The sequence below is a fragment of the Bacillus sp. FSL K6-1106 genome, from assembly GCF_038005245.1.
GTDB classification, from domain to species: domain Bacteria; phylum Bacillota; class Bacilli; order Bacillales; family Bacillaceae; genus Bacillus; species Bacillus altitudinis.
The window spans coordinates 460,011-575,353 of sequence record NZ_JBBOSV010000002.1; the positions used below are offsets into that span (position 1 = coordinate 460,011).

The window sequence follows — 115,343 nt, forward strand, 5'->3', positions numbered from 1 at the left end:
TTTCAATTTCAGCATCAGCACACACAGCTCGATCATCAAATGGTGCAGCGCCTATCCCAATTGCTCACATCCATTTTTGAACGCAGACAAATTCCTTTTTTATTAAAGGCAAGGCTTGATTCCATTTTCGTTCTGACACCCGCAGGAAAAAACACATATCAAGAAACAAATTGGTATCGCGCATCAGAAGAATGCCGCAGTACTTGGTCTTATTTTTTCCCCGTCCATCCCATTGTGATTGGCATTGGAAGAGCCTACGACCAGATCAGTCTCTTTGCTAAAAGTGCAAAAGAAGCCCAGTATGCAGCAAGGCTTCTTCCTCTTTTGAAAACAGATGACAGCATCATTCATTATCAGAAGCTCGGTCTATATGGGATGCTGCTTGAAATGAACGAAGCCGGAATGAATTTGCATGACTTTTACGTGGAGCTGTTAAGCCCGCTGCTTTATACAAAAAAACAAGGAGCTGACCTCATTCATACACTCGAAGTGTATTTGGCACACAATGAAAATATTCAAAAGTCAGCGGGGGAATTGTTTATTCACCGGCATACGTTAAGCTACCGGTTGAAACAAATTGAAACGAGAACAGGCTGCAGCCTCAAATCCACTGATGATCGGATGAAGCTGCAGCTGAGTATCATGGCGTACCGCCTATCTGGTCTGCTTGATCAGATGAGAACCATCTCATGATTCATTTGGCGTTTTGACCCATAGATTCATATCTTCAATTTTGTCAAAAATATAGCAGTTGTTTTGAAAGCGTCCGGTGTATGTATACCCGAGCTGATAAAATACTTGATTCATTCCATAGGACAGTGCACGGGCAAGAGAATAAAAGACATAAATGTGCATGGATTGAAGCTCTTGTTCGAGGGCTAGAATCAAATGATGCATGAATCCTAGTTTTCTGTATGTGGGAAGGGTTGCACAATCTGTTAATTCTGCATGACCATACGGCACATTGATTTCAGCGGATGCGGCACTTACAAGTTGACCGTCATGTTCAACGGCATAAAAAACCGTACCTTCCTCCATTACCTTTTGGATGTAATCTGGCTCGTTCATTGGCGTGGGATACGTTTCAAAGACCGTATCATAGAGCGCTGCCAGCTTGTGCACATCCTCTGGACCGGCTTTCCTCATCACATACTCATCTTGCCACACGCCTTGGTCTTTTTTCATCGGCTTTTCTTGAATAGAAGCAACGATTTCATCTTCCTTCAGCCAAAATGGGCTGTTCATTCGATCTTCGGTCAGAAAAAGCGACATGCCGTACGCATCACTTCCGAGGAAATAATGAGAAAACACGCCTTCAAGCCGAAAGCCTTTTGCTAAAAAAAGAGGCATATGCTCACGCCTTACTTTTACAATGACCTTAGACGCCTTGCAGTCCGACGCTTCCTGAAGCACGGACTGAATCACATCCTGCACCCTGCCACTATAGTCATCCAAACGAATTCGCTCATTGAATGGATCCATACAGATCAAAGCAGAAAAACGCTCGTTTGCAAGTTTCTTCAATTGCACCATACACTCATTCCCCTCTTAGCTAATGAAAAATTTCCAAATTAAAAATGAAGAAATAGCAATGCCAGAAAAAATGGATAGGATCATATAACTAATGGCAAAGCCTTTTTTCAATTTATTCTGCTTAATGGCAGTCACCATGATGTTATTTATAGTTATGAGATATAAAACAAGCATGACGTTTGCAAAGATGATAAATGCTTTGATTTCCATGTTGCCTCCCTAAATCTATTCGTGATCTCATACTACTTCTTCATCATCTGCCCGCATCCCTCCTATGAACAGAAGAAGAAAAAAACACCTTTCCATCTCGTCAGATAGAAAGGTGTTTTGATTAAACGTTTTTCCCCGCAGCCTTCAGCGCACGGGCGCCAATGTCACGGCGATAAAATAAACCTGGCTGAATGATTTCTTCAACCGCTTCATACACTCTTGATCTTGCCGCTTCAAATGTGTCGTCAAATGCGGTCACATTTGCTACACGGCCGCCATTTGTGACGAATTGATCGTTTTCCTTTTTTGTTCCTGCGTGGAAGGTGACGACATCAGAGACCGTTGTTTGCAAAACACCGATTGGCGTGCCTTTTGCGTAGTCTTCCGGGTATCCTTCTGATGCAAGAACGACACTGACAGCGGCTGTGTCTTTCCACTGCAAGTCCACATCTTTTCCATCTAGAATGTCTAGGAAGACTTGGACTAGATCTGATTCAAGGCGAGGGAGCACTACTTGCGTTTCAGGGTCGCCAAAGCGTGCATTGAACTCAATGACTTTTGAGCCTTCTGGTGTCAGCATTAAGCCTGCATATAAAATGCCTGTAAACGAACGCTCTTCCTGCACCATCGCGCGAGCTGCTGGTTTGACGACGTCTTCCACCGCTTTTTGTACGACTTCATCAGAAATTTGTGGAACCGGTGAATAAGCGCCCATCCCGCCGGTGTTTGGTCCTTTGTCATCTTCAAATGCCCGTTTATGATCCTGTGCGATCACCATTGGATACACCTTTTCTCCATTGACAAAGGCCATCAGAGAAAACTCTTCACCCGTTAAAAATTCTTCAATGACAACCGATGCACTCGCATTGCCAAACTTTTCATCCTCTAAAAAGTCATGTAGGCAGTTGATTGCCTCTTCAATCGTCATTGCAACTGTCACGCCTTTTCCTGCGGCAAGCCCATCTGCTTTAATGACAATTGGGGCACCCTTTTCTTCCACATATGCCTTCGCTTCTTCAAACGATGTAAAAGTGGCGTAAGCGGCTGTCGGGATATCATAATTTTTCATTAAGTCTTTTGCAAATTCTTTTGAGCCTTCAATGACTGCGGCTTTTGCATTCGGTCCAAATACCTTTAGACCTGCTTCTTCAAATGCATCGACGACACCTGCAATTAAAGGAACCTCTGGACCGACAATTGTTAAACCGATGTTATTGTCTTTTGCAAAACGAATTAACGCCTCATGATCGCCCTCGTCGATTGGGACAAGCTTCGCAGCATCTGTCATTCCATCATTGCCGGGTGCGACAAATACTTGGCTGACAAGTTCACTTTGATTCACTTTCCATGCGATGGTATGCTCTCTTCCGCCTCTGCCGATAATTAATACGTTCACACTGTCATCCCCTTAATGTTTGAAATGTCTAACGCCAGTGAAGACCATGGCGATGCCGTATTCATCTGCTTTTTGGATTGATTCTTCATCACGAATGGAACCACCTGGCTGGATGATCGCTGTGACGCCTGCCTTTGCAGCAGCTTCCACTGTATCGCCCATTGGGAAGAACGCATCAGATCCTAGTGCGCTTCCTTTCGCTTTTTCACCTGCTTGCTCAATCGCAATGTTAGCCGAGCCAACACGGTTCATTTGACCAGCACCAATACCTGCTGTCATTTGATCCTTCGCTAGAACGATGGCATTTGATTTCACATGCTTGACGACTTTCCAAGCGAGCTTTAAGTCTTTCCATTCGTCTTCAGTCGGTTCTCTTTTAGTTGGAATAGAGATCGTTGCTTCCTCTAAGCCGTATGTGTCGATATCCTGAACGAGCAATCCACCATGAACACTTGTGAGCTGCTTTTCTTTTTTCCCAAGATCTGCTTCTACATCTAATGTTAGTAGACGAAGGTTCTTTTTCGCTGTTAACACGTCAAGTGCTTCTTGGCTAAACGATGGAGCGATGACGATTTCTAAGAAAATCGTATGGAGCACCTCAGCCGTTTGCTTGTCTACTTCACGATTAAGCGCCACAATGCCGCCGAATATAGATGTTTCATCTGCTTTAAATGCACGATCAAATGCTTCTGCAATCGTTTCTCCTGTCCCAACACCACATGGGTTCATATGCTTTACAGCCACAGCCGCTGGCTCCGTAAATTCACGTACAATTTGAAGAGCTGCATCTGCATCTTTGATGTTGTTGTAGGAAAGTTCTTTTCCATGTAATTGCGTTGCAGTAGCTAAAGAGCCTTTGCTTGGAAGCGCATTTTCATAAAACGTCGCCGCTTGGTGCGGGTTTTCTCCATAACGAAGAGATTGCTTTTTCTCAAATGTGACTGTGAACTGTTCTGGCTCTGTTTCGCCAACAAAGTTCGTTAAGTAATCCGCAATCAGGGCATCGTAAGCAGCTGTATGACGGAATACTTTTGCTGCAAGCTCACGTTTTTTCTCTAGTGAGACGCCGCCTTCTTTGATTTGTTGAACGACAGAATCATAATCACGCGGGTCCACAATCACCGTGACGTCCTGATGGTTTTTAGAAGCAGCACGAAGCATACCCGGTCCGCCAATATCAATGTTTTCAATCGCTTCTTCATACGTGACATCGTCTTTGGAAATGGTCTCTTTGAATGGATATAGATTCACAACGACAAGATCAATCGGCTGAATGCCGTGCTTTTCGATCTGTGCCATATGCTCATCGTTTTCTCTCACTGCTAACAGTCCACCGTGAATGTTCGGATGAAGCGTTTTGAGACGTCCGTCCATGATTTCTGGGAAGCCAGTCACTTCAGAAATACCAATGACATCAATGCCGTTCTCTTGAAGAAGTTTGTGTGTACCACCAGTTGAAATCACTTCAACGCCAAGTTCTGTTAGTTCTTTCACAAAAGGTACAAGATTTGTTTTATCGGAAACACTGATTAATGCGCGTTTGATCGTCATGCCTTTGTCACCTCATTAAGATAATTCTAAAAGTGATTTGATCACTTTTGGATATAGTGTATGTTCTAATTCATGCATTCTTTTTTCAATGGATTCAAGGTCTTCCCCTTGTTCAATATGAATGGCTGCTTGATCAATAATCGGGCCGGTATCCATGCCTTCGTCGACATAATGAACCGTGATGCCAGCCACTTTGACTCCTGCTTGATAGGCTTGTCCAATCGCATCGAGTCCAGGAAATGCTGGCAGTAAAGAAGGGTGGATATTCACGATTTTCCCTCTAAATGCATCAAGCAATGTCGGACCGATCAGTCGCATATACCCAGCGAGGAAAATCCATTCCACTTCATGCAGCTTCAGCTGTTCAATGATGGTTTGCTCAAAAGCGGCTTTACTCGGGAAAGCCTTCGGCGTAAAAGAAAAGGACGGAATGCCCTCTTTCTCTGCCCGCTCCAGCACCTTCGCACCCGGTTTATCACAGATCACAATGGCGGCTTTTGCCGGCCACTGTTCTTCTTTTAACGTATCAATAATGGCTTGAAAATTTGTCCCGCTTCCAGAGGCGAAGATCGCAAACTTTTTCATGAGAGGCTTCCACCACCGAAAGTGACGCCTTCTCCTTTTTGAACTCGTCCGATAAGAAAGGCTTTCTCTCCGTCTTGTTCAAGTCCGCTGATCACATCGACGAGATCATCCTCTTTGACGGCTAGGACAAAGCCGATGCCCATATTAAATACATTGAACATCTCTTCTGCTTTCAATTGCCCTTTTTCTTGAATAAAGGAGAAAATAGGCGGGACCGGCCATGAGCCGTTATCAATCTCAACACCAAGTCCTTCAGGCAGCATACGTGGTAAGTTCTCAATAAAGCCACCGCCTGTCACATGTGCCATACCGTCAACCTTGCCAGCTTTCACTTGTTTAAGAACAGGCTTGACATAAATCTTCGTCGGTTCCAGCAGCTCTTCTCCAAGCGGTCTTGTAAAAGGTTCATACGTTTGGTGAAGGTCTAGACCTGCGTCTTCCAGCAATACTTTTCGTACAAGAGAATAGCCATTGCTATGAATTCCGCTAGAGCTGAGTCCAATCAGCAAATGACCTTCCTTGATGTTCTCTCCTGTGACGATTTCATCCTTTTCAACGACACCTACAGAAAATCCAGCAATATCATATTCTTCTTCTGTGTAAAGACCCGGCATTTCTGCTGTCTCTCCGCCGACAAGCGCTGAACCAGACTGCTCGCATCCGTCAGCTACACCTTTGACGATGGATTCAATTTTCAAAGGATCTGCTTTTCCAACTGCTAAGTAATCTAAGAAAAAGAGCGGCTCTGCCCCTTGTGCAAGTACATCGTTCACACACATAGCAACAGCATCTACACCGATCGTATCGTGTTGATCCATTAAAAATGCCAGCTTTAATTTCGTACCAACACCATCTGTTCCTGAGACAAGAACGGGCTTTTTGTATGGCAGTTCAGATAAATCAAACATACCGCCAAATCCGCCTAGAGCCCCCATGACACCTGCTCTTTTTGTACGTTCTACGTGTGTTTTCATTCGTTTAACGGCTTCGTATCCTGCTTCGATGTCGACACCGGCGTTTTTATATGCTTCTGACATCCCATTCACTCCTTTTATCTGCTTGTCTTTCATGTATTTTCGGCAGAATGAAAGAGCAGCATATCAAATCACGTTGACTGCTGCTCCATTATTCGATTATTTCGTCAGGACTGTTTCCTTCACATGAGGAAGGACAGTATCTTCATAAATTTCGGTCGGGTATTTTCCAGTAAAGCATGCTAAACACTGACCGCGCTGCGGATCATCATACTTTCTGCCAATCCCGTCCATTAAACCGTCTACAGATAAAAATGCAATGGTGTCTGCACCGATTTCCTGTCTAATTTCTTCCACTGAATGAGATGATGCAATCAGCTCTTCGTGTGTAGACGTATCAATTCCATAAAAACACGGATGAGCGATTGGCGGTGAACTAATGCGTACATGCACTTCCGTCGCTCCCGCTTCTCTTAGCATCGTCACAATCCGGCGGCTTGTGGTTCCGCGTACGATGGAATCATCCACCATGACGACACGTTTGCCTTCGACCACCCCGCGCACAGCAGACAGCTTCATGCGCACGCCCTGCTCACGCAATGCTTGAGACGGCTGAATAAATGTCCGGCCAACATAACGGTTTTTAATTAAACCTAGCTCATATGGAATACCTGTTGCTTCGGCATAGCCAATCGCTGCAGAAATACTGGAGTCTGGCACACCTGTCACGACATCTGCTTCGACATGTGCTTCTTCTGCAAGCTTCTTACCAAGATTCTTTCTCGCACTATGCACGTTGATGCCATTGATATTGCTGTCCGGTCTTGAGAAATAAATGTATTCCATGCTGCACATGCTGCGGTTAATGTTCATCGAGAAGCGCTCAGATTTTAAGCCTTCATCATTAATGATCAGCATTTCGCCAGGCTCTACATCTCGTAAATAGGTAGCACCAACGACATCAAAGGCACATGTTTCAGAAGCGACAACATAAGCATCCCCAAGCATACCAAGTGAAAGTGGACGTAATCCGTTCGGATCAAGCGCTACGATCATTTCTGTTTCCGTCATGATTAGGAAAGCATAAGCTCCTTTTAACATAGACAGAGCATTTTTGATTTGATCCTTCAAATCCATATATCCGCTACGCTTAATTAAGTGAGCGAGCACTTCGGTATCAGAAGACGTTTGAAAAATACTTCCTTGGTTCTCTAGCTGCTGTTTTAATTGCGTTGCATTGACCAAGTTTCCATTATGAGCAAGGGCAAGACTGCCATTGTTTTGCGAGCGGAAGAAGAGGGGCTGCACATTCTCAAAGCCGCCTCCGCCTGCTGTCGCATACCGAACGTGTCCGATCGCACCTTTTCCCTTTAAATCCTTAAGCTCACCATTTTGGAACACTTCCGTAATCAGTCCAAGGCCTTTGTGTGACGTCAAGTTTTCACCGTCTGTTGCAATAATTCCCGCACCTTCTTGTCCTCGGTGCTGAAGGCTATGCAATCCGTAATATGTGATTTGCGGGGCTTCTTCGTGTCCCCAAACCCCAAAGACGCCACATTCTTCGTTTAAGCCTCTGATTTCAGCAAGCATGGGATCGCTCCTTTCCATGCGCGTTCAAGCTCGTTGACTGCCGCATGAATCCATTGTTGTCCTTCTTGATTTTTGACAGTGAATACACCATCATTTGTGACCGTTCCGACTTCTTTTGCATCTTGCACAGCCGCAGCAAACGCTTCGCGATTTTCTGGTTTCACTGTGACGACAAAACGTGACTGTGATTCACTGAATAGTGATGCTGCGCTGTTTAGATCGATCTGGATATCAGCGCCAAGACCATCTGTTCCAAATGTACTTTCAGCTAGTGCTACACCAAGACCGCCTTCAGACACATCATGTGCTGACTGAACAAGTCCGTTTTGAATTGCTGCTAATAGGGCTTCTTGACGCGCCAGTTCTACATCCAAATCAATTTCTGGTGCTTTTCCGTAGATACGGCCTTCTGTCATTTTTTGAAGCTCACTGCCTGCGAATTCTTCCTTCGTTTCACCAATGACGAAAATCACATCGCCTGCCTGTTGGAACGATTGAGTCGTAATATGAGCTGTATCTTCAATCAAACCAACCATGCCAATAACTGGCGTTGGGTAAATGGCTGTACCATTTGACTCGTTATATAAAGAGACGTTACCGCCGATGACCGGTGTGCTTAATGTACGGCAAGCTTCGCTAATGCCGTCAGCAGACTTTTCAATCTGCCAGAAGATTTCTGGTTTCTCCGGGTTACCGAAGTTCAAGTTATCTGTTACTGCAAGCGGACGAGCGCCTGAGCAGACAATGTTACGTGCAGCTTCTGCGACGGCGATCTTCCCGCCAACCTCTGGATCAAGGTAGAGATAACGTGCGTTACAATCTGTTGTCATCGCAAGAGCTTTTTTCGTCCCACGGATTCTGAGCACACCCGCATCAGAGCCAGGTGCAACGACAGTGTTTGTACGAACCATATAGTCGTATTGATCGTAAACCCATTCTTTACTCGCAATCGTTGGCTGTTTTAACAGCTGTTTCAACGTATCTGCTGCATCTGTGATCGCTGGAGCTTCGACTTTTGTTTCTAAAAACTCGCGATAGTATGCAGGCTCACTTGACGGCTTGTGATAAACCGGTGCTTCTTCTGCAAGTGCATCAACTGGAAGCTCACACACTACTTCTCCTTGATGGAGTAAACGAAGCATTTTATCGTCTGTCACATGACCGACTGAGACTGCTTCAAGATCGTATTTTTCAAAAATATCAATGATTTCTTGCTCACGGCCTTTTTCAATGACCAACAGCATTCTCTCTTGGGATTCAGACAGCATCATTTCATACGCTGACATGCCTGTTTCACGCTGAGGGATCAGGTCTAGGTTCATTTCGATACCTGAACCGGCTTTACTTGCCATTTCTGCACTTGAGCTAGTTAAGCCAGCCGCTCCCATATCTTGAATACCCACAAGCGCATCATTTTTGATGACTTCAAGGCATGCTTCAAGCAAAAGCTTTTCCATGAACGGATCGCCGACTTGAACCGCTGAACGTTTTTCTTCTGATTCATCAGAAAATTCTTCAGACGCAAATGTTGCACCGTGAATCCCGTCACGTCCCGTTTTAGCACCAACGTACATGACCGTATTGCCAACACCTTTTGCCTGCCCTTTCTTGATGTCTTCATGGTTGATTAACCCTACACACATCGCGTTAACGAGCGGGTTGCCTTCATAGCTTTGATCAAAATGAACTTCTCCGCCGACTGTTGGAATACCGATACAGTTTCCATAGCCTGCAATCCCTGCCACTACTTCTTCAAACAAGTACTTCACGCGCGGTGAAGTCAGTTCACCAAAACGAAGAGAGTTTAATACCGCAATTGGACGAGCACCCATGGAGAATACATCACGGATGATTCCGCCGACACCTGTTGCCGCTCCTTGATACGGTTCAATTGCAGATGGATGGTTATGTGATTCGATTTTAAATACAACCGCTTGGTTGTCTCCAATATCAACGATTCCAGCGCCTTCCCCAGGACCTTGAAGAACATGCTCTCCTTTTGTCGGGAATTTGCTTAAAACAGGCTTTGAGTTTTTATAACTGCAATGCTCTGACCACATGACAGAAAAGATACCCGTTTCTGTGTAGTTTGGCAGCCTGCCAATAATGGATTCGATTAAAGCGAATTCTTCATCACTCAATCCCATTTGCTGATACAATTTCTCTTCTTTAATTTGCTTGTGACTTGGTTCAAGCAGTAGTGACATGAGTGTCCCTCCAATTTTTCACGATAGATTGAAACAATTTAAGTCCGTCTGCGCTGCCTAGTAATGAGTCAACCGCGCGCTCAGGGTGCGGCATCATGCCGAGTACATTGCCCTGTTCATTCGTTACACCTGCAATTCGATTGACACTGCCGTTAATATCGTCACCGTAAGTGAAAGCGATTTGGCCTCGTTCAATCAGCTTCGCTAACGTGTCTTCGTCACAGTAGAAGTTACCTTCACCGTGTGCTACAGGAATCGTAATCGAATCACCTTTTTGATAGCCGCTTGTAAATTGCGTTTCGTTGTTCTCTACAATGAGTTCAACTGGACGACAGATAAATTTTAGATCTTTATTCCGTCTCATTGCACCTGGCAAAATGCCAAGCTCCTGAAGAATTTGGAACCCGTTACAAACACCAAGAACAGGTTTTCCTTCCGCAGCTGCTTTTTTCACAGCCGGCATGATGTTAGAAAAACGAGCAATCGCACCGCATCTTAAGTAATCCCCATAAGAGAAACCGCCTGGTACGAGTACACCGTCAAAACCATCAAGACTCGTTTCGTCGTGCCATACATATTCAACTTGTTCACCTAACTCATCTTGAATCGCATGGTACATATCGATATCACAGTTAGAGCCAGGCAAGACGATCACTGCAAACTTCACTGTGCGACAACCTCCTCCACCTCATAGCGGTAATCTTCAATCACCGTATTGGCAAGCAATTTTTCACACATTTCTTTGACCACTGTATCTAAGTCACGTTCTGATTTCTCAATGACTAGCTCCATATATTTCCCGATACGGACATCCTTTACTTCCTGATAAGACATGCTGTGCAAAGCGTGCTGCACGGCACTTCCTTGTGGATCAAGAACGCTCTCTTTTAAGCTGACAAAAATTTTCACTTTATACATGTTTATGGCCTCCAAGTCTTTTGAAAATTTCTTCGTATGCATTTGTTAAGCCGCCCAGGTTTCGTCTGAACACGTCTTTATCAAGCTTTTCATTTGTGTCTTTGTCCCAAAGCCTGCACGTATCAGGTGAAATCTCATCAGCTAGCAAAATACGATTCTCGTGATCTATTCCGAATTCAAGCTTGAAATCAATTAAATTCACATGGCAATCTGAGAAGATTTGCTTTAATTCTTCATTCACTTGTCTTGTGATTTGTTTCATTTCCTCGACCTGCTCAGGTGTCGCTGCATGTAAAATGCGAATATGATCTTCTGTAATGAGTGGATCGCCGAGTGCATCATCTTTGTAGTAAAACTCGATCAAAGGTGTGTCCAGTTTCGTTCCCTCTGGAATCCCAAGACGCTTTGACATACTGCCTGCCACCACGTTTCGCACAACGACTTCAAGCGGTACGATGTCTACCTTTTGAATGAGCTGTTCTGTTTCAGATAGGCGTTTCACAAAGTGATTGTTGATCCCTTTCTCATGTAGCATTTGAAAAATCAAGCTAGAAATTTCGTTATTCAGTCTGCCTTTGCCTTCAATTTCCGCTTTCTTTTCACCGTTAAATGCTGTAGCTGAATCTTTATATTCGACATATAAAATATGCTCGTCATCGGTCTGATAGATTCTTTTCGCTTTGCCTTCGTAGAGAAGTTCTTGTTTCACAGTCATTCAGATTGGCCTCCTAATTTGAATGTTGGCAATTTTCAGGATTAGGCGCCTGACTAGCAGGCGGCCCATTTCTTACGCAAGACCTAGACGTTCGAAAATCATATCGACATTTTTCAAGTGATAGTTGTAATCGAAGCAGTCAGCGATTTGTTCAGGTGTTAAGCGTGAAGTGATTTTCTCTTCTGCTTCTACTAATGAACGGAATGGTACTTGTTTCTCCCAAGCTTCCATCGCCTTTGGCTGAACCGTGTCATATGCTTCTTCACGTGCCATGCCTGTATCAATGAGTGCAAGAAGAACACGCTGAGAGTAGATCAAGCCAAGTGTGCGGTCCATGTTGCGTTTCATATTCTCAGGGAACACCGTCAAGTTTTTCACAATGTTGGAGAAACGGTTCAGCATATAGTTCAGTGCAATCGTTGCATCTGGTAAAATGATGCGTTCAGCAGATGAATGAGAAATATCACGCTCATGCCAAAGCGGTACATTTTCATAAGCAGTTAGCATATAACCACGGATGACACGGGCAATCCCCGTCATATTTTCAGAACCGATCGGGTTTCGTTTATGAGGCATCGCGGATGATCCTTTTTGTCCTTTTGCAAAGAACTCTTCTACTTCACGTGTTTCACTCTTTTGAAGACCACGGATTTCAACAGCAAATTTCTCAATGCTTGTTGCGACGAGTGCAAGAGTAGCCATGTAATCTGCATGACGGTCACGCTGCAAGGTTTGGGTTGAAATTGGTGCAGCTTTGATGCCAAGTTTCTCACATACATATTGCTCAACAAACGGGTCGATGTTCGCATATGTGCCAACAGCACCAGAGATTTTGCCGTATTCGATGCCAGCTTTTGCTTGTTTAAAACGTTCTAAGTTACGCTTCATTTCCTCGTACCAAAGAGCAAGCTTCAAGCCAAATGTTGTCGGTTCAGCGTGTACACCGTGCGTACGGCCCATCATGACTGTATATTTGTGCTCTTTTGCTTTTTCTTTTAGTATGTCAACAAATCTCTCAATGTCCTTGAGCAAAATATCGTTCGCCTGTTTTAATAGATATGAAAGCGCCGTATCCACTACGTCTGTAGATGTTAACCCGTAATGAACCCACTTTCTTTCTTCTCCTAGAGATTCAGATACAGCACGCGTAAAGGCAACCACGTCGTGGCGCGTGTCTTGTTCAATCTCCAAAATACGTCCAATATCAAAGCTTGCATTCTTGCGCATTGTCACAACGTCTTCTTTCGGAATGATGCCAAGTTCTGCCCAAGCTTCACAAGCGAGAATTTCTACTTCAAGCCATGCATTAAATTTGTTTTCCTCTGTCCAGATTGCTGACATTTCTGGTCGTGCGTAACGTTCGATCATTTCCCGTTTCCTCCATCTCTTTCAGTCCATATCTTTGTGATGTTTGCCATCCATTCATCATCGAGCTGTTTCATAAATGTCATATGCCCCATTTTGCGGCCGGCTTTTACTTCATGTTTGCCATATAGATAAAGTTTCGCTTCCTTTAAAAGCTCAGGATGTTCTTTTGGGATGTCCACTTCATCGCCCAGCAAGTTCACCATCATACCCTCTGATAAAAGAGCTGTTCCGCCAAGCGGCAAACCGCATATGGCGCGAATGTGCTGTTCAAACTGACTCGTCTCACATAAATCCAATGTGTAATGTCCAGAGTTATGCGGGCGCGGTGCCAGTTCATTGACGAGCAGCTTCCCTTCGTTTGTCAGGAACAGTTCAACAGCAAGCGTACCGACCAGCCCTAGCTTTTCAGCAAGCGTTGTTGCCAGCTCTTTTGCTTTCTCCTGAATGCTGCCATCTACCCGTGCAGGCACGATGCTTTGGAATAAAATATTGTGCTTATGAATGTTCTCAGCGACTGGGAATGTCGCAATTTCCCCATGAACAGACCGCGTCACAATTACGGACAGTTCCATTTGGAAAGGAACCCAGCTTTCTAAAATGCACGTTCCATGCGTGAGAAGTGCAGCCGCTTCATGAAGCTGATCCTTCTCTTTGATGACGTACTGTCCTTTACCGTCGTAACCGCCTCTGCATGTTTTCAGCACAGCTGGTAAACCAAGCGCACTTACTGCATCTTTCAGCTCCTTCTCATCATGAACGATGCGATAAGGGGCGACTTCACAGCCTGCATCTACAATCCCTTTTTTCTCCGTTTCACGGTTTTGGGTTAAAAGAAGGAGTTCGCTTCCTTGCGGTAAATACGCCTCTTCCTTCAGCTGATTGAGTGCATCATAATCAATATTTTCAAATTCATATGTGACCACATCGCTGATGTCCGCCAGCTGCCTGATCGCTTCAAGGTCACTGTATGCGGCTGTGATTTCTGTATCAGCAACCTGTCCACAAGGAGAAAGTGTGACAGGGTCAAGGACTGCTGCCCGGTAGCCCATTTGCTTTGCACTGACGGCCATGTATCTGCCAAGCTGTCCGCCGCCGATGATACCAATGGTTGCGTTTGGAAAAATGGTCTGCTTAGCCAAGCTGATCACTGCTTTCTAATACAGTTTGTTTTGTTTGCTCTCTTCTTTCTTCAAGGCGTGCTGCAACGGCTTCATCGAATGCTGAAATCATTTGTGCAGCTAGAAGCCCTGCATTTGTTGCACCGGCTTTGCCAATTGCCACTGTGGCAACAGGTACACCGCCTGGCATTTGAACGATGGATAATAAGGAATCCAGCCCGTTTAATGCTTTTGATTGTACGGGCACACCAATGACCGGCAGTGTCGTTTTTGCTGCGACCATCCCCGGTAAATGTGCTGCGCCTCCAGCACCGGCAATAATGACCTTGAGTCCTTTACCTCTTGCTTCAGTCGCATATTCAAACATCAAATCAGGTGTCCGATGTGCGGATACAACCTGTTTTACATACGGAATGTTTAATTCCTCTAAGATATCGCACGCATGTTTCATTGTTTCCCAATCAGATGTACTTCCCATGATGACACCTACAAGCGGCTTCATTTTGTCCCCACCTTTAAGCTATTATTCGATTTTGTATCGTTTGACACGCTTCCCAAACCTAAGTAGCTTGTCAAACGCCGAACAAAAAGGCCCGGTTTGTATTGCATTGTTAGGAAGCAACACAAACCGGGCCATGGTAAGCGCTGTTCGCTTTTAAAACGCCATGTCAGTTTTGTTCACTATCCTGCATAGTCCAGTCATTTACGGTAACTGGGTAGAAACTTATGGGCCATATTCCCAAGATTATATGAGGCTCGTGTTTTGATTTCATGTTTATCTTAACAACGGATGTTCATGATGTCAACGGATTTATCGAACAATCTATGAGGTCGTCGTTTTAATGTTCGGATTTAGAGTATTTTTCCCTCAAATACGATTTTTTTCCCAATCGGAATGATCTGAATCGACCCATTTTCCTTCTTTTCCTGAAAGATGGGCTCCTCCATTCGTCGGACAGGTGAGTAGCCTTCCTCCGCCATCTGGGACAACACTTGATCAATCGTCATGTTGTCTTCCACGTAGAATTTCTTTTTCTTTGGTTTTGCGGTCATTCTTTAATTCTCCTTTTCTTCACAGCCTTCACCCAGAAGCCGCCATGAATCGTTTTGGGCTCATACGAAATGATAAACGCCTTTGAATCAAGCGTTTTAATCGTTTCATATAATTGCAGTTCATATTTTCTCGGTGTTAAAATTTGCATCGCTGACCGGTCTCCTTCAAGACCTCCTACTACCCAGTTGGTGACGCCATATCCTTTTTCTCTCAATTGTTTTGGGAGATCTAGATCGATTTCTTTTGTAATCACGTTCACAGTAATGTAGCCAAGTGCCAGCTTCTCTTCAATTTTCATCCCGACAATGATTCCAATCCCATAACCTAGCGCATACGCAATGACATTTTGTACTTGATCTAAGTTATCTAATACGATACTCAAACCAATGACATAAATCAGCATCTCGACAGTACCAGCAAAAGCGGCTGCATACCTTCTGCCTTTCATTGTTAAAATTAAACGCATAGTGGAAAAAGAGACATAAACAATGTTAATCACTAAAATAATCAAAACCATGGTGAACGCATTGGATAAAAGTTGTTGAAGCACGATTCGAACCCCCTGCACTAAAAATCAAATAAAGCACCCCATATTCTACTAGAGAACAAACCTTGATACAATCAAATTTGCGCGAGAAAAACACATATATCTTTCGACAACAAGGGGTGGTCTTTGTTACCAAGAGTTTACCCGTTTTTTCCTCTTCTCAACATGAAAAACCTCCTTTTTCAAAAGGAGGCGTTAGATGGTTGATAAAGGGCTAAGATGAATATTATTTTAACCCTCTGTCTTCTTTTCAGCGTGATAGAAATTTTTGAATTCTAAGAAGGACGAGTACCGGTGCGAAGCGAATTTCACATTCGTGAGCACCGTCACGCAGGATTACAGTCGATTCCAAAGATTTGTCTACACGCTGAAACGTGTTTTTATCCAAACCGAACTGGAACAAATGATGGGATCAAATACTCTCCGACAATGCCCCATAAAAGGGCAATGATAACGAGCTCAATCAACAAAAAGACCCAGCCGGCATACATCAAGTCTCCCCGCACAGCTTCTTGCTCTGATTGAATGGAGCGGAAGAGCACAATGGCAATCAGCTGAAGACCAAAAAACATCATCACGGATAAAATCACCGTTACATATGGAATATTCAGCATGGCAAATACAAGCCAAAGGATAGATAAAACCAAAACCGGCACAAGCACGGCACCGAACTTCATGATCACTTCTTTCAGCGATATGTTCCCTTTCAGCATGTACTTACCGATCACCCAAACCGTCAGCATCATCAGTGTCAACAAAATGAGTGTAAAGACCGCTACCTTCAAAAAGGCGTCACCAAAAGAATAATGAATACCAAAACCTAATAAACGGGTCTTTGACGCCTTTAATTGAACGTAGTTGCCTAAAGCAAAAAGCACACTGAATAACACAATTGAAATCCAGGCGTACTTCATGCGTAAAGTGTCCGCTTGATGGATCGCACGGCTCGGTGATTTTAACATCGCGAGCCCATATGAGCCATAGCGCTTAAACGCACCTCCTACACTTCTTGCAATGCGCTGAATGGCTGAACGCTCTTCATCAGTTGGCTTAGCCGTTCTTCCACGTTTTGCAGCACTGCGGCTGAGGCGGGACTGCCTCGTTTCTTGATCTATTGATGGCTCTTCGTTTTCGTTTTTCGTTTCAGGTGTAACTTGCTCTTGATCTTTCTCTAACATCCCATATCAACTCCTATCTCAGACAATCCGCACAGGCTCATGTGACCTGTCCAGATGACTCCTATTAAAGTAGCGGAGTCTCTCTATTCAGTCAAGATTCCTTGACGTTCATACGAATAGACGGATAAAAGAATGAAGAGGTTTTAAATGGTGAGAAAATAAGCCAAAACAAAAAAGCTGATGAGTGGATCAGCTTTTCATCATCTTTCATTACTTTTCATGAACGATAGCGCCCCTGCTTTGCTTTCTGAATCCGAAGATTCTCTTGGTGTGCGGGGAAACGAGTCTTTTCTGTCGTATCGACTTGTGTAATTTGTCCATTATGAATGGTGATCACCACCGACCCGTATTCAATCCGTTTTAAGGCAGATAAAATAAAATTCAGCTTTTGTTCATCCATCGCTCATCCCCCATCCCACTAATTTTGCTTTCGCTCTTTTAAATAGAGAACCTCATTTTCCAGCTCATGAATCGTATAATGCATGAGCGCTTCATGTTTTTCTTCATGCCCCCATAAAAGGAGCTGCTCAATCAATACCTGCTTTTTCCGCTCAATCACCTGCCTAAGCCAGCGTGACAAGTCATCCCCTCCCGTTATGATGAATGCAAGAAAAAAGGCACTCTGAACCCTTCTATAGAAAAAAGGAAATCAAAGCGCCTTTGGTGATCCAATCAGCGAATTATGTCTTTTTATCATAAACGCATAATTCCTATAAGTCAACTATGTTTTTAAAATTTCCCTACAAAAAACAGCAGCCTCCATGAGCTGCTGTTTCAGACAAATCATTAATGATTTAAGAAAGCAAAATATAGAATAAAGATGACAAACAGGCCGTACATAATTGGATGCACTTCTTTTGCTTTTCCTTTAAAGATCATGGTGATCGGGTAGAAAATGAAACCAATTGCAATCCCTGTTGCAATACTATATGTGAGTGGCATCATAATCATCGTTAAGAAGGCCGGTACCGCAATTTCAAAACGATCCCATGCGATCTTCGCAAGAGGTGCAACCATCAGTGCACCGACAATGATTAAAGCAGGTGCCGTTACATTCGGTGTCACGACAGATAAAAGCGGCGAGAAGAACATCGCAAGTAAGAAGAAAATACCTGTCACGACAGCTGCAAAACCAGAGCGGGCACCCGCAGCAACACCTGAACTAGATTCAACATAAGACGTCGTCGTTGATGTACCAAGAACAGAACCGACGACGATAGAAGAAGAATCCGCCAGAAGCGCTTTTCCTGCACGCGGCAGCTCATTATTTTTCATTAAACCAGCCTGCGTTGCCACAGCTACAAGTGTACCAGCTGTATCAAAGAATCCAACGAATAGGAACGTTAAAATAACAACAAGCATTTGAATGGAGAAGATGTCTGGCAAGTGAATCAAGGCTTGACCAAAAGTTGGAGACAAGCTTGGAATGCTATCTACAATTTGAGATGGAACTGGCACAAGACCAAGGATCATCCCAGCAATAGCTGTCACAAGCATCCCAATGAAGACACCTGCATTCACACGAAGAACCATTAAAATGACAGTCACAATGATCCCAAATACCGTTAACAGGACAGGACCACTATGAATATTCCCAATCGAAACGAGCGTATTATCGTTATTGGCAATAATGCCAGAGCCTTGAAGACCTACAAATGTAATGAACAAACCAATCCCTGCACCAACCGCCAGCTTCAGCTCAGCCGGAATGGCATTAATGATTTTTTCACGAAAACCTGTTAAAGAAAGAGCAACGAAAATCAATCCTGAAACAAACACACCGGAAAGTGCTGCCTGCCATGAGATCCCCATACCAAGAACCACTGAGAAAGCGAAGAACGCATTCAGTCCCATACCTGGTGCAATCGCAATCGGGTACCTGGCGATCAATCCCATCAGGAAACAACCTGCCGCAGAAGCTAACGCCGTAGCTGTAAAGACAGCCCCCTGATCAATTCGTAATTTATCTGGAAAATCCGGTACTGCTACTAAAGCAAGTGTGATCGGATTGACAAACAAGATGTAAGCCATCGACAAAAATGTCGTTAAACCGCCGATGATCTCTCTGCGATAATTCGTACCTAACTCATCAAACTGAAAAAACTGTTTCAAAGCCAACTGACTCCCTTCATGTCCTTTTGCTTTAGTCTGTCCCATTCACAAGTCAAATAAAAAACGCCCCAACAGTTTTTGGGACGCTTGACTACAATGTGAATTCAGACCGTGACATCAAACAAGAACAATGCATGATTTATATCAAACGAGTGTGAATTGACGTAGTCAAGCCATTTACGGTAGCTTGGTAGAAACTTGCGGGCCATATCCCCGCGATTATACGACTTCTATCTATTTGATTTCTGTGTCTATTGTACCAACTTCATTTTTAAAACACAATACAAAAAGCGAACATTTTTCAAAGAAATGTCCGCTTCATTCGTCTTATTACACGAATTTGGAAAATCACATCTAGTTCTTTATACACCCATCACTGAATTCTGGCAAAAACCGTTTCTGCTACATCGAAAAATGCCTTCACAGCAGGAGAAGCTTGCGTGACCGATGGACAGGCAAGCGCCACCTCACGATGATGCGATACATTCAGATGACTGATCTGCACAAGTTGCTGCGTTTTTAGGAATAACTCAGGACCTATCGTCACACCAAGTCCTTCCCCAACCATGCGGGCAATGGTCGTACAATCATGCACTTCAAATAAAATAGACGGCTTGATTTGCGCCTCTGAAAAAATATCCTCTACATGGGATTGATACATGCCAGTTGGCATAATAAATGGTTCATCTGCTAATTCTTCCATATCTACAATTGGCTGCTGCTTAAAACGATGATTTTCGTGATAGGCGACCACCATTTTATCTTTCATAAGTGGCAATAGATGAAACGCTTCATCCGCTTTACCTTTTACAACAAACCCAACATCAATAATGCCAGAATCGAGCCACTCCAATATTTCTTCATATGTCCCCTCATAAAATTTAAATTCAATCTTTGGATGCTTTTTCTGATAGCTCACAAGCAGTTTTGGCAACAAACAAGCGGATGCACTGGCAAATGTTCCAATCCGAATCAAGCCAGATTCAATATTTTTGGTGAGCGCAATTTCCTGCTGAATTCTCTCTACTCGATTTAACACTTCTCTTATATGCGGAAGAAGGGTTTCACCGATGTCTGTCAGCGTAATGCCCTTTTTTCGGTCACGCACGAATAAAGACACGCCCCACTCCGTCTCTAAACTTGCCACCGCATGACTCACGGCAGACTGTGTCATATTTAATGCTTCAGCTGCAGCGGTAAAACTGCCCAGCTCGACCACCTTAGCCATCGTCTCGAATCGAACAAAGCTCATGAGTATTCACTCATCCCTTTCATGAAAAACATCAATTTTACTTATGTTAGCACGGAATTTAAAATGAATACAACGTTTCAACATAAAGGAAGGGTTCAAAATGAAAAGTACATCTTATCCATTGCTCATATTTCTTTTAGCCGTCGGTTCTTTCGTCACAGGCACTTCAGAATTCGTCGTATCAGGCATACTGGACATCATTTCTGACGATCTGCGCATCTCCATCCCGGTTGCGGGACAGCTCATCACCATCTATTCTCTTTTTTATGCCGTGGGTGCCCTCTTTTTAGTCATGGCCACATCGAAATTGAATCGAAAAAAGGTTCTTTTATCGGCGATTTCCATGTTTATAGCAGGGAATGTGCTCGCCTTTTTTAGCCATCACTTTATGCTGCTCATGCTCTCACGGGTCATCATGGCCATGAGTGGCGGCTTATATATTGTACTCGCAACAAATTATGCAGCGCAGCTCGCCCCGCCAGAAAAAAAGGGGAGTGCGATGGCCATGGTGATCACTGGATTTACAGTTTCACTAGTACTCGGTGTACCGATTGGAACATTTTTAGCAGGATATGTAGATTGGCATGCCATTTTTCTCATCATTGCAATAGGAACCGCTTGTCTCTTGTTTCTTCTGTATCGTTTATTACCGCCTATGGAGGGACATTCCCATGTGCCATTCAAACAGCAAATGCAAATTCTTCAAGACCGTAGGGTGTTAAGCGGTTTAGCCACGACTGCCTTTTGGATTTTAGGTTACACAATGGTATTTGCCTACATTTCGCCATTATTGCGACAGACATCCGGATTTACGCTCGAAATGACAAGCATTGCCTTGCTCGTCTTAGGGATTTCTGCTTTTATCGGATCACGCTTTGGCGGATACGCTGTCGATCAATGGGGACCAAACCGAACCATTTCAATCAGCATCACGGTTCAGATGCTCATGCTCTTTGCATTATCTTTTACACAATTTTCTGTAGTTGGCGTCTTCATCACGCTCGCCATTTGGGGCACCGCCACATGGACAACAACACCAGCGAAGCAATTTTATCTCATCTCCCTAAAACCCGAAACATCAGAAACTGTGCTGAGCTTTAATACAGCAATTATGAATATCGGCATGATGCTCGGCTCGTCAATGGGTGGTCTGATTATTCAATATACAAATGTAACGAATTTAAGTTGGATAGGCGGGCTAGCCAGTTTTGTTGCGTTGATGTTGATTCGGTACTCGTTCAATCGTCATCAACTGGTTCAAAAGCAGACAAAAAGCGAACATGTGTAATCATGTTCGCTTTCTTATTTATCGATTAGCTTTTGATGTTTCTTTTTTGACTGGAATGGTTACAGGTATATCTTTCTGTGGTACCAATCGGTTCAGATCTGACAAATCAAGGTAAAGCCCATAATCCTTAAAAGAAAATGTGTCTAACTTCTTCACATCAAATTCAAAGGTGGATTGCATAGAGGCTGTCTTGAAATTGGTCACCTTCGCATCGTTTCTCTCCAAGTAATATCCGTTTTCATCATTTGCTTCAGGATCTGACCACGATTTCAATTTTTTAACATCACCTAATCCTATCCATTCACCGATATTCTCCATAACATCCTCATCTAATTCTTTCTGATCTACTCCAGTAAATTGATAATAAACTGTCACAGAATGCCCCTTTTGCTCTATTTTATTGATTTTGATCCCTATTCCATGATGCTTTGTTTTGAACTGAACAGGCAGCTTTGTCTGAAGAGGAATGATTTTGCTTTCTTCTTGTTCGTCTGTCACACCCGTGTAAAATGTTAATTCAGTTGCCTCTGGATCAATCGACTGATTTAAAATGGTCAAATGATTTTTTCTAGTTTTGTCAGAAGTCAGTTGTTTTTCTCCTAAAACTGTTCCAATTTCGAGCTGATAATCATTCCCTAGATTATCCTTCATTCTTTCTATACTAACTATATCGTCTTTAGCAAAACCATTGTAATCAATGGTATATTGAATAACAGAGCTTTTCACTCCATTTTCTACCTTTATATTTCTTAAGTGATAACGTCCATTTAAAATAGACACGTCTTTTTGTCCAGCTAATACAGTGGTTTTTTGCTTGACCGCTGGTACCTTGAAGCGCCAATTCCCTACAATATCCCCAATTTTAGAAATGACAAGTGGCACTTGTTGACCTTGTTTGATCGTTTGACCATTTGTATAGACTGTCACCTGCCCAACATAATGGCCATCTTTTAATTTTTTCAATTCATGATTGTAGGAACTCGATTGGGAAGCTTGATTTACTGGATCTAAGTTGACTATGAAAGGGACAACATCTTCCTTTGTATTCAAATTCTCCACAGTAAACGTATAAACAAGCCGCCCGGCATCATAATACACACTGTTCACTTTCACAGTAACTCCTCTTGATTCAGCCCCCTCATTGACATGCTTCACCAACTCACTCTGAAAAAGAGACATTCCTACTTTATCGTGAAACATCATATATAACTGTCCAACAAACGGCACTCGAGCCATCGCTGTATTAAGAGAAGGAAAAAGGAAGCCGGATGAAAAATAAAGAACGATTAGTACGATGGCAGAATATATTGGCGTTCTCCAATTCCATGTGAACCAACGTCTTTTCTTTTCCGCTTTCACATCTCCCATTGCTTGGCGAATCACAGAGGTCACTTCAACCTTTGGTACATCAATCTCTTCATAAAGCTTTTTCATTTCCTTTTGTTCCATCGACACTCTCCTCCTTCTCCAATGTTTGCTTTAATAACTTTCTTGCTCGATACAAATGAGTTTTGACAGTTCCTTCGGGCACACCCATCTGTTCAGAAATCATTGAAATCGAATAATCTTGAAAATAAAATAGCTGAATCACGAGCTGATATTGCTCATCTAACACATCTAGTGCATTTTTTAAATCCAGCTTGTCTTCCAAAAAATCATGCCGCTCAACGCTCTCATGATGCTGTTCAAACGGAACAACATCTTGCTGCTTTTTCTTCATCGCAAAAATCGTATGAATCAAGATCCTAGTCAGCCATGTAGAAAAATAAGCCGGTTCTTTTAATCCAGATAAATGTTTAAATGCTTTAATGACCGTCTCCTGAACAGCATCTAACGAATCCTCTTTATTTCTTGTGTAGAGAAAAGCCGTTTTATATAAACGCTCCTGATACATCAGCATTAATGTCTCAAATGCCGGGACATTCCCTTTTTGTGCTTTTTTAATTAGACTCACTTGTTTCATCTCATTCACACCTCCTACACCTGTTAGAGCAAGCTTTCTCACAAACGGTTTCAACAAACGGAAATTTCTTTTACTCAACATATGTCGGACAAAAATAGAGAAAGTGAAGAATAGGCCGCAAAGATCGTATTGAACTTTTGATATAATGGAAGAAATATCTACAAAAAGGAGGATATTGATTGTTTCTATTTGAAGAACCTGCTTGTGCTAGCTGCCAAAAGAAAATAGAAGGTAACGAAGAAGTGTACGTTAAGCTGGTCTATCCAAAGAGACGAGGAATGACAGAAGTAAAGGCTTGGCTAAGAAATGAAGGGGTTTTTTATTGTAAGGCATGTACAGAACAAAAGACATCATATGGAGGATAAACACATGAACAAAATCACTTTTCCACAATCATTTCCAACGATACAGACCGAAAGACTAATCTTAAAACAAGCAACGATCAAAGACGCTGAGGATATGCACCTCTACTTATCAAATGAAACCGTCTGCCGCTATATGGGCATTGATGCACATGAAACCATCGAAGACACAAAAGGAGAAATCAAGTGGTATGACAATATCTTCAAAGAACAAACAGGCATCCGCTGGGGCATTTCTCTAAAAGAAAATCCAGCCATCATCGGCAGCTGCGGCTTTCTCAATCTAGAAAAACAGCACCGCCGTACGGAAATTGGCTATGAATTACACCAAGATCATTGGCGAAAAGGCATCATGAAGGAAGCAATTACTGCGGTGTTACGGTATGGATTTCAGGAGATGAACTTGAATCGGATTGAAGCGATCATTGATCCAGCAAATACGTCTTCTGTTCAATTATTGGAGAAGATACATTTTGTACAAGAGGGTTTATTAAGAGAGTATGAATTGGGTCAGAAGGGATTCGATGATGTGTATATGTATTCAATTTTGAAGAGAGATTACGAAAAATCCTATTAAACAGAGGAGAAACAAATGAAAACGGATATTCATTTCATCCAAAAGCCGCAACCAGAGTATGTTTCTTTTCACATTTATGAACTCAATCCGGCGGTTGAAAAACTTGTCCAGCAAGTGGAGCAGTCAGCCCCCTATTTCTTAGCACAAGAACCAACGAAAGAAAGAGTGAAAAAGGTCTATTATCACGACATTTTATATATAGAAAGCGTTGATAAAAGATCGTTCTTGTATACGTCAGATGGAGTGTTTCTCTTAAAGGAAAAGTTATTTGAACTTGAAAAACAGCTTGAAGCGCACGATTATGTCAGGATTTCAAAATCGATGATTCTGAATATAGATTCTATTGCCACTATTTCTCCTAAAACGAGTGGCCGTTTTGAAGCAAGCCTTACAAATAAAGAAAAAGTAATGATTTCACGTTTTTATATCCAAGCATTAAAAGAGAAGCTTGGATTACGGAGGAAGTGAACAGAATGAAACGTTATATCACAAATCTTTTGATCACATTTTGTATGATCTTTACTGCACTCGTATTGATTTACTGTTTCACGTTTGGAACGATGCCCATCTATATTTTACAAGCCATCATGTTCAGTTCCTTTTTTTCAAGCGCCCTGACCTTCTTGCTATACCCAAAACAAACGTACAGCCATCAACGGATTCTTTTTCAACAAATTCTATATATCGTTCTTGTGATGTGTATGATTATGACCACCATCATCATCGTCAGCGGTGAAATCAGCCCCCTTTCGTTTATCGTGAATTTCCTTGTGGTCATGGCTTTATTCTTTTTGATGAAGTATCTATTGTATAAAAAAGATCAAGCAACTGCTGAGGAAATCAACGAACTTTTACAGCAACGAAAGAAACGAACAACATCTTAATGTGCATCTTAGGGCTAAATATTGACATGTTAGGAAGATTTCATTGTGACTTCTGCATGATTCCTCTACTCTGACGTTAGAGGAGGAATCAACACATGAAACCAATCACAATCATTCGAAAATCAGTACTTCTACTGCTCTTTTCTTTAATCATTCCAACAAGTGCAGGTGTCTATTTATCCATCAAAGAAGTAACCGACCCGATGACCATCTATCTCATCAATGGCTGCGCCATGCTAACAGGGTGTCTTTTACTTCTATTCATTATTCAAAAAAGTCGTTTTCACTTGAAAGAAATAGGTTTTCGAAAAGGCTCTCTTGGTATGTGGATATTTCCGATCCTTATCATCGAGGCCATTCCGTTTATTGCTGGATTCAACAAGGATTTAACTGTTTCTTCCTTTCTAGCACTTTGTTTCTTCATGGTGTGTGTCGGCCTTTTTGAAGAAGGAATCTTTCGAGGCATTCTGTTTCAATATTTAAAACAAATTAACTTGAGCACTGCCATATGGGGCTCCGCCGTACTATTCGGCCTTGGTCATGCTGCGAATCTTTTAAGTGGAAAAAGCCTCACCTTAACCGTTGCTCAAATCCTATTCGCCTTCTTATTTGGATTCGTTGCAGCTGAAATCGTTGCACTCACGAACAGCTTGCAATGGGTGATCGTATGGCACGCGGTTCATAATATCGTGGATCAAACCACAAATGGGCAAGCGCCTATGAGAATGCAAATGCTTTTGCTTTCGATTCAATGTGTCATTTTGCTTGTTCTTGCGGTGGTGTTGTGGAGAAGATTAAGAATGAAAAAAGTGTTCAATAGATAATGAAAAGAGGAGGAAAGAAATGAAGGGGAACACATGGATAGAAGGCTGGTTTGAAAAGTGTGAAGAACTTGAAATCAAGCCTTGGGAATGGGATTTTAAACAAAGTTATATTAAAGAGCCTATACCGAAAGATAGATCATCAATTGAGTTAATATTAGATTATAAAAGTCGTAAACTCAAAGAAATTGGAATTTGTAATGTCACTAAAAGAAGAGGTCGTGATGCTGACTGCGATAAAGAACCCTTTTATATTTATCAATTACTTTGGCGTACTGATTATGAGCCAAAGTCTGAATCACAGCTTTATTTAGACCGTTACAACTTGCTTCGTGGAGAAACAATGAATTCGTTTATAACGACTTTCAATTATTCTAAAAAACTAACTTCTGATGTCCATATCAACGATAAGTTTAAAAAATTTGCTACTGCCACCCACTGCATTGGAAACTTCACCGTATTACCACATTGGATGAATACGGGACGTTATAAATTTTCTCAAGATTATTGGGACGTTACGATGTATTCACTTTTTCATTTTTTTAAACCATTAGGCTGTTGGAAACAGTTCGTCGAACGATATTTCCTTCAGCCTTATGTAAACAATGATGAAGAATGGACAGTGAGTGAATTTTGGGAAGGTCATTTTGAAGGAATCGGAAATCGCAATCGATTAAAACCTCAAAATGAACAAGAATTATGTGAGTACCTACATAAAGTCAATATTAGGATTGAAGAACGGGGCAAATGGATTATCAAAAAAGTCTGTGAAGAATTGAAGTTACAACACTTCAAATTTTACGATGAACTGAAAGATATGCAAATTCAATTTTCCTATGAGATGAAATAAATATAAATGAGCGAGCTCATTGCTTCGCTTTTTTATTTTAAAATAAAATTCCTAAAAATAGGGGAGTTAGATCATAATAAAAAGCTGATACCCTAAGCGCATGTAATCCTTTTTCAGAATGCTGATATTTCTAAATCAACAACTCCTTTACCACATAAAACACCTTCTCTAAGCAACCTTTCTTTGATAAAATCATTTTTCAAAAAACTTTTTTACATCATCATTTACCGGCATAGCCTTCGCTTGAATTCTATCAATATCAACTTTTCCAAACAGAATTTTACTAATGTAAAGAGGGCTTATGTTGCAATCCCCTTATCCCAACGACCTACCGCAAGAAATAACCAATCGTCACCTCAGTCACTTTTTGATTGAAGTCCTTAATTTCGATATTGCCAACTAACGTATGAGACTTGTTTTTTTGAAAGATATTTAAAAACGATAAGAAGCCTGGGGGCTTATTTTCAAGAAATTAGTTACGCCCAATACTGGACTATAAAACATAGTTTTAAAAAAGATAAGATATCCTAGGTTTTATTGCTAAGCGTTTTATCTATTGCTTTAATGCGCAGTTCCTCTCATTATTATGAACCTTAAAAAACCCCTTTTCAATAAAAAAGAGGTAGTATTTTTTATATTCGAATAATGGGTTGATACATATTAATTCCTACTTCATTTTCAATTTCTGAATATACATCTAACTCGTCATATGGATCCTCGACTGAAATAATCGCTGCAAAACTTTGAGCATAACCTTCTGGCACACCCCATTTTTTTGACATACGAAGCTCCAAACTCCACATTCCAGAATCAATATTTCTTGATAATGCCTTTTCCATTCTGGTTACTGGATAAAATCTCTCCTTAAAAGAAACTTCATTCATGTCATTCAAAGACAACTTAATTTCATCTTCTTTATTTAGTTTATAGATATTTGAATAAAGATGGATTTTAGAATAATCCAACCCCTTACCTCTATCTGTAAGTGGATCCCAGACTACGGTTACACGCAGGTTAACTTTTTTATTGCCCGAGCGTTGAATAGTTTCATCTGTTAAAATGGTCGGAATCCAAAAAGGAATTTTATAATAAGTTTGACCTTCTATCACTCCTTCGTGTACATATGTTGCTTTACTATTTAAAGATTCTAAACATTTTCCTAAATTAGGCTCACCAAATCCCAAATGGTCCTCTAAAGGTCTAGAAAATTCACTACTTGTAGGATGATTTGCAAAATGAATTAGTAGCCCTTTTATTAAGTTAGGGGTAGCATCCGGGATTTTTTCAAATAACTCTGCTGCATAAGACGAAACTATAGGTGCGGAAAAACTTGTCCCAAGAGATCGTTGAAATCCTCCAGAGTAAGAACAAAAGCCCAATGTACCAAAACTAGGATTATCAGAATTATTTAACCCTAAATTACCACCATCTACAACTAAATCGGGTTTCCTTGAGCCATTAAATCCTGGTCCCCTTCGAGAAAATGGAGCTGGGTGGTTCTCTCCTCCAAGCATACCATCTTCGAAATTTTTTATTAATGAGCCCACACTTAATGATAGATATGACTCCGCTGGAGAGTTTATTCGTTGAGAATCTTGAATAAAATGATCTGGATAGTTTTCGCTATTTAGCTTCTCATACACATTCTCAATGTTTCCTGCAGAAATTACAAATAAAACTTCATAGACTTTACTAATATGGTCTATTTCTGCGGCAAGACGTGTTACTTTGAATTCATCTAATGTTGAATACCCATTTTGACTTATTAAATTAATAGAAAGATTATACACTTTAACTTCGTCTTTATGTGCTTGAACTACTTTTCGAATTGCCCTAATTAGATCAATTTCAGATAAATTTAATTCTTCTCCGTTTCCATCTTTTCCGTATATATTAAAATCAAGAACTCTACAAAAGGGTGTTAGGGTTCCTCTTGAGATTTGTTCATCTAATTTATCTCTAAATATAACTCTTCCAGCAACAAATGTCCCATGAAACCTGTCGTAACTATATGCTGGTGTATAGTCTATCTGTTCTGTAATATAAGGAGATAAAAACGAATTAGAACTATCCACTCCGCTATCGATAACACAGACAACAGCATTTCCATCATAAGTCTCTACTGTAATCTCCTCAACAACTTGAGACAATTCTTTGAGAGTGGTAATTGATACTTTTGTTTGTACATCGACTGACTTTATTGAACTAAAAGATCTAACAAGATCTTCAATGTGCTCGCTACTCATTGTTCCTTCTACTAAAACACTGCCGGAAGAAAATAAGAATTGGTCAGTTATAAAACCTCCTCTATTTTCAATAAATTTTTCTATAGCTTCTTTAAACCCTTTTTCAGCAACATCTTTTGGCAACGAAGTAAATGATTCTATTGAAACTTTCAAATTTTCTTTTTCTCCAAAATCAATTTTAGACTTAACCGTTTGAGATATTTTATTTAATGGATTTATTTCGCCAATATCATCAATAAATGAATAATAGGACTTACCTTTGTTATTCGGAGTGTTAATATAATTCTCGACTTTTCTTTGTAAAGTATTCAAACTGCTGTTAGAGATTACACCGTAACCATAAGAATCATTGATAACATCCAAAACCTCTATATCTGACTTTTCCATCAAGTTTCCGAAACGATCATATAATTTTTCGCCGGGAGCAAGGTTAACTTCAAAGAATTTTCTATCCTTTACGGGGTCCATATCGTAGCTCTGTTGGGAAATTCTTAATAAATCTTCTAATAATTCCTGTCCATGTGCACGGTAGTCGCTACGTTGATATGTGCTTCCACCACCATTAAAGTTAGTTTTTGTTTTACTTACACTATTCTCTGAAATCCGCAAATGCGGTTTTTCCATCTAGGATTCCTCCTTCATCTTCATAAAAAGAGTTGATTTAGGTATATCTAGTAATTCGCTAAGATATGAAAAAGAATATTTCCGTTCATTTTCATTTCTCAATTTTTTTGCTATACCTATTTTTTGCTCTAATGTAATGTCTTTATCCTGATTACTTATGTTTCTAACAATATCTTCGACAATAATAGTGTAAAGTTTAACATTTTTTTCATTAATAATCCAATTTCTAGAAGAATTTTCAATTGATTGAACAAGTAAAGATGGAGTAAATCCTTTCGTCAATATTGTGATAAAATCAATTTGATTAGCGTGAAGGTTTAGACTTATATCAGTTAGTGTATTGGCTATTATTTGATTTCTTTGATTATAATCAGGTAGTTTGAATTCTATATTATTTTCAAATCTTCTCCATAAAGCCTTATCTAGTAAATGAGGATGATTAGTGCAAGCAACCAAAAATGAGTTGTCAGGAAAGTCATCCAAATTTTGAAGCAAAGAAATCACAATTCTTTTAAGTTCTCCTAACTCATTATTATCATCTCGACTTTTTCCTATAGCATCTATTTCATCTAATAATATTAAACATGAGTTATTCCTTGCATACTCAAAAACTTTACTTAAATTATCACTTGTTTTCCCCAAGTATGAAGACATCAATGAATCAAAGCTAACATAGGCAATTTTTAAACCAAGTGATTTCGCTAATGCTTTTGCTGTTAGGGTTTTCCCTGTACCTGGTACTCCATGAAACAAAATTTTATTCTGCGGTTTAAGATTAAATTTTAGTAAGTCATCTCTTTTTTTCCACTGGTGCACAACAGATATTAATTGTTGATCTACATCAGTACTTGAAGATAATTTCTTCAAATCAATTTCAGGTTCTAAAATTTTTATAAAATTCTCTTCATTGCTCTGATTTGAACTTAGATAATTACTTTTTTGATTGAACGGTGTAATATCAAAAGAACTTCTCTTTACAGAATGAGATGTTTCAGGAAGATTCACATCCAATAGCAACTTATTGAGTTTTTTTGCAAATTGATAATTTTTATTTTCTTCTTGATACTCAATGATTAATTTGCATTCTTCTAAAAAATCTTCTTTTCTTTCTTCAATAAAAAATTTAACAAGATTAATAACATGATTGTTTAAAGACATTTTAAAATTCACTTCCTTCTTTGAACAATAATTTTCCCTTTGAATTCAACACTTTAAACCACCTAACGTCTATAATAACCGATTCAAAGGTAAATATGAACGTTAATTTAAGAATATCATGTTGAAAATAAACTTATACTACTTTACATTGAAAAAGTGCTTGTCTTCCACTTTCTTCAAACTGTTATTTCTTAGAATTTCAGTTGAAATTTATAGGAACTTATTGATGATTTCAACTGATGTTAGGAGGCATTAAATGACCATGAAAAAGATTTGTCGATTTTATTGTTCGCTGTTAATTCACTCACCTATAATTTGGGCCTTGGATTTTTGTTTGGTGAGGATGACGAGAATAGCAAATTAAATCAAAAGTAGTTCATTAGAAATTAAAAACCCTACCAATATTTTTTCTGGTAAGTTTTTTTGGTAGGGAACTGTATGTTCAAATGGTTAAGCCCTTATCAATCAACGTTCCCAGCTCAAATGAAGTGCTCAAAGAAAATAAAATTAAAAATAAAGATCAGACACCCACAGGACAAAAAAAATCAATTAAAAAAGATATCCCTACCACTATCACTTTTTTGTAATCTTGGTATAATAGAAAAAATCAGAAAAATGAGAATGCGATGATAAGGAATAGTACTTGCCGAAATGTTTTCAGAAAGTTGCTGGTTGATGAGAAGCAATAACATAAAGGTAGGGAACTCACCTTAGAGTAGCCTTAGTGAAATGAAAAGGATTGATGTAGTTAAGGTCGGCACCCCACCGTTATACGGGAAGGATATAAGATCAAACAATCTGTATCCGAATAAGGGCATGATAATGTTTGTTTATCATGAAACAGGGGTGGTACCGCGTAAGAAGAAGTCTTTCGTCTCCAATGAAAATATTGGAGATGAAGGACTTTTTTTATTCTATTTACTAGGAGGAATCGATGATGTTTAACCACAAAAAATACGAAAAGAAATACTTTTTGCCACCGAACCTTACTTATGATTGGGTGAAAAAAGAAACATTAGAACGTGCTCCGATATGGTGCAGTGTGGACTTACGGGATGGAAATCAAGCATTACCTATTCCTATGAACTTAGAAGAGAAATTGGAAATGTTTCAGCTACTAGTAGAGATAGGTTTTAAAGAAATTGAAATCGCATTTCCAGCTGCTAATGATACGGAGTTTAAGCTATTACGGACACTGATTGATCGTCATATGATTCCAGACGATGTCACGATTATGGTGATCACACAAGCAAGAGAGCATATTATCCGCCGAACCTTCGAAGCCATTAAGGGGGTACCGAAAGCGATTGTTCATTTATATAATTCGACTTCAGAAGCGCAGCGCAGACAAGTATTTAAGAAAACAAAAGATGAAATTAAACAAATTGCCATTGATGGCGCTATTTTAGTAAAAGAACTGGCCGAAAAAACAGAAAGTGATATTTATTTTCAATATAGTCCTGAAAGCTTTCCAGGAACAGAAGTGGATTATGCGTTAGATATTTGTAATAGTGTTTTAGATATTTGGAAACCGACACCACATCACAAAGCGATCATCAATATTCCGACAACAGTTGAATATTCAATGCCTCATATCTTTGCAAGTCAGATTGAGTATATACACAAAAATCTGTCTTACCGAGACAGTGTGACATTATCGGTTCATCCACATAATGACCGTGGCTCTGGGGTGAGTGATGCAGAATTTGGTGTGCTAGCTGGCGCAGAAAGAGTCGAAGGTACATTATTTGGTATCGGTGAACGTACAGGGAACGTAGACTTGATTACCTTGGCGATGAATATGTATTCACAAGGTTATGATCCAAAATTGAATTTCAATAACCTAGAAGCGATTCGTAAAAAATATGAAAAACTAACAAAAATCACTGTTCATGAGCGGCAGCCCTATTCTGGGGAGATGGTTTTCACCGCATTCTCTGGGTCACATCAAGATGCGATATCTAAAGGTATGAAATATAGAAAGGAACATCATGTTGATAAATGGGACGTTCCGTATATCCCAGTTGATCCAGTTGACTTGGGGAGGAATTATCAAACGGATGTAATTCGAATCAATAGCCAGTCTGGAAAAGGCGGCATAGGCTATATCCTAGAAACAAATTATGGCATTCAACTTCCTTATCAAATGAATGAAGCCATGGGATATGCAGCGAAGAAAGTATCTGATCAGACAAATAGGGAATTGTCTGTCGAAGAAATATATCATGTTTTTGAAGAACAGTATGTTGATTTTCACCCTCATTTCCAGCTGCTTGATTATCAATTTCATAAAGGAGAGAAGCAAGAAGTCACCTTAACTTTGCTGAGAAATCATCAGCAAATAGACATACAAGGAACTGGCACTGGAAGTTTAGATGCAATCAGTAATGCGTTAAAAGCACATTTTCATCTCGAGTATGATTTGGAAGTCTATGAACAGAATTCTTTGGGCAACGATTCTCAAGCAAAAGCCTGTGCACAGATTGGTATTTCATATCAAGGAAAAATGCATTGGGGTGCTGGAATCGATAAAGATATTATAGAAGCAACAGTGAAGGCCCTGGTGGTTGCAGTAAATAAACTAGAGGTTTGGATGTAGATGGAAACAGATACACTTGAAAAACATGAAGCGATGCAATATTTAAGAGAGTACAACGAACAAGAAATCTTTTATCAACAATACCAACAGAAAAAGCATGACAATCAATCATTGCAATTATTTTTGAAGGATTATGATCAAAACAATTTCATGCAAAAGCAAATATATATAGAAGAATTTTTGCTAAAAGGGCAGAACGAATTTGAAAAAGAGGATACCATGTGGTTAGGTCAGGAGAAAGATATCGAAGTGAGAAAGTATAGCCGTTTTATGCCTCAATTGTCGGCTATCCATGATTTCTTTGAGATGATCTATGTTCTGGAAAATGAGATGTATGTAGAAGTGGAAGATAAAAAAATCGCTTTAAAATCAGGAGATATTGCCTTTATTCCACCTGACACAATACACAAGCCAATTGTAATGGAGAATACAATCGCAATCCAAATCATGATCCGTAAAAGTACTTTTCAAAAAGTGTTTTTTAAAATGTTAAAAGGCAATCATGTCATTTCAGAGTTCTTTTTGAATGCATTGTATATAAAAGAAAATAAACATATTCTTATTTTCCATAGTCACTTGGATAAAAATTTGCTAGACTGCTCTCTTCAACTTTTCACAGAAAATCACAATCGATTTCCTGGTTACCAGTTGATTATGAATAATTTGTTTGAAATATTATTATGTCTTTTATTAAGATTCAAACCAAGTCATATGAACGTCATTCAGGTCAAACAATATAGTGATATACGTATGATTCAAATGCTTCAATATATTCAGCAATGTTGTGAGCATATAACACTCCAGAAGATGGAAGAGAAATTTAACCTTTCACAATCTTATCTGTCTAAATATATAGCTCGTACACTCGGCAAATCATTTCGTGAGATTCGACAAGAAATAAGATTGGACAAAGCCTGCGAAATGCTAACCAGTAGTAATTTACAAGTGGATCATATTTCGGGAGCCGTTGGTTATCAAAATGTAGAGCATTTCATTCGTTTATTTAAGAAAAAGTATCACCTAACACCACATCAATATCGTTTAAATAATAGAACATAATGAGCAGAATGTATGACACTTATCTTTAAAGTAAAATTTTAAAATCAAGAAAATGTCAAATCAATACGAATAAAAAGGAGACATCATCATGTCAATCAAGCAAGTAAAAGATTATTTTAAACAATATGAAATGGATACTCGAATTCAGGAATTTTCAGTATCTAGTGCAACCGTAGACTTGGCTGCTTCTGCATTGGGCTGCGAACCTGAAAGAATCGCCAAAACACTCTCCTTTCTAGTAAATGGACAAGCTAATTTAGTTGTGACCTCTGGCGATGCAAAAGTTGATAACAAAAAATTCAAGGAATATTTTAAAACAAAAGCGAAAATGCTGCCTCCTCAAGAGGTCGTTGACTTGGTCGGTCATGAAATTGGCGGAGTATGTCCTTTTGCTATAAAGAATGGCGTTTCTGTTTATTTAGATATGTCACTCAAACGTTTTGAGACAGTCTATCCAGCCTGCGGCAGCAGTAACAGTGCTATTGAACTCACAATCAAACAACTAGAAAAACACTCCGGTTATACACAATGGATTGATGTGTGTAAGGGATGGAATGATGAATTCACACAATAAAATGGAAGGAAAAAGTGCAATTAAACATAAAAAAGAGCTAGAAACCCTTGATACACAAAGGTTTCTAGCTCTTTTATAACTATTCCCACTCAATCGTAGCAGGCGGTTTACTCGTAATATCATACACCACGCGGTTCACATGCTTCACTTCATTCACGATACGAGTCGAGATCTTTTCAAGGACATCCCAAGGGATTCTTGCCCAGTCACTCGTCATACCGTCAATAGACGTAACAGCACGGATACCGATTGTGTAGTCGTATGTTCTTGCGTCACCCATGACACCTACGCTGCGGATGTCTGGGAGGACAGTGAAGTATTGCCAGATGTCGCGCTCAAGGCCGAAGTTGGCAATTTCTTCTCGTAGAATCGCATCCGATTCACGGACGATTTCTAGTTTTTCTTCAGAAATTTCACCTAGTACACGGATTCCTAGACCTGGACCTGGGAATGGTTGTCTCCATACGATGTCGTCTGGAATACCTAGCTCTGACCCTAGAGCACGAACTTCATCCTTGAATAGCGTATTAAGTGGCTCAATCAATTCGAACTGCATGTCTTCTGGAAGACCGCCTACGTTGTGGTGAGATTTGATTGTTTGTGCCGTTGCTGTTCCGCTCTCAATGATGTCTGTGTAAAGAGTTCCTTGTGCTAAGTAGTCGATTCCTTTAAGCTTGTCCGATTCGTCATCGAATACATAAATGAATTCGTTACCGATGATTTTACGTTTTTGCTCAGGATCAGACACACCTTTTAGCTTGTTTAAGAAGCGATCTTTCGCATCTACTTTAATCACGTTCATGTTGAAACCTTCGCTAAATGTTTTCATAACCCCTTCTGCTTCGCCTTTGCGAAGAAGACCGTGGTCAACGAAAATACATGTCAGCTGATCGCCGATGGCTTTGTGGATCAATACAGCCACAACAGATGAATCTACACCGCCGCTTAGTGCGCACAATACTTGTTTGTCGCCTACTGTTTCACGGATTTTCTGCATTTCGATTTCAATGAAGTTCTCCATTGACCATTTGCCATCGCACTCACATACGCCGAAGACAAAGTTCTTCAATAGATCATTTCCGTACTCAGAGTGACGTACCTCTGGGTGGAACTGAACGCCATAGAAATTCTTCTCAGCTAAGCTCATCGCTGAGTTTGGACAATGTGCACTTGTTGCATCAACTGTAAAGCCTTCTGGTACTTCAACGACAAGGTCACCATGGCTCATCCAAACGACTTGATCCGTTGGAAGGTCTTTGAATAAAGCAGGTGTTCCGTTAATATGAATGTCTGCTTTTCCATATTCACGCTGGCTTGCCGCTTCTACTTTCCCACCTAAATAGTGAGTCATCAGCTGCATGCCGTAGCAAATGCCTAGAACTGGAATGCCTAGATCAAAAATCTTTTCGTCACAACGGAAAGATCCTTCATCATATACACTGTTTGGTCCACCAGAAAGGATGATTCCTTTCGGCGCCATTTCTTTAATTTCTTCAGCAGTTAAAGTGTGCGGATGAAGCTCACTGTACACACCAAATTCACGAATACGGCGAGTGATCAGCTGATTGTACTGACTACCGAAATCGAGAACCAAAATCATTTCATTTACTAAATTTGTCATGGTGTCACCTCTATGTCCAATATAGTTTTTATAAACGCACAGAAAAAATGAGAGGAGAAAACCTGCTCTCAGTGTAAATCACGCTTTTGAAGCGCCCAGACTCACATCCGAACGCTTCAATTTCATGTATTTTAGAAGGTTTTAATATTCACCTATTCTAACAACAGGAAGGTACGGGGTCAAGACTATCTCCTGTTTATTAAATTTTCCCATAACTTCACCGACTGCCGCCAAAGCGCCGACGCATCTTCTTGTCGATAGAGCGCCCGCTCATAGAACTGCGTTAGCTCAGACATGTGATGATTCCCTTCCTTGTCATCGATCAAAGAAGCAAATTCTCTTAGCGTCATGCCTGGCTTTTTCTCGATCCCTCTGCGCCTTAGCTGTTTTAATAGAGCAGCATATGCGTAGAAAAAAGCTTCCTCATCTGGCAGACGTTTTACCTTTCTCACAATAAAGATTGGCAGCCATCTTGCTCTGAACCGGTAAAGCATCCAGCCTATAAATCCAAGAAAGACAATCACACCTGCTGCGTAGCCCAAGATTGAACCAACATGAACCATACTTGGCTTTGCTTTAGCTGCTTGTTCCTCTTGTTTTGCCGCCTGTTCTGGTTCTTGTTGCTGCGGCTGTTGTGTCTGCTCGTTTTCTTGTTGATCAGATGCGGACTCATCTTTTTCATCCTGTTGATCATCTGTTTGGTCGTTGTTAGCCGTGGTTTCATTCGTAAATGTCTCTGGGTTCGTGAACCCTTTTGTCGGTTCAAAAGTCACCCAGCCACGGTTTGGAAAATACACCTCTACCCATGAATGGGCATTGTTATTGGTCACTTCATACACATTGTTTCCATCCATCTGTGTTTCATATAATTGACCTGACGTGTACCCTTTCACCCATCTCGCCGGAATTCCAATCGAGCGAAGCATGACAATCATCGAGGTTGAAAAGTTATCACAATAGCCAATCATCGTATCAAATAAGAACTGATCCACATAGTCTTCGTTACGCCCAGGCACAGCGACATTTTGGGTTTCATATGAAAACTTCGCAGATCCTAAATAATCCTCAATCGCTTTTGCTTTATCATACATATTATCCTTCGTTTCCGTTAAGCTGTTCGCCAATGTTTTCACACGCTCTGGCAGCGAGGATGGGAGCTGCAAGTATTCACGTCCGACCTGCTGGTTCACTTGCTGCTTGGTCGGTACTTTGATCCGCTGCAAGTCCTCTAGGATAAATGTAGGTGATAAGAAGCTGACTCGATAGTTCCCTAAATTTTTGGGCGGGTTTTGAGTAGACGGGACAATTTTCTCCGTTTTGCCCATCATTTGCAGTGGAATGTTTTCCATCGGCGTCAGCATAACCGTACCAATCGGATAAACAGCATGATTAAATCGATAATTTGATTCCATATCGACTCTCGTTTCATGCTCCTCTGTTTTCACGCGATTGGTAAACCACTGGTTCGGCACTTCATTCCCTTTTAACCGAGTAGGTTTCGTATCATTTGAAGCATCCTCCCAGCCTTTCCCCGTGTAAATACTTTTTGTTTCTACACGAAAATAAGACGGTTCTTTTCCGCTCCATTTAAATACCGGTGTACGGTCCTCACTAAACGGTCCCCCAAGCGACGAATCATCCGTACTATATCCCACCTTATTCTGCCCGGTGGAACCATCTTGATTCGTGACCGCTTTAAAAAACGGGACAGGGTCAGGCCATTTCGGATCAGATTTTGGCAAAGAAGCACCGAGTGATGCTGATACAAGAACAAGCGCCAGCATGGGTAAGAACCAATTGAGACGCGCTTTCTGTGACACCCGCACACCTTCAGCCGAACGAAGCCGGTCGAAATAGAGCAGGCCAAGCAAACAAAAGCCAAATACCATAATTCGAACGATCGCAAAAGTCGCATCATAAGGTGTAAACGTATCAAGAATCGTGACATATACAATCGTCATCAGTAAAAAGAAAAAGATACGCTGCTGATACACAACCCAATAATGAAGCAAATAAACAAGTAGCCAAAGCAAAATATAAAACAACAATGTGCGGAAAGACGGATACATGTCACTCCACATGCCCATGCTCATCAAAGAAATATTATCTTTAATATCAGCAAACAGCGCAGGCAGATAACTTGGCTCTGATTGATAAAAAATCAAGTATAATGCGAGCAAGATCAATCCAGCACAAATAGGAAACGTCACATACCACTTCAATCGAAAGAACGTAAACAAACACGTAAGCCCTATAAAAATGATGAAATAAGACGTATGACTCGTCTCTGTAAAATCTTGAAGCGGACGAAGCCACTCCCAAAGCAGCAGAAATGCGACAGCATAATAGATGAACAACTCAAAACGGCTTTGCCGCTGATGCATATGCAGCATAAATGTTTGTCACCTCACAGTTCTTTCGTGCAGCCGGTCCTCAAATAAAAGGGTCGTGTGTATCCCAGAAGCTTTAAGCCGGTCCACAAGCTGTTTTTCTTTTGCCGTCAATCGATCAACGGCTCTCTTCACTAAAAGAACAGTGATGTTCTTTCTGTTTCGATTCCCAAGTAAAATGGCAGCAAGCTCTTCTTGCAGATGACCTGTCACCACATACTTTCCTGTCTGCTGGTGCTCACTCGATGTTAATGATTGATAATCAGGTGCATGAGAAGGCTGATACTGCACCTTTGTTAAATAGTAGAGCATGTCCTGTAAATGCCACTCTCCTTGATCCACTCGAAATAAGTGCTGATCCCCAAGCGGGACAAGGCCTACCGGCACCCCTTTTTTCACAGCCGTTTGCAGAACCGATGCGGCCATAGACACAATCGTTTCAAAAGCGGCTTCATCTGTAAAATCAGCAAACACCACCAGATCCTTTGTCTGATTCTGTTCAAACTCCTTCGTCATAAGCTGACCTCTTCTAGCTGTTGTCTTCCAGTCCACCCAAGCGAAACGGTCTCCTTGCTGGTATTCACGCACACCTGTTGTCACATTTGTCGGTTCATTTAACCAAGAGTGCAACGCTTTGCCTCCATTTTCATTCACCGATGCAGCAGATTCAACAGGAATATCCAACATTTTTGGATACACAAGCAATGTTTTCTCTAGTGGAAGAATCACTTCTTTTTCAACAAACCCAAACATATCACCCGTTTTAATTCTAACCGCCGTCAATTGATGCTCTCCCCGCACAATGTCATTGAATTGATACGAAAATCGCCACGTTTTCCGAAACCATGGAAAGATCATTCGCTTCATTTCAATCTGTTCCTGTAAATGGAAGGTATCCGGCGGGTCATCCTCAAGTATGACGTACACGTACGGAAATAAATTCGTCCGCTTGATTTCAAGGTCAACAGACAGCACATCTCCTGCCTTTAACCGGGTATGCTGTAATGTCCTTTTGGCTGTTGCACGAAGTGGAACAAGGGCAAACAACAAAGCATACAAAGCATATGGTGAAAATGCATAAAAAAGGAACCAGCTCACAAAGCCGCCCTGAAACATGGCATAGCAAAAGGCTGCTGCTGTAAGGAGAAGGAGCATAAACACCCGTAACCATAGTGAAAAAGCGAAACGGTCACGTGACTTCATTGAGTCATCGACTTTTGAACTGGTACGCCAATATGTTCAATCATCTGTCGCAACAGTGTCTCCGCCTTCTTCCCTTCATATGTTGCTTCTGATGTCAAAATCATGCGATGCGGCAATGTGTAAGGCGCCAAATACTGTACATCATCAGGAATCACATAATCCCGCCTGTTCAACAGCGCATACGCCTGAGCCGCTTTCATCAATGCAATTGAACCCCTTGGGCTCACGCCTAAATAGACAGACGGATGATTTCGCGTCGCTTGGGCGATTTCGACAATATATTCTTTAATCGATGCATCCACATGTACGGTCTGAACCGCTTGCTGCAAAGCATGGATATGATCTTTTGTCATGACTGCCTGAAGCGTGTCAATTGGCGATTGTTTCTCCTGCAAATTCAGCACCTCAAGCTCCTCCAGCATGGTTGGATACCCCATCTGCAGCTTGAACAAGAAACGGTCCATTTGCGCCTCTGGAAGTGGATAGGTTCCCTCATACTCTACTGGATTTTGCGTAGCCATCACAAAGAAAGGATCTGCCAGCGGCATCGTTTCTCCGTCCACTGTGACACTGCCTTCTTCCATCGCTTCAAGAAGGGCTGATTGTGTTTTAGGAGAGGTTCGGTTGATTTCATCAGCCAAAATAATCTGCCCCATAATCGGTCCTTGTCTAAATTCAAACTCGTTTGTCTTTTTATTATAAATCGACACACCTGTTACATCTGAAGGCAAAAGGTCAGGCGTAAATTGGATTCGCTTAAACTCACACCCAATGGATTTTGCCAGAGCACGAACCATCATGGTCTTCCCAACGCCAGGCACATCCTCTAATAGCACATGCCCCTTCGCCAAAATCGCAACAAGGCTTAATATCGCAATATCTTTTTTCCCCACCATCACTTTATTGATGTTATCTACGATTTTTTGTAAATCTGAATGCATCGGTTCATCAAATGCCATCCTGATCCTCCTATCACGTTTCCGTCAATTTTCATATAGTCTAACTTTACCATACAACACGCATTTGCATGAAACATCAACACGTAGAAAAAAGAAGCCTTCTCACGATGGAAAAGACTTCTGCTCCTCTTTAGGCTCACTTGCTGGTTCCATATGAACATGAGAGTGTAAAATATCATGTTCCTGCTTCATTCTGCGTTCAATTTCATCTGCAATATCATGGCTTTCTGCGATGTTTAAATGCGGTTCTACTTCAACGACCACATCCACATGGACGGTGCTTCCAAGATAACGAGCTTTAATGTCTTTCAAATCGCCCACTCCTGGTGTCGCTTCAATCGTCTCTTTATATTTAGACATATCTTTTATATGAAAACCGTCCGTTAACGAATGAGACGCATCTCTGAAAATCTCCCACGCCGTTTTACAGATAATTAAGCCAATCACAAACGCAGCAAGCGTATCAACCCACGCCAGCTGAAATTGAGAGGCGATAATTCCGACAAACGTCCCGATACTCACATAAGCATCTGATTTATTATCAGCCGCTGCCGCATATAGCGCCTGGCTATTAATTCGTTTAGACAGTTTACGGTTATACATATACACGCCATACATCACAACAGCACTTCCTGCTGCCGTCCAAGCTGCAATCATATCAGGCGTTTGATGCTCTGATGAGAAAAGCGACTGGCCTGCACTCAGCAAAACCTGAAGCCCGACAAGCATCATAATAAAGGAAGCCACAAGTGACGCAATATTTTCAGCTCTAAAATGACCGTATGGATGATCCTCATCAGGTGGCTTCTGAGAAATACGCAACCCAATTAATACGGCAAGCGAAGCAATGATATCTGTCGTATTATTCAAGCCATCTGCGGAAAGGGCTTCTGAATGAAACACATACCCAATGATCAGTTTGACAGCAGATAAGATCACATAGGCTATAATGCTGACCCAAGCACCTGTTTCACCTTGTCTTAATTCGTTGTAGCGCTCCATACCGAACAGCGCCTCCTCACACATTACTTTTCTATATTTATCTTACAAAGCCAAGCCCGTGTGGGTCTACAGCAACATGATTCGCTTGAATCAGCAAAATAGGATACATAGAAATGTGTTGACCTAAGCAAACTTATTTTTATAAGGTCAATTGACCTCAAGACCTACTCCCATCAATGTTTTTCAAAACCACCCCGAAAAATGAAAAAGAACAAAATGACTCTACTATATAATTGTCAGAATAGTTTTATTTCAAAACACAACTTTTCTTTCTTCCTTCTTATGCTATTTTTAAGAATGGGCAGAGGAAAATGAGGGAACATAATCTCTCAAATCCTTTATACTTTTTAACATCATGTTAAGAGGTTTGAAATGTCAGTTTGATAACCTGTCCAATGCTGAATGACAATTCAATATGATAAAATTTAAAATATTCTAAAAACAAACTCTCGAATAAAAGAGAAATGTTTGGAGGTAAAGAAATGTCCAACATGACAAACGGTCTTCAAAAAAACCTTAAGACAAGACATATTTCAATGATCTCCATTGCCGGGGTCATTGGGGCAGGACTATTTGTTGGTAGTGGTGCTGTCATTCATTCTGCAGGGCCTGGATCGATTCTTTCCTATTCATTTGCCGGACTTCTGGTCATCTTTATTATGAGAATGCTTGGAGAAATGGCATGTGCCTATCCGACAAGCGGCTCTTTCTCACAATATGCGAGCGACGCCATCGGCCCGTGGGCCGGGTTTACAATCGGCTGGCTTTACTGGTTCTTCTGGGTCATCGTCATCGCCATCGAAGCCATTGCCGGTGCTGCCATTATTCAATATTGGTATGGAGATGCACCTGTTTGGCTCACAAGTCTTATCCTCACAATCCTCTTAACTTTGACAAATATCTTTTCTGTTAAATCTTTTGGCGAATTTGAGTATTGGTTTTCATTGATTAAAGTCGTCAGCATTATTCTATTCCTACTCATTGGTTTTGCATTTATCTTTGGTTTTGGCGGTCATCATACTGCAGGTCTTGCCAATTTAACGGGGAATGGCGGTTTCCTTCCAAACGGATTCGGCTCTGTACTCCTCGGGATTGTCGTTGTCATCTTTTCCTTCATGGGAACCGAGATTGTGGCAATTGCCGCAGGTGAATCAGCAGACCCTGTCAAATCTGTGACAACAGCTACCCGTTCAGTTGTATGGCGTATTATTGTGTTCTACGTCGGGTCGATCGCCGTCGTTGTCACGTTACTCCCATGGAATTCAGCGAATATTTTAACAAGTCCGTTCGTTGCAGTATTAGAATACATCGGTGTCCCATCGGCCGCTCAAGTCATGAACGTCATTGTTTTAACAGCCGTTCTTTCTTGTTTAAACTCCGGCCTATACACAACGTCCAGAATGCTTTATTCATTAGCAGAAAGAGGCGAAGCACCAAAACGTTTTATGAAAATCAGCAAACGCGGTGTCCCTGTAGCAGCGACAGTCGCAGGTACCTTCTTTTCCTATATTGCCGTCATGATGAACTACTTTTACCCTGAAACCATCTTTCTATTTCTAGTCAATGCCTCTGGTGCCATTGCACTTCTTGTCTACTTGGTCATTGCCGTTTCACAATTAAGAATGCGTCGTAAAATTGAAAAAGAAAATCCAGAACAACTCAAAATCAAAATGTGGCTGTTCCCATACCTTACGTACTTTACCATTTTGGTCATCTGCGCCATCTTGGCCTCTATGCTGTTTATCGAATCGATGAGACCTCAGCTCATACTGACAAGCATCATTACCATCGGTGTACTAGCCGCCTACTTCATCTTTAAACCGAATAAAAAAGTGCCTGCAAGTGCAGCGCTTGAAAATAAACACCCTTAATTCTCCCGCTGAAAAGCGGGTTTTTTTATTTTATTCACCTATTTGGATGTCCGCACTTATAATGTATCAAATTGATTTTAAGTGAGGATTAGTCAACATGAACCTAGAAAAGTTTGTTGACGAGCTGCCAATTCCAGAAGTCGCAGAGCCCGTCAAAAAAAACCCAAGACAAACGTATTATGAAATCGCTATGGAGGAGGTGTTCCTAAAAGTTCATAGAGATCTTCCCCCAACCAAGCTATGGACCTATAATGGCAGTTTGCCGGGTCCAACCATTAAAGCGAATCGAAATGAAAAGGTCAAAGTGAAATGGATGAACAAATTGCCGCTGAAACACTTCCTGCCTGTCGATCATACCATTCACGCTGGACATCATGATGAACCCGAAGTCAAAACAGTCGTTCACCTGCATGGGGGCGTGACACCTGCAAGCAGTGACGGTTATCCGGAGGCTTGGTTTTCGCGAGACTTTGAAGCAACCGGCCCCTTCTTTGAACGAGAGGTTTACGAATACCCTAATCACCAGCAAGCATGCACATTGTGGTATCACGATCATGCCATGGCATTGACACGATTAAATGTATACGCCGGATTAGCTGGCTTTTATTTGATCTCAGATGCGTTTGAAAAATCACTGGAATTACCGAAAGATGAATATGATATCCCTTTAATGATCATGGACCGGACGTTTCAGGAGGATGGCGCACTGTTTTACCCAAGTAGACCAAATAACACACCAGAAGATAGTGAGCTTCCAGATCCCTCTATCGTGCCATTTTTTTGCGGGGAAACGATTTTAGTCAATGGAAAAGTATGGCCATATTTAGAAGTAGAGCCTCGAAAATATCGTTTTCGTATCTTAAATGCGTCCAATACAAGAACTTACGAGCTTCATCTAGATAACGACGCCACAATCTTACAAATTGGATCTGATGGCGGCTTTTTGCCAAGACCTGTTCATCACCAATCTTTTAGCATTGCACCTGCTGAACGTTTTGATGTCATCATCGACTTCTCAGCTTACGAAAACAAAACGATTGTTTTAAAAAATACGGCAGGCTGCGGTCAGGATGTCAATCCAGAAACAGATGCGAACATTATGCAATTTAAAGTCACTCGTCCGCTCAAAGGAAGAGCAGCTAAAACATTACGTCCGATCTTCAAACCACTGCCACCGCTCCGGCCGAGCCGAGCTGATAACGAGCGGACGCTAACGCTTACTGGCACACAAGATAAATATGGGCGCCCGATTTTATTACTAGATAACCGGTTTTGGAATGATCCTGTCACGGAAAATCCTCGACTTGGCAGTGTAGAGGTATGGAACATCGTTAACCCAACAAGGGGCACACACCCTATTCATTTACATCTTGTTCAATTCAGAGTGATTGATAGAAGACCATTCGATACAGCCATCTATCAATCAACAGGTGAAATCGTGTATACAGGACCAAATGAAGCGCCTCCTTTGCATGAACAAGGCTACAAGGATACAATTCAGGCGCATGCCGGTGAAGTCATTCGCATCATCGCTCGGTTTGTCCCATATAGCGGACGATATGTGTGGCATTGTCACATTTTAGAACACGAGGATTATGACATGATGCGGCCGATGGATATCATTTAGTAAATATGAAACCTCCTCTCTCTTAATTGCGTAATATGAAAAGGGCTAACAGCTTCTATATATTAGCCCTCTATTTTCTTTTCAATCTCCATGAGAAAAAACGAACAATGTATCGCATGAATGGCATTTTTTTGAACATTCCACACTTAAAAAGTTGACGAAGTAAACCGATAATACTACTATATACCCATTACCTCTATCAAAAGGCACTTAAGAAACCATGCACGAACAAATAGAAAATCGTCATAAAAAACGGAGGAGTTCAATTTGAATGAAGAAAAAGAGACTTGCCATGTCAAGCAAGAAACAGTGGCAGGTAACAGGGAGAAGCTTTCAATTCATGAAAACGAGAGCATTCGATCAAACATTGAACAACTAACAATTGAACTCGGTGAACAAAAAGAATTCAATCACTTCATATTAGATGAAAAACAGAAGACCATCAGCACATTATCGGCTCTCATTGCAAAAGGTGATTGTAATGAAGAGTTAAAAGCTCATTTTGTACAAGCATTACATATCGGGCTCTCTGTTATAGAGATTATGGAGATCATTAAGCACTGTACAAAGGTTGCAGGATTCCCTCATTCCATTAATGCCTTGTTTATTTTTCAAAACTTACTAGATGAAAACAATAAATAAATAAGAGAAAACGAGAAGTCTTCTGTCCTCTCGTTTTTTTATTTCCACTTACTTTACTCTCTTACGCTGATTCTGTCACAGTAGCAAAATATCAAAATACCACTCATTTCCTTGCTTAAAAAGTGATGTTCATTTCACAAACCGCATTTTTCACCGACACATCCCATGACAAAATAAAAAAACGTCCAGTTATATAAAATAACTGAACGCGCACCTTTTACCGATTGACAGTGAAATTGTTAACAATCCCGCCTTCTTTCTCCCAAGCGGTTTCTACTGTTTTCTTCTTAATATCATATTCAAAAATGGTTCTGACCTTCGCCTTTCGTCCTGTGTCATCCTTTAATTCCTTTGCGTTCTTTGCAACACCTAAGAAATAAACAGATGTACCATCCGCAGAAAATTGCGGCTGGGCAGCACTTAAAATACGCACATCTTGGCTGTTTTTAACAAGTGTCTTTGTTTTTCCTGTATCTACATCCATCACCTTAATAGATGATACTTCTTTTTCATTTCGAACTTTCACTTCTGTATAAATGAGTTTTTTATGATCTGGTGAAAAAGAAATATCATTGATGGTTTGAGAAATACGTGCAATTCGCTTTCCCTTCTCACCTGTTTGTAGGGTAATCTTCATGGTCGTTGGTTCAGGATCCATTCCTTTTTCATTTGCCTCATCCGTCTTTTTATAATCCTCTTTTAACGAATAATGCTGAATGGCCAACAGATTTGATGCTGGATCATAAGCAAAAGAACTCACCGTATCATCATCACTTTTTTCTGGATATAACACTTTCACTTTCTGTGTTTTCAAATCAAAAGACGCTACATAAAATTGCTCACCTGAATCCTTGTTATACCTTAGATATAACTGTTTTCCGTCACCAGAAAGTCTCATACTGTCGATTGAATCGTCACTCGTAAAGAGCGTTTTTTCTTTATCCGTTTTCACATTCAATTCCCGTATACTTACTTTTTGTGTGTCTTCATCTGTATACGTGTAATATAAAAGCTGCTTCGCCTGATCATAAGCAATTGAAGGATATGCTGTCAGTTTCTCTGTATGAAGCGCCTTGTCATGCAAGTAATAAGTATTGTTTAACTTTTGATCCGTAAATGAAACAAGCAATTCGTCTTTTGCATCTTGATTTGTTTTCACTTTTCCTGCATGTTTTGCCTCTTGCCCCGGCTTCATCATGAAAAAGATGACGGCCGCAATCACTGCGACTCCAATTACTGTGATGATCCACCATGTTGATTTTTTCATTGACTTTCAGACCCTCTCCACAAGAAAAGAAGCCAGAAAATAAACTTTTCCCGCTTCTTTGCATGCCTATGTATTAATAAGTGTAATGCCCTTTGACGACACCTTTACTTGTTTTATACCCAAGTGCTTTGAATGCTTTAGGACTTACGTCTAATACTGCGTTTGGCATTCTACCTACATCATATTTATATACTGTAATCACTTTATGTGGTTTCGCTTTTGTTGTCACTCTTAGTTTTGTACCTTTTTTCGGTACGTCAAATCCCATTTTCGTTGCTGCATCCCAATGACCGAGTTTTTTTCCATCTGCGCCTTTTTTACCGACACCATTATACCATGTAATATTGCCGCTTACTTTTTTTGCACTTGCTCCATGTGAGAAACTAAACGCTAAAAATAAACTAGCTACTGTTACGATTGTCGCGATAAGCTTTTTATTCATTAAAAAATCCTCCGTATTTGGTTTCTGACCCTATTATACATGAAGATGCACCCAGTTATTTTACAGTCACATTACAATTCGAATACAAGTTGACCACTTAATGACCGATTTTGTTCATAAATTTCACCAAAAACAGCCAGAACATTGTCAGTAGATCCCTCCCTTACGTTTTATATAATAGAAATGAATCAAAGATAAGGAGGAATTTTCATGAAAAAGTGGTTCATCGTTTTGAGTGTAAGTTTGATCTTCGTTTTGATGCTTTCAAGTATTCCTGCCTCTGCGGCTGGTCCTCGTCACGGCGCCATCGTGACACAAACGGATGAAGCCAAATGGTCAGGTATCTCGGCTGATATTGTGCTGCCAAAAACAGCCACTATTAAAAATGGCTATGCTGACTGGTATCTTGGTCTCGGTTCTGCCGTTGTTGAAAGCGGGATTTCAAAAACATCTTCTGGTTATAAGGTATTCCTGGGCACCGGCTCCCAAGGCGGCAGTCAATATTGGAACAGCGAATACGATTCAAGTATTAAAGATGGTGCACGTGTCAACTTAAAGCTCATCAACAATGGTGATGGCACAGTGTCACTATACGTCAACGGGAAACTGCGTTATAAACAGCCTGTTTTCAACCCTAGTCGTCTGAAAGACCTCGATGTCGTCAAAATGGTACACGGCGTACAAGATAATGGAACAAACAGCTACTCGCAAGCAAGCTTTTCTAATGTACAGCTTCGTGCAAATACATCTGGAAGTGTCTACAAAAAATGGGACGGCACCGTCAAATCATCTCTTTTACGCAAAAATCTAGAATCTGGTGCTCCGGCTCCAAAATTCACGGTCATTTCGTCTATCCCACTTAGTACAACCCTTTCAGCACAATAAAACACGAGCACCCAACTTTGGGTGCTTTTGATTGTTCACAGCTTATCAACACTTCTCTTTTAATCAAAACATCAATTCGTGGTAACATAAGCATACATACTTTGGAACAAAGGAGAAAGAACGTGAGAAAAAGTCTACTTGTTTTCATGAGTCTTGTTGCAACCTTCTCTATCCTAGCAGCTTGCTCAAATACTGCAAAAGAAGAAAAAACAGAATCTACGGCACTTCCAACGATTAATGAACGCATTCAAAATGAAACGAAAGAGGTCATGGAGCAGTCTAAGCTCGTAAAAGACACAGCGATCACCGTTGATCAAAAGAAAAAAGTCATTTCCTTAAACGTGACGGCTTCGTCTGAGACCAATAGTGATTACGCTGAAGTCATTGGTTTGAACTTTGCCAAAACACTAGCTATTGGTGCATCCACTGAAAAGGAAAACAACCTGCATAAACCGGAAAATGACAGCCTCGGCGCCCTCTACTCCTTTTATGACCTAAACATTACCGTGAAACAGGAAAACGGAAAAGTACTGGCAAAAGGAAAGAAAACAACAAATGAAACAAAGATTACCTGGGAGAGAGCCCAGTAATTGGACAAGAAAATTCTTTATGGATTTTCTTGTTTTTTTAACAAAACTATTAACATTGTGAAAAGAATGCCGATGAGTAAGATTGTGTTGGTTCTTAAGTACCAATAATTCTTATTTACATATCGGGGGAAAGTATCATGAAAAGAACAACGGAATTTGTTTTAGGCTTAATTGGAGGTATTTTTGGATTTTTCGGTGCAATGTTTGCCATTGCCTTTGGAGGACTCGATGCGGCATTTAGTGAATCAGGTACGAGTCAAATCACAGGATTAGGCTGGGCAGCGATGCTTTTCTCTATTCTTGCGATTGTGGCATCTGTTATCGTGAAGAAAAAAGCAAAGCTTGGCGGGATTTTATTATTAGTATCTGCTATTGGTGGTATTATTTCTATTTCTATGTTCTTTATCCTTCCAGCTGTATTAATCCTCATCGCAGGATGCATGGGTGTGTTTAGAAAAGAGCCTGTCAAAACAGTTCCAGCTGAATAAAGTTGATATAAAAAAGCTTGTAGAGGGTCGCTCTACAAGCTTCTTTTATTGTATATTTTCATTTAAATCTTCTCTTATGATATCAATCAGCGTGTCAATATCCGAGTGAGCTCTAGATGCTAATCGTACCAGCAAATGATCGATATCCTCATACAAATGACGATCTTTCAACATATACTTCCCATAATACGGAATGACAAAGAAATAGAGCAAATCAGCTACTTCTAGTGCAACGTCATCACCAACTTCATTCTTTAGCGCCTCCCCAACACATTGGATCAGCCAATTCAAATCTTCTTTCTTTTCAATCGGAACGTACATCAGCTGATGAATACGGTCCGTATCTCCCGTTCGTAAAATCTGCTCCGCTGCTCCCTTTGATAGAGCACCAATCTCTTTAGAAGATATATTAAGAACCGCGAATTCATTCTCTGATCTATCTTGATCCATTTGCAGCACGTTTAGGTCCATCTCGACTCACTCCCCGTTCTCAGATACTTTTATTATAAGGAATTCAGCTGATTTTTTATGGAAATAGTGGATTTTTTTATGTAATTTTAAACAAAAAAGAGAACCTAATGATATGATTCAATCTCAATTGGCATAAAAAAACCATTGCACTTTATTTCAATCTATCTCAATATATGTATGTTAGTAGATTGAAAGGGATGAGAGAAATGAAGATGAAACACCCGTGGATCAAAGGAATTATTGTCAGTGTGGTTCTCGTACTTGGGCTTGGAATCTTTCCTGTCCAGCTGCCCTTTTTACACATGACTCATGCGACACCAGTCGCAAAAGCAGCTGCACCGAAATACGTGACAACAGCGAATGTTCATCTTCGAAAGGGGCCTGGAACAAAATATTCAGTGATATTGACCATTCCAAAAGGAAAAAGGATTCCTTATCTTAAAAAGAATGGTTCATGGATTCAAACAAAATATAAAGGAAAGACGGGTTACGTCAGCTTTCAATATATCAAAAAAGCAGGCAAAAGCTCACCAGCTTCATATGCTGCTCCTTCCACTAAAACGCCAGGTACGTATGTAAAAAGGATATTGGTTGTGAATAAGAAACATAGACTACCATCTTCATACAATCCCGGAGAAAACAAACAAGCGAGAAAAGCTGTAAACGCTATGACAGCAAAAGCCAAAAAAGCAAACATCCGACTCACCGCTTTTAGCACCTTCCGTTCATACGACCGTCAGCGTGTCTTGTACAACAATTACGTCGCCTCTCATGGCAAAAAACAAGCAGATCGATTTAGCGCAAGACCAGGCTATTCCGAACATCAAACCGGCCTTGCTTTTGATATCGGCGGTGCCAATTCAAAACATTGGGCTGAAGATTCTTTTGCCAATACGAAAGAAGCGAAATGGCTGGCCAAACACGCCCATGAATTTGGCTTTATCATTCGCTATCCGAAAGGTAAAGAAAAAGTGACAGGCTATCAATATGAACCATGGCATCTCAGATACCTCGGATCAAAAAATGCGAAAAAAGTGAAAAAGAGCGACAAAACCCTTGAAGAATATTTGAACATAAAAGGATAACAACAAAAGCACTCTTTTTCTTCAGAGTGCTCTTTTCATATATTCTTATCTCTCTTTTTCATCGCAGCCGCCATTTCCACTTCACCCTCTGCTTCCAGCTGTTCAATAATGCGAGCATAATCTCTTTCATGGCGATTTTGGCTTAACTTAAAAGCAGCTTGAACTTCATTAATGATGATTTTGAAGCCCACAATCCCTTTCATTTGTTTCTCTAACAGTTCCTCAGATAACGTATCCCATAACACTGGCTGATCTCTATGACTTTCATATGTCTCCAGCATCACTGTTAATTCCTTGACCAGTTCTGATTTTTCAAGCAGTGAAGCCTTTCCATATACATGTACAGCTTGATAATTCCACGTCGGTACGGCTTCTTTCTCATACCACGAAGAGGATATATAAGCATGCGACCCCTGAAAAATGACAAGCACCTTCTCATTTTCTTCAAACGTTTTCCACTGAGGATTCCCAATCGCCATATGCCCTGAGATCACATACGAATCGCCAATTTGATGAAAACTCACTGGAATATGGGTCGCAATGGGCTTTTCATTCGTTGTCGTCACAACTGTAGCAAATGAATGTGATTGAATAAATGATTTGATTTTCTCCATATCTTTCACTTGAAAGAATGATGGTATATGCATGTTCCCTTCCCCCTTTTTGATCATCTCAATGTTTTGGTCATAATGAAGTCCATTTGCTCCTCGTCTCCCATGTGAAAAGCATGCACTCCTGTTTGAACAAACCCAAGCTTTTGATAAAATGCCATGGCGGCTTTATTATGCTCCCACACCCCAAGCCAAACATCACGTTTATGGTGTTTCTCTGCAATTTCAAAGGCTTGATTCATTAAATATCGACCTAATCCTAGTTTTTGAAAGGACTGTTTGATATAAATGCGTTCAATTTCTAATGTGTCATCACCCATCTCTTCTGACTGTGCATCGTCCATATTGACCTTTAAATAACCAGCAAGGCGCCCATTTACTTGAACCAAATAAAATTGTGAAAAGGGATGTTGTAATTCTTTTAGTAGCTGGTTCGAATGAAAAGCTGTCTTCACATATGCGTCGATATGCTCCGCCTTGTTTTGCTCCTGAAACGTTTCTATAAAAGTATCGATTCCGATTTTTTGCAGCTCTTTTATATGTTGTTCATTACACCGAATGAGCGTGACGGTCATGAAGTAACCCCTCCTTAGTCATTAGTAGCTTCTCTTTTTGCCTTTTTTCACATCTTCCCAATCTTTTTCGATATTCTTTCGCACCCTCAAAAGATACTGATAAATCTGTTTCGCTTCCTCTTCAGAAAACCCATCCAGCGCTACCCGATTTGAATGATCATGTTCTCGTTTGATCATTGGATAGACGGCTTTCCCTTTCTCAGTTGGAAACAATTTCTTGATTTTTTTATTCGCTGAGTCATGTTTCTTCTCAATAAATTCATGCAGCTCTAATTTTTGAATAGCCCGAGCAGCCGTAGTTCGATCCACCTTAATCATTTCCGCTAGTTTTTCCTGAATGATGCCAGGCTCCTCACAAATACGCACAAGATACAAATACTGCCCCTTCGTTAAATCATACTCTTTAAATTCAATATTACTAATGGAATCAAGCGCGCGAGCAATCACGCCGATCTCCCGCAAAATTTCTTTCATATACCTCGACTCCTTTTATTGCATTTACAACAAATAACTAAAGTTAGCATAATTGATTAATGTTGTATTTGCAACAAAAAACCCACTTCTTAATTGAAAGTGGGTTTTCAACTCTTTCTTTATTTATCACGCCTCTTCGATCCAAACAATCCAAACACGACAGCCAGTGCAACAATAATTGCCACCCAAGTCGTAAAGCCCATATGATCACCGCTTTTCTTTTGAAAATCATCTCTTTATGTTAGATAAAACCAAAAAAATCACTGTCTCTTTAGTTAACGGATGTAAAGCGGTGAAAGTTTCAATTCATTTAACGCTCTTAACCAAAAAATAGACAAAACAAAAACCCCTATATTTCAAGGGGTTTTCGAAGGGTGTTTACATCATGCCACCCATTCCGCCCATGCCGCCCATATCCGGCATTCCGCCGCCTGAGCCGCCTTCTTCTGGTTTGTCAGCTACGACTGCTTCAGTTGTAAGAAGCATAGCTGCTACAGAAGCTGCGTTTTGAAGTGCAGAGCGAGTGACTTTTGTTGGGTCAACGATTCCTTTTTCAATCATGTTTACCCATTCGTTTGTTGCTGCGTTGAAGCCTACGCCAATTTCTTCGTTTTTCAAGCGCTCAACGATGACTGATCCTTCAAGACCTGCGTTGTGAGCGATTTGACGAATTGGCTCTTCAAGAGAACGTAGAACGATGTTCACACCTGTTTGAACGTCACCATCAGCTTCGATGGAAGCAACTTTATTGTATACATTCACAAGTGCTGTACCACCACCGGATACGATACCTTCTTCAACTGCTGCACGAGTTGAGTTCAGTGCATCCTCAATGCGTAGTTTACGTTCTTTTAGTTCTGTTTCAGTTGCAGCACCAACTTTGATGACAGCAACGCCGCCAGCTAGTTTTGCAAGACGTTCTTGTAATTTTTCTTTATCGAATTCAGAAGTTGTTTCTTCTACTTGCGCACGAATTTGGTTCACGCGTGCTGCGATTTGAGCAGAATCCCCTGATCCTTCTACGATCGTTGTGTTCTCTTTTGTAACAACCACTTTAGACGCACGGCCAAGCTGACCAATTTCAGTTGATTTCAGGTCAAGTCCTAGGTCTTCTGTGATTAATTCCCCGCCTGTTAGAACAGAGATGTCTTCAAGCATTGCTTTACGACGATCACCGAATCCAGGTGCTTTTACTGCCACTGCGTTGAATGTTCCACGAAGTTTGTTCACAACAAGTGTTGCAAGTGCTTCGCCTTCTACATCTTCAGCAATGATCAATAATGGTTTTCCTTGTTGTACGACTTGCTCAAGTACAGGAAGGATTTCTTGAATGTTTGTGATCTTTTTATCAGTGATTAAGATGTAAGGATTTTCAAGAACCGCTTCCATCTTATCAGAATCAGTGACCATGTATGGTGAAGCGTATCCACGGTCAAACTGCATTCCTTCAACCACTTCAAGCTCAGTTGTGAAACCTTTAGATTCTTCAATTGTGATGACGCCGTCGTTTCCTACACGCTCCATCGCTTCAGCAATTAGGCTGCCGACTTCTTCATCTGCTGCAGAAATAGACGCAACTTGAGCAATTGATTCTTTACCTTCGATTGGTTTAGAAATCTCATGCAAACCTTCAAGTGCTACTTTCACTGCTTCTTCGATTCCTTTACGAACGCCAACAGGGTTTGCACCAGCTGTTACGTTTTTAAGACCTTCACGGATCATTGCTTGAGCTAGAACTGTTGCAGTCGTTGTACCGTCACCAGCTACATCGTTTGTTTTGCTTGCAACTTCAGCCACAAGTTTTGCACCCATGTTTTCAAATGCATCTTCTAATTCGATTTCTTTTGCAATCGTTACACCATCATTTGTGATAAGTGGAGAACCGAATTTTTTCTCAAGAACCACGTTACGTCCTTTAGGTCCTAAAGTTACTTTTACAGCATCTGCAAGTGCATCTACACCACGTAACATCGCACGACGTGCTTCTTCACTGAACTTAATATCTTTTGCCATAATAACGAAACCTCCTCAGTCTTTTTAGAAATATATCTCAATCTTTGTTTATGTGATTAACCAATAACAGCTAAAATGTCGCTTTCACGAAGGATTAAATATTCTTTTCCTTCATATTTCACTTCAGTACCTGCATATTTTGAGAAGATAATGCGGTCGCCTGTGTTTACTTCTAACGCAACGCGCTCACCACTTTCAAGTACACGACCTGAACCTGCTGCAACAATTTTACCTTCTTGCGGTTTTTCTTTTGCAGAATCCGGTAAGACAATACCGCTAGCGGTTTTTTCCTCAGATTCAACGAGTTCAATGATTACGCGATCGCCTAATGGCTTTAACATAAGAAACAACCTCCTCAATTTTTATATGTAGTCTTTTTTAGCACTCATCATCAACGAGTGCTAACACATTTATTATAATAAAGAATGTCTTCTGTAATTTCAAGTAAAAACCTTTAAAAATTTTTACGCTTTCATGATCTTTTTTTATCACCGATTCTTTCCTTTTCAACGAAAAAGAAGACTTGTGTTACAATAAATCTAGTTCTTTTAGTAAAGGGGTTTTCGTTACTTGAAAAAACAATATTGGTACATCATCTTAACGTATATATTGGTGCAGGTTTCTGCGATTCCTTATGTGTTCATTATGAAATGGTTAGGATACATTCAGACACCGATGACACAAGCAGAGCTCTCTGAATTGTCAGGAACCTGGACAATCATTAGCTTCTGTGTCGGATTAATCATTATTCTGCTCATCCTTCGGACTGTACCAAAAGCTTCACTTCGAAATGAAGCACCGGCATCAGTCGGCGTGGCAATCGCTTGGATCATTGGCGGTTTCTTTCTTTCCCTCTTTGCACAATCCATTGCGGGGGCGATTGAACAATATGCATTTGGCATTAGCCGAGAATCCGAAAATACTCAAAACATTTTAGCCATTATGGATGCAGTTCCATGGCTTGTAATCGTCATCGCTCTGATTGGACCGATATTAGAAGAAATCATTTTTCGAAAAATCATTTTTGGTGTGGTTTATGAAAAAACGAATTTTTTCATTGGCGCACTTGTCAGTTCAGTGGTTTTTGCTGCTGTACACAATGATTTCCCACATATCTTGCTCTATACCGCAATGGGTTTTACATTTGCCTTTTTATATGCGAAAACAAAACGAATCATTGTGCCCATCGGTGCTCATATGCTGATGAATTCGCTCGTTATCCTTGTGCAGATTGAGCCAGTAAGAAAAATGATTGAAGAACAATCTCAAACAATGCAAATGATTATTGGAGGCTTTTTCTCATGAGAAACCCTGTCGTATGGGGCATTATTTATTTTGCCGTAGGTGTGGCTTTCACCTATATGGCCATTCAAAATCCAGGTGACATGTGGTCATTTTACAGCATTTTGCTGATGGTGTTTGCGGCCTATAATATCAATATCGCGTTAAAAATGTTTGCTTTTTCTGTCAAAATGAAAAAACAGCAGCAAAAATAAAGCAAAAACCATTTTCCGCCGTTTGGAAAATGTTTTTTTTATGGAGGTCATGTTTTCATGGAACACGAAAAACTTAACATCATGAACAATCAGCATGAAACGATTGGTACAGCCGCTCGATCTGATATCCATGCTGAGGGCCTTTGGCATGAAACCTTTCATTTCTGGCTTTTAAAAAAGGAAGATGACACAGTGTTTCTCTATTTTCAGCTGAGGAGTCCCTCCAAAAAGGATTTCCCTTCTCTACTTGATATCACCGCAGCAGGCCACCTTCTCGCAGATGAACAGCCTTCTGATGGCATCAGAGAAGTCGAAGAAGAGCTTGGTCTTTCCATCTCGTTTGAGAACCTTACCTTTGCTGGTGTCATTAAAGATGAAATCCATATGCCTTCGTTTACCGATCGTGAGTTTTGCCATGTGTATCTTTATATGGATCAAAAAGAGCACATGGATGTCCATCTACAGAAAGAAGAAGTTGCTGGACTTTATAGAGCAAGGCTGATGGATGCACAGCAGCTTTTAAATAGAGAATGCGAAAAAATGAACATCGAGGGCTTTGAAGTGGATGCAGACGGCAAGCGACGTGAGGAAAAGAGAGAGGTCCATGTACATGATTTTGTCCCGCATGAACCTGCCTATTATGAGCATCTCTTTCAAGCAATCAATCAATTTCTTTCACAATAGAAAAAGCATCGTGACCCCTATTTGGATCACGATGCTTTTTTATGAGACAACATCATTTTCTTTCTCCTCTGTCTCTGTTTGCTGCATTTTGCGATAGGTCACTCTTGAAATGACAATACTCACTTCATACAAAACAAGCATTGGCAAGGTAACCATGAGGTGAGAAACGAGCTCTGGCGGTGTAATCAGTGCGGCAATGACAAGGAGGACAAAATAGGCATACTTCCGTATTTTTGATAAAAACATCGGTGTAATGATACCAAGTCTAGTGAGAAACATCAACACGACAGGCATCTGAAACAAAAAGCCAAATGGAAGTGTTAACTGCATCAGAAATGTAAAATACTCATGAATCCCAATCACTTGCTCCACATGTAAATCATTTGACATCCGTATCATAAAATCGACGACAAATGGAAACAAAATAAAATAAGAGAAAGCCACACCGCTCAGAAATAAAAGCAGTGCAATCGGAATATAAGCAAGTGTCACCTTTCTTTCTTTTTCATATAAGCCAGGACTCACAAACGCCCAAAGCTGATATAAGATCACGGGACACGTCAAAACAAGAGCAATGACAAAAGCGAACTGCATAAACACGTACAGTGGATCTGTGAGCTTAAACGCGTTCAATGTCAGTGTGGCCGCTTCATCGGTATTTTGTAAATACACAATGACCGGCTTAGCGAGAAAAAAACCTGCCACCATAAAGGTGACAAAAAACATCGCAATGATCACTAAACGTTTTCGCAGTTCCACAATATGCTCCATAAGCGGCATATCTTTGACATTCATGAAGCTCATCCTATTCTACTGATCTTCTTTTTTCTTTTTTTCTTCCTGATCATCAGCTAAACCTTTTGTGGCATTTTTGAATTCACGTAATGTATCTCCTGCTGCTCTTCCTAATTCAGGAAGCTTTTTCGGCCCAAAAATAATGAGCGCAACAACCGCAATCAGAACCAAACTTCCAGGACCGATCGGACCCATTTGCTCCACCCCCTTTACCCCTTTTCGTCAGTCCTCCTGTGTAACAGAGTAATGCTTTAAGAAATACACAAGAGACTGAAGTTCAACCGCCAAATCTATATGATGAATTCGAATGTGTTCCGGCACATTCAATCGAGCCGGCGTAAAGTTAAGGATTCCTTTGATGCCAAGGGCAATCAAACGATCTGTAATGGATTGAGCTGCTACGGCAGGCACTGTCAAAATCGCAACAGGAATATCTCCTACCTCTTGCACATGCTCTTCAAGCTTATCCAAATCATAGACAGGCACGCCGCCTATCTCACTTCCTATTTTACTCTCATTGACGTCAAAAGCCATTGAAATTTTTGTATTATTATTTTTAATGAAATTATAGTGTAAAAAAGCAGTCCCTAAATTCCCGACACCGATGAGCATGACATTCGTCATTTCATCTTGGTCAAGGGTTTTTCTAAAGAAGGTCAAGAGGTAATCGACGTTATAGCCATACCCTTTCTTCCCAAGTGCACCAAAGTAAGAAAAATCTCGGCGAATGGTGGCAGAATCCACTTTGACTGCATCACTAAGCTCTGCCGATGACACCCTTTGTTTTCCTGATGCATGCAGATTTTTTAAAAAACGGTAGTAAAGCGGCAAACGTTTGGCTGTCGCTTGTGGAATTTTTGACTGGTCTATATTCATATAAGATCCTCCAACTTAAATATCAGATGCTCTGTGAAAATCACCGTTTTTCCCGCCTGTTTTTTCTACTAGATAGGTCGGGCCGATGATCATCCCTTTGTCTATTGCTTTGCACATGTCATAAACGGTCAGTGCACATACTGAGGCAGAAGTGAGCGCTTCCATCTCCACACCCGTACTTCCTTTTGTTTTCACCTGTACTTGTATGTTCAGAATGTACGCATTTCCGTCTTCCTCCCAATCAAAGGAGATATCGACACCTTTTAATGCAAGCGGATGACACATTGGAATGATGCTAGACGTTTGCTTTGCTGCCATAATGCCAGCTACCTGTGCGACAGACAGCACATCCCCTTTTCCAATGTCATGCTTTTGTATTTGATGAAATACTTCTTTTATCATACGAACGCTTGAAACAGCAACGGCAGTTCTCACTGTAGACGATTTGTCACTAATGTCGACCATCTTTGCTCTTCCTTGTTCGTTAAAGTGGCTAAATTGACTCATCTTTCAACGCTCCCTCACTCAAATCATACACTATTTTTTCCTATCTGTCTTTCATTTGACCATGGCAGCCGTATGTAAGATTTGCCGGTTTACTGCTGATAAGCTACACTTAACATATTATAGCAGAGGTGAAGTTACATGATGATTCTACAAGTGAATCAGCTGTCCAAATCGTTTGGCGCTGATACCGTTTTAACGAATATAAAATTGGAAGTCAAAGCGAGGGATCGTATTGCCATTGTCGGTCGTAACGGTGCAGGAAAATCCACGCTTTTAAAAATCATTGCCGGTCAAATGTCTTACGAACAAGGTGAGATCATCAAACCGAAAGACCTATCCATTGGATATCTAGCACAGCATACAGATGTGACGTCTACACGTACGCTAAAAGACGAACTACTATCCGTTTTCGATCATTTAAAAGAAATGGAACAAGAGATGAGAACCATAGAAGAGAAAATGGCTTCTTCCACAGGAACAGAATTAGATTCTCTAATGAAAACCTATGACAGACTGCAACAAGCATTTAAAGATCAAGGCGGCTATCAATATGAAGCAGATGTTCGCTCCATTTTACACGGACTCGGCTTTAGTCATTTTGAAGATCATACAACCGTCCAATCCTTAAGCGGCGGTCAGAAAACCCGTCTAGCGCTTGGAAAGCTATTATTGATGAAACCAGAACTCTTGATTTTGGATGAGCCAACCAACCATCTAGATATTGATACCTTATCATGGCTTGAGCAGTATTTGCAAAATTATACAGGAGCCATTCTCATCGTTTCCCATGACCGATACTTCTTAGACAAAGTCGTGAACCATGTATATGAAGTGTCAAGAACAGCGATGAAAAAGTTCGCAGGGAACTATAGTAAGTATCTTGACCAAAAAGCTGAGCAGCTAGAGCGTGATATGAAGCTGTATGAAAAACAACAAGAAGAAATTTCGAAGCTTCAAGATTTCGTGGATCGCAACTTAGCAAGAGCATCCACCACAAAGCGTGCTCAAAGTAGGCGGAAACAGCTGGAACGGATGGATCGTTTAGATAAGCCGTTAGGAGATGAAAAATCCGCAAACTTCCATTTCGATATTATGAGGCAAAGCGGAAATGACGTGCTGAAGGTGCATGATCTCGATATTAGTTACGATAAAAAAACGCCGCTCCTCTCCTCCCTCTCTTTTCATATTAAACGTGAGGATAGCGTGGCACTCATCGGTCCTAACGGTATCGGGAAATCAACTCTTTTAAAAACCTTAACGGATACGTTAAAACCAGTAAAAGGCGAGATCAGCTTTGGTTCTCATGTGACGATTGGCTACTATGATCAGGAACAAGCCAAGCTGACATCCTCCAAAAAAGTGTTAAATGAACTTTGGGATGATTATCCCCATATGACTGAAAAAGACATTCGGACTTGTTTAGGAAACTTCCTTTTTTCAGGTGATGACGTCTTAAAGCCTGTACATGCTTTAAGTGGTGGAGAAAAAGCACGACTTGCACTGGCAAAGCTGATGCTCCAAAAAGCCAATTTCCTCATTCTCGATGAACCGACGAACCATCTTGATTTAGACAGTAAGGAAATATTAGAGAATGCACTAATTGATTATCCAGGCACCATCTTGTTTGTTTCGCATGACCGTTACTTTATCAATCGCTTGGCAACAAAAGTTCTCGAGTTGTCACCAAATGAAACAAAAGAATACCTTGGTGACTACGACTATTATCTTGAAAAGAAAAACGAACAATTAGAGCTTGAAGCACTCCAAACTCAGGAGACGCATAAAAAACAAGCAGAAAAACCAGTAGAAACAGCAAAACTTTCCTATGCAGAAGAGAAAGAACTCAAAAAGAAAGAAAGACAAAAGCAGCGCCGAATTGAAGAAATTGAAGAGCGTATCGCTGTCATCGAAGACAAGCTCGGTGAAAACGAAGAGCTTCTATGTGATCCTGCTATTTTCCAAGATCACGAGAAAGTACAAGCCATTCAAACAGAAAATGATGCGCTCAATCAAGAGATGGAATCACTTTTTGCGGAATGGGAAGATCTATCAGATGCATAAAGAGTGCCCTAACGGGTGCTCTTTTTTAAGGTGAGAATATTTATCCACAATGATACCCACAATAACATCTTGATTATTCTTAAATATTTTAAAGTTATCCACTTTATCCACAGTATTTTAATCACATATCCACACAAAAGATCACATTTATACACATTCTCTTCATTTTAAAACGAATTTTCTAACAATTGTGGATATATAACGTTTACATGTGAATAAATCGCTTTCATTTCAATAGAAAAAACTCCTGTATATCCACAGGAGTTCCAAATTTTTGACAAAGGGCTAAAATGAACTTGATTTTAGCCCTTTGTCTTCTTTTCAGCGTGATAGAAAACCTTTGCAGTCTAGGAAGGACTAGTACTGGCGCGGAGCGAATTTCATATTCGTGAGCACCAGCACGCAGGACTGACAAAGAATGCGAGGGTTTGTCTACACGCTGAAACTCCTGTATCCACAGGAGTTCTTATTCATAGGAGACAAGCGGCAGTCCAGGTTGACCGTTCATTGCCATGTCGCCTCTTATTCCCTTTTCAAATGCAATGGTTCCCGCAGCAGCAATCATGGCTGCATTGTCTGTACAAAGAGACAATGGCGGAATCATGACATTCACTTCAGGCAGCTTCGCAAATGCTGAAGTAAGGGCTTCTCTAAGACCTTTATTGGCAGCAACCCCGCCAGCTAGAACGACTTGTTTCACACCATACGCTTCAGCCGCTTTTAATGTCTTTCCGACTAACACCTCAATCACGCTTTCTTGGAAACTTGCAGCCAAATCCTCCGGCGCAATGGTTTCACCCTTTTGAGACGCATTGTGTAGTGTGTTGATAACCGCTGATTTTAAACCGCTGAAGCTAAAATGATAGGATCCTTCTTCAAGCCACGCTCGAGGAAGCTTAATCGTTGGCTCCCCTTCATGTGCCAATCGATCAATGTGAGGTCCCCCTGGATATGGCAGACCCATCGTCCGAGCTACTTTGTCATACGCTTCCCCAGCCGCATCATCCAACGTTTCACCAATGACCTCAAAAGACCCATGCTCTTTCATCAATACAAGCTCAGTATGCCCACCAGAGACGACTAGAGCTAAACAAGGAAACACTAGTTCACCAACGAGCTGGTTCGCATAAATGTGTCCAGCAATATGATGAACACCAACAAGCGGAATTTGATGTGCAAAACTCAATGCTTTGGCTGCATTGACACCTATCAAAAGTGCACCAACTAAGCCGGGACCTTCTGTCACAGCAATGGCATCTAAATCCTGAAAGGTCATATTGGCCTGCGTCATGACTTCTTCTAATACGATCGTCATTTGTTCCACATGATGCCTTGAAGCGATTTCTGGTACCACGCCGCCAAATCGTTTATGACTTTCTATTTGTGAGGCGACAACATTCGCTACGATCTCTTTCCCATTTTTCACAATGGACGCAGCTGTTTCGTCACAGCTTGTTTCTATACCTAATATGAATCGATCTTTTTTTTCACTCATTTATCTTCACCCACATGACTAATGCATCTTCCCCGTTATCCGTATAATAATTCTTTCGAATAGAAGCTGGTTTAAAACCTAGCTTTTCATAAAGGGATTGTGCTGGCGTATTTGATACCCGCACTTCTAGTGAAAGATGATCTGTCTTTTTTTCTTTGCAAAATTCCATGACATATCGAAGCAGCGCTTCCCCGTATCCTTTTCCCCGGTGCTCAGGGAGAATCGCAATATTCGTAATTTGTGCATCATCCATGACAATCCAAACGCCGCAATACCCAATAGGCTGACCATCTTCTTCAATGAGGAAATAATGGCTGTATTGGTTATGGAGAATTTCATAGACAAACGACTCTTTTTTCCAAGGCGCTGTAAACGAATGCAATTCAATCGTATATACCTCTGGGATGTCCTCTACTGTCATTCTTCGCATCTCTACTGTGTTGAGATTATTTTTGTCCTTCAAGCCATTTCACTTCCGCTTCTGCCAAACGAATATAATTAGGAACAAGCTGATGGACATCTTCAGCTGGGCGGTCTGCCCCTAAAAATGCGAGCACTGAAGGTCTTGGGTTGTGAAATGCCTCGTCTGCGATCACAGCAGTTTCTCCAAGTATGGAGAGAACATTCTCTTGATGAAGATGCACATCATGTCCAAGAAATAAAACAGAGTTCCCTTCCTTTTTCAGCTCTTGAAGCCAATCAGTAAGCAGGATATTTTGATCTGGTTTCACTTCTTTTATCTTTCCACCTTCAAATGTATATAACCCTGTATAAACTTGTCCTCTTCTTGCATCAAATATAGGAGAAATCATTCCATCAAAATATCGAGCATTTGCCGCCAGCGTTTCTAAACTTGAAACAGCAGTTATCGGGATAGACAGCGTCCAAGCAAGTGTTTTTGCAATGGTCACACCGATTCTAACGCCAGTGTAAGAACCGGGTCCTTTGGCTACAACAATTTTGCTTAATTCGTTCGGTGCTACGCCGCATTCTTTCATCAGTGCTTCAACTGTCGGCATTGCTCGTACTGAATGATTCTTCTTTAAGTACGTAATACTTTCCCCAACCACAGTGTCATCACGGACAAGAGCTATTCCGAGTGTATGGTTTGACGTATCAATTGCCAGTATGGTCAATATCTTTCATCTCCTTACAAAGGGCCTCATAGCGCTCCCCTTTTGCATAAAACGTGAGATGACGTTCTTCTTCACGTTCTGTTCTCAGCATTTCAATTTTTAAATACGATGAAGGCAATTGAGGTTCAATGAGATGTGCCCATTCAACCAAACATACACCTTCCCCCTCAAAATATTCGCCCAGTCCAATATCTTCTTCCGCATCTTCCATACGATACACATCCATATGATAAAGTGGCAGTCTGCCATCCGTATATTCTTTAATAATTGTAAAAGTAGGGCTGTTGACGATACGGGTAATACCTAAGCCTTCTGCAAAACCTTTTGAAAAAGTCGTTTTACCTGCGCCTAAGTCTCCTTCTAATGTTAAGACATCGCCGGGCATCACAAGTGTAGCCAAGGCAGCAGCAATTCGTTTCGTCTCATCCGCACCTTTTGTTGTCCACGTTAACTTCATGGTGGAGTCACCTCATTTCTTAAAATGATTATATCCTTTTTTCATTAAAATTGTTTGTTGATCATGGTCTTTTAAAATAACGCTGGACGCTCGATCATCTTTGACTTGTCCAATACGCGTGACCTGAATGTGTTCTTTTTTACATTGCGTCTCAAATCGCTTCCAATCCGTTTCAGGGATCGTACCAGTTAAGACAAAATCCTCTCCACCGAACAAGACCCATTCAAGCCACTCTTTATGTAACAACGGTAGATGTGGATGTTTTGGGAGTTGATCAGCCTCAATTTCCAGCGTTACACAACTGGCCTCCGCTATTTCGTTCAGCTCACTCGCTAATCCGTCACTCACATCATTCAAGGTCACCCGGGGGAAGCTTGAACAAATAAGGCCAGCAGCAATATGCGGCTGCGGCATTTTGTGTCGCTCTAGAAAAAAAGCAGTGTCAATCGAATGTGCAGCATTTACTTCATTCATTAAAAGGGATAGCCCAGCAGCTGATGAACCTAGTTCACCTGTGACAAAGACAATGTCTCCTGTCTGAGCACTATGACGGTAACAGGCTGTTCCCTTTGGAATCTCACCAATGACCGTTACTGTGATGACAAAGTCACTGCGGGTGGCTACTGTATCTCCACCGATTAAATCCATATGATATGTGTCAGCCAATGCTTTCATTCCCTCGTAAAAAGCTGCGACAATTGCTTCATCCCCATGAGGCGGGATCGCAATTGATACAAGATAATACTTAGGGGTTCCTCCCATGGCTGCGATATCACTGATATTCACTGCCAGCGCTTTAAATCCAACCTCAAAGGGTGTGGAAAAATCAAATCGAAAATGGACATGCTCTACCATTGTATCAACACAAACGACCTCTTCACAATGTGAATGAGGTTGATAAACACTAGCATCATCACCGATGCCCATGACCAAAGAACGCTGATGCGTTTCTTTTGGTGTAATTCGGCGAATAAGATCAAATTCATCCATAAAAGACAGCCCCTTCATACAATCAACTGATTGAGCAAACATGATGTCAGACACAGTTAGTATTAGTGTAGCGAATATGAGCCTCGGTTCCAACTAAAAACGATATAAAGAAAGCCTGGTATAAAAAAACCAGGCGTTGTTTGTTGAAGTCATGATCTTTTCTTATCACATTTAGTGTAGCCAAACACAAGGAGTTTCATTGCATCTAGGATACTTATTGAAAGAAAAAGACATAAAAAAAAACGAAACTATACGTTTTCGTTTACAAGTCATAAAAATGGCGGTCCGGACGGGACTCGAACCCGCGACCTCCTGCGTGACAGGCAGGCATTCTAACCAACTGAACTACCGGACCATTTTGGCTGTACTCAATGAGTACTCCCTATTTAATAGGTAAAATAATTTGGTTGCGGGGGCAGGATTTGAACCTGCGACCTTCGGGTTATGAGCCCGACGAGCTACCGAACTGCTCCACCCCGCGACGATATAAAATGAAAAGCTTGGCGGCGTCCTACTCTCACAGGGGGAAACCCCCAACTACCATCGGCGCTGAAGAGCTTAACTTCCGTGTTCGGTATGGGAACGGGTGTGACCTCTTCGCTATCGCCACCAAACCTGATGGAGAGAATGTTCTCTCAAAACTAGATAACAATGTTCATTTTTCACATTAGAATATAGGTTAAGTCCTCGATCTATTAGTATCTGTCAGCTCCACGTGTCACCACGCTTCCACCTCAGACCTATCAACCTGATCATCTTTCAGGGATCTTACTTCCTTGCGGAATGGGAAATCTCATCTTGAGGGGGGCTTCATGCTTAGATGCTTTCAGCACTTATCCCGTCCGCACATAGCTACCCAGCGATGCCCTTGGCAGAACAACTGGTACACCAGCGGTGCGTCCATCCCGGTCCTCTCGTACTAAGGACAGCTCCTCTCAAATTTCCTGCGCCCGCGACGGATAGGGACCGAACTGTCTCACGACGTTCTGAACCCAGCTCGCGTACCGCTTTAATGGGCGAACAGCCCAACCCTTGGGACCGACTACAGCCCCAGGATGCGATGAGCCGACATCGAGGTGCCAAACCTCCCCGTCGATGTGGACTCTTGGGGGAGATAAGCCTGTTATCCCCGGGGTAGCTTTTATCCGTTGAGCGATGGCCCTTCCATGCGGAACCACCGGATCACTAAGCCCGACTTTCGTCCCTGCTCGACTTGTAGGTCTCGCAGTCAAGCTCCCTTGTGCCTTTACACTCTGCGAATGATTTCCAACCATTCTGAGGGAACCTTTGGGCGCCTCCGTTACATTTTAGGAGGCGACCGCCCCAGTCAAACTGCCCACCTGACACTGTCTCCCTGCCCGATAAGGGCAGCGGGTTAGAAGGTCAATACAGCCAGGGTAGTATCCCACCGATGCCTCCACCGAAGCTAGCGCTCCGGTTTCCAAGGCTCCTACCTATCCTGTACAAGCTGTACCAACATTCAATATCAGGCTGCAGTAAAGCTCCACGGGGTCTTTCCGTCCTGTCGCGGGTAACCTGCATCTTCACAGGTACTATAATTTCACCGAGTCTCTCGTTGAGACAGTGCCCAGATCGTTGCGCCTTTCGTGCGGGTCGGAACTTACCCGACAAGGAATTTCGCTACCTTAGGACCGTTATAGTTACGGCCGCCGTTTACTGGGGCTTCAATTCGCACCTTCGCTTACGCTAAGCGCTCCTCTTAACCTTCCAGCACCGGGCAGGCGTCAGCCCCTATACTTCGCCTTACGGCTTCGCAGAGACCTGTGTTTTTGCTAAACAGTCGCCTGGGCCTATTCACTGCGGCTTCTCGGGGCTTTAACACCCTAAGAAGCACCCCTTCTCCCGAAGTTACGGGGTCATTTTGCCGAGTTCCTTAACGAGAGTTCTCTCGATCACCTTAGGATTCTCTCCTCGCCTACCTGTGTCGGTTTGCGGTACGGGCACCTCTCACCTCGCTAGAGGCTTTTCTTGGCAGTGTGGAATCAGGAACTTCGCTACTAAATTTCGCTCGCCATCACAGCTCAGCCTTCACGGGAAACGGATTTGCCTATTTCCCAGCCTAACTGCTTGGACGCGGATATCCAATACCGCGCTTACCCTATCCTCCTGCGTCCCCCCATTGCTCAAATGGTGAGGAGGTGGTACAGGAATATCAACCTGTTGTCCATCGCCTACGCCTTTCGGCCTCGGCTTAGGTCCCGACTAACCCTGAGCGGACGAGCCTTCCTCAGGAAACCTTAGGCATTCGGTGGACGGGATTCTCACCCGTCTTTCGCTACTCATACCGGCATTCTCACTTCTAAGCGCTCCACCAGTCCTTCCGGTCTGACTTCACTGCACTTAGAACGCTCTCCTACCACTGTTCGTAAGAACAGTCCGCAGCTTCGGTGATACGTTTAGCCCCGGTACATTTTCGGCGCAGAGTCACTCGACCAGTGAGCTATTACGCACTCTTTAAATGGTGGCTGCTTCTAAGCCAACATCCTGGTTGTCTAAGCAACTCCACATCCTTTTCCACTTAACGTATACTTTGGGACCTTAGCTGGCGGTCTGGGCTGTTTCCCTTTCGACTACGGATCTTATCACTCGCAGTCTGACTCCCAAGGATAAGTCATCGGCATTCGGAGTTTGACTGAATTCGGTAACCCGGTAGGGGCCCCTAGTCCAATCAGTGCTCTACCTCCGAGACTCTTACCTTGAGGCTAGCCCTAAAGCTATTTCGGAGAGAACCAGCTATCTCCAGGTTCGATTGGCATTTCACCCCTACCCACACCTCATCCCCGCACTTTTCAACGTGCGTGGGTTCGGGCCTCCATTCAGTGTTACCTGAACTTCACCCTGGACATGGGTAGATCACCTGGTTTCGGGTCTACGACCACGTACTCATGCGCCCTATTCAGACTCGCTTTCGCTGCGGCTCCGCATCTTCTGCTTAACCTTGCACGGGATCGTAACTCGCCGGTTCATTCTACAAAAGGCACGCCATCACCCGTTAACGGGCTCTGACTACTTGTAGGCACACGGTTTCAGGATCTATTTCACTCCCCTTCCGGGGTGCTTTTCACCTTTCCCTCACGGTACTGGTTCACTATCGGTCACTAGGGAGTATTTAGCCTTGGGAGATGGTCCTCCCGGATTCCGACGGAATTTCACGTGTTCCGCCGTACTCAGGATCCACTCTGGAGAGAACAACATTTCAGTTACAGGGCTGTTACCTTCTTTGGCGGGCCTTTCCAGACCTCTTCGCTTATATCGTTCCTTTGTAACTCCGTATAGAGTGTCCTACAACCCCAAGAGGCAAGCCTCTTGGTTTGGGCTGTTCCCGTTTCGCTCGCCGCTACTCAGGGAATCGCATTTGCTTTCTCTTCCTCCGGGTACTTAGATGTTTCAGTTCCCCGGGTATGCCTTCTCATACTCTATGTATTCAAGTATGGATACTACTCCATTACGAGCAGTGGGTTTCCCCATTCGGAAATCTCCGGATCAAAGCTTGCTTACAGCTCCCCGAAGCATATCGGTGTTCGTCCCGTCCTTCATCGGCTCCTAGTGCCAAGGCATCCACCGTGCGCCCTTTCTAACTTAACCATTTCTTACTTTAGAAAGAATCACTATGTGTGATGAACTTTGCATTGCATTCAATGTGAATGTATTACTTATTGTTATCTAGTTTTCAAAGAACAATCCTGTCTCGCTAGAGACATGTTTGAAGGAATGATCCTTCAAAACTAAACAAGACGAAAAACGTACGCTGCTCCATATATCCTTAGAAAGGAGGTGATCCAGCCGCACCTTCCGATACGGCTACCTTGTTACGACTTCACCCCAATCATCTGCCCCACCTTCGGCGGCTGGCTCCATAAAGGTTACCTCACCGACTTCGGGTGTTGCAAACTCTCGTGGTGTGACGGGCGGTGTGTACAAGGCCCGGGAACGTATTCACCGCGGCATGCTGATCCGCGATTACTAGCGATTCCAGCTTCACGCAGTCGAGTTGCAGACTGCGATCCGAACTGAGAACAGATTTGTGGGATTGGCTAAACCTTGCGGTCTCGCAGCCCTTTGTTCTGTCCATTGTAGCACGTGTGTAGCCCAGGTCATAAGGGGCATGATGATTTGACGTCATCCCCACCTTCCTCCGGTTTGTCACCGGCAGTCACCTTAGAGTGCCCAACTGAATGCTGGCAACTAAGATCAAGGGTTGCGCTCGTTGCGGGACTTAACCCAACATCTCACGACACGAGCTGACGACAACCATGCACCACCTGTCACTCTGTCCCCGAAGGGAAAGCCCTATCTCTAGGGTTGTCAGAGGATGTCAAGACCTGGTAAGGTTCTTCGCGTTGCTTCGAATTAAACCACATGCTCCACCGCTTGTGCGGGCCCCCGTCAATTCCTTTGAGTTTCAGTCTTGCGACCGTACTCCCCAGGCGGAGTGCTTAATGCGTTAGCTGCAGCACTAAGGGGCGGAAACCCCCTAACACTTAGCACTCATCGTTTACGGCGTGGACTACCAGGGTATCTAATCCTGTTCGCTCCCCACGCTTTCGCTCCTCAGCGTCAGTTACAGACCAGAGAGTCGCCTTCGCCACTGGTGTTCCTCCACATCTCTACGCATTTCACCGCTACACGTGGAATTCCACTCTCCTCTTCTGCACTCAAGTTTCCCAGTTTCCAATGACCCTCCCCGGTTGAGCCGGGGGCTTTCACATCAGACTTAAGAAACCGCCTGCGAGCCCTTTACGCCCAATAATTCCGGACAACGCTTGCCACCTACGTATTACCGCGGCTGCTGGCACGTAGTTAGCCGTGGCTTTCTGGTTAGGTACCGTCAAGGTGCAAGCAGTTACTCTTGCACTTGTTCTTCCCTAACAACAGAGCTTTACGATCCGAAAACCTTCATCACTCACGCGGCGTTGCTCCGTCAGACTTTCGTCCATTGCGGAAGATTCCCTACTGCTGCCTCCCGTAGGAGTCTGGGCCGTGTCTCAGTCCCAGTGTGGCCGATCACCCTCTCAGGTCGGCTACGCATCGTCGCCTTGGTGAGCCGTTACCTCACCAACTAGCTAATGCGCCGCGGGTCCATCTGTAAGTGACAGCCGAAACCGTCTTTCATCCTTGAACCATGCGGTTCAAGGAACTATCCGGTATTAGCTCCGGTTTCCCGGAGTTATCCCAGTCTTACAGGCAGGTTACCCACGTGTTACTCACCCGTCCGCCGCTAACATCCGGGAGCAAGCTCCCTTCTGTCCGCTCGACTTGCATGTATTAGGCACGCCGCCAGCGTTCGTCCTGAGCCAGGATCAAACTCTCCGAGGTATGCAGGATGCATATCACACATGCGTTGCTACACGATGTAGCGAACTTAGCATGTGATCATTTCCTGCCTCGTCAGCGTTTGACTGACTACCTATGATGTATCATAGGATTTTTTTATAAAAACTCGAATTAACAGGTACGTTTTGTCTTGTTTAGTTTTCAAAGATCATTTTTTTAAAATGGAGCGGGTGATGAGAATCGAACTCACGACATCAGCTTGGAAGGCTGAGGTTTTACCACTAAACTACACCCGCGTGGTTAAATGTTATTGGCGCGCCCGAGAGGAGTCGAACCCCTAACCTTTTGATCCGTAGTCAAACGCTCTATCCAATTGAGCTACGGGCGCTTAATCAGGCGACTTAATTATCTTAACATATCGTTTTTATTAAGTCAACATCTTTTTGAAGTTTGTTTGTCGTATCTGTCTGAGCATCAGTGTTTCAGATGCGTCATCAGCGACGAATAAAAATATACCATGGATCATACAAAAGGGTCAATACATTTTTCTAAAAAAGTTTAATGTTTTTTAAGAAGTGCTCTTTTGTTAGATAAATAGAGTTTCAATCGCCCTATTTTCATTTCTTTCTTCATAATTCTAATGATTCTTAAATAAAATCTTTCTAAATCCAAAGGAGGACAAAACATGGTCACCTAGAATTTTTATTTATTGGAAAATTCTTAATATTTTCCATGCATTTAAAGGAGGTAGGAGATGATGAAAAAGTTTGTCGCTTTTCAAATCATGATCGCTTTGGTGATAGGAGCTCTTATCGGCCACTTCTTCCCTGATTTCGGAATGGCACTGCGGCCCATTGGGGATGGCTTTATCCGATTGATTAAAATGATTGTAGTCCCTATTGTTTTCTCTACGATTGTCATCGGCGCAGCTGGCAGCGGTGGAATGAAGAAAATGGGCAGTCTCGGATTAAAGACAATCATTTGGTTTGAAGTCATTACGACCATCGTTCTTGGAATCGGACTTTTATTGGCCAACGTGTTAAAGCCAGGCGTTGGACTCGATTTCTCTCAATTAGCTAAGAAAGATATTGGGGAACTCGATGGTTATACTCAAAAGGTCGTCGATTTTAAACAGATGGTTTTAGACATCATTCCAACCAATATCATCGATGTTATGGCTCAGAATGATTTACTAGCAGTGATTTTCTTCGCTATTTTATTCGGTGTAGCCGCAAGCGGCATTGGGAAAGCTTCCGCTCCTGTCCTTACCTTCTTTGAATCAGTAGCACAAATTATGTTTAAGCTCACACAAATGGTCATGGTGACAGCTCCTATTGGAGTTTTAGCATTAATGGCAGCTTCTGTCGGACAATACGGCATTGTTTTACTCATTCCTATGATGAAACTTGTTGGCACTGTCTTCTTAGGATTGTTTATTATTCTATTTGTTTTGTTCCCTCTTGTCGCACTGATCTTCCGTTTTAACTACTTCGAAGTGTTGAAAATGATTTGGGATTTGTTTTTGGTTGCCTTTTCTACTACAAGTACAGAAACTGTTCTTCCACAGCTCATGTCACGGATGGAGAAATACGGCTGCCCAAAAAGAATCGTTTCCTTCGTCATCCCGTCAGGTCTTTCTCTTAATTGCGATGGTTCAAGTTTATATTTATCGGTTTCCTGTGTGTTTCTTGCACAAGCGTTTGGTGTCGATATGAGTTTATCACAGCAGCTCCTCATGATGCTTGTCCTTGTTTTAACAAGTAAAGGCATTGCAGCTGTCCCGTCTGGCTCACTTGTTGTTCTTTTGGCAACAGCTCATGCAGTAGGTCTGCCAGCAGAAGGTGTCGCTATTATCGCCGGGGTTGACCGGATTATGGATATGGCTCGAACAGGCGTGAATGTTCCTGGACATGCGGTTGCCTGTATTGTCGTTTCTAAATGGGAAAAAGTATTCCGAGAGTCTGCATGGGAAGTTCCAAAAGCAGGTGAAGAAACAAAAGGAATGTAATGTTTTTTATGAAGGAAAGGGGTCGCCCTTTCCTTTTTTTATGGCAAAAATGTCTGCTTCAGCACGGCTTTACCTTCTTGTTGCAACTGCACCTCCGCATATGCTCCGTTAATGAGGGTCATTTGAGGCGGTACGTGTCCACAATCAATATCGTAAACAATCGGTATGTGTAATTCCTTATGCAATTCTTCATATAGATCCGTATATTCATATCCTTCCACAGGAGTGTCCACTGCACTCCTGCCAAACATGATGCCAGAGCAATGATCAAACCAGCCTGCTAGTTTTAATTGAACAAGAGACCTCTTCATGCTCGCAGCATTTAATTCACAGTTTTCAAAATACCATAGAATGGGTTCACCTTTCAGGTATGTTTCTTGAAAAGCTTTGACATCTCCAAAAGGCGTGCCAGCTAAGTGCCGGATCACATCAATACAGCCACCCATCAGTCTTCCCTTCATCGTCGTCTCTAAGTGATCAACAGTACGCCATGCGGTTGGCTCGGTTAAATGAAAGACATGAATGCTTGGATGGTCATACTGCCATTCCTTTTGATACATATCAGAAGAAAATTGAGTAACGTCCTTTTTCTCTGGAGTGGAAAGTATTTGTTCCCACATAGCCGTCACCTGATCAAGCTCTTCCCCCTGAAGATCCACAAGGTTCGGTCCATGCGCTGTCGCAATGCCAGTGTTTAAGGTCAAAGCTAATAGAAGGAGACTTGTATCTGAGTAACCAAGAATCCACTTTTTTTGCATCACTGAGAAATCAAGATGCTCTAACACTTCAATAAACAGCTGTCCGCCCCATGGCGGGATGATGTGGTCAATCTCATGACAAGTCATCATCCGCTGTAACTCATTTGCTCGTATGATTGCAGGGGCAGATTTCGCTTTTTCCTGCTGCCATACTGTCTCTCCACATATGACTTCATAGCCTCTTTTTTTCATCCGATCACAAGACAGTTGAAACATCTCATGCAAAGAGGGTTGCACACCTGAGGAAGGTGCTGTCACCCCAATCGTTTGTCCTTTTTGCAAAAATGGATACTGGATCATCCTGCTCACCTCCACCTTCTATGAATCTCTCATCTATTCTTTGTAAAGAAAATTCCCCTTCTCCAAGGGGAATCTCGTCTTACTCTCTCTGACGCAGGACAGTATATACACCTGCGAAAATACACAAAATCCCAACAAACGAACGTAAGCCCATCTCTTCACCTAGAAGCATCCATCCAAGGACCGTGCCAACGATTGGTTGAAAGAAGAAAAACAGACCACCGCTTGAAGCGTCCATCAGTTGAAGCCCTCTATTCCACAAAAAGAAAGCAAGGGCCGTTGAGATGATACCTAGATACAGAATGCCGCCCCATATTTCCGGTCTTGCCATTTGCTGCACATCAAGATGAGGCAAACGAAACAAGACAGATGGTGTTAATACGATAAAGGCCACAATGATCGCATATGTTGTCGTCACTACTTGAGGATACTTTCCTGGAACTCGTTTCAAAAGAACAGACATGAGCGCCCATGTTAATGCAGCAATAACCAGTGAAAGACCACCAACAAACTCATCCGTTTGAACAGCGACAGGCCCAATCATCGTCAGCACACCTACTGTAGCAAGCAGAATGGAGACACACTTTCTCACTGTGAATGATTCTTTTAATAGAAAGAAAGCGAAAAGCACCATAAAAGCAGGTGTTGCCGATGTGATGACGGCACCCATTTGTGCAGACGTATACATTGTGCCAATTTCTTGGGTCACGATCGAAAGAAAGTTGCCAATCAATCCAATCGCCACAATCAGCGGGATATCCTTTTTGTCTAACCGAAAAGAGTAGCCCAAACGCCAAATCGTGAACACAAGAACGACTCCAGCTATTGCATATCTCATCCAGACGAGCTCAAGTGGCGGGACCACCGCAACTGTTACTTTGACCACTACATACATACCGCCCCAAATACTAGCAGCTAACGCTAAGTAAAGGGCTCCTATATATTTTTCATTCATTTTTTCCCCTCCGTTACTGGATATATTCACTGCGATATCCACAAACGGAGATCACTCTCCGTTATGGACGGAGGTGATTTGGTACATCATGTTCAAATAAAGGCTTCCATTGCATATCAGTCACCCCAATTGTTTTTATTTTCTGATTACTTTATAACAAAATCTGGTTCACTTCAATCCTTTTTTATCGCCATGTTTCTTCATATAATAGAAGTTCAATAGGATTGACATGATGAATTCGTTTTCTTATAGTAAGTAAAACAATTGATGTTTACACAGAAAAGGAGTAGAGTTCTTTGGATGTTGAAGCTAGGAAACACATTCCCACTGCCGGAAACGAACCGTTTCTTGAGGGAATAAAAGATTGTGTGCCAACCTTGCTTGGTTATATGAGCATTGGGTTTGCCTTTGGAATTGTTGGCATTAGTTCGCAGTTAAGTATATGGGAAATCGCGCTGCTCTCTATCTTTATTTATGCTGGCGCTTCACAGTTTATCATCTGTGCATTACTTGTGACAGGAAGCCCCCTTTCCGCTATTATTTTCACCACGTTCATTGTCAATTTACGGCATTTGTTACTCAGCCTTACGCTTGCCCCCCATTTTACACGCTACTCTGTAAAGCAGAACATCGGGTTTGGTCTTCTGCTTACTGATGAATCCTTTGGCGTAGCGATGAATAAATTAGCACAGCAAGGAAAATTGAATAACAGATGGATGCATGGACTGAATATTACAGCTTATTTATGCTGGATTGCTGCTTGTACACTTGGCGGAATATTCGGACACTGGATTTCAAATCCAGAGGCGCTTGGTCTTGATTTTGCCTTATCTGCGATGTTTGCTGCGCTGCTCATTCTTTCTTTACAGACGGTGCCAAAAAATAAGCTAACCCATCGCTTGTCACTTGTTTTATATATGTTTGTTGCGATGTTTGTGCTGCTTCATTTTGTTCCTTCACACGTGGCTGTTTTGTTGGCAACTGTGCTTGTTGCCACTATTGGGGTGGTGACAGATAAATGATTAGTAGTTTTATGTTATGGCTCATTCTTGGCTGTATGATTGTGACCATCATCCCAAGAGTCGTTCCATTTTTATTTGTGAGGAGTATCCAGATGCCTGAAGTGGTGCTCAAATGGTTATCGTTTATCCCCATTTGTATATTTACCGCTTTGATTGCAGAGCATCTTTTCATACATACTACAGCAGGCGTCACCATTCACTGGATGTACCTTGCTGTCTTGGTTCCAACTGTGTTAATCGCTATTTGGACAAAAAGCTTGTCCCTCACCGTTCTAGTAGGCGTCATGCTGATGGGCACAGCTAGATGGCTTTTCTAAAAGAAAAAGCTTAACCGGATGCGGTTAAGCTTTTTGTCATTTTACGATACCGTATATAAAGCCGTCATAGCCTTTTTCGCCAACAGTTTGAATAGCGGTTGCTTCAATTCTCGACTCTTGTTTGAGTAAATCGAAAAATTCACGCGTTCCCTTCACTCGCTCATCTTGATCAGAGGCATGGAGAACTGCCCCATTTCTGACCACATTGTCTGCAATAATGACTGTTCCCTTTTTTGAGAAATGTAACGCCCACTTCAAATATTGCGGGTTGTTTGGTTTGTCTGCATCAATGAAAATCAAATCGAACGGGAGCATATCCTGCTCTTTTAACTGAGATAAAGTATCTAACGCTTTTCCTTCTAAAATGGTGACACGTTCTGCTAGGCCTGCTCTGTCTATGTTTTGCTGTGCGGTTTCTGCATGATGACTGACAGCCTCTAATGTCATGAGTTCTCCATCCGATTCAAGTGCACGGGCAAGCCAAATGGTACTATAACCGCCAAGTGTACCGATTTCTAAAATGCGCTTTGCACCCTTGGTTTTTGCTAACAAATAAAGCAGTTTTCCTTGGGCCGGCGACACATCTATTTCTGGTAACCCGGCTTGCTTATTCTTGATAAGAGTTTGCTCCAATACGTCATCTTTGACCATCAATTTGTCTTTGATATACTCGTCAACTTTCCCCCATACTTGCTCCATTTCATCCATCTCCCTTGTTCATGTCTTCTATTTAAAGTCTACATGACGGAAGCAAGAATTTATAATCAATTCTTTTCACACACCTATTGATTTTATTGATGAAAGGAATGTAATGATGGATACATGGGGCGAGTACCTGCAAGTATGCGCAAACTACTGATTCAGCTTATTTTTCACGTCACCTTTTTTATCTTGAAGCTTTCCTTTTACTTGATCTTTCTTTCCTTCTGCTTTCAGGTTTTCACGATCTGTCGCTTCGCCAAGTTTTTCTTTCACTTGACCTTTGACTTGATTTGTTTTTCCTTTCGCTTTATCCATATGTCCATTTTGTTCACTCATTTGTTCCACCTCCACGTTTGATACTGTTTATTTAGCCTTTTTGCACATGACAAAACATCTGAGTGTGCTGTGTGCGCGTTTCAGGTATGATAGACATAATGGAATGAAAGGTTGGTGGTCTGTTCAATGATCATTTCTGAAAGTATGTTCACTGTACGTGGTGTGACCTATCGTATTCGCTCTGCTGCATTAGCAGATGCCAAACAGTTATCAACTCTCAGACTGAAAATCGATGGTGAAACCGAATATTTAGATCGTGAACCGGGTGAAGCTTTTATTGATGAGAAAGGGTTCGAGGCGTTGATTCAAGAGGATTCCAATGAATGCCGTCATCTCTTTTTAGTTGCAGATATTGAAGGAGACATTGTCGGTTTTTCAAGATGCGAAGGACATTCTCTTAAGCGCTCTGCTCACAAAGTAACGTTTGGCGTCGCCGTACAGAAGGCCGCTTGGGGCTATCACATCGGGAAAGAACTTTTAGCTACATCGATCGACTGGGCAGATCAGCAAGGCATTCAAAAGATGTCACTTCAAGTAATGGAAACCAATCAAAAAGCCATTCGTTTATATGAACACTATGGCTTTGAGATTGAAGGCTTGTTAAAAAAAGATAAACGGCTGGCGGACGGCATGTATTATGATACGGTTGTGATGGGCAGGCAGCGGCCAGTCTCCTGCTCCTGACCGCTTACATGACATAACTCCAGATCATCGAAATCGCACTATACATAAGCAGCAGCCCCATGACGAACTGGAACGGCCGCTGATAAAGAGTTAAAAAACGCTTGAATACAGAGCCAAATAAACTCCAGCTAAATGTGCCTAAAAAACCAATGATGGCGAGAATCAGCGTCAACAACATGTATTGCATATTGGACTGTCCATACGGCAGAACAAAAGTGGAAATGACGGTTAACCCATACAAAATGGCTTTCGGATTAATAAATTGCAGCAGCATCCCCGGGATAAAATGATTATAGCGGTCTAATGTTTCGTCATCTCCGCCTTTACTTTTCATGATTTTAACAGCCAAATAGATCATGTAACCGGCTCCGATGAAAGCCATGACCCAGTCTATTTTCGGCATGACTTGATAAAGAATGAGATTAAAAAAACCGCTCAAACATAAAATGACCAAAAATCCGATCCCAACCCCTAAACAAAATCGAAATGTTTGCTTGACCCCATATTTATTCGTAAAGACCATCGCCATGATATTATTCGGCCCAGGGGTGAAGCTGGTAACAAAAGCATAAATCAACATGGAAACAATCAAATCGTTACCTCCTTTTCATACGTTATTTAGACCTAAAAGTCTTTATTGCGTATATTACGTTTCATTGTACTATTCGGTCGTTATAAAGTAAATAAAAGAAAGGAGTTTTTTGATGGAGGACGTACAATCAATTATTGCTAGAAATGTCAAACTGCTAAGAGAGCAAAAGAAATTAAGCCTAGAAAAGATGGCTGAGGTAACAAGTGTGAGTAAAACGATGATTGGGCAAATCGAAAGAGGAGAATCCACACCAACCATCACCACTCTGTGGAAAATCGCCAATGGGTTGAAGGTGTCTTTTAGCGAACTCATATACGCACCGCAGCCTGAAATTAAGATCGTGCGAAAAGAAGAAGGACAAGTTTTAACCGAGGACGAGGGAAAGTATCGGGTATATACGACGTTCCCATTTGATGACCTGAGAAAATTTGAAGTCTATCAGGTAGAAATTGATCCTCATGGGTCGTTAAGTGCGGAAGAACATATCGGCGGTACAGAGGAATTGATTACCGTATTTGAGGGAGCACTTGATTTATCGATCGGTGATGAGCAATACACATTACAAGCTGGCGACTCGATTCGGTTTAAAGCTGACCGTGCCCATGAGTATAAACAATCAGGAGAACAGATGGTCAGGATGCAAATGATTCTTTATTATCCCCATTAAAAAAAGCTGACAGGCTTGTCCACCTGTCAGCTTTACATTTTATATTTAATTAAATCCTGGATCGCGTACAACCGTTCCAGTAAAGGTAACTCTATATTTTCCTAAACCTAACTCTTCAATTGACGATTGATAGAGAATACCGACCCATCCATCCTTTGCATATGTAATACTTGATGGGATGTTTGACGTCGTATATGTTCTCGTTTCCGAGACGGTTCGACTTGCTTGTACCGTTACTTCACTGCTTACTTTCCCCTTCGCTTCTACCGGGACAGCGGTGACACCCGCACCCGTTAAAACAATTGCTCCAACCAAAACAGAAGTTATGACCTTTTTCATACAAAAAATCCCTCCCTTTTTTTGTTGAACATATTAACCATACCATAATTTAGAACTTTAGTAAGTTATTTTTTCATTTTTTTGAAAATTATGATATGATTGTCTTATGCTGGATAGAGGGTGTTACATACTTCTATGCTTTTATCCTCACCTCGTTCTAGTGAAACAATTGATAACGGAGGTGATTTCATGAAAAAATGGCTTATCTGTTTTCAACTTGTTTTCCTCTTCACCTTGACGGCCACACCATTTGCTTCTGCTGCTTCATGCCCTACAGTGAAACCATGTGTTATTGATCCTTAAGCATAAGAAAAAGTCGATCAAACCTATTCACTTGATCGACTTTTTTGTTATGCTTGCTCTGCTTCCCAGCGGGCAACCTCTTCTCTTACTTTAGGAGCCACTTCTTTTCCAAATAACTCAATAGCTTTCAGCACTTGATCATGCGGCATCGAACCGACCGGTACGTGCAGCATGAAGCGCGTAATGCCTACATTTTTTCGCAGATGAATCACTTTCTCTGCTACGGCATCTGGATCTCCTACATACAATGCACCTTCTAATGTTCTTGCTGCATCGAATGTAGAACGGGTATAAGGTCCCCAGCCTCGTTCTCTTGCTAATGTATTCATGACATGCTGTGTAGAAGGGAAGAATTGATCTGCTGCTAATTCTGTTTCCTCCGCAACAAATCCATGTGAATGGGATGCCACCGTTAATTTCTCAGGATCATGTCCAGCGTGAATCGCAGCTTGCTTGTAGAGCTGCACTAGCGGTGCGAACTGTCTAGGGCTGCCGCCAATAATGGCAAGGACAAGTGGTAATCCTAATAATCCAGCACGTACGACAGATTCTCTGTTTCCTCCACTGCCAATCCAGATGGGAAGCGGATCTTGAACAGGTCTTGGATATACGCCGACATCCTGAATGGAAGGACGGTGCTTACCGCTCCACGTCACACGCTCTGACTGCTGTAATTTCAACAGTAAATCTAGTTTTTCTTCAAATAATTCTTCATAATCATCTAAGTCATAGCCAAAAAGCGGGAACGATTCAATAAATGATCCACGGCCAGCCATGATCTCTGCACGCCCGTTAGAAAGGCCATCTAATGTCGCAAAATCTTGAAACACACGAACAGGATCTGCCGATGAAAGAACAGTTACGGCACTTGTCAGACGAATATTCTTTGTTTGCGTTGCCGCAGCTGCTAATACGACTGCTGGATTTGATGCGGCAAAATCTTCACGATGATGCTCTCCTACACCAAAAACGTCGAGACCCACTTGATCTGCTAAAATAATTTCTTCTACTACTTCACGAATACGCTGTGCGTGGCTGACTGTTTTTCCTGTTTGAAAATCAGGTGTTGTTTCTACAAATGTACTAATTCCTAGTTCCATGAATGGAACCCCCTATCTTATAAATATGTCACAAATTCAGAGACCGGCTTGCGGTAGCCTCTCGCTTGTCTGCTTTCTACTTTTTCTTTTCCGAGTGTAATCATTAATACAGGAACCAAATCTGATTCGATGTTTAACACCTTTTTCATTGCTTCGGGGTCAAAGCCGATCATTGGGCAAGTATCCCATCCCTTGTTTTTGGCGGCAAGCATAAATAGCATGGCAGATAATGAAGCATTGCGAATCGCCTCTTCTTTCTGAAAGTCTGATCCTCTCTGCACATAAAAACTCATCGTCTCTCTGACCATTTCCTCATATTGTTGCGCATTTAAGATGCCGAGCATTTTTAGGCCTTCATAAATGTTTCCTGCTTGCTCATAAGCTTTCGGATCGCCGAGTACAATGATCGCTGCTGAAGCGGAATGCACCTTATATTGTCCAAATGCAGCATCTCTTACTTGCTCTTTAAGCGCTTCTGATTGGACGACGACATATTGCGTATGCTGTAAATTAAAGGCTGAAGGTGCCAGCTTCACTTCTTCAAAGATACTATTAAGCTCTTCTCTCGAAATCGAGATATTCGGCAAAAAATTTGATGCTGATCGTCTTTCACGTACCAATGTATCAAAGCTGTGTGTCATCTTGTTTCCCCTTTTCGTGAAGTTGTTTTGCACCTAAACCGATTTTTTTCAGCCATTCGATAAGCTGCTCTTTTTCATCTGTTTCGATAAAGGACAGATTTTGTGAAATGACATCTGTATGTTTTGGAAAAATATCGTCAAATAGCTGCTTCCCTTTATCTGTCAGTAATACATGGAATACACGTTTATCAGAAGGTGCACATTGTCTTTTGACTAATTCTTGTTTTTCTAATTTGTTGACCACATAGGTGATGCTCCCACTTGGAATGGATAGAATCTCACTAATTTTTTGAACGGGATGCGGTCCCTTACTATACAGTAATTCAAGAATTTGAAAGTTTTCAAATCCGATATCATAACGTTCAATGTCTTTTTGGATGTTTGCAAAAAGGGCATGGTAGGCTTTCATCCACACTCTGAAAAGCCTTAAGTCTAATTCCTGATCTTGCTTCACCATGGCAACTACTCCTTTTTCAATAAATCCTAAAACTAGGATAAATTTATCCTAACACTAGGATATTCTCTTGTCAACGTGTTTGTTTGATTAAAAAAAGACCCCTTTGATTTAGTGGTCTTCTTTTAACACAAAATGCATTTCAGCAATTTGTTTGTATTGATTCACTTGTTGTAATGAAAATCTAGATTCCTGTTCAGTTGGAGGGAAAAGAGGGATTCCTTTTCCAATCATGACAGGTGCGATTTGGAGATACAGCTCATCGACTAATTTTTCTTTTAATAATGCTTGAAGCAGTTCCCCGCCTCCTACTATCCAGATATGCTGCCCTTTTTCATTTTTTAAGTTGTGGATAAATGAGAGAACATCTTCACGAATGATATGAGTTCCTGTATGACTGTCTTGTAAAGTGCGAGAAACGATATAACATGTCTTGTCTTCATAAGGAAACCCATCAGGTGAGAGCTTTAGAACCTGTTCGTATGTGTTCCGTCCCATGATCAGCGTATCGACTGAAGCATAAAATTCCTCATATCTCGTATCCTCTTCGCCCTCTGTTCCTATGAGCCAATCTAAACGGTGATCATCCCTTGCTAAATATCCATCAATGCTCATTGCCCCATAAAATAGTAATTTCCTTTTCAATCTCACCACTCCCCGCCTGAAATAAGAACGTATATTCCCATTTTAACAGAAAGAATAGATAAATGATATATGATCCATTTGTTTCTTACGATTCCTGTTCTACCTTCATAAGAAGCTTGTACAAGATGTGTGCAAGCTGCCCCGCTTCGACTGTCATCCCTTCATGAATCCATTCCTCCAGTACACCAACAACACCAGACACAACAAATGAGGCCACAATCTGTTCATGCTCCGTAATTTGCCGCTGATCAAGCTGCCACTCTTTCATGATTTTTTCTTTAAAAAACGATTTGAATTGATTCGTCGTTGGGCTATTCGGTTTGACAAACAACGTCATTATGAATTGTTTTTCTTTTAAATACTCAGTTGTTTTATTTAAAAAGGACAGCATATCAAGCGGGTCCTGGCTTGGAAACGATTCATCGTATAGTCCGCCAAGCTGATCGAATAGTTCCTTCTCAAGCTGTTCATGCAAATCAAATACATCTTGGTAGTGCAAATAAAAGGTCCCTCTTCCTAAATCCGCTCTTCTAGATAGCTCTGATACTGTAATTTGTTGAACATCTTTTTCCTTTAAAAGCTCAAGAAAGCTTTCCCGTATCGCCTTTTTGGTTTTGATTGTTCGTCTGTCCTTCATCAAACACCCTCCATTTTTGAACAATCTGGCTATACCTGTCTATTTATGAACAAGAGATCATTCATTGCCGATGTTCGGTTTATTTTCCTCTTATTATAATAGACATATGTTCAATAATCTATATCTGTTCAAAAAAAAGGAGGGCCATCATATGCTTCAATTCAGACTTGCTAGAGAGGATGAACTGCCTCAAGTGGCAGCGTTGTTAGATGATTCATTTCAGAACTATTCATTTTTTGATTTATTATGCGAAAAGGTTACCAAGCGTTCTGCTTTCGCCCGGCAGTTGCATTTGGTCAATACAAAGGTATATTTTCAGCATCAAATCTGTTTGGTCGGGGTTGAGAACGAGAAAATTGTGTCTGCCGCCCTGTTAAAACATCCCCGTCTTCCTGAACCAGGACTCATGGATTATGTGTTATCTGGTGGGTTAAAGCTGCTCTTTACTGGTGGCATATCGGCGATTCAGCATGTATTCCGTATGTTAAAGGAGGCAAAAAAAGCGTGTTCTTCCTTAAAGAAACCTTACTGGTATTTAGAAGCTCTTGTCGTTGCAAAAGACCAACAAGGAAAAAAACTTGGAAGCCGTATGTTAAAGCAATGTCTTTTCCCCTTTATCGCCCGGCAAGGCGGCGGACTGTTCACACTGATTACACACAACGAGGCCAATCGTCATTTCTATCGAAAAAATGGGTGGACGGAGTTTGATGAGAGAGTACTGCACGGAGAAGACATGTCCCTAGAAAGCTGGAGTTATAAAACCGTGATCAAATAAAGTATCTTCTTCAAGTGATGATATAATAGAAGCAGTTCAAACAATGATCATACTTGGAGGAGAGACTGATGATACGACGACTTGATCATATCGTGTTGACTGTTCAACATATGGAGGAAACCATTCGCTTTTATACAAACGTATTAGGAATGAAGGAAGAAACTTTTGGAGAAGGCCGTAAAGCCCTTCGTTTTGGCTTACAAAAGATCAACCTTCATGAAGCGGGTCATGAATTTGAACCAAAAGCTGCTCATCCCCAGCCTGGATCTGCTGACTTGTGTTTTATCACCGATTTAGATATAGACAGTTTATTGCTTCATCTTCGAAAGCAGGTTGTTCCAATTGAAGAAGGTCCGGTCAGACGTTCTGGTGCATTAGGTCCGATTGAATCCATTTATATCCGTGATCCTGATATGAACTTAATTGAAATCTCCCGATATTTAGAGGAGGCTGATCCATCATGACTCGATTATTCTTGAGACCGATTGAAGAAAAAGATTATCCTGGTATTCATAGGGGATGCCAGCATGCAGAAACACTTTATATGACTGGCACACGCAAAACGTTCACACTAGAAGAAATTCGTTCAGCCTATACCCGTTTTCTGCTGGATGACAGTAGACGAGACTTTGCCATTTGTCTGCTAGACACGAAAGAAATGATCGGGGATGCGGCGATTGTGGATATTGATCCGATAAACCATACGGCAAGTTTCCGCATTGCGCTGCATGGTCCAGAGCATTTTCACAAAGGGTATGGTACTGAGGCTGTTCGGATGGTTCAAACATTTGCCTTTGAGACGTTAGAACTCAATCGGCTTGAGCTTGAAGTTTTTTCCCATAACCCACGAGCCTTTCGAAGCTATGAGAAAGCCGGATTTCAATATGAAGGAAAAAGACGTCAAGCGCTCTATTTCAACGGTGCTTATTCGGATGTCATCATGATGGGCATCCTTCGTGAGGAATACGATAGAATCAAATCGTAAAGATGTCCCAGCCTACGATGGGTCATCTTTTTTAAACAAATGAACCCCTGTAACGATGATCAAACAAAGGATAGAAGAGAGAACGATAGAGACGCTTGATATGCTGAGCGCCATCCCTTCCCATCTGCCAATGAAGAAACTGCCGATCAATAACAGCAATCCAAACAAAGTGATACATATCGGAACAATCAGCCCGGCATGGCGATGCCTGCGTCTTTTTCCTGCCCACCACGAGAGACAGAGTACAATGACAGTAAAAATAGCGGTTTGTAGCCAGAACATATCGCATCAACTCCTTTTCTTTTTTATCCTATGACAACGGAGGTTTTTCCAATGAATATTAGACCGATTCAAAAGCAGGACAATCCTTTTATCGCGGCCATTATCCGCCAGTCATTAGAATCAGCGAATCTTGCGATTGAAGGTACAGCCTACACAGACCCACACCTTGATCAGCTTTTCGATTACTATCAATCATTGACTCATGCAGCCTATTGGATTGCCGAAGAACATGGTGAAATTGTTGGTGGCGTTGGCATTGCCCCTTTCACAGATGGCATTTGTGAGCTGCAAAAGCTTTATTTAAGCCCAAAAGCACAAGGCAAAGGTGCGGGCAAGAAACTGATGGATATGGCCCTGCAATATGCTGCTACATACTACGATGCTTGTTATTTAGAAACCCGCAGTGAATTAACAGCTGCTACTGGTCTTTATCAACGGTATGACTTCTCTCTTCTTCCTGCACCGATTGAAGGCTCAGAGCATTCTGCCATGGATGCTTGGTATCTCAAAACCTTTTCAGCGTGAGGCATAAAATAAGCGATACGTCTTTGTCCACTGAAAACCTAGCTTCTCTGCCAATTTGGCCGAGGTTGCATGATGGACATCGCAATCCCAATGCGGTGTCTTCCCTTTTTCAACACAGAAGCTGATCATTTGCTGAGCTGCTAACAAAGCCAACCCTTTTCCACGGCAGGCTTCATCTGTCCAAATATCGATTTCCACACGTTTTTCACTTAAAAAAATAGAGATACATTCACTGACCACATCTTCACCATTTAAGATGGCAACTCCGACACCATTAGATAAAAAGTGATCTACTCCTCCCCAATATGCTTCATAATAGCTGGATGGGAATACTTTGCTTGCGGCAATGACTTGTTCATTCGTGCGTTTGATCATTTCGTCTTGATTAGGCACAATCAGATCAGGAGAGGTCAAGTCATAAGAATACGCATGTCTTTGCATTTCATTCAGTTGGGAACCGAAGCATTTTTTCATCATCTCATCTGATGCTGGATTTGCTGAAAACAAAGTGAACCGTCTGTTCTCTCTTTTCTGCTTTTTATAAACATCCACAATGAACGTTGAACATAATGAGAGTGCGGCTTCTGTCTTGCCTGCGACATAATAAATGCCGGTTGTCGTCCCTACAAAATAGACACACGGGTGATCTCGGTGATCCACATATAAATCTCCTTGTATCACGCCATCGAGTATCGCATCTACGAACACTGGATAGGCAGGATCAATCTGCCGAATTTCCTCTTTTACCGCTCCTGTCCTTTGTTGATCTACAAGATACAACATCATTCCTCCATTCACGAACGAGTATCTTTTCATTATAAAGGAAAGCCGCAGACACGCGGTGAATCTTTGCAACAAAAAGAATTCTTCTGCATCAAAGCAACATTCAATCGCATTCGCTTTCATCTATTGCTATGCTCATTGTGAGAGGAGGTTTATGGATGAAATTTCGTTTGATCTGGAATCAAGAAAAGGATGTGACGGAAGTAGACGTCATCAGCCATCCACATAATCAAGAACGTTTACAAAAGATGGCATCAATGCTGGAGACTAGTACATCTCTAACGGTCAAAGATCCAAAAAATGATCGGCAATCTCTTTTACCATTAGAACAAATTGAAGCAATCTCTGCGCTTGGACATCTGTCAAAGGTGATCACGACTCAGGGTACGACGTATTTTCTCAGTAAACGGCTGAAGGATCTGAAGTCGTTAGAGCGTGAACATTTCTATCGTATCAACAATGCAGTCATTCTCAATTTAGCGCAAGTCGACAGCTTTGTCGCTGGTTCGTACGCTCGCTTAGAGGTCGAAACCATCTCGAAAAACAGCTACACCGTCAGTCGTCATTACGCCAAATATATAAAGGAGCGATTCAAATGATCAAGGAACTAAAACATCAATTTATGCAAACAGCTTTTGTCTCTATCGTATGGCTGACACTCATCCTGTCAATCACTCAATGGTCATCCTCTATCCCTTTTCATTACGTGTGGCACATCATTGGCATCGGTACTCTGGCAGGCATCGTCTTTGGGGTCATGTATCCTTTACTATGGAACTACTTTACCTTTCCAGCACCCATCAACATTCTCATCTCCACTGTCGTCAATTTAGGGTTTCAAGTAGGAGCCGTCGCTTTATATTCGACTACACTGCTCGAATGGATCATGCCTTATTTTATCGGTATAGCCTTTCTCACATTAGTAGGCCATATCATCGCCTTTCTGTTTTACAAAAAGCAACAAAATCAAAAACTGGCGCAGGCACTGAATCACCTGAAACCGCAGCCTTAAAAAAAGAGACCTTATTTGAAAGGTCTCTTGTCTATTATTCTGCTGCTAACTCATTCTCTCTAAAAATGAATCACCCCTAATTCCACTGCTGCTTTAATTGCTTCCGCTCTTGAAGTGACCTCCAGCTTTTGATAAATATTTGTTAAATGAGCTTTGACAGTTCTCTCGGAAATTCCCATATCAAATGCAATTTCCTTACTTCGATATCCTCTAGCCACTGCTTGCAAGACAAGCATCTCTTTTTCAGTCAGCATGTTTATTTCTTTTTTCAAATGGGGCGGAGTCACTTGATGCTCTGTTGATTCAAATACTTTAGCAGCGACGTTTGCTTGAAGAAGAATATCCCCTCTGATAGCTGCTTCAATTGTATAAAATAAATTTTCTCTGCTGGCATCCTTTAAAAGATAGCCCTTTGCTCCAAGTTGCAGCCCTTCAATCATTAATTTCTCTTCGTTATAGGTAGTGAGAATCAGGACCGGTACTTTTAATTGAAGAGACTGCATCTCTTTTAACATCTCAAGCCCACTCATGTTAGGCATGTTGAGGTCAAGTAATACAAGGTCTGGAGCCTTCTCTTTCAAGATATCTAAACCCTTTGCTCCATCCTCTGCTTCACCAACAACATCAAATCGTTGATCTGTCTCAAGAATTAATTTTAATCCTTCTCTAACAACAAAATGATCATCGACAATCACAATTTGATAAGACATTGTGTTTACTCCTTTTTCAAAGGTATGGTTACCGTCACTTGTGTACCTTCATTTTTTTCGCTTTTCAAGTGTAGCTGTGCATCAAGCAGTCGGGCACGTTCTGACATACCAATTAGACCGTAATGCCCGGAAGTGGATTCTTGTTTTTTCTCATCAAAACCCACTCCATTATCTGTGATTTGCAAGGAGATTTGATCATCTTGTTGCTTCATCATCAATTCGACCTTACTTGCTTTGGCATGCTTGGCAATATTCGTCAAACATTCACTGACAATGTATACAGTATGTTCGATGAGGAAAGGGGACACTTGATAAGAGACAGCCACTTTTGTATGAACTGGAATATTCGTCGCCGTCATAAACCGATTCACTTCATCTTTCACAGAATCAGCTAAGTCATATTGATCCTGGCTGTATGTTCGAAGGTCGTCAATGACCAATCTCGCCTCACCTAATGTCGTCCGCGCATGGCTCATTGAACCTTTAATAATGCTTTGAGCACGCTCAACATTCTGATTCTCTAAATGGGCATGGACCGCTTCTAGCTGCATAATAATACCTGCCAGCCCTTGTGCAAGGGTATCATGTAAATCTCTCGCCATTCTTTGACGCTCATTAGCAAGTGTCAGCTCTTCCACTTGTTGATGTGCCAATTCAAGTTCCTTTAAAAATGTTTGTGTACGAATTCTAGCTTTGACTTGTCTAAAAAATAAAATGGAGTATGCGATGACTACAATCAGAATCAAAAACAAAATAGGAATGTATACGGTCAAATCATCTGTATCATTGACCAAAATAAGGGCAAGAAAAAAAAGAACATAAAAACTAAGCCCTGTCAAAATCACCTTCAATGTATGATAATATACCCCAATACTTTGCGCTATTAGTACCGGTAACAGACCAATTAAGATCACAGGGGAAGCCGCCTGCATGACTGAAACACAAAGTAGAATCACTATTCCTTGAATCAGAAAATATACCCATGGATTCTGCCGAAACCAGTAAAATGACCACCAATGCAGAATCAGATGTATGGCAATAAGTGCAGAAAAAAACAGGCCAGAAAGTGCTAATGGGGTGGTTATAAACTGAAATATCATTGCTGCAATATAAACAAGAATGACCCATAATAATGTTGGAATTCGCGAATAGATCATTTCATTAAAAGGGTCTACCCGTCGTTTCGCCATAAATATCACCATCCGAGCCTCATATTCACTCAAAAAATACCGCCCACCCTTTATCGAGGTAATGGCGGTATCATCAATCATACCATGTAAGACTATCAGTGACTAAATCACCTTCTCTTCTTTCTCATCCTTCTGAGAAAAAGACTCACCTTCAATGTCTATACGTGGAAGCCATCTTTCAAACCATTTGGGTAAGTACCAAGCAGCTCGTCCGAGCAGCATCATACAAGCTGGGATAAAAGTCATTCTTATGACAAATGCATCAAACAGAACACCGAATGCCAACGTTAACCCCATTGTTTTGATAATCAAGTCATCTGCAAAGATAAAACTAGCAAAGACGAAGATCATGATTAAGCCTGCGGCAGTCACTACTCTTCCACTATGCTTCAAACCTGATACAACGGACTTTTTCGCATCACCTGATAGAAGGAAATCTTCTCTCATTCGACTGACTAAAAAGACCTCATAATCCATTGCAAGACCAAATAATATGCCTGTTACTAGTACAGGCATAAAGTTTAACAATGGGCCATTTGCTGGTATTCCAAACAATGGCGCAAGGTGTCCATCCTGTAAAACAAAGACTGAAAAACCTAGTGTAGCGGTCAATGTCATAAGGAATCCTAAAACCGCTTTTAATGGAACAAGGAAGGATCTAAACACAAGAATCATCAAAATCAAAGCAAATCCAATAATGACTCCTGCAAATTTCGGTAACGCTTCACTGAGTCTATCTGAAATATCTATATTAACTGCCGTAGAACCAGTAACAAGTAATTTCGTATCATACTTTGCAGCAGTCTGACTAGATTCATTTCGTATATCTTTGACTAATTGCTTTGTCGCCTTATCTTCTGGACCGCTTTTCGGTAAGATGGTCAGCATGGCGTACTTACCCGATGGATTAGGAACAGGCGGTGCCATTTGTTTGATGCCATCCATCTTCTCTAATACTTTTGTTGTTTTCTCAATAGATTTCATTGCGTTATTTGCACGGGAGGCATCAATGATAACAACCAGTGGCCCATTAAACCCTTTACCAAACCCTTCTGCTAACAGGTCATAGCCCTTACGTTCAGTTGTTTCCTTCCCCTTCATGCCGTTATCAGGAAGACCCAACTCCATATGAAGTGCTGGCCAACTGAGTAGACCAGTCAATACAATGACACCTAGGATGATCTTACCTGGATACTTCTTGATAAACCTTCCCCAAGCTGTGGCTTCTTCTTTTTGTTGAGATTGTAATTTAGAGAACCATTTATTCTTTCTTGAAGGGCTTACTTTATCACCAAGAATCCCTAGTATGGCAGGAACAATTGTGAGAGACACAAGCATAACTGATAGTACCATGAATGCAGCTACAAGACCCATAACGCCTAAAAATGGTATACCGACTAATACAAGTCCGCATAGTGCAATTACGACGGTAACACCTGCAAACAATACAGCGCTGCCTGCTGTAGCAACAGCTCTAGCAGCTGCTTCTTTCAATTCGTAACCCTCTGCTAATAACTGTCGATAACGAGAAATGATAAATAATGCATAATCAATTCCTACTGCAAGTCCAATCATCACAGCTAATGTAAGACTAAATGCAGACATCTCAACAAAATTTGAGGTAATTAATATGACCATCACGCCGATTATTAACCCAATGACAGCCGTCAAGATCGGTAGTCCTGCAATCAATAGTGAAGCGAAGGTAAAGGCTAAAATAAAGAAGGCCATGACAATACCTATGACTTCCGAAATCCCGCCTACCTCAATTTCTGAGAATGTGACGGAGCCGCCTAATTCTGTTTGGATGCCAGCCTTTCTTGAAATCTTAATACTATCTAATACTTTCTCTTTTGAGGATGTTTTTACCTCATCCGCCTTTACCCGGTATGTAATATCCGCATACCCTATTTTCTTATCCTTACTAATAGCAAATGTCTGATATAAATCCGTCACTTGCTTGACTTCTTTATCCTTTTTGACTTCTTTGATCGTTTCGTTCAATTTGTTTCTTACTTTTTTTGTTTCTAATGTTTCACCCTTAGGTGCTTTAAAGATCAGACGAATCGTCCCGCCATCATCACCTGCTGGGAACTTTTTCTCCAAGAGATCCATTGCCTTTTCTGACTTTGTTCCTGGAATCGACATATCGCCATTAAATGAAACACCTGTCCCTATTGTTGCCGCCACAACAGCTACTAAAACAAGTAACCAACCGATAATCATCCGTTTCGGCTTAGAAAATGCACTTTTTCCTAAATGATATAAAAATTTTGCCATTCACTTACTCCTTTTTCTTCAACTTCGTGAACTTGATCTCTTTATTCTAAGCAATGAGATGGTCGATTGAAATTGTACTTTCGGGCAAGAAGCATTGTACTTTTAGGCAACAAAAAAAGGGCATCTTCTTAAGATCCCCTTTAAAACGTTTATGAAGCGACTGTTTTTCGCCTCGTTCTGTTGATTTTACCGACAAACATATAGCCATATTTATAATGATTTGCTATCCGTGACAATAGGATAGGTCCAGCAATTGCAAGTGCTGATGTTATGATTGTCCCTACAAAGAATGGATAATCTTTTAATTGTCCCCATAGTAACACAGAGATACCTAGAAAATACCCGTGAAGCAAATAGATGGTGAATGAATATTGACTAATGACAGCTACGAAAGGTGGAACGCTTTTCACTTTAGAAAACAAGAGAAAACATAAGAAGACAATACTGACTGTATAAAGAACAACGTCTGGCCTCTTAGAAGAAGACTCGAAAAAGCCTACATATGAATTGCTTAGAAGGGTCGCTGCGGAAATCAAAACAAGTCCATACACGGCATACTTAAAACGATGAAGTCTTGTGATAAACTGCTGATAATTCGCTCCACAATAATAGGCTAAACAAAAATAGAACAACCACCCTGGAAATGGAATCCATTCTAAGCCGAACATTGGATTAGGTAATTGAGGTTGTGGGATTTTGACGAGGTTCATGACACTTAAATAACCAACTGTGATGATAAAGGAGATCGGCAATACCCATTTGGCTGAGGTACGCTTAGCCATTTTGTGAAAAAACATGTGCAAAAAGTAAAATTGAAAAATAATCAGAACAAAATAACCAATATAATTCCCCAATAAGACATTTGCTGAAGCTCTTTTAAAAAAGTCAGCTGCCCCTCCATTTAACGATGCCGAATGCAAAAAACCATCGACAATCCCAATAAAAGCAAATGGGAAAAAGATGGCTTTCACCCTCTTCCACATAAATCCTTTAGGGGTACCATTCGGATAAGCATGAGCCAATAAAAACTCAGAAATGAAAATAAAACTCGGGGTACTGAACATGAGTAGTGCTACAAGAATAGATGATGAATGAGAGCTAGATAAAATGGCTATTGCATGAATAAGCACAACACTCAAACACGAGATACACCGAATATAAAAAATCTCTTTAATTTGCATTGAAAATCCTCCTCCTGTATTTTGGTAAAACATGTATTAGATTAACATGTATAATACCTTTTCAACAGGGACCTTGTGATTATTTTTCAATCATCTATCCAAAAGGAACAAAAAAAAGAGCCCTAGTTAGAGCCCCTAATCTAATCAGATTCAACCGTCGCCTTCCCCTTCCAAATAAGGGTTAAGCCTAATCCAAGAAATAAGACAACACCTGCAAACAGGAAAGGGAAATGAATATTTTGATCGAATAAAATGCCGCCAAGTGCCGGGCCAAAGATCGTACCAAGACTTGTGTAGGTAGAGTTCATCCCTGCGACAAACCCTTGCTGATTGCCAGCGATTTTTGATAAGAAGGTCGTGAGTGCAGGGCGCAATAAATCGAACGCAAGGAAAATCACACACGTCACGATCAGCACAACCATAAAGCCTGACACGACTGTGGAAACAAAAGCGAGAACTGCTCCAACAATCAAGCATAGTTGAATAACTCGTTTCTCCCCAAGCGCATTCACCATTTTACCAAACACGAGGACTTGGATGATGACGGCTACAATTGAACTGACGGTAATGATAATCGCAATATCCTTCGGACCAAATCCAAACTTGTGATTTGTAAACAAGCTAAAGACCGTTTCATATGCAGATAGTCCAAACGCCAGCACAAAGACAATGATGAAGGCGATGAGATAACTTGGATGAATCGATTTTTTCAAGTCTTTAAAGAAGGTCGATTCTTTCACTTGATCCATTTGTTTCTCTCGCTCTTCTTTTGTTAATGGTTCCTTCAGCATAAACATAGACGAAATCACAGCAATAAATGCAATCCCTGCTGCAAAGAAAAACGGCAGGCGAACGCCATATTCTGCAATAAATCCGCCAATTCCCGGGCCGATGATAAATCCGGTACTAATAGCAGCGGATACATACCCCATTGCCTTTGATCTTTCTTGAACGGTTGTGATATCAGCGACATAGGCAGTGACAGCCGGCATGATAAATGCCGCACTAATACCGCCTAGAAGCCTTGCAAAATACAGAACATACACATGTGTCCCAAGGCCAAAAACGAGTTCTGATAACGCGAATAGAAACAGCCCAGACACAATCATGATCTTTCTTCCGTATCGGTCTACCCATCTTCCCGCAATAGGTGATGCGATAAGCTGTGCAACAGCAAACGCCGCCACAAGATATCCCATCGTACTGCCCGTTAAATGCATGACATTCATAAAGAGCGGCATGACAGGTATAATCAGACCGATACCTAAAAACGCAATAAATATATTACTTAATAAAATAACAAGTACCGCTTTTTGCTCACGAATCGGTTTTTGCATGATGTTTGTTTCCCCTTTACTGACTCACTTGTTACTCATGATGGTTGATTCCGTGAATAAACAATGAGATCGCCTCTTTTTGTAATTCCTTTTTCTGCTGCATCGTGTCATTTTTATATAACACGTCTAATCCATAGAATACGGAAAGTAATATTTTCACTTTTGATTCAACATGCTGAATCGACCAGCTGCCATCTTCGTTTCCTTCAAGCAGGATGTCTCGCATTACATCATCAAAGTCTACATCAATCTTGTTCAGCCGCTCCATGACTTCATCTGATGTAAATGCACTGGCACAGAATTCTTCACTTGCTCTCATTAAAGGATAGTTAATCCCCATTTGACTAAGCAGCTCTGCAAACCCTGCGAGCTTATCAATGGCCCGGTGCAGCGTTTGTTTCTCTTCATGCCACGTCTCCATCATGAATCGATGATCCTCTTCCATAATATGAAGGAACAAAAACTCTTTTCCTTTAAAATGATGATAAAGGTTGCCTTTACTAATCTCAGCCGCCTCTAGAATATCTCGCACGGATGTTTCAGAATATCCTTTTTTCGCAAATAAATCACGTGAAGCGGTGACAATCTTCTGCTTCGTCTTTTCACTTTTTCCAGCCCCGCTTTGTGCACTTGTCATCTATGAACAATCCCTTCTACCTTGCTTTTCTTCACACGGACAAATAAAACCGACCAGTTGGTTTATTTTTTTATTATAAATGGAGATCGCCCATAATACAATGAAAAAGGCATCGACTTCCTAAGGAGTGAATCTAAGTGAAAACAAACAAAACGATCATTTATGCCATCACCAAAAAGGACGTATACTTGTTTTTCTTTTATGATCTATTCATTGCCACCTTAGCCTACTACATGTTCAAAATCAAACCAACTATGTTTTATGAATGCTTAGGGATAACAGGAAGTATTCTTTGTCCATTGTTGATGAGAAAGTGGAAGTAGAGGTCATTTTCTCATCACATCTATCCCTCTTATATTTAATTTTAATTAACATTTAACTTCACTTAAATATTAAGATCGCATATAATATAGGAGAAAAGAGGTGATGTCATTGGATGAGGATATCATTCATTACAGCAAAAAAATCATTGAGTACTCAAACGCACTAGGCTCTATCTATGTAGAAGAGTATCAACGATTCTTGAAAAATGAGTATGCAGATTTAACAAGCAAACAAGAACTGACACTTGAATTGCTGCGGTCGAAGACGAGAACAATCAATGAACTAGCTGATTATTTCTCCATTTCATCTAGTGCCGCTAGCCAGCTCATATCAAAGCTTGAACAGCTTGGATATGTGAAAAGAGAGATTAATCCACATAACCGTAGAGAAATCATTGTTGATTTTGCTCAAAAGGGCCATGACTATCATAAAGATATTGAAAAAATTCAGCTACATCTTATTCAAAAATACTATGCCAAGCTTTCAAAAGAAGATCTAAAAACATTATTATCGCTTTACGAAAAAATCTATCAAATTGCGAAAGAAACGCCTTAACCCGGCCTTTCATGCATGAATATGTAAGCTAGATAAACGATGAAGGGGATGATCATATGGACAGGATTCATTTGCAAGATGGACGTCATATTGGTTTGTCTCAATACGGTGATCTTGAAGGATTCCCAGTATTCTTTTTTCATGGGACACCTGGATCGAGAGTGATGTTTTTAGATGATGATCCAATCTCAAAAGAACTTGGCATTCGTCTCATTTCTTTAGACAGACCTGGTTTTGGTTTATCTGATCCGCAACCTGACCGCACCATTTTAGACTGGGCAAAAGACGTACAGGAAGTGGCCGATCATCTTGACATCTCCCATTTTTCAGTGATTGGTGTCTCTGGAGGTGGGGCATTCGCTGCTGGTTGTGCCTATCAATTGCCAGATCGCATTCTTTCGGCTGCTCTCGTCTCAAGTACCACCCCATTTCAGGATGGTAAACCGCCTAAAAGTATGCTAAAGGAGAACAAGATTGCCTTTTTCCTCAGTAAAAGAATGCCTTGGCTCTTAAAGGCAAGTTATCGCGCTCAGAAAAAACTAATTGAAAAAAAACCAGAGAAATTCAAGAAACTAACGAAAAAAGGGAACAAACATTTACATCCATCGGATCGGCAATTTCTTCAAACCGATGAGCAACTGGAGCTGATGATGATGCATTTATACGAAGCCACTCGTCAATCGGTTGATGAATGTATTTATGAGCCAGATTTACTGTCGCGGTCATGGGCATTCGATATGAAAGATATACAAATCCCTGTGGATGTCTGGCATGGAAAAGAGGATCAGATGGCCCCTTTTGAAGAGATAGAAAGCATTGCTCCGAACATTCCAAACGCCAAAACGCACTATATCGAGCAAGCAGGACATTTTCTTACTGATATAGATGATGTTTGGAGAGACATTTTACTCTCTTTAAAAAAACGGGCTGAACATCAGGTACACATATAAAAAAAGACCCAATGATACGTCGGGTCTTTTTCTTTTTAATACTGCTCGTAATAGGATTGAATTTTATCTGGATCTTTTGTTTTCGTCAGAGCCAGCATGAGTAGAATGCGGGCTTTTTGTGGATTTAATGAATCCGATGAGACAAAATGATGTTCATCATCCATTTTTTCATGTGTGACAATGCCATTTCCTGCACGGCTTGACCTCACGATCACCACGTCTTTCTTCACTGCATCTGTTGCCCCATTGATCGCTTCTGTTGACATCGTTCCATTTCCTGCGGCGGCAACGACAATGCCTTTCGCTCCTGCTTTCACCGCAGCATCATACACATACTTTTGATCATTTTGATAGCCGTATAAGATATCCACTTGCGGCAGCTCTTTTAGCTTTGAAATATCGAATTCACTGTCAGCTGTATGTTTTCTTGTCGGTTCGTTATAAAAAGAGACAACTTCACCCGCCACTTCTCCAATGTACCCTTGCTCAAGAGACTTGAACGAATCGGTTGTGGTGGTATTTGTCTTCGTAATAAAACGAGCAGAGGCAATTCGGTCATTTAATGTCACCATTACACCTTTGCCTTTGGCTTCTTTTGTCGAAGCAATTTTCACTGCATGATACAGGTTAAGCGGGCCATCCGCACTAATGGCAGATGCCGGCCTCATGGAACCCACAACCACCACTGGCTTATCACTTTTTACAACCAAATGTAAAAAATAGGCCGTTTCTTCTAAAGTATCTGTACCATGTGTCACCACAATGCCATCCACTTGATCATCATTTAAAAGCTGATTGACTCGTTTCGCTAATTTTAAAAGAAGAGCGTTATCCACATTTTCACTGCCGACGTTCGCTACTTGCTCACCCGTGACATTTGCAATATCCTTCAGCTGTGGTACGGAAGCAATGACTTTATCGATTCCAAGTGCACCAGATTTATATCCAGTCGTATCTGTATTACTATCTGAACTACCGGCAATCGTTCCGCCTGTTGCCAACACCTTAATATTGGATAAAGATTTGTTCCCTGTCTCAACAGCCGTGTTTTTTTCTTTTGTTTCACTGGTAGTGCTTTCTTGATTACTTTGATTATTCTCTTGAGTGCTATCGTTCGCACAAGCTGCGGTCACCAATAGTGAAACAGAAAGAAGGGTAGCACCAAACCATTTTGTTACGTTCATAAGATCATCTCTTTTCTTAAATGTGATGAATAATTATCTGTCTATAGGGTTTACTTTATACCATTCCTTCATTCATCAGCATGAGGTGAAAGTCACAGAACCAAATAAAGTAAAAAGGACACTATTATCAAAATTTATTTATACCATAATACCTAAATTGACTTCAGAAATTGTTCTCAACCCATTTATGATAAAATATAGGAAATCTTACAAAAAAGGAGTACATACAGTGCGTTCCGTTCAACCATTTTACAAAATCCTACTCACACTATTCTTCAGTTCCATTTTACTCAGCTTGTTCGTATGTTTGTATCCACCGATTCAGGGCGAGCCTGCATTTATGATGTTTTACACTCCCATCTTTTTTGTTTATTATTTCATCTTTGCGGTACCTTTACAGTTGTTGTTCTCTTTACAGCCCAAGGCTTTTCATCCTCTTTATTTAGCGGCTTACTTACTGATAGCAATGATTGTCATGCTTTTTGTTATGGATGGAATTGAGAGCTCCACATCCCTTCCGATCATAATTGTCAGCAGTCTCATCTACTGGACCTGCGATTCTTTCATTCATCAAAGAAGTATAAAAAAAACACCTAATGTGGGACTGACCCCCTAAGATGAGACAAATAAAAAACACCTTCAAGTTTGAAAACGGATCGTTGTGATCCGAAATAAAACATGGAGGTGTTTTTTCTATGGGGACAAGAGTGAGTTATCCGGTTGAAGTTAAACAGAAGGCTGTGGAAATGAGATTGGCAGGCGTACCTATGAAAGAGATCATGCAGGAATTGAATATCAAGAATAAGACGCAGGTTCAGACATGGGTGAGATGGCATAAAACTGGGGATACACACAGGTTCGAACAACCTGTTGGAAAACAATATACCTATGGAAAGGGTCCAGAGTACTCTTCTGAATTAGAGAGACTGCGGGCAGAAAATCGCTATTTGAGTCAACAGAATGAAGTTTTAAAAAAGTACAACGAATTGGAAAGGAAGTTGATAAGGAAACGTCAATCAAACTGGTAGAAGAATTGTGCAAAACGATGACGGTACAGGACATCTGTGTCCATTTAGGCATCTTACGTACTTCGTATTATAGATGGAAAAAGAATTTGACTCAGACTCATTCTAAAAGACAACTAGAGAAACAGATCGGCACGTTGTGCCGAAAGCACAAATATCGATATGGTTATCGGAAAATCACAGCCATACTAAAAATGAGAATGCGTATTAACCATAAAACTGTTCAACGTATCATGCAGAAAAACCAGTGGCAATGCCGGGTTAAAATGAAAAAGCGTAAGAAGAGTGGGCAGCCTTATGCCGTAGCCGGTAATATACTGGATCGGAATTTTCAGTCTGATCGCCCTCTTGAAAAACTAGTCACGGACATCACGTATTTGCCTTATGGACAGAAACAATTGTACCTTTCCAGTATATTGGATTTATATAATGGAGAAGTGATTGCTTTTACGATTGGTGATAAGCAGGACACAGACTTTATCTTAAACACACTTAATCAGCTCCCAGCACTGCCTGAGAATTGCGTGTTACATAGCGATCAAGGTTCTGTGTATACATCTTACGAGTATCAGAAAGCTGTTCATATAAAAGGCATTACCATGAGCATGTCCCGCAAAGGGACGCCCGCTGATAATGCCTCCATCGAATCGTTTCATTCCTCACTAAAGTCCGAAACGTTCTATCTTAACAGGATTGATCGCACTACGACCACCATCGTAGAACGCACTGTCAAAGAATACATTTATTATTATAACAACATTCGTATTCAAACGAAACTAAACAACCAATCACCGATAAACTATCGGCAATTGGCTGTATAAAGGTGTTTTGATTCCTGTCTCAAAAACGGGGGTCAGTCCCTGTATAGGTGTTTTTATCTATTCTAGTATGTGTTGACAGTGCTCCACATTATCCAAGACATCTTTCGGCTCGGTATCCTGCTGATCACTAAGAGAATCTATCCTCAGTGATTGGAACTTTTTATTTCATGCTTGTGCCAGCGTGTGAAAAAATGGGGTCCTTCAATTCAAAATCAAATGTCTTCCCATCAACGATACCAACTGTTTTTGAACTGTCGTAAAGCTCAAGCAAGCACGCTGCCATTTCTTTTGATGTGTGATATTTCTTGATAGTGCCTTCATATTCGAATTGATCGACATCTAATGAACGCTTTGCAAATTCCGATTCTGTCGCAGCAGGCGCTAATACTTTTGCCTGTAATTTGGCTCCTTTTTCTTTCAATTCTAGGGCCAGCCCTTCTGTAAAGGCGCTCACATAAAATTTCGTGGCTGAATAAGTGACAGCATTGCCGACGACGGTATAACCCGCTCTTGAAGAGATATTGATTAGCTGCGTCCCCTCTTTTTGCTCATAATCACGGACAAACAGAGTGGATAAAATTGTTAACGCTTCAATATTGAGATGAAGCATGTCGCCAATTTTTTTCACATCCTGCTCTCCTATTGAACCAAAATGGCCAAACCCAGCATTATTAATGAACGTATCCAGCTCATCACCAGCTAATGACTCATAGAAAGAATACACTTGCTCTCTGTCTGTTAAATCAACAGACTGGACTTTCACTTGAATATCGGGATATGTTTCTAGAATCTTTTCTTTCAGTTCTTGGAGTTTATCAAGCCGGCGTGCAGCTAAGATCAGATTTTTTCCTCTTGCTGCAAAGGCCAAAGCCGTTTCATATCCAATACCTGAACTTGCCCCTGTAATGACTGTATAGCCCATTGTATATCCCCCTATTCGTATCTTCTAGCTGTTTAAAGTATAGCGAGAGCATGTGACTCTAGTCAATTTTGAAGAGATTCAAAGAGACATGAACAACTGAACGTTCAGCATTTAATCGGTTTCTTTTGAATCATGTTGGAGGATAGCCTGCTGAGCTTTTTTTGTTAATTTGTGAAAAACCAGTTGATAGGAATGTTCAATTAGCTCTTCGACAAATGAAGATGGAATATCTGCATCAAGATAAATAGAATTCCAATGCGTCTTATTCATGTAATAGCCGGGAATAATTCCTTCATGCATTTCTCTTAATTCTTCAGCGCGTTGCGGATCACATTTTAAAGTGATGACTGGCTTGCGATCGACGTCTCCCCCCATCATGGCGAACATCTTTCCACCTATATGATAACGATCTGCCTGCCACTCAGGTTGATAGTCGTGGGTTGCTCCTTGTAAAGAAAGACAAAATGCCTGTAGTGTCTCTTTTTTCATTCTATTAGCTCCTTTTTTAGTTGTCTTCTATCTTTCTATTATATCGACAGTTGTGATTGTTGTATCTACACTTCTTTTCAGGACGTCAGCAAGAACACAAAAAAAGCACAGAAAAAAAGGTCTGTGCTTTTTACTGATATCCGAATATTTCTTATTCAAACGCCTTCTTAAGCTGATCGCTCATCAGATGCCAAGCCTCTTCAGCTATCTCTAAATCTCCGGCATGAGTGAACGCATGAGGGACTCCTTTAAATTGTTTGTATGTGACATCTACCCCTGCTTCTTTTAACTTGTCCGCATAATGCTCAGCTTCTTCAGCTAGTGAATCTTTCTCAGCTGTGATAACAAGAGCTGGGGCCATTTGTGCTAACACTTCTCTCTCTGCAAAGACTGGAGAAACGAGCGGATTGTGCGGATCTTGACCTTGCAGGTAGAAGGCATTAAACAGTCTCGCCATTTCAACTGGAATTGCTTCTTCAAACGCTGGCTTTTGTGCTGGATCAGTAGCCAAATCAAGCGGTGGATAGTCAAGCACTTGATAGACAATCGGAAGTTTGTTCCCTTTTTGGATATCAAGCAAACAAACCGCTGTTGCCAAGTTCCCGCCTGCACTATGACCGCCAATGGCTATTCGATTTGGGTCTATTTGTAGTTCATCAGGATGTTCATATAACCATTTCATCACATCGTAGCATTCATGAAGAGCAGCCGGAAAAGGGTGTTCCGGTGCCAGCTGATATTCCACATTGACAACGATACACTCCGCACGATCTGCTATGACCGGACACCAATGATTATCCATTTCAGCACTTCCAAGTATAAAACCGCCCCCATGCAAATTCACGAAAACAGGAAGGGGTTGTTTCAATGTTTTCACAGGTTTAAATACCCACACCTTTGTTTCACCAGCACCCGTTGGGATATCATATTCCATTTTGTTCACTTCAGGAGGGTGGACTGGCTTTAGTTCTGATTGACCAGCTAATGAATCTTCAGCTGGTTGACGCAATGAATCAGCCATTTTAATTTGTTCGTCTAAGTTCATGATCTCAGCTCCTATCTTATTCTTTTATCTCTATCCATTCGTTACGAATTTCGCCTTTTCCTTCAATGTCGTCAGAGAGTCGTTGCTTTTTATCTATCTCCCCATTTTCAGCTCCTTTGAAACAAACATTCACCCCTATGAGTAAATAAAAAAAGCACTGCGGCGCTAAGTCCTCAGTGCTTTTCATATATTATGATACTTGTTGTTCTACTTTCACTCGTTTAATAAAGAAAGCAATCACCAAACCAATCACTGTCATGATGACAGCAAAGATAAAGGCATGCTGGACGCCATTTGTAAAGGCGAGCAGCTTATTGACTGGATTTGCGGGATCAGCCACATTTTCCATAAAACTGCGCGCTCCTGATGAAAGGATCGAGATACCAACCGCAGTCCCAATCGCTCCTGACACTTGCTGCAATGTATTCATAATCGCTGTACCGTGCGGATATAGCTCTGGCGGCAGCTGATTTAATCCATTTGTTTGGGCAGGCATCATGATCATCGCAATTCCTATCATTAACGTAATATGAAGCGTCACGATATAACCGATGGACGTATTCACACTTAAGTTCGTGAAGCCAAACATGGTCGCTGCAACGATGACAAGGCCTGGGATGACAAGCCACTTCGGCCCAAATTTATCAAAAAGCCCACCCATGATTGGCGATAACAGTCCATTGATAATTCCACCTGGTAATAGCATTAAACCTGCTGTAAATGTAGAAAGTGCCAATGACGTTTGCAGATATAATGGCAAAATCATCATAGCAGACAGCATCACCATCATACACACTAAAATCAGAAGTAACCCGATCACAAACATTGGATATTTAAATGGGCTTAAATTCAACATCGGTTCTTTCATGTTTAACTGTCTTAGGGCGAACACAAGAATACCAATGACACCTACAACAATCGCCACAATCACATGCATACTGCTCCAGCCGCCGCCTTCACCAGCACTGCTAAAGCCATACACAATTCCACCGAAACCGATGGTTGATAGCACAATCGATAAAATGTCGATTTTCGGTCTTGTGGGTTCCGTAATATTTTGCATAAAAATATACCCAAATACGAGTGCAGCAACTAATAGCGGAAGCGAAATCCAAAAAATCCAATGCCATGTTAACGATTTAAGAATAAGACCAGAGACCGTTGGACCAACTGCTGGGGCAAACATAATGACAAGTCCGATAATCCCCATTGATCTACCTCTTTTATGAGGCGGAATGATGACCAAAATCGTATTAAACATCAATGGAAGGAGCAAGGCTGTTCCTACTGCCTGCACCACACGTGCCACCATTAAAATACTGAAGACTGGTGCAACGGCCGCAATAAATGTACCGATGATCGAAAAGACCAGTGAAGTTATGAAAAGCTGTCTTGTTGTAAACCATTGAAGAATGAGGCCTGAAATTGGAACAAGAATCCCTAGTGTTAATAAATAGCCGGTTGTAAGCCACTGAGCAGTCGTTGCTTCAATACCAAAGTCTAATGTTAAACTTCTCAGCGCCATGTTGAGTGCCGTTTCACTAAACAGTCCAATAAATCCAGCTGTGATAAATGAAATAATAATGGGCAGCGTTCGAATGTCGGAAGCTGCTGTTTGCTGTTTGTTCATATTAAGTTGGCTCCTTTTCTTTTTCAATATTGAGCAATCTTAGGAAGTCAGGCTAGTCAGAAATGAGCCACTTCATTGTCGTTGAAAAACAGATAAAATTTGTTTTTCCGCAGCGAATTGTGCAATTTTTTCGATTGAGTAGCCGGATTCATGAATATAGAACATGAGTTCAGGCGTCATTGGAGAGGACATACATAATGTCGTCAACTCAATGTCTTGTATGTTCGCTTCTCCTTTTACTTTCGCTTCCTCGAGCAAATCACGAATGATTTGTTTGAGTGATTGACTGTAATGACAATCATATACTTTACTTGTCTGCTCTAAGTTCCCAGAGATTGTGAGCATGCGAATCCAATCTAAATGATGACCGACGATGAGATGAATTTCTTCAAGAACATATCGTAAACGCTCACGAACCGGCTGATCACTGATTTTACTTAAGTAAAGATGCAACGCAGGGATCAGTTGTTCAAATTTTTCTCCAAGGATCGAAAGGCATAAATCACTTTTATTGGCATATCGGCGGTAAAGAGTACCCTGTCCAACACCAGCTGTTTTAGCAATTTTATGCATACTGACATTCTCTACACCAAACTCTTGAAACAAAGAAAAAGCGACCTCTTCAATTTCCTTTCCAATATCCTTTTCCATGATGCTTCACCTTCTTTACCTTCATCCACCTTGCATATATCTCTATGTGTAAATCAAATTTCTTTCATTTTCATTAGGACAATTGTACCGGTATTATCTTACGGACAACTGTCCGCTTTGTCAATCATTCTTTTTTAATCGATATCATTTGACTGGATCTCTAAGTGTAACTATAATAGTTACATCAAACAATTGAGGTGATCTTATTGAATACATTCCTATTCGTTCATGGTGCATTTCAAGGTGGCTGGTGCTGGGACCAAATAACACCTGCTCTTCAACAAAAAGGTCATAAAGTAGTTGCAATTGATTTACCTGGCAGCGGCGAAGATGTTACGCCTCCACAGGACGTATCACTAAAAAGCTATGTAAAAAAAGTTGTTTCAACAATTGAAAAAATAGACCAGCCTGTCATTTTAGTAGGACACAGTATGAGCGGAATGGTCATATCACAAGCAGCAGAGGAAATACCAGAGAAGATCAAAAAACTTGTATACGTCTGCGCCTTTGTTCCAGAGAATGGACAGGCCGTCAGTGATATTGCATCAGGTGGTCCTAAAGCAGCGTTGAACGAAAAGGATCAGACCCTCACATTAATAGAAGAATTCATTGCAGAGGATATGCTCAACGAAAGTTCGGAGGAAGATCTGCAATTGTTCAAAAGGAATATACGCCCACAGCCTGTTCAGCCTTTTGAAGATAAGGTATCTCTAACAAATATACGCTTTGGACATGTGCCTAGCGTCTATATTGAAACAACAAAAGACCGCTCCATTCCGATTGACTTGCAAAGACAGATGTATGCCACTAGACCTTTTGAGCGTATTTATACCCTTGATGCTGATCATTTTCCTTTCTACTCGCGAAAGAAAGAGTTTGTGGAGTGCCTAGTTGACATTGCCCAGCCACGGTAAGACATGAAATAGCATAGAAAAAAGGCCTTAGACAAAGACCTTTTCAGATTTTTGATGAAGGGCTAAAATGATCTTTTAGCCCTTTGTCTTATTCTCATATTCATCCAACCATGTGATGAGCTCATCCTTATAAAGCTGTTCCCCATACCTTACTGCTTCTTCTATCAGATGGTGATCATGGTTCTGTCTGATAAGAATGAGTGCCTGCTGATAATCTTCAGTCACAGGCTGTTGAAATGAAGCTCTATTTATTTTTTGAAACACGCCAATCATGATACTTGCTTCGTGATAGCATTGTCTTGCCACTAATGAAAGAATGATTCCTATTAATCCACGAGTGAAAATCCATCCGCCTTGATACATTAATCCCAGCGTCAGGACCTTTTTAAAATACCGAATAGATTGTTTAGTATGGCCTTGTTTCAAAGCTAGATAACCTAGGTTCTCATATGGTGCTGACAGCTCCCACTTATCGTTTACTTCTTCAAAGTACTCAATACTGCTCTTGAACAGTTTAGCTGCTTGCTCATCATTTCCTTGCTTCATTTGAATCAAACCATACGCATTATAAGAACTAGCATTATTCCATCCATCCTTTGCTCTTGTAGCTACCTCTATGCTTTCTTTAATATAACGTTTGGCTGCCTCTAAGGAGTGAGTCTTTAAAGATATATAAGTCATTAAGCGCAGAGAAGATGAAATATAAGAAGACATTTTATATTTCCGGGCTATTTTTAAACTTTTAGATGCACTGATCAGTGACTGATTATCCTGTCCCAAAATAAAGAGCAGGACGCCTTGTCCATGATATACTTTTGCCAGCAATGAATCATGCCCATCACCTGCTGGCAGTACACTGAGAAAACGCTCAAACCAAAGAACTCCTTCATCTGTGCTGCCTTCATGCACCCAAAACCAATACATCGCCCCAATTATACTCAAACCTATTCTCTTCTCTTGTTCATTAGTCTGTGTATAGCAGGATGTGAGGATATGAAGAATATGAGCATATTCATCTCTGATGGATGCTAGAATAATATCTCGGCTTGATGTTCTAAACTTCTTATCCATTTCAAGAACAAACTGTTGATAGTACGTCACATATTGAAAACGAATGACTTTTCTACATTCCTCACTTTCTAATGCATTGAACTGCTCTTGTGCATACTGTTTAATTCCTTCTAATAAAAAGTACCTCACTCGACGCCCGTCTATTGACTGTTCAATCGAAAGCAATGACTTATTCACTAAGCTAGAAACCAAATGTAACACTTCGTCACTCTTTCCCTCTATTAGAGAAGATGATCCGCAAACCTCTTCAACGGCCTCTAAAGTAAAACTGCCTACAAACACACTTATTTTTCTAAGTAATTTTTGCTCCTCTTGTGTCAGCAATTGATAACTCCATTCAATCGCAGCCTTTAAAGTCTGTTGACGCGGGGCTGCCGTTCGTTTTCCTTGTGTTAGGAAGGAGAGCAATTGATCTAACCGCTCTAAGATCTGCTCTAGTGTCAAGATATTCAGACGGGAAGCAGCTAATTCAATAGCTAATGGTATCCCCTCCAGCCTTGTACATATATCAGCGATGAGTTGTATATTGTGTTGAGAGATAACGAGATCAGGAACAATGGATTTCGCACGTTCAATAAAAAGACGAACCGCTTCAAATTCTAGTAGATGTTCCATCTGATAGCTTTCATCTTTCTTTGGTTTTGTTAAGGGATAGAGCCGATATACCCGCTCTGCCTGAATATTGAGCGGCTCCTGGCTCGTTGCGATAATACTGATATTTGGTGCAGCAGACAGAAGCTGATCTATGAATTCTGCACATTTTTGAATCAGGTGTTCACAATTATCAAAAATGAATAATAGTTTTTTATGACCGATAAACTCGAGGATGGATTGTAATTCTGGCTGATTGGACCTTTCTTTTATTTCAAGCTGTGAATAAAGAAAATGTGTGAATAAAGCTGGATCTTGAAGTGAGGAGAGCTCCAATACATACATACCATCTTCATATAGATTTGACAGAGTTTGAGCTGTTTTCATCGCTAAAGATGTCTTCCCAATTCCTCCAGGACCTACAACCGTTACACATTGAGGCGTCGCTAGAAAACGATGTAGATCCTCTATTTCCTTGTTTCTGCCGATAAAGTGGTCCATTCTTTTCCCCATCACAGTTTGTAATGAATCTGTATGTAATGTCTCCGTTGGCGTGTCAATCAGGTTCAGATCACTTAACTCACGCTGAGTGAGCAGATGATTAAACCAAACATCATCGAATGAAGGAAAGGAGCGGTTTGATAAAGAATTTGCCTCAAACGCTCGTTTTGCTGCTCCCCAAAGGTGTTGAGCTTCTTGTTTTTCTTGACCCTCTATAAACTTTTCTTCTATCAAAAAAGTATAAATGAGCTTTTTTAAGTTCGTTACACTTGGCATACGCTCACCGTTTTCCCATAACTGTACAGTTCTAGTATCTACACCGATCAACCTTGCTAAATCGATCTGCCTCATTTTTGTGCTGGCATTACGGGGCGGTCTTGTCCTTAATTGTTTTATGAGTTGATCAATCCAAGCTTCATGGTTTGTCATTTTATCACCCAGATTCAATTTTCTTTTATTCAGACGAACAAACACGAACTAACCTACATTCTTAAAATTCCTCTCTAGCGGTAACATCATCATGTACCCATCAAACAAATAGGAGTGATGAATATGCCTTTAACCCGTGTATCTATGATCAAAGGTCGTTCCCTTGAGGCTAAAAACGAAATAAGAGACATAATTGGACAGGTCATTGTTGACCACCTAAAGGTTCCTAGTGATGATCGTTTTTTAATTATAGAGGAACTCGAGAAAGAAAACTTCAATTTTCATCCGACTTGTTTAGAAATTGAACGATCTGATGAATTGTTGATCGTACAAATATTTTTAAATATTGGCCGTCCAACAGAAATGAAAAAGGGATTTTATAAAGAATTAAGCAAACAATTGCACCAATCCGCCAACGTAAGAACAGAAGATCTATTTATCAATTTGATCGAAGTAACCCAGGATAATTGGTCTTATGGAGACGGAATCGCACAATTTGCCCTTTAAACTACATTTGAAAGGAAGAGAAACATTATGAGTACCCTTTTATATATTACCGCACACCCAAGCAGTCCTTCTAAATCATACAGCTTAACTGTTGGAGAAGCATTCATCAGCGCCTATCAAGAAGCACATCCAGAAGATCGAGTGGTTCGCCTTGATTTATATAAAACAGACATCCCGCAAATTGATCAAGATGTGATTGAATCTTGGGCAAAGCTGCAATCTGGACAATCATTTGACGAATTACAGCCAGATCATCAGTTAAAATTAGAGGCCCTTGCACATTTGCTTGATCAATTCTGTCAGGCCGACAAGTACGTGTTCGTCAATCCTATGTGGAATTTTTCACATCCACCTGTCATGAAAGCCTACATTGATGCCATTTGTATGCGCGGTAAAACCTTTCAATATACAGAACATGGACCTATTGGACTATTAAATAACAAAAAAGCAATTCACATTCAGGCATGCGGGGGCATCTATACGACCGGACCCCAGCAGGACAAGGAAATTGGCAGCAGACACTTACAAACCGTTTTAAACTTCATCGGTGTAACTTCCTTTGATAAGATCTTAGTAGAAGGCATATCTTATACACCCCATTTAGCCGAAGAGATTAAAACAGCGGCAGTTGATCAAGCTAAAGAAAAAGCAAAAGTTTTTTAAAATAAAAAAGGCCAAAAACTCAACTATTCTTTATGAGTTTTTGGCCTTTTTCTGTTTATACCATTCTCTTTCATAACTTCTCATGAAAGAAGAGAAGAATCTAGCAAAAAGTCTCCTTTAATATCATATATTAGACCGATTTTCCATGTTAAGAGAATCATGTATGATCAAAAAGAAAACGCTTTCAAAAAGAGAGGGGAATGCCTTCATGTCTTACCGTGTAAAACGAATGTTGATGCTGCTTGTCACTGGATTATTCTTAAGTTTGTCCACATTTGCTGCAAGTGCCTCGGCACAAACGGGTGGGTCGTTTTATGAACCGTTCAACAACTATAATACCGGGTTATGGCAAAAAGCCGATGGGTACTCAAACGGAAATATGTTTAACTGTACGTGGCGCGCAAACAATGTCTCCATGACGTCGTTAGGGGAAATGCGATTATCGCTCACAAGTCCTTCCTATAATAAGTTTGACTGCGGAGAAAACCGTTCTACTCAAACATATGGCTATGGGCTTTATGAAGTCAGCATGAAACCAGCCAAAAATGTTGGGATCGTGTCTTCGTTCTTTACTTATACGGGACCGACTGATGGTACGCCTTGGGATGAAATCGACATCGAATTTCTAGGAAAAGATACGACAAAGGTTCAGTTTAATTATTATACCAATGGTGTCGGAAATCATGAAAAAATCGTCAACCTTGGTTTTGATGCAGCAAACTCTTATCACACATATGCGTTCGACTGGCAGCCTAACTCAATTAAATGGTATGTGGACGGTCAATTAAAACATACGGCTACTACTCAAATCCCTCAAACACCTGGAAAGATTATGATGAACTTATGGAATGGTGCAGGTGTCGATGAATGGCTCGGCTCCTACAACGGTGTTACCCCACTTTACGCTCATTACAATTGGGTGCGTTACACAAAAAGATAACCACATCACAAAACCTGTGACAAGTCACAGGTTTTTCTTCATTTAAATAGAGCTCGTTTTTAATTGATGAACTAGTTTTTGTTCATAGCTGTGGATAATATCTTCATAACTTTCGATCTTGTAATCTAACCGTTTAATCGTTTCTTCGATTTCCTTTTGTTTGTCTACGAGTCTTTCTCTCTCATTGACCAAAATACTCTTTCTTGAGGACAATGTACGATCCTCTCCCTCGATAAATAAAGCCGTATATTCTCTAAGAGCATCAATTGACAGACCCGCATTTCTCATACATTTAATAAATTCTATCCACTGAATATCTTCTTCTGTATAATCACGAACACCATTTTCATCACGCCTGATCGGTCTAATTAAACCTATATTCTCATAATACCTGAGCGTAGCAGTAGATAAATCGAGCTGTTTGGCGGCTTGTGCTATTTTCATTGTTTTCACCCTTCTCTTCTTTCTCTTACTTGACGATCTCCCTTTTCCCATCATCTCCATTTTTATCGAGAAGACAAGATACTTTTGGCTCAAATCTTGATTCAAGGTTGATGCTAAAGCCTGAATTGAGGCGATCAGAGGGTTCTATGTTGACTTAAAGTTCACTTTAAGACGTACAGTATAGAGGAAGGACCGAATCTTACTTTTGAAAGGATGATCAAGAATGTGTCAGACGCACCAATCAAACGTTTTAAGTGTTTCCCATGCAAAAGCAAACTTTGAACGGACAACCATTGAACGAAGAGCACTTCGTCCACATGATATTTTAATTGATATTCAGTTTAGCGGGATCTGTCATTCAGATATCCACAGTGCCTTTGATGAATGGGGCGGCGGTATTTTCCCAATGGTTCCGGGTCATGAGATTACTGGAGTTGTTTCAGCTGTTGGGGATGCTGTCACGAAATTCAACATTGGTGATCGTGTAGGCGTCGGTTGTTTTGTCGATTCTTGCGGTACATGTGAATATTGCCAAAATGGAGATGAACAATATTGCAAGAAAGGAGTCGTTCAAACTTATAATAACCTGGATTATGATGGAGAACCAACTTACGGCGGCTACAGTCAGAAAATTGTTGTGACAGAACGATTTGTTGTCAATATTCCTGACCAGCTCTCCCTCGATGTCGCCAGCCCCCTTCTTTGTGCCGGCATCACAACGTATTCTCCGTTAAAACACTGGAAGGCTGGGCCTGGCAAAAAAGTGGCGATTGTCGGAATGGGCGGTCTAGGTCATGTCGCCATTCAATTTGCACGCGCACTTGGCGCTGAAGTGACTGTATTAAGCCGCTCTTTGAATAAAAAAGAAGAGGCGCTGTCATTTGGTGCAAAAGACTATTTTGCTACAAGTGACCCTGATACGTTTAAGACACTAGCCGGTCAATATGACCTCATTCTCAATACCGTCTCTGCCAATATCAACGTGGATGCCTATTTGTCCTTACTTCGTGTTGACGGAACATTAGTAAACGTCGGTGCACCACCAAAGCCAGACAACTTCCATGTGTTTTCATTAATTACGGGACGTCGCAGCATCGCCGGCTCACTCGTTGGCGGCATCCAAGAAACACAAGAAATGCTCGATTTCGCAGCTGCTCACAATATCGCACCACAAATTGAAGTGATCAACGCAAACCAAGTCGATGAAGCATATGAACGTGTGCTCAATAGTGATGTGCGTTATCGGTTTGTGATTGATATTTCGACATTATGATCGGATTCTATTTGGAAAGACTAGCTCAATGGCTGGTCTTTTTAATGGTCGATATCCTGTTTTTCTTGTAGCAAGGATTCTTGAGGATATACTCAAAAATCATCCGAAATTTCCATAAAAAATCTCTCTTTTTTAGAACAAAATTTATTGACAAAAAATAAATAAACATGTTATTATTAAAAATTTGATTATTTTACCCATAAGTGTGGTACCCTTAAAGTAGATACATGATATGGAGGCGGATGATATGTTTCAAATTGGTGATAATATTGTTTATCCAATGCACGGAGCAGGTATAATTGAAGCCATAGAAGAAAAAGAATTCTCTGATGAAAAACAATCGTATTATGTCATTAAGATGGCCGTTAGCCATATGAAAGTGATGATTCCTACAAGGAAGATGTCAAGGTCAAAGATAAGACCTGTTACAGATATACTTGCCTTAAAGAACATCATACACACTTTCCAAAATGGAACATCAGATAAGTTATTGCCATGGAAAGAGAGATATAAAATCAACACCGACAAAATCAAAACGGGCGACATACTAGAAGGCGCTGAAGTGGTACGTGATCTCATGCGAATGAAGAAAGAAAAAAAACTGAATGCAAGCGAAAAGAAAATGCTCGACGATGCTTATGGTTATTTGATTAGTGAGCTAGAAGTCATCAAAGGAATCACTGAAAAACAAATCAAGAGTTTCTGCTAATATTGTCTACCTGCTTCCCCACTTTTTGAATACATTTTCTCTACGAACAAATCCCTCTATCTTCGACCAGTAAAGAAAAAAGAATTTATTTAAGCAAATTCCGCATATTGTAAATCCAATATGCTATACTGTTGATAAACCTTTGAAGCATGAATTTTTTTACGATTACCTTGTAACATCTCCCTACTTGTACGTTGAGTAGGGTTTTTTATTGCAGAAATAAATGAAAACACAAAAAAACAGGCTCTCTACAGAGAACCTGTTTTAAAAAATGAAGATTAAGCAGTTTTTTGAACGTTAGCAGCTTGAGCTCCACGAGAACCTTGCTCTACGTCAAAAGTTACTTTTTGACCTTCGTCTAAAGATTTGAATCCGTCACCTTGGATAGCTGAGAAATGTACGAATACATCGTCTCCTTCTTCACGTTCGATAAATCCAAAACCTTTTTCTGCGTTAAACCATTTTACTGTACCTTGTTCCATGTTTGTTGCCTCCTAGTGCGTTACCACACAATGTATTATACTATCCTTGCCCAAAGTATCCTCAAGACGAAAAGTCTTTCTTCATGCTATCCTTTACGCCGAACAAAAATAATTATTCTTATTGTAACATGAATCGGAAATTATTGCAATTTAGGATTTAAAAGAGCACCGAATGTGCTATGGTAACACAAATAAGACAGAGATTTAATGATGAAATGTTTATTTAGCTCTGTTCAATCATTTGTGCATAAAATCAGCTTTTTTCAGCATGAAAAGAAATCTTTATCTAAATTCTCTCTAAAATCGATTGGACAAAGTTAGTTTTTCCCTCGGCATATTTGTGTTTGTCATTTTTAATTAAGCTAGATAGGTTCAGTTTGAGTTGCTCGTACTCAATTCTTACTAATTTGTTACTTCTTAAATAATCCCTGAAATTTAACTGTTCAAGTAAATATCTATTGCCTGTTTGATACATATGAATTTGGTGAGTACGTGGTTCTCCTTTGTTAAAATAGTGTCTCTCAGGTAAAACTTTGGTCCCTCTATATGAATAACCAAGCCCTTGCAAAGCTGTTACACACTGTTTCCCGTCAAAAAAACAATCTATTTCAATCGCAATATCAATAATGGGTTTCGCACTCAAACCATTAACTGCTGTACTTCCAATATGATGCACATTCACTGTATACTGACCAATGACCTCTACTATGCGTTTCTTTTCCCTTTCAAATTCTTTGCCCCATTCAGCAGACCAGGGAACTAAAAAAACTTCCCCTCTTGGCAATCCAAGCATAAGCTCAACCCCACCTTATCATTTCGTTGTTTAGTTGGAAATTTCAATAGTTTGAAGCCATTCGATCGATTAGAATGACATTTATTATATGATAACTCATACAAAAAGCCCACTCACATAAGATGAGTGGACTTTTTCGTTCACAAACTATAAAAATCATTAATACAGCCACGAACCCGAATCAAGAAAATTTCTATTTATACAAAGGTGAACAACTACATATTTTCCGACTCAAGTCTGTTTAACCAGTTATGGACTAATGAATGAAACACATCGGGTTGTTCAATCTGCAGGTTGTGACCAGCCATATCAAGCACTGCAAAAGTGGCCCTTGGATAGTCTTCGATCAGCCGCCACGCATCTTGATATCCGACTACATCGTCTTGACGCCCTGTGATCATGAGCGTGGGATACTGAAATTCAGCTGAAATGTCGAAGGTATAGCCATACCCATTTTGAAGAATGTTATTGATGAATTCATGATTTGTTTGTTTAGAAGGAAGGTAAATTTCATCGCGAAACCTCTCCCATTCCGTTTTTCCTTGCACAACCGCCATGGAGCAAAATGCATCCGCCTCCTCTGAAGACAAATGCGATATCAAGTGGCTGTCACTTTTTAGAACTGTCTTCTCTGGTACGACTCTTTTATCGAATACAGGTATAGTCATTGGGGCCACAAGCAGTAATCCACGAACGGTTTCCCGGCGTGAATGAACAATACCTCTAGCTATGTACCCTCCATACGAATAACCACAAACAATAAACTGTTCATCAGGGATCATCTCGTCCAAAAGACGCAATACCGCTTCTAACATTTCGTCAGAGTTCTGAATAGATGGGTGAGGGTGGGAACGTCCCATACCCGGTAAGTCTATGTATATTCTTTTCCAACCGCTTTGTTTTTCAAATACCGGTTCCAATGCATGTAACATCACTTGATGGTCAAGTGTCC

120 protein-coding genes, 4 tRNA genes, 3 rRNA genes, 2 riboswitches and 1 other annotated feature (2 of these 130 cut by a window edge) are annotated in these 115,343 nt (G+C 41.1%); of the genes, 43 read left to right on the plus strand and 84 right to left on the minus strand.

Annotated features, from left to right (window positions below; genetic code table 11):
- Positions 1–693, plus strand: partial view of a PucR family transcriptional regulator gene (locus MHI20_RS16925; RefSeq protein ID WP_046526923.1) — the end only. The gene continues 966 nt to the left of window position 1, outside the view; 693 of the gene's 1,659 nt are visible here — the last part of the coding sequence; its start codon lies off the left edge, out of view; its stop codon occupies positions 691–693.
- Here the strand turns inward: MHI20_RS16925 and ablB are convergent.
- The 21 genes from ablB to MHI20_RS17030 form a co-directional block, all read right to left on the minus strand.
- Positions 688–1,533: a putative beta-lysine N-acetyltransferase gene (ablB, locus tag MHI20_RS16930; RefSeq protein WP_340940033.1), complete on the minus strand. Its 846-nt coding sequence runs from the start codon at positions 1,531–1,533 to the stop codon at positions 688–690. The two genes, MHI20_RS16925 and ablB, sit on opposite strands and share 6 nt — an antisense overlap.
- Positions 1,534–1,548: 15 nt before the next feature.
- Entirely contained in the window at positions 1,549–1,743 is a 195-nt protein-coding gene (locus tag MHI20_RS16935) for a hypothetical protein (protein ID WP_008344285.1), read from the minus strand.
- A gap of 121 nt (positions 1,744–1,864) precedes the next feature.
- Positions 1,865–3,139 carry a phosphoribosylamine--glycine ligase gene (gene purD, locus MHI20_RS16940; RefSeq protein WP_340940037.1) on the minus strand — a complete coding sequence of 425 codons (1,275 nt, stop codon included), beginning with the start codon at positions 3,137–3,139 and terminating at the stop codon, positions 1,865–1,867.
- Positions 3,140–3,151: 12 nt separating this feature from the next.
- Entirely contained in the window at positions 3,152–4,690 is a 1,539-nt protein-coding gene (gene purH / locus MHI20_RS16945; protein WP_008344287.1) for a bifunctional phosphoribosylaminoimidazolecarboxamide formyltransferase/IMP cyclohydrolase, read from the minus strand.
- A gap of 15 nt (positions 4,691–4,705) precedes the next feature.
- Positions 4,706–5,275, minus strand: a complete 570-nt coding sequence (gene purN / locus MHI20_RS16950; protein WP_008344288.1) for a phosphoribosylglycinamide formyltransferase — start codon at positions 5,273–5,275, stop codon at positions 4,706–4,708.
- Positions 5,272–6,312: a phosphoribosylformylglycinamidine cyclo-ligase gene (gene purM, locus MHI20_RS16955; RefSeq protein WP_017366751.1), complete on the minus strand. Its 1,041-nt coding sequence runs from the start codon at positions 6,310–6,312 to the stop codon at positions 5,272–5,274. Before purM ends, purN begins: the two co-directional genes overlap by 4 nt.
- A gap of 96 nt (positions 6,313–6,408) precedes the next feature.
- Positions 6,409–7,839 (minus strand): amidophosphoribosyltransferase, encoded by a 1,431-nt coding sequence (gene purF / locus MHI20_RS16960; RefSeq protein ID WP_017359819.1) that lies wholly within the window; start codon positions 7,837–7,839, stop codon positions 6,409–6,411.
- The gene (gene purL / locus MHI20_RS16965) at positions 7,815–10,046 is read right to left on the minus strand and encodes a phosphoribosylformylglycinamidine synthase subunit PurL (RefSeq protein WP_008344291.1); all 2,232 of its coding nucleotides are present in this window, start codon (positions 10,044–10,046) and stop codon (positions 7,815–7,817) included. Before purL ends, purF begins: the two co-directional genes overlap by 25 nt.
- Positions 10,030–10,713 (minus strand): phosphoribosylformylglycinamidine synthase subunit PurQ, encoded by a 684-nt coding sequence (purQ, locus tag MHI20_RS16970; protein ID WP_340940042.1) that lies wholly within the window; start codon positions 10,711–10,713, stop codon positions 10,030–10,032. Before purQ ends, purL begins: the two co-directional genes overlap by 17 nt.
- Complete coding sequence (gene purS / locus MHI20_RS16975) at positions 10,710–10,964, minus strand: phosphoribosylformylglycinamidine synthase subunit PurS (RefSeq protein ID WP_008344293.1); 255 nt, start codon at positions 10,962–10,964, stop codon at positions 10,710–10,712. Before purS ends, purQ begins: the two co-directional genes overlap by 4 nt.
- Complete coding sequence (gene purC, locus MHI20_RS16980; RefSeq protein ID WP_007496901.1) at positions 10,957–11,679, minus strand: phosphoribosylaminoimidazolesuccinocarboxamide synthase; 723 nt, start codon at positions 11,677–11,679, stop codon at positions 10,957–10,959. Before purC ends, purS begins: the two co-directional genes overlap by 8 nt.
- A 72-nt stretch (positions 11,680–11,751) precedes the next feature.
- Complete coding sequence (gene purB / locus MHI20_RS16985) at positions 11,752–13,047, minus strand: adenylosuccinate lyase (RefSeq protein ID WP_008344295.1); 1,296 nt, start codon at positions 13,045–13,047, stop codon at positions 11,752–11,754.
- Positions 13,044–14,186 carry a 5-(carboxyamino)imidazole ribonucleotide synthase gene (gene purK, locus MHI20_RS16990; RefSeq protein ID WP_041506669.1) on the minus strand — a complete coding sequence of 381 codons (1,143 nt, stop codon included), beginning with the start codon at positions 14,184–14,186 and terminating at the stop codon, positions 13,044–13,046. Before purK ends, purB begins: the two co-directional genes overlap by 4 nt.
- Positions 14,179–14,667, minus strand: a complete 489-nt coding sequence (gene purE / locus MHI20_RS16995; protein WP_286068285.1) for a 5-(carboxyamino)imidazole ribonucleotide mutase — start codon at positions 14,665–14,667, stop codon at positions 14,179–14,181. Before purE ends, purK begins: the two co-directional genes overlap by 8 nt.
- A 169-nt stretch (positions 14,668–14,836) precedes the next feature.
- A riboswitch (purine riboswitch) is annotated at positions 14,837–14,938 on the minus strand.
- A gap of 79 nt (positions 14,939–15,017) precedes the next feature.
- On the minus strand, positions 15,018–15,218 hold the full coding sequence (locus MHI20_RS17000) for an NETI motif-containing protein (protein WP_008344299.1): 201 nt from the start codon (positions 15,216–15,218) through the stop codon (positions 15,018–15,020).
- A complete protein-coding gene (locus tag MHI20_RS17005) occupies positions 15,215–15,769 on the minus strand; it encodes a DUF2179 domain-containing protein (protein ID WP_008344300.1) in 555 nt (184 codons plus the stop codon). The genes MHI20_RS17000 and MHI20_RS17005 overlap by 4 nt, the downstream gene beginning before the upstream one ends.
- Positions 15,770–16,146: 377 nt before the next feature.
- Positions 16,147–16,944, minus strand: a complete 798-nt coding sequence (locus MHI20_RS17010) for a hypothetical protein (RefSeq protein ID WP_286068286.1) — start codon at positions 16,942–16,944, stop codon at positions 16,147–16,149.
- 217 nt (positions 16,945–17,161) lie between these two features.
- A complete protein-coding gene (locus tag MHI20_RS17015; protein WP_340940048.1) occupies positions 17,162–17,344 on the minus strand; it encodes a YezD family protein in 183 nt (60 codons plus the stop codon).
- A gap of 18 nt (positions 17,345–17,362) precedes the next feature.
- Positions 17,363–17,524, minus strand: coding sequence for a hypothetical protein (locus MHI20_RS17020; protein ID WP_008344307.1), 162 nt, complete (start codon positions 17,522–17,524; stop codon positions 17,363–17,365).
- A gap of 206 nt (positions 17,525–17,730) precedes the next feature.
- The gene (locus MHI20_RS17025; protein ID WP_056408255.1) at positions 17,731–19,056 is read right to left on the minus strand and encodes an NCS2 family permease; all 1,326 of its coding nucleotides are present in this window, start codon (positions 19,054–19,056) and stop codon (positions 17,731–17,733) included.
- A 145-nt stretch (positions 19,057–19,201) separates the two neighbouring features.
- Positions 19,202–19,303, minus strand: a riboswitch (purine riboswitch).
- Between the two features lie 126 nt (positions 19,304–19,429).
- Positions 19,430–20,308 (minus strand): LysR family transcriptional regulator, encoded by an 879-nt coding sequence (locus tag MHI20_RS17030; protein WP_340940052.1) that lies wholly within the window; start codon positions 20,306–20,308, stop codon positions 19,430–19,432.
- A gap of 100 nt (positions 20,309–20,408) precedes the next feature.
- On the opposite strand from MHI20_RS17030, the gene MHI20_RS17035 reads away from it, so the two are divergent.
- Positions 20,409–21,596 (plus strand): MFS transporter, encoded by a 1,188-nt coding sequence (locus MHI20_RS17035; RefSeq protein WP_340940054.1) that lies wholly within the window; start codon positions 20,409–20,411, stop codon positions 21,594–21,596.
- Positions 21,597–21,614: 18 nt separating this feature from the next.
- Here MHI20_RS17035 and MHI20_RS17040 read toward each other — a convergent pair whose 3' ends face one another.
- Both MHI20_RS17040 and MHI20_RS17045 read right to left on the minus strand, forming a co-directional pair.
- Positions 21,615–23,045 (minus strand): DUF4179 domain-containing protein, encoded by a 1,431-nt coding sequence (locus tag MHI20_RS17040; RefSeq protein WP_340940055.1) that lies wholly within the window; start codon positions 23,043–23,045, stop codon positions 21,615–21,617.
- A complete protein-coding gene (locus tag MHI20_RS17045; protein WP_340940057.1) occupies positions 23,014–23,559 on the minus strand; it encodes a sigma-70 family RNA polymerase sigma factor in 546 nt (181 codons plus the stop codon). Before MHI20_RS17045 ends, MHI20_RS17040 begins: the two co-directional genes overlap by 32 nt.
- 179 nt (positions 23,560–23,738) lie before the next feature.
- On the opposite strand from MHI20_RS17045, the gene MHI20_RS17050 reads away from it, so the two are divergent.
- The 6 genes from MHI20_RS17050 to MHI20_RS17075 all read left to right on the plus strand — a co-directional run bounded on the left by MHI20_RS17050 (position 23,739) and on the right by MHI20_RS17075 (position 27,053).
- Positions 23,739–23,924, plus strand: coding sequence for a Fe3+ hydroxamate ABC transporter substrate-binding protein (locus MHI20_RS17050; RefSeq protein ID WP_217967479.1), 186 nt, complete (start codon positions 23,739–23,741; stop codon positions 23,922–23,924).
- Positions 23,925–23,928: 4 nt separating this feature from the next.
- Positions 23,929–24,498 carry a GNAT family N-acetyltransferase gene (locus MHI20_RS17055; protein WP_340940060.1) on the plus strand — a complete coding sequence of 190 codons (570 nt, stop codon included), beginning with the start codon at positions 23,929–23,931 and terminating at the stop codon, positions 24,496–24,498.
- Between the two features lie 15 nt (positions 24,499–24,513).
- Positions 24,514–24,966 (plus strand): LytTR family DNA-binding domain-containing protein, encoded by a 453-nt coding sequence (locus tag MHI20_RS17060; protein WP_340940062.1) that lies wholly within the window; start codon positions 24,514–24,516, stop codon positions 24,964–24,966.
- A 5-nt stretch (positions 24,967–24,971) separates the two neighbouring features.
- Positions 24,972–25,382, plus strand: a complete 411-nt coding sequence (locus MHI20_RS17065; RefSeq protein ID WP_160758077.1) for a hypothetical protein — start codon at positions 24,972–24,974, stop codon at positions 25,380–25,382.
- Between the two features lie 95 nt (positions 25,383–25,477).
- Positions 25,478–26,206: a CPBP family intramembrane glutamic endopeptidase gene (locus MHI20_RS17070; RefSeq protein WP_340940065.1), complete on the plus strand. Its 729-nt coding sequence runs from the start codon at positions 25,478–25,480 to the stop codon at positions 26,204–26,206.
- A 19-nt stretch (positions 26,207–26,225) separates the two neighbouring features.
- Complete coding sequence (locus tag MHI20_RS17075) at positions 26,226–27,053, plus strand: hypothetical protein (RefSeq protein ID WP_243824944.1); 828 nt, start codon at positions 26,226–26,228, stop codon at positions 27,051–27,053.
- 632 nt (positions 27,054–27,685) lie between these two features.
- Here MHI20_RS17075 and MHI20_RS17080 read toward each other — a convergent pair.
- Both MHI20_RS17080 and MHI20_RS17085 read right to left on the minus strand, forming a co-directional pair.
- The gene (locus MHI20_RS17080; RefSeq protein ID WP_340940070.1) at positions 27,686–29,923 is read right to left on the minus strand and encodes a S8 family peptidase; all 2,238 of its coding nucleotides are present in this window, start codon (positions 29,921–29,923) and stop codon (positions 27,686–27,688) included.
- Entirely contained in the window at positions 29,924–31,081 is a 1,158-nt protein-coding gene (locus MHI20_RS17085) for an AAA family ATPase (protein WP_340940072.1), read from the minus strand.
- Positions 31,082–31,698: 617 nt separating this feature from the next.
- Positions 31,699–31,963: a binding site (T-box leader), on the plus strand.
- 55 nt (positions 31,964–32,018) lie between these two features.
- Between MHI20_RS17085 and MHI20_RS17090 the strand changes: the two genes are divergently transcribed.
- The 3 genes from MHI20_RS17090 to MHI20_RS17100 all read left to right on the plus strand — a co-directional run bounded on the left by MHI20_RS17090 (position 32,019) and on the right by MHI20_RS17100 (position 35,313).
- A complete protein-coding gene (locus MHI20_RS17090; protein ID WP_340940074.1) occupies positions 32,019–33,680 on the plus strand; it encodes a 2-isopropylmalate synthase in 1,662 nt (553 codons plus the stop codon).
- Positions 33,681–34,739, plus strand: a complete 1,059-nt coding sequence (locus MHI20_RS17095; RefSeq protein ID WP_340940076.1) for an AraC family transcriptional regulator — start codon at positions 33,681–33,683, stop codon at positions 34,737–34,739.
- Between the two features lie 88 nt (positions 34,740–34,827).
- Entirely contained in the window at positions 34,828–35,313 is a 486-nt protein-coding gene (locus tag MHI20_RS17100) for a YbaK/EbsC family protein (RefSeq protein ID WP_340940077.1), read from the plus strand.
- Between the two features lie 79 nt (positions 35,314–35,392).
- Here MHI20_RS17100 and guaA read toward each other — a convergent pair whose 3' ends face one another.
- From guaA to MHI20_RS17125, 5 genes are all read right to left on the minus strand, one after another.
- Positions 35,393–36,934 (minus strand): glutamine-hydrolyzing GMP synthase, encoded by a 1,542-nt coding sequence (gene guaA, locus MHI20_RS17105; protein WP_017366723.1) that lies wholly within the window; start codon positions 36,932–36,934, stop codon positions 35,393–35,395.
- Positions 36,935–37,119: 185 nt separating this feature from the next.
- On the minus strand, positions 37,120–39,327 hold the full coding sequence (locus MHI20_RS17110) for a transglutaminase TgpA family protein (protein WP_340940081.1): 2,208 nt from the start codon (positions 39,325–39,327) through the stop codon (positions 37,120–37,122).
- Between the two features lie 9 nt (positions 39,328–39,336).
- Positions 39,337–40,527 carry a DUF58 domain-containing protein gene (locus tag MHI20_RS17115; RefSeq protein WP_024719383.1) on the minus strand — a complete coding sequence of 397 codons (1,191 nt, stop codon included), beginning with the start codon at positions 40,525–40,527 and terminating at the stop codon, positions 39,337–39,339.
- Positions 40,524–41,486, minus strand: a complete 963-nt coding sequence (locus MHI20_RS17120) for an AAA family ATPase (protein WP_017366721.1) — start codon at positions 41,484–41,486, stop codon at positions 40,524–40,526. The genes MHI20_RS17115 and MHI20_RS17120 overlap by 4 nt, the downstream gene beginning before the upstream one ends.
- A 102-nt stretch (positions 41,487–41,588) precedes the next feature.
- Entirely contained in the window at positions 41,589–42,488 is a 900-nt protein-coding gene (locus tag MHI20_RS17125; protein WP_008344349.1) for a cation diffusion facilitator family transporter, read from the minus strand.
- A gap of 482 nt (positions 42,489–42,970) precedes the next feature.
- Here MHI20_RS17125 and gabP point away from each other — a divergent pair, with 482 nt between their 5' ends.
- The 3 genes from gabP to MHI20_RS17140 all read left to right on the plus strand — a co-directional run bounded on the left by gabP (position 42,971) and on the right by MHI20_RS17140 (position 46,628).
- The gene (gene gabP / locus MHI20_RS17130; protein WP_024719380.1) at positions 42,971–44,359 is read left to right on the plus strand and encodes a GABA permease; all 1,389 of its coding nucleotides are present in this window, start codon (positions 42,971–42,973) and stop codon (positions 44,357–44,359) included.
- Between the two features lie 97 nt (positions 44,360–44,456).
- Entirely contained in the window at positions 44,457–45,986 is a 1,530-nt protein-coding gene (locus tag MHI20_RS17135; protein ID WP_282901089.1) for a multicopper oxidase family protein, read from the plus strand.
- Positions 45,987–46,253: 267 nt separating this feature from the next.
- On the plus strand, positions 46,254–46,628 hold the full coding sequence (locus tag MHI20_RS17140; protein ID WP_041506689.1) for a carboxymuconolactone decarboxylase family protein: 375 nt from the start codon (positions 46,254–46,256) through the stop codon (positions 46,626–46,628).
- A gap of 217 nt (positions 46,629–46,845) precedes the next feature.
- Here MHI20_RS17140 and MHI20_RS17145 read toward each other — a convergent pair whose 3' ends face one another.
- Together MHI20_RS17145 and MHI20_RS17150 are read right to left on the minus strand one after the other, a co-directional pair.
- Positions 46,846–47,895 carry a hypothetical protein gene (locus MHI20_RS17145; RefSeq protein ID WP_017359848.1) on the minus strand — a complete coding sequence of 350 codons (1,050 nt, stop codon included), beginning with the start codon at positions 47,893–47,895 and terminating at the stop codon, positions 46,846–46,848.
- A 73-nt stretch (positions 47,896–47,968) separates the two neighbouring features.
- The gene (locus MHI20_RS17150) at positions 47,969–48,337 is read right to left on the minus strand and encodes an RlpA-like double-psi beta-barrel domain-containing protein (RefSeq protein ID WP_003213878.1); all 369 of its coding nucleotides are present in this window, start codon (positions 48,335–48,337) and stop codon (positions 47,969–47,971) included.
- 210 nt (positions 48,338–48,547) lie between these two features.
- On the opposite strand from MHI20_RS17150, the gene MHI20_RS17155 reads away from it, so the two are divergent.
- The 3 genes from MHI20_RS17155 (at position 48,548) to MHI20_RS17165 (ending at position 50,300) form a co-directional block, all read left to right on the plus strand.
- Positions 48,548–49,222: a hypothetical protein gene (locus MHI20_RS17155; protein WP_039170029.1), complete on the plus strand. Its 675-nt coding sequence runs from the start codon at positions 48,548–48,550 to the stop codon at positions 49,220–49,222.
- 122 nt (positions 49,223–49,344) lie between these two features.
- A complete protein-coding gene (locus tag MHI20_RS17160) occupies positions 49,345–49,812 on the plus strand; it encodes a hypothetical protein (protein WP_017366718.1) in 468 nt (155 codons plus the stop codon).
- Positions 49,813–49,949: 137 nt separating this feature from the next.
- Positions 49,950–50,300 (plus strand): DUF4064 domain-containing protein, encoded by a 351-nt coding sequence (locus tag MHI20_RS17165; protein ID WP_041506691.1) that lies wholly within the window; start codon positions 49,950–49,952, stop codon positions 50,298–50,300.
- Between the two features lie 45 nt (positions 50,301–50,345).
- Here MHI20_RS17165 and MHI20_RS17170 read toward each other — a convergent pair whose 3' ends face one another.
- Positions 50,346–50,771, minus strand: coding sequence for a hypothetical protein (locus MHI20_RS17170; RefSeq protein WP_282901017.1), 426 nt, complete (start codon positions 50,769–50,771; stop codon positions 50,346–50,348).
- Positions 50,772–50,977: 206 nt separating this feature from the next.
- Here MHI20_RS17170 and MHI20_RS17175 point away from each other — a divergent pair, with 206 nt between their 5' ends.
- The gene (locus MHI20_RS17175; protein WP_340940098.1) at positions 50,978–51,856 is read left to right on the plus strand and encodes a D-alanyl-D-alanine carboxypeptidase family protein; all 879 of its coding nucleotides are present in this window, start codon (positions 50,978–50,980) and stop codon (positions 51,854–51,856) included.
- Between the two features lie 35 nt (positions 51,857–51,891).
- Here the strand turns inward: MHI20_RS17175 and MHI20_RS17180 are convergent, their stop codons facing one another.
- The 5 genes from MHI20_RS17180 to groES all read right to left on the minus strand — a co-directional run bounded on the left by MHI20_RS17180 (position 51,892) and on the right by groES (position 55,870).
- Positions 51,892–52,503: an FMN-binding negative transcriptional regulator gene (locus MHI20_RS17180; RefSeq protein ID WP_212361018.1), complete on the minus strand. Its 612-nt coding sequence runs from the start codon at positions 52,501–52,503 to the stop codon at positions 51,892–51,894.
- Positions 52,504–52,523: 20 nt separating this feature from the next.
- Positions 52,524–53,042 (minus strand): GNAT family N-acetyltransferase, encoded by a 519-nt coding sequence (locus tag MHI20_RS17185; RefSeq protein WP_045034404.1) that lies wholly within the window; start codon positions 53,040–53,042, stop codon positions 52,524–52,526.
- Between the two features lie 21 nt (positions 53,043–53,063).
- The gene (locus tag MHI20_RS17190; RefSeq protein ID WP_041506695.1) at positions 53,064–53,516 is read right to left on the minus strand and encodes a MarR family winged helix-turn-helix transcriptional regulator; all 453 of its coding nucleotides are present in this window, start codon (positions 53,514–53,516) and stop codon (positions 53,064–53,066) included.
- Positions 53,517–53,894: 378 nt separating this feature from the next.
- On the minus strand, positions 53,895–55,529 hold the full coding sequence (gene groL / locus MHI20_RS17195; RefSeq protein ID WP_007496015.1) for a chaperonin GroEL: 1,635 nt from the start codon (positions 55,527–55,529) through the stop codon (positions 53,895–53,897).
- A gap of 56 nt (positions 55,530–55,585) precedes the next feature.
- Complete coding sequence (gene groES, locus MHI20_RS17200; RefSeq protein WP_003214120.1) at positions 55,586–55,870, minus strand: co-chaperone GroES; 285 nt, start codon at positions 55,868–55,870, stop codon at positions 55,586–55,588.
- A gap of 229 nt (positions 55,871–56,099) precedes the next feature.
- Here groES and MHI20_RS17205 point away from each other — a divergent pair, with 229 nt between their 5' ends.
- From MHI20_RS17205 to MHI20_RS17215, 3 genes are read left to right on the plus strand one after another with little or no spacing between them, the layout of a single operon-like run.
- Positions 56,100–56,834 carry a CPBP family intramembrane glutamic endopeptidase gene (locus tag MHI20_RS17205; RefSeq protein WP_138278165.1) on the plus strand — a complete coding sequence of 245 codons (735 nt, stop codon included), beginning with the start codon at positions 56,100–56,102 and terminating at the stop codon, positions 56,832–56,834.
- Positions 56,831–57,025 carry a YdiK family protein gene (locus MHI20_RS17210; protein ID WP_017366710.1) on the plus strand — a complete coding sequence of 65 codons (195 nt, stop codon included), beginning with the start codon at positions 56,831–56,833 and terminating at the stop codon, positions 57,023–57,025. The genes MHI20_RS17205 and MHI20_RS17210 overlap by 4 nt, the downstream gene beginning before the upstream one ends.
- Positions 57,026–57,082: 57 nt before the next feature.
- On the plus strand, positions 57,083–57,709 hold the full coding sequence (locus tag MHI20_RS17215) for an NUDIX hydrolase (RefSeq protein WP_098680498.1): 627 nt from the start codon (positions 57,083–57,085) through the stop codon (positions 57,707–57,709).
- 39 nt (positions 57,710–57,748) lie between these two features.
- Here MHI20_RS17215 and tatC read toward each other — a convergent pair whose 3' ends face one another.
- The 4 genes from tatC to moaC are packed head-to-tail and all read right to left on the minus strand — an operon-like array spanning position 57,749 to position 59,887.
- Positions 57,749–58,513: a twin-arginine translocase subunit TatC gene (gene tatC / locus MHI20_RS17220; protein ID WP_096881072.1), complete on the minus strand. Its 765-nt coding sequence runs from the start codon at positions 58,511–58,513 to the stop codon at positions 57,749–57,751.
- Between the two features lie 6 nt (positions 58,514–58,519).
- Positions 58,520–58,699: a twin-arginine translocase TatA/TatE family subunit gene (locus MHI20_RS17225; RefSeq protein WP_008344374.1), complete on the minus strand. Its 180-nt coding sequence runs from the start codon at positions 58,697–58,699 to the stop codon at positions 58,520–58,522.
- Between the two features lie 27 nt (positions 58,700–58,726).
- Complete coding sequence (locus MHI20_RS17230) at positions 58,727–59,380, minus strand: redox-sensing transcriptional repressor Rex (RefSeq protein WP_008355687.1); 654 nt, start codon at positions 59,378–59,380, stop codon at positions 58,727–58,729.
- A 15-nt stretch (positions 59,381–59,395) separates the two neighbouring features.
- Positions 59,396–59,887, minus strand: coding sequence for a cyclic pyranopterin monophosphate synthase MoaC (moaC, locus tag MHI20_RS17235; RefSeq protein WP_026050052.1), 492 nt, complete (start codon positions 59,885–59,887; stop codon positions 59,396–59,398).
- Positions 59,888–60,025: 138 nt separating this feature from the next.
- Between moaC and MHI20_RS17240 the strand changes: the two genes are divergently transcribed.
- Positions 60,026–61,948, plus strand: coding sequence for an ABC-F family ATP-binding cassette domain-containing protein (locus MHI20_RS17240; RefSeq protein ID WP_045034401.1), 1,923 nt, complete (start codon positions 60,026–60,028; stop codon positions 61,946–61,948).
- A 466-nt stretch (positions 61,949–62,414) separates the two neighbouring features.
- Here MHI20_RS17240 and tsaD read toward each other — a convergent pair whose 3' ends face one another.
- The 12 genes from tsaD to MHI20_RS17300 all read right to left on the minus strand — a co-directional run bounded on the left by tsaD (position 62,415) and on the right by MHI20_RS17300 (position 71,709).
- Positions 62,415–63,443, minus strand: a complete 1,029-nt coding sequence (gene tsaD, locus MHI20_RS17245; RefSeq protein WP_017359857.1) for a tRNA (adenosine(37)-N6)-threonylcarbamoyltransferase complex transferase subunit TsaD — start codon at positions 63,441–63,443, stop codon at positions 62,415–62,417.
- A complete protein-coding gene (gene rimI / locus MHI20_RS17250; RefSeq protein WP_041506698.1) occupies positions 63,436–63,864 on the minus strand; it encodes a ribosomal protein S18-alanine N-acetyltransferase in 429 nt (142 codons plus the stop codon). Before rimI ends, tsaD begins: the two co-directional genes overlap by 8 nt.
- A gap of 25 nt (positions 63,865–63,889) precedes the next feature.
- Positions 63,890–64,579: a tRNA (adenosine(37)-N6)-threonylcarbamoyltransferase complex dimerization subunit type 1 TsaB gene (gene tsaB, locus MHI20_RS17255; RefSeq protein ID WP_041506699.1), complete on the minus strand. Its 690-nt coding sequence runs from the start codon at positions 64,577–64,579 to the stop codon at positions 63,890–63,892.
- Positions 64,560–65,036, minus strand: coding sequence for a tRNA (adenosine(37)-N6)-threonylcarbamoyltransferase complex ATPase subunit type 1 TsaE (gene tsaE, locus MHI20_RS17260; protein ID WP_007496038.1), 477 nt, complete (start codon positions 65,034–65,036; stop codon positions 64,560–64,562). The genes tsaB and tsaE overlap by 20 nt, the downstream gene beginning before the upstream one ends.
- A 12-nt stretch (positions 65,037–65,048) precedes the next feature.
- Positions 65,049–66,026 (minus strand): thiamine-phosphate kinase, encoded by a 978-nt coding sequence (thiL, locus tag MHI20_RS17265; protein ID WP_045034400.1) that lies wholly within the window; start codon positions 66,024–66,026, stop codon positions 65,049–65,051.
- Between the two features lie 278 nt (positions 66,027–66,304).
- Positions 66,305–66,381, minus strand: a tRNA-Asp gene (locus MHI20_RS17270).
- Between the two features lie 49 nt (positions 66,382–66,430).
- Positions 66,431–66,507, minus strand: a tRNA-Met gene (locus tag MHI20_RS17275).
- A 17-nt stretch (positions 66,508–66,524) separates the two neighbouring features.
- Positions 66,525–66,640 (minus strand): 5S ribosomal RNA (gene rrf, locus MHI20_RS17280).
- 61 nt (positions 66,641–66,701) lie between these two features.
- Positions 66,702–69,632, minus strand: a 23S ribosomal RNA gene (locus MHI20_RS17285).
- A gap of 182 nt (positions 69,633–69,814) precedes the next feature.
- Positions 69,815–71,363, minus strand: a 16S ribosomal RNA gene (locus MHI20_RS17290).
- The 16S, 23S and 5S rRNA genes sit together here with 4 tRNA genes alongside, the layout of an rRNA operon.
- A gap of 180 nt (positions 71,364–71,543) precedes the next feature.
- Positions 71,544–71,617 (minus strand) — tRNA-Gly (locus MHI20_RS17295).
- 15 nt (positions 71,618–71,632) lie between these two features.
- A tRNA-Arg gene (locus tag MHI20_RS17300) sits at positions 71,633–71,709 on the minus strand.
- A gap of 369 nt (positions 71,710–72,078) precedes the next feature.
- On the opposite strand from MHI20_RS17300, the gene gltP reads away from it, so the two are divergent.
- Positions 72,079–73,329, plus strand: coding sequence for a glutamate-aspartate/proton symporter GltP (gene gltP / locus MHI20_RS17305; protein ID WP_024719154.1), 1,251 nt, complete (start codon positions 72,079–72,081; stop codon positions 73,327–73,329).
- Positions 73,330–73,367: 38 nt separating this feature from the next.
- On the opposite strand, the gene MHI20_RS17310 is transcribed toward gltP, so the two are convergent.
- Together MHI20_RS17310 and MHI20_RS17315 are read right to left on the minus strand one after the other, a co-directional pair.
- Positions 73,368–74,387: a S66 family peptidase gene (locus MHI20_RS17310; protein WP_039170182.1), complete on the minus strand. Its 1,020-nt coding sequence runs from the start codon at positions 74,385–74,387 to the stop codon at positions 73,368–73,370.
- 79 nt (positions 74,388–74,466) lie between these two features.
- Entirely contained in the window at positions 74,467–75,342 is an 876-nt protein-coding gene (locus MHI20_RS17315; RefSeq protein WP_039170184.1) for a DMT family transporter, read from the minus strand.
- A gap of 296 nt (positions 75,343–75,638) precedes the next feature.
- Between MHI20_RS17315 and MHI20_RS17320 the strand changes: the two genes are divergently transcribed.
- Positions 75,639–76,364, plus strand: coding sequence for an AzlC family ABC transporter permease (locus MHI20_RS17320; protein WP_007496390.1), 726 nt, complete (start codon positions 75,639–75,641; stop codon positions 76,362–76,364).
- Positions 76,361–76,681 carry an AzlD domain-containing protein gene (locus MHI20_RS17325; protein ID WP_024719157.1) on the plus strand — a complete coding sequence of 107 codons (321 nt, stop codon included), beginning with the start codon at positions 76,361–76,363 and terminating at the stop codon, positions 76,679–76,681. Before MHI20_RS17320 ends, MHI20_RS17325 begins: the two co-directional genes overlap by 4 nt.
- Before the next feature lie 36 nt (positions 76,682–76,717).
- Here MHI20_RS17325 and MHI20_RS17330 read toward each other — a convergent pair whose 3' ends face one another.
- Positions 76,718–77,380: an O-methyltransferase gene (locus MHI20_RS17330; RefSeq protein ID WP_340940124.1), complete on the minus strand. Its 663-nt coding sequence runs from the start codon at positions 77,378–77,380 to the stop codon at positions 76,718–76,720.
- A 153-nt stretch (positions 77,381–77,533) separates the two neighbouring features.
- Positions 77,534–77,719 carry a CsbD family protein gene (locus MHI20_RS17335; RefSeq protein WP_024719159.1) on the minus strand — a complete coding sequence of 62 codons (186 nt, stop codon included), beginning with the start codon at positions 77,717–77,719 and terminating at the stop codon, positions 77,534–77,536.
- Positions 77,720–77,845: 126 nt separating this feature from the next.
- Here MHI20_RS17335 and MHI20_RS17340 point away from each other — a divergent pair, with 126 nt between their 5' ends.
- On the plus strand, positions 77,846–78,403 hold the full coding sequence (locus MHI20_RS17340) for a GNAT family N-acetyltransferase (RefSeq protein WP_340940126.1): 558 nt from the start codon (positions 77,846–77,848) through the stop codon (positions 78,401–78,403).
- Between the two features lie 4 nt (positions 78,404–78,407).
- On the opposite strand, the gene MHI20_RS17345 is transcribed toward MHI20_RS17340, so the two are convergent.
- The gene (locus tag MHI20_RS17345; RefSeq protein WP_024719161.1) at positions 78,408–78,995 is read right to left on the minus strand and encodes a LysE family transporter; all 588 of its coding nucleotides are present in this window, start codon (positions 78,993–78,995) and stop codon (positions 78,408–78,410) included.
- Between the two features lie 112 nt (positions 78,996–79,107).
- On the opposite strand from MHI20_RS17345, the gene MHI20_RS17350 reads away from it, so the two are divergent.
- On the plus strand, positions 79,108–79,662 hold the full coding sequence (locus tag MHI20_RS17350; RefSeq protein WP_024719162.1) for a helix-turn-helix domain-containing protein: 555 nt from the start codon (positions 79,108–79,110) through the stop codon (positions 79,660–79,662).
- A gap of 45 nt (positions 79,663–79,707) precedes the next feature.
- Here MHI20_RS17350 and MHI20_RS17355 read toward each other — a convergent pair whose 3' ends face one another.
- From MHI20_RS17355 to MHI20_RS17380, 6 genes are all read right to left on the minus strand, one after another.
- Positions 79,708–80,001 carry a hypothetical protein gene (locus tag MHI20_RS17355; RefSeq protein WP_024719163.1) on the minus strand — a complete coding sequence of 98 codons (294 nt, stop codon included), beginning with the start codon at positions 79,999–80,001 and terminating at the stop codon, positions 79,708–79,710.
- 350 nt (positions 80,002–80,351) lie between these two features.
- Positions 80,352–81,404 (minus strand): LLM class flavin-dependent oxidoreductase, encoded by a 1,053-nt coding sequence (locus MHI20_RS17360; RefSeq protein WP_024719164.1) that lies wholly within the window; start codon positions 81,402–81,404, stop codon positions 80,352–80,354.
- A 17-nt stretch (positions 81,405–81,421) separates the two neighbouring features.
- Positions 81,422–82,045, minus strand: coding sequence for a nitroreductase family protein (locus MHI20_RS17365; RefSeq protein ID WP_039170198.1), 624 nt, complete (start codon positions 82,043–82,045; stop codon positions 81,422–81,424).
- A complete protein-coding gene (locus MHI20_RS17370; protein ID WP_340940136.1) occupies positions 82,029–82,502 on the minus strand; it encodes a MarR family winged helix-turn-helix transcriptional regulator in 474 nt (157 codons plus the stop codon). Before MHI20_RS17370 ends, MHI20_RS17365 begins: the two co-directional genes overlap by 17 nt.
- Positions 82,503–82,610: 108 nt before the next feature.
- Complete coding sequence (locus tag MHI20_RS17375; RefSeq protein WP_414642599.1) at positions 82,611–83,114, minus strand: dihydrofolate reductase family protein; 504 nt, start codon at positions 83,112–83,114, stop codon at positions 82,611–82,613.
- A 115-nt stretch (positions 83,115–83,229) separates the two neighbouring features.
- Positions 83,230–83,781: a TetR/AcrR family transcriptional regulator gene (locus MHI20_RS17380; protein ID WP_340940143.1), complete on the minus strand. Its 552-nt coding sequence runs from the start codon at positions 83,779–83,781 to the stop codon at positions 83,230–83,232.
- Between the two features lie 151 nt (positions 83,782–83,932).
- Between MHI20_RS17380 and MHI20_RS17385 the strand changes: the two genes are divergently transcribed.
- The 3 genes from MHI20_RS17385 to MHI20_RS17395 all read left to right on the plus strand — a co-directional run bounded on the left by MHI20_RS17385 (position 83,933) and on the right by MHI20_RS17395 (position 85,541).
- Positions 83,933–84,556, plus strand: a complete 624-nt coding sequence (locus MHI20_RS17385; RefSeq protein WP_041507615.1) for a GNAT family N-acetyltransferase — start codon at positions 83,933–83,935, stop codon at positions 84,554–84,556.
- A 68-nt stretch (positions 84,557–84,624) separates the two neighbouring features.
- On the plus strand, positions 84,625–85,020 hold the full coding sequence (locus MHI20_RS17390; protein ID WP_096881061.1) for a VOC family protein: 396 nt from the start codon (positions 84,625–84,627) through the stop codon (positions 85,018–85,020).
- Positions 85,017–85,541 carry a GNAT family N-acetyltransferase gene (locus MHI20_RS17395; protein ID WP_024719169.1) on the plus strand — a complete coding sequence of 175 codons (525 nt, stop codon included), beginning with the start codon at positions 85,017–85,019 and terminating at the stop codon, positions 85,539–85,541. Before MHI20_RS17390 ends, MHI20_RS17395 begins: the two co-directional genes overlap by 4 nt.
- 12 nt (positions 85,542–85,553) lie before the next feature.
- Here MHI20_RS17395 and MHI20_RS17400 read toward each other — a convergent pair whose 3' ends face one another.
- Entirely contained in the window at positions 85,554–85,823 is a 270-nt protein-coding gene (locus MHI20_RS17400; protein WP_159145443.1) for a YesK-like family protein, read from the minus strand.
- A gap of 51 nt (positions 85,824–85,874) precedes the next feature.
- Between MHI20_RS17400 and MHI20_RS17405 the strand changes: the two genes are divergently transcribed.
- A complete protein-coding gene (locus tag MHI20_RS17405) occupies positions 85,875–86,348 on the plus strand; it encodes a GNAT family N-acetyltransferase (RefSeq protein ID WP_144668402.1) in 474 nt (157 codons plus the stop codon).
- Here MHI20_RS17405 and MHI20_RS17410 read toward each other — a convergent pair.
- Entirely contained in the window at positions 86,340–87,128 is a 789-nt protein-coding gene (locus tag MHI20_RS17410; protein WP_340940420.1) for a GNAT family N-acetyltransferase, read from the minus strand. The two genes, MHI20_RS17405 and MHI20_RS17410, sit on opposite strands and share 9 nt — an antisense overlap.
- A 161-nt stretch (positions 87,129–87,289) precedes the next feature.
- On the opposite strand from MHI20_RS17410, the gene MHI20_RS17415 reads away from it, so the two are divergent.
- Positions 87,290–87,730 carry a LytTR family DNA-binding domain-containing protein gene (locus MHI20_RS17415; RefSeq protein WP_340940151.1) on the plus strand — a complete coding sequence of 147 codons (441 nt, stop codon included), beginning with the start codon at positions 87,290–87,292 and terminating at the stop codon, positions 87,728–87,730.
- Complete coding sequence (locus MHI20_RS17420; RefSeq protein WP_048002349.1) at positions 87,727–88,143, plus strand: hypothetical protein; 417 nt, start codon at positions 87,727–87,729, stop codon at positions 88,141–88,143. The genes MHI20_RS17415 and MHI20_RS17420 overlap by 4 nt, the downstream gene beginning before the upstream one ends.
- A 59-nt stretch (positions 88,144–88,202) precedes the next feature.
- Here the strand turns inward: MHI20_RS17420 and MHI20_RS17425 are convergent, their stop codons facing one another.
- The 6 genes from MHI20_RS17425 to MHI20_RS17450 all read right to left on the minus strand — a co-directional run bounded on the left by MHI20_RS17425 (position 88,203) and on the right by MHI20_RS17450 (position 95,478).
- Entirely contained in the window at positions 88,203–88,853 is a 651-nt protein-coding gene (locus tag MHI20_RS17425) for a response regulator transcription factor (RefSeq protein WP_340940154.1), read from the minus strand.
- Positions 88,854–88,858: 5 nt separating this feature from the next.
- On the minus strand, positions 88,859–90,043 hold the full coding sequence (locus tag MHI20_RS17430) for a sensor histidine kinase (protein ID WP_340940159.1): 1,185 nt from the start codon (positions 90,041–90,043) through the stop codon (positions 88,859–88,861).
- A gap of 102 nt (positions 90,044–90,145) precedes the next feature.
- Complete coding sequence (locus MHI20_RS17435) at positions 90,146–92,323, minus strand: MMPL family transporter (protein ID WP_340940162.1); 2,178 nt, start codon at positions 92,321–92,323, stop codon at positions 90,146–90,148.
- Positions 92,324–92,472: 149 nt separating this feature from the next.
- Positions 92,473–93,504, minus strand: coding sequence for an acyltransferase family protein (locus tag MHI20_RS17440; protein ID WP_096881057.1), 1,032 nt, complete (start codon positions 93,502–93,504; stop codon positions 92,473–92,475).
- Positions 93,505–93,644: 140 nt separating this feature from the next.
- Positions 93,645–94,841, minus strand: coding sequence for an MFS transporter (locus MHI20_RS17445; RefSeq protein WP_073415861.1), 1,197 nt, complete (start codon positions 94,839–94,841; stop codon positions 93,645–93,647).
- Positions 94,842–94,872: 31 nt separating this feature from the next.
- A complete protein-coding gene (locus tag MHI20_RS17450; protein ID WP_017358446.1) occupies positions 94,873–95,478 on the minus strand; it encodes a TetR/AcrR family transcriptional regulator in 606 nt (201 codons plus the stop codon).
- 137 nt (positions 95,479–95,615) lie between these two features.
- Between MHI20_RS17450 and MHI20_RS17455 the strand changes: the two genes are divergently transcribed.
- The 3 genes from MHI20_RS17455 (at position 95,616) to MHI20_RS17465 (ending at position 97,307) form a co-directional block, all read left to right on the plus strand.
- On the plus strand, positions 95,616–95,801 hold the full coding sequence (locus tag MHI20_RS17455) for a hypothetical protein (protein ID WP_041507606.1): 186 nt from the start codon (positions 95,616–95,618) through the stop codon (positions 95,799–95,801).
- A gap of 103 nt (positions 95,802–95,904) precedes the next feature.
- Positions 95,905–96,357 carry a MarR family winged helix-turn-helix transcriptional regulator gene (locus tag MHI20_RS17460; RefSeq protein ID WP_019743356.1) on the plus strand — a complete coding sequence of 151 codons (453 nt, stop codon included), beginning with the start codon at positions 95,905–95,907 and terminating at the stop codon, positions 96,355–96,357.
- 56 nt (positions 96,358–96,413) lie between these two features.
- Complete coding sequence (locus MHI20_RS17465; protein ID WP_283933325.1) at positions 96,414–97,307, plus strand: alpha/beta fold hydrolase; 894 nt, start codon at positions 96,414–96,416, stop codon at positions 97,305–97,307.
- Between the two features lie 35 nt (positions 97,308–97,342).
- Here the strand turns inward: MHI20_RS17465 and MHI20_RS17470 are convergent, their stop codons facing one another.
- On the minus strand, positions 97,343–98,491 hold the full coding sequence (locus MHI20_RS17470; protein ID WP_024719179.1) for a type II asparaginase: 1,149 nt from the start codon (positions 98,489–98,491) through the stop codon (positions 97,343–97,345).
- Between the two features lie 695 nt (positions 98,492–99,186).
- On the opposite strand from MHI20_RS17470, the gene MHI20_RS17480 reads away from it, so the two are divergent.
- Positions 99,187–100,337 (plus strand): IS3 family transposase gene (locus tag MHI20_RS17480; RefSeq protein ID WP_340937443.1). Its coding sequence is split into 2 segments (ribosomal slippage): positions 99,187–99,460 and positions 99,460–100,337, totalling 1,152 coding nucleotides; the frame shifts between segments, so codons are not numbered across the junction.
- A 160-nt stretch (positions 100,338–100,497) separates the two neighbouring features.
- Here MHI20_RS17480 and MHI20_RS17485 read toward each other — a convergent pair.
- The 5 genes from MHI20_RS17485 to MHI20_RS17505 form a co-directional block, all read right to left on the minus strand.
- On the minus strand, positions 100,498–101,259 hold the full coding sequence (locus MHI20_RS17485) for an SDR family NAD(P)-dependent oxidoreductase (RefSeq protein WP_041507603.1): 762 nt from the start codon (positions 101,257–101,259) through the stop codon (positions 100,498–100,500).
- A 111-nt stretch (positions 101,260–101,370) separates the two neighbouring features.
- Positions 101,371–101,748 (minus strand): MmcQ/YjbR family DNA-binding protein, encoded by a 378-nt coding sequence (locus MHI20_RS17490; RefSeq protein WP_019743360.1) that lies wholly within the window; start codon positions 101,746–101,748, stop codon positions 101,371–101,373.
- Between the two features lie 151 nt (positions 101,749–101,899).
- Positions 101,900–102,793: an alpha/beta hydrolase gene (locus MHI20_RS17495; RefSeq protein ID WP_281201678.1), complete on the minus strand. Its 894-nt coding sequence runs from the start codon at positions 102,791–102,793 to the stop codon at positions 101,900–101,902.
- A 190-nt stretch (positions 102,794–102,983) separates the two neighbouring features.
- Positions 102,984–104,423: a DHA2 family efflux MFS transporter permease subunit gene (locus tag MHI20_RS17500; protein WP_041507133.1), complete on the minus strand. Its 1,440-nt coding sequence runs from the start codon at positions 104,421–104,423 to the stop codon at positions 102,984–102,986.
- Between the two features lie 72 nt (positions 104,424–104,495).
- Entirely contained in the window at positions 104,496–105,074 is a 579-nt protein-coding gene (locus MHI20_RS17505; protein WP_039169846.1) for a TetR/AcrR family transcriptional regulator, read from the minus strand.
- Between the two features lie 197 nt (positions 105,075–105,271).
- Between MHI20_RS17505 and MHI20_RS17510 the strand changes: the two genes are divergently transcribed.
- Complete coding sequence (locus MHI20_RS17510; RefSeq protein ID WP_235123210.1) at positions 105,272–105,988, plus strand: alpha/beta fold hydrolase; 717 nt, start codon at positions 105,272–105,274, stop codon at positions 105,986–105,988.
- 75 nt (positions 105,989–106,063) lie between these two features.
- On the opposite strand, the gene MHI20_RS17515 is transcribed toward MHI20_RS17510, so the two are convergent.
- Positions 106,064–108,580 (minus strand): helix-turn-helix domain-containing protein, encoded by a 2,517-nt coding sequence (locus MHI20_RS17515; protein WP_235673350.1) that lies wholly within the window; start codon positions 108,578–108,580, stop codon positions 106,064–106,066.
- 123 nt (positions 108,581–108,703) lie between these two features.
- On the opposite strand from MHI20_RS17515, the gene MHI20_RS17520 reads away from it, so the two are divergent.
- The 3 genes from MHI20_RS17520 to bglS all read left to right on the plus strand — a co-directional run bounded on the left by MHI20_RS17520 (position 108,704) and on the right by bglS (position 110,690).
- Positions 108,704–109,087: a tautomerase family protein gene (locus MHI20_RS17520; protein WP_024719188.1), complete on the plus strand. Its 384-nt coding sequence runs from the start codon at positions 108,704–108,706 to the stop codon at positions 109,085–109,087.
- A 27-nt stretch (positions 109,088–109,114) separates the two neighbouring features.
- Complete coding sequence (locus MHI20_RS17525) at positions 109,115–109,750, plus strand: FMN-dependent NADH-azoreductase (RefSeq protein WP_024719189.1); 636 nt, start codon at positions 109,115–109,117, stop codon at positions 109,748–109,750.
- 208 nt (positions 109,751–109,958) lie between these two features.
- Positions 109,959–110,690 carry a beta-glucanase gene (bglS, locus tag MHI20_RS17530; protein WP_024719190.1) on the plus strand — a complete coding sequence of 244 codons (732 nt, stop codon included), beginning with the start codon at positions 109,959–109,961 and terminating at the stop codon, positions 110,688–110,690.
- Positions 110,691–110,732: 42 nt separating this feature from the next.
- Here the strand turns inward: bglS and MHI20_RS17535 are convergent, their stop codons facing one another.
- Positions 110,733–111,134 (minus strand): MerR family transcriptional regulator, encoded by a 402-nt coding sequence (locus MHI20_RS17535; RefSeq protein WP_039169850.1) that lies wholly within the window; start codon positions 111,132–111,134, stop codon positions 110,733–110,735.
- A 223-nt stretch (positions 111,135–111,357) separates the two neighbouring features.
- Here MHI20_RS17535 and MHI20_RS17540 point away from each other — a divergent pair, with 223 nt between their 5' ends.
- Positions 111,358–112,407, plus strand: a complete 1,050-nt coding sequence (locus tag MHI20_RS17540; protein ID WP_050826995.1) for an NAD(P)-dependent alcohol dehydrogenase — start codon at positions 111,358–111,360, stop codon at positions 112,405–112,407.
- Between the two features lie 247 nt (positions 112,408–112,654).
- Complete coding sequence (locus MHI20_RS17545) at positions 112,655–113,116, plus strand: CarD family transcriptional regulator (RefSeq protein WP_159145435.1); 462 nt, start codon at positions 112,655–112,657, stop codon at positions 113,114–113,116.
- Positions 113,117–113,394: 278 nt separating this feature from the next.
- On the opposite strand, the gene MHI20_RS17550 is transcribed toward MHI20_RS17545, so the two are convergent.
- From MHI20_RS17550 to MHI20_RS17560, 3 genes are all read right to left on the minus strand, one after another.
- On the minus strand, positions 113,395–113,598 hold the full coding sequence (locus tag MHI20_RS17550; RefSeq protein ID WP_003214229.1) for a cold-shock protein: 204 nt from the start codon (positions 113,596–113,598) through the stop codon (positions 113,395–113,397).
- Positions 113,599–113,884: 286 nt separating this feature from the next.
- On the minus strand, positions 113,885–114,391 hold the full coding sequence (locus tag MHI20_RS17555; RefSeq protein WP_144668423.1) for a GrpB family protein: 507 nt from the start codon (positions 114,389–114,391) through the stop codon (positions 113,885–113,887).
- Between the two features lie 215 nt (positions 114,392–114,606).
- A protein-coding gene (locus MHI20_RS17560; RefSeq protein ID WP_144668425.1) for an alpha/beta fold hydrolase crosses the window boundary here: on the minus strand, positions 114,607–115,343 show its 3' portion. It continues 58 nt past the right edge of the window; only the last 737 of its 795 coding nucleotides appear in the window; the start codon falls outside the window, past its right edge — the gene reads right to left on this strand; it ends in the stop codon at positions 114,607–114,609.

Coding starts and splice junctions, on each gene's coding strand:
- tsaD (WP_017359857.1), bottom strand. CDS start 63,443: ATGAGTGAAAAAAAAGATCGATTCATATTAGGTATAGAAACAAGCTGT.
- MHI20_RS17230 (WP_008355687.1), bottom strand. CDS start 59,380: ATGAATATAGACCAGTCAAAAATTCCACAAGCGACAGCCAAACGTTTG.
- MHI20_RS17225 (WP_008344374.1), bottom strand. CDS start 58,699: ATGGGTCCGATCGGTCCTGGAAGTTTGGTTCTGATTGCGGTTGTTGCG.
- ablB (WP_340940033.1), bottom strand. CDS start 1,533: ATGGTGCAATTGAAGAAACTTGCAAACGAGCGTTTTTCTGCTTTGATC.
- MHI20_RS17390 (WP_096881061.1), top strand. CDS start 84,625: ATGATACGACGACTTGATCATATCGTGTTGACTGTTCAACATATGGAG.
- MHI20_RS17445 (WP_073415861.1), bottom strand. CDS start 94,841: ATGCAAAAACCGATTCGTGAGCAAAAAGCGGTACTTGTTATTTTATTA.
- bglS (WP_024719190.1), top strand. CDS start 109,959: ATGTCTTACCGTGTAAAACGAATGTTGATGCTGCTTGTCACTGGATTA.
- purN (WP_008344288.1), bottom strand. CDS start 5,275: ATGAAAAAGTTTGCGATCTTCGCCTCTGGAAGCGGGACAAATTTTCAA.
- MHI20_RS17180 (WP_212361018.1), bottom strand. CDS start 52,503: ATGCATATACCATCATTCTTTCAAGTGAAAGATATGGAGAAAATCAAA.
- MHI20_RS17135 (WP_282901089.1), top strand. CDS start 44,457: ATGAACCTAGAAAAGTTTGTTGACGAGCTGCCAATTCCAGAAGTCGCA.
- MHI20_RS17395 (WP_024719169.1), top strand. CDS start 85,017: ATGACTCGATTATTCTTGAGACCGATTGAAGAAAAAGATTATCCTGGT.
- MHI20_RS17470 (WP_024719179.1), bottom strand. CDS start 98,491: ATGAACGTAACAAAATGGTTTGGTGCTACCCTTCTTTCTGTTTCACTA.
- MHI20_RS17145 (WP_017359848.1), bottom strand. CDS start 47,895: ATGAAAAAATCAACATGGTGGATCATCACAGTAATTGGAGTCGCAGTG.
- MHI20_RS17505 (WP_039169846.1), bottom strand. CDS start 105,074: ATGGAAAAGGATATTGGAAAGGAAATTGAAGAGGTCGCTTTTTCTTTG.
- MHI20_RS17310 (WP_039170182.1), bottom strand. CDS start 74,387: ATGATCCAGTATCCATTTTTGCAAAAAGGACAAACGATTGGGGTGACA.
- MHI20_RS17545 (WP_159145435.1), top strand. CDS start 112,655: ATGTTTCAAATTGGTGATAATATTGTTTATCCAATGCACGGAGCAGGT.
- MHI20_RS17440 (WP_096881057.1), bottom strand. CDS start 93,504: ATGCAAATTAAAGAGATTTTTTATATTCGGTGTATCTCGTGTTTGAGT.
- MHI20_RS17060 (WP_340940062.1), top strand. CDS start 24,514: ATGAAAACGGATATTCATTTCATCCAAAAGCCGCAACCAGAGTATGTT.
- purE (WP_286068285.1), bottom strand. CDS start 14,667: ATGAAGCCGCTTGTAGGTGTCATCATGGGAAGTACATCTGATTGGGAA.
- MHI20_RS17240 (WP_045034401.1), top strand. CDS start 60,026: ATGATGATTCTACAAGTGAATCAGCTGTCCAAATCGTTTGGCGCTGAT.
- MHI20_RS17335 (WP_024719159.1), bottom strand. CDS start 77,719: ATGAGTGAACAAAATGGACATATGGATAAAGCGAAAGGAAAAACAAAT.
- groES (WP_003214120.1), bottom strand. CDS start 55,870: ATGTTAAAGCCATTAGGCGATCGCGTAATCATTGAACTCGTTGAATCT.
- purS (WP_008344293.1), bottom strand. CDS start 10,964: ATGTATAAAGTGAAAATTTTTGTCAGCTTAAAAGAGAGCGTTCTTGAT.
- MHI20_RS17070 (WP_340940065.1), top strand. CDS start 25,478: ATGAAACCAATCACAATCATTCGAAAATCAGTACTTCTACTGCTCTTT.
- MHI20_RS17520 (WP_024719188.1), top strand. CDS start 108,704: ATGCCTTTAACCCGTGTATCTATGATCAAAGGTCGTTCCCTTGAGGCT.
- groL (WP_007496015.1), bottom strand. CDS start 55,529: ATGGCAAAAGATATTAAGTTCAGTGAAGAAGCACGTCGTGCGATGTTA.
- MHI20_RS17380 (WP_340940143.1), bottom strand. CDS start 83,781: ATGAAGGACAGACGAACAATCAAAACCAAAAAGGCGATACGGGAAAGC.
- tatC (WP_096881072.1), bottom strand. CDS start 58,513: ATGAGCTTCATGAATGTCAAAGATATGCCGCTTATGGAGCATATTGTG.
- MHI20_RS17080 (WP_340940070.1), bottom strand. CDS start 29,923: ATGGAAAAACCGCATTTGCGGATTTCAGAGAATAGTGTAAGTAAAACA.
- MHI20_RS17120 (WP_017366721.1), bottom strand. CDS start 41,486: ATGGCATTTGATGAACCGATGCATTCAGATTTACAAAAAATCGTAGAT.
- MHI20_RS17155 (WP_039170029.1), top strand. CDS start 48,548: ATGAAAAAGTGGTTCATCGTTTTGAGTGTAAGTTTGATCTTCGTTTTG.
- MHI20_RS17325 (WP_024719157.1), top strand. CDS start 76,361: ATGATTAGTAGTTTTATGTTATGGCTCATTCTTGGCTGTATGATTGTG.
- MHI20_RS17150 (WP_003213878.1), bottom strand. CDS start 48,337: ATGAATAAAAAGCTTATCGCGACAATCGTAACAGTAGCTAGTTTATTT.
- rimI (WP_041506698.1), bottom strand. CDS start 63,864: ATGACAGTAGAGGACATCCCAGAGGTATATACGATTGAATTGCATTCG.
- MHI20_RS17185 (WP_045034404.1), bottom strand. CDS start 53,042: ATGACCGTCACGCTCATTCGGTGTAATGAACAACATATAAAAGAGCTG.
- MHI20_RS17360 (WP_024719164.1), bottom strand. CDS start 81,404: ATGGAACTAGGAATTAGTACATTTGTAGAAACAACACCTGATTTTCAA.
- MHI20_RS17540 (WP_050826995.1), top strand. CDS start 111,358: ATGTGTCAGACGCACCAATCAAACGTTTTAAGTGTTTCCCATGCAAAA.
- MHI20_RS17495 (WP_281201678.1), bottom strand. CDS start 102,793: ATGAACTTAGACGAACAAATTAAAATGGCTGATTCATTGCGTCAACCA.
- purC (WP_007496901.1), bottom strand. CDS start 11,679: ATGACTGTGAAACAAGAACTTCTCTACGAAGGCAAAGCGAAAAGAATC.
- tsaE (WP_007496038.1), bottom strand. CDS start 65,036: ATGAAGTTAACGTGGACAACAAAAGGTGCGGATGAGACGAAACGAATT.
- MHI20_RS17190 (WP_041506695.1), bottom strand. CDS start 53,516: ATGAAAGAAATTTTGCGGGAGATCGGCGTGATTGCTCGCGCGCTTGAT.
- purF (WP_017359819.1), bottom strand. CDS start 7,839: ATGCTTGCTGAAATCAGAGGCTTAAACGAAGAATGTGGCGTCTTTGGG.
- MHI20_RS17085 (WP_340940072.1), bottom strand. CDS start 31,081: ATGTCTTTAAACAATCATGTTATTAATCTTGTTAAATTTTTTATTGAA.
- MHI20_RS17535 (WP_039169850.1), bottom strand. CDS start 111,134: ATGAAAATAGCACAAGCCGCCAAACAGCTCGATTTATCTACTGCTACG.
- MHI20_RS17170 (WP_282901017.1), bottom strand. CDS start 50,771: ATGGACCTAAACGTGCTGCAAATGGATCAAGATAGATCAGAGAATGAA.
- purH (WP_008344287.1), bottom strand. CDS start 4,690: ATGACGATCAAACGCGCATTAATCAGTGTTTCCGATAAAACAAATCTT.
- MHI20_RS17035 (WP_340940054.1), top strand. CDS start 20,409: ATGAAAAGTACATCTTATCCATTGCTCATATTTCTTTTAGCCGTCGGT.
- MHI20_RS17090 (WP_340940074.1), top strand. CDS start 32,019: ATGTTTAACCACAAAAAATACGAAAAGAAATACTTTTTGCCACCGAAC.
- MHI20_RS17415 (WP_340940151.1), top strand. CDS start 87,290: ATGAAATTTCGTTTGATCTGGAATCAAGAAAAGGATGTGACGGAAGTA.
- MHI20_RS17405 (WP_144668402.1), top strand. CDS start 85,875: ATGAATATTAGACCGATTCAAAAGCAGGACAATCCTTTTATCGCGGCC.
- MHI20_RS17115 (WP_024719383.1), bottom strand. CDS start 40,527: ATGAAGTCACGTGACCGTTTCGCTTTTTCACTATGGTTACGGGTGTTT.
- MHI20_RS17435 (WP_340940162.1), bottom strand. CDS start 92,323: ATGGCAAAATTTTTATATCATTTAGGAAAAAGTGCATTTTCTAAGCCG.
- MHI20_RS17550 (WP_003214229.1), bottom strand. CDS start 113,598: ATGGAACAAGGTACAGTAAAATGGTTTAACGCAGAAAAAGGTTTTGGA.
- MHI20_RS17075 (WP_243824944.1), top strand. CDS start 26,226: ATGAAGGGGAACACATGGATAGAAGGCTGGTTTGAAAAGTGTGAAGAA.
- gabP (WP_024719380.1), top strand. CDS start 42,971: ATGTCCAACATGACAAACGGTCTTCAAAAAAACCTTAAGACAAGACAT.
- guaA (WP_017366723.1), bottom strand. CDS start 36,934: ATGACAAATTTAGTAAATGAAATGATTTTGGTTCTCGATTTCGGTAGT.
- purL (WP_008344291.1), bottom strand. CDS start 10,046: ATGTCACTACTGCTTGAACCAAGTCACAAGCAAATTAAAGAAGAGAAA.
- MHI20_RS17420 (WP_048002349.1), top strand. CDS start 87,727: ATGATCAAGGAACTAAAACATCAATTTATGCAAACAGCTTTTGTCTCT.
- MHI20_RS17355 (WP_024719163.1), bottom strand. CDS start 80,001: ATGAAAAAGGTCATAACTTCTGTTTTGGTTGGAGCAATTGTTTTAACG.
- MHI20_RS17000 (WP_008344299.1), bottom strand. CDS start 15,218: ATGACCGCAAAACCAAAGAAAAAGAAATTCTACGTGGAAGACAACATG.
- MHI20_RS17370 (WP_340940136.1), bottom strand. CDS start 82,502: ATGGTGAAGCAAGATCAGGAATTAGACTTAAGGCTTTTCAGAGTGTGG.
- MHI20_RS17330 (WP_340940124.1), bottom strand. CDS start 77,380: ATGGAGCAAGTATGGGGGAAAGTTGACGAGTATATCAAAGACAAATTG.
- MHI20_RS17465 (WP_283933325.1), top strand. CDS start 96,414: ATGGACAGGATTCATTTGCAAGATGGACGTCATATTGGTTTGTCTCAA.
- MHI20_RS17425 (WP_340940154.1), bottom strand. CDS start 88,853: ATGTCTTATCAAATTGTGATTGTCGATGATCATTTTGTTGTTAGAGAA.
- MHI20_RS17350 (WP_024719162.1), top strand. CDS start 79,108: ATGGAGGACGTACAATCAATTATTGCTAGAAATGTCAAACTGCTAAGA.
- MHI20_RS17485 (WP_041507603.1), bottom strand. CDS start 101,259: ATGGGCTATACAGTCATTACAGGGGCAAGTTCAGGTATTGGATATGAA.
- MHI20_RS17365 (WP_039170198.1), bottom strand. CDS start 82,045: ATGACACACAGCTTTGATACATTGGTACGTGAAAGACGATCAGCATCA.
- MHI20_RS17030 (WP_340940052.1), bottom strand. CDS start 20,308: ATGAGCTTTGTTCGATTCGAGACGATGGCTAAGGTGGTCGAGCTGGGC.
- MHI20_RS17010 (WP_286068286.1), bottom strand. CDS start 16,944: ATGTTAGAGAAAGATCAAGAGCAAGTTACACCTGAAACGAAAAACGAA.
- MHI20_RS17490 (WP_019743360.1), bottom strand. CDS start 101,748: ATGAAAAAAGAGACACTACAGGCATTTTGTCTTTCTTTACAAGGAGCA.
- MHI20_RS17460 (WP_019743356.1), top strand. CDS start 95,905: ATGTCATTGGATGAGGATATCATTCATTACAGCAAAAAAATCATTGAG.
- MHI20_RS17095 (WP_340940076.1), top strand. CDS start 33,681: ATGGAAACAGATACACTTGAAAAACATGAAGCGATGCAATATTTAAGA.
- MHI20_RS17015 (WP_340940048.1), bottom strand. CDS start 17,344: ATGGATGAACAAAAGCTGAATTTTATTTTATCTGCCTTAAAACGGATT.
- purB (WP_008344295.1), bottom strand. CDS start 13,047: ATGATCGAACGTTACGCACGACCAGAAATGTCAGCAATCTGGACAGAG.
- purM (WP_017366751.1), bottom strand. CDS start 6,312: ATGTCAGAAGCATATAAAAACGCCGGTGTCGACATCGAAGCAGGATAC.
- MHI20_RS17165 (WP_041506691.1), top strand. CDS start 49,950: ATGAAAAGAACAACGGAATTTGTTTTAGGCTTAATTGGAGGTATTTTT.
- MHI20_RS17210 (WP_017366710.1), top strand. CDS start 56,831: ATGAGAAACCCTGTCGTATGGGGCATTATTTATTTTGCCGTAGGTGTG.
- MHI20_RS17215 (WP_098680498.1), top strand. CDS start 57,083: ATGGAACACGAAAAACTTAACATCATGAACAATCAGCATGAAACGATT.
- MHI20_RS17375 (WP_414642599.1), bottom strand. CDS start 83,114: ATGAGCATTGATGGATATTTAGCAAGGGATGATCACCGTTTAGATTGG.
- MHI20_RS17555 (WP_144668423.1), bottom strand. CDS start 114,391: ATGCTTGGATTGCCAAGAGGGGAAGTTTTTTTAGTTCCCTGGTCTGCT.
- MHI20_RS16935 (WP_008344285.1), bottom strand. CDS start 1,743: ATGGAAATCAAAGCATTTATCATCTTTGCAAACGTCATGCTTGTTTTA.
- MHI20_RS17125 (WP_008344349.1), bottom strand. CDS start 42,488: ATGGAGCGCTACAACGAATTAAGACAAGGTGAAACAGGTGCTTGGGTC.
- MHI20_RS17430 (WP_340940159.1), bottom strand. CDS start 90,043: ATGGCGAAACGACGGGTAGACCCTTTTAATGAAATGATCTATTCGCGA.
- MHI20_RS17100 (WP_340940077.1), top strand. CDS start 34,828: ATGTCAATCAAGCAAGTAAAAGATTATTTTAAACAATATGAAATGGAT.
- thiL (WP_045034400.1), bottom strand. CDS start 66,026: ATGGATGAATTTGATCTTATTCGCCGAATTACACCAAAAGAAACGCAT.
- MHI20_RS17450 (WP_017358446.1), bottom strand. CDS start 95,478: ATGACAAGTGCACAAAGCGGGGCTGGAAAAAGTGAAAAGACGAAGCAG.
- MHI20_RS17175 (WP_340940098.1), top strand. CDS start 50,978: ATGAAGATGAAACACCCGTGGATCAAAGGAATTATTGTCAGTGTGGTT.
- MHI20_RS17340 (WP_340940126.1), top strand. CDS start 77,846: ATGATCATTTCTGAAAGTATGTTCACTGTACGTGGTGTGACCTATCGT.
- MHI20_RS17315 (WP_039170184.1), bottom strand. CDS start 75,342: ATGAATGAAAAATATATAGGAGCCCTTTACTTAGCGTTAGCTGCTAGT.
- MHI20_RS17525 (WP_024719189.1), top strand. CDS start 109,115: ATGAGTACCCTTTTATATATTACCGCACACCCAAGCAGTCCTTCTAAA.
- MHI20_RS17040 (WP_340940055.1), bottom strand. CDS start 23,045: ATGGAACAAAAGGAAATGAAAAAGCTTTATGAAGAGATTGATGTACCA.
- MHI20_RS17110 (WP_340940081.1), bottom strand. CDS start 39,327: ATGCTGCATATGCATCAGCGGCAAAGCCGTTTTGAGTTGTTCATCTAT.
- gltP (WP_024719154.1), top strand. CDS start 72,079: ATGAAAAAGTTTGTCGCTTTTCAAATCATGATCGCTTTGGTGATAGGA.
- MHI20_RS17400 (WP_159145443.1), bottom strand. CDS start 85,823: ATGTTCTGGCTACAAACCGCTATTTTTACTGTCATTGTACTCTGTCTC.
- MHI20_RS17055 (WP_340940060.1), top strand. CDS start 23,929: ATGAACAAAATCACTTTTCCACAATCATTTCCAACGATACAGACCGAA.
- MHI20_RS17045 (WP_340940057.1), bottom strand. CDS start 23,559: ATGAAACAAGTGAGTCTAATTAAAAAAGCACAAAAAGGGAATGTCCCG.
- MHI20_RS17385 (WP_041507615.1), top strand. CDS start 83,933: ATGCTTCAATTCAGACTTGCTAGAGAGGATGAACTGCCTCAAGTGGCA.
- moaC (WP_026050052.1), bottom strand. CDS start 59,887: ATGAGTCAATTTAGCCACTTTAACGAACAAGGAAGAGCAAAGATGGTC.
- MHI20_RS17065 (WP_160758077.1), top strand. CDS start 24,972: ATGAAACGTTATATCACAAATCTTTTGATCACATTTTGTATGATCTTT.
- MHI20_RS17500 (WP_041507133.1), bottom strand. CDS start 104,423: ATGAACAAACAGCAAACAGCAGCTTCCGACATTCGAACGCTGCCCATT.
- MHI20_RS17515 (WP_235673350.1), bottom strand. CDS start 108,580: ATGACAAACCATGAAGCTTGGATTGATCAACTCATAAAACAATTAAGG.